This window comes from Helicobacter cynogastricus, assembly GCF_900197855.1.
In the GTDB taxonomy this organism is placed as follows: Bacteria; Campylobacterota; Campylobacteria; order Campylobacterales; family Helicobacteraceae; genus Helicobacter; species Helicobacter cynogastricus.
Map to the genome: position 1 here is coordinate 312,246 of NZ_FZMQ01000005.1, position 114,997 is coordinate 427,242.

Annotated in this window: 115 protein-coding genes, 3 tRNA genes and 1 other RNA gene (2 of these 119 only partly in view); 57 read left to right on the forward strand and 62 right to left on the reverse strand. The window is 44.0% G+C overall.

Annotation, left to right across the window (positions count from 1 at the left end; translation table 11 throughout):
* The 3 genes in view from C6H00_RS02875 to C6H00_RS02885 are tightly spaced (each overlapping or abutting the next) and all read right to left on the reverse strand, a layout consistent with a single transcriptional unit that may run on beyond the window.
* A protein-coding gene (locus C6H00_RS02875; RefSeq protein ID WP_104749522.1) for a hypothetical protein crosses the window boundary here: on the reverse strand, window positions 1-244 show its 5' portion. Its footprint begins 164 nt before the window's first position; only the first 244 of its 408 coding nucleotides appear in the window; the start codon lies at window positions 242-244; its stop codon lies off the left edge, out of view.
* Complete coding sequence (locus C6H00_RS02880) at window positions 237-509, reverse strand: DUF2018 family protein (RefSeq protein WP_104749523.1); 273 nt, start codon at window positions 507-509, stop codon at window positions 237-239. Before C6H00_RS02880 ends, C6H00_RS02875 begins: the two co-directional genes overlap by 8 nt.
* Window positions 510-950 (reverse strand): Dps family protein, encoded by a 441-nt coding sequence (locus tag C6H00_RS02885; RefSeq protein WP_104749524.1) that lies wholly within the window; start codon window positions 948-950, stop codon window positions 510-512. It abuts the gene before it with no gap.
* 136 nt (window positions 951-1,086) lie between these two features.
* On the opposite strand from C6H00_RS02885, the gene C6H00_RS02890 reads away from it, so the two are divergent.
* Window positions 1,087-1,842, forward strand: coding sequence for a carbonic anhydrase family protein (locus tag C6H00_RS02890; protein ID WP_104749525.1), 756 nt, complete (start codon window positions 1,087-1,089; stop codon window positions 1,840-1,842).
* Here the strand turns inward: C6H00_RS02890 and miaA are convergent.
* The 6 genes from miaA to C6H00_RS02920 are packed head-to-tail and all read right to left on the reverse strand — an operon-like array spanning window position 1,811 to window position 5,771.
* Complete coding sequence (gene miaA, locus C6H00_RS02895) at window positions 1,811-2,701, reverse strand: tRNA (adenosine(37)-N6)-dimethylallyltransferase MiaA (protein ID WP_104749526.1); 891 nt, start codon at window positions 2,699-2,701, stop codon at window positions 1,811-1,813. The two genes, C6H00_RS02890 and miaA, sit on opposite strands and share 32 nt — an antisense overlap.
* Window positions 2,701-3,027 carry a ribosome silencing factor gene (gene rsfS / locus C6H00_RS02900; RefSeq protein ID WP_104749527.1) on the reverse strand — a complete coding sequence of 109 codons (327 nt, stop codon included), beginning with the start codon at window positions 3,025-3,027 and terminating at the stop codon, window positions 2,701-2,703. The genes miaA and rsfS overlap by 1 nt, the downstream gene beginning before the upstream one ends.
* Complete coding sequence (gene nadD / locus C6H00_RS02905; protein WP_104749528.1) at window positions 3,020-3,601, reverse strand: nicotinate (nicotinamide) nucleotide adenylyltransferase; 582 nt, start codon at window positions 3,599-3,601, stop codon at window positions 3,020-3,022. Before nadD ends, rsfS begins: the two co-directional genes overlap by 8 nt.
* Window positions 3,585-4,037: a nickel-responsive transcriptional regulator NikR gene (gene nikR / locus C6H00_RS02910; RefSeq protein ID WP_104749529.1), complete on the reverse strand. Its 453-nt coding sequence runs from the start codon at window positions 4,035-4,037 to the stop codon at window positions 3,585-3,587. The genes nadD and nikR overlap by 17 nt, the downstream gene beginning before the upstream one ends.
* 50 nt (window positions 4,038-4,087) lie before the next feature.
* Window positions 4,088-5,341 carry a GIY-YIG nuclease family protein gene (locus tag C6H00_RS02915; RefSeq protein ID WP_104749530.1) on the reverse strand — a complete coding sequence of 418 codons (1,254 nt, stop codon included), beginning with the start codon at window positions 5,339-5,341 and terminating at the stop codon, window positions 4,088-4,090.
* Window positions 5,325-5,771 (reverse strand): hypothetical protein, encoded by a 447-nt coding sequence (locus C6H00_RS02920; protein WP_104749531.1) that lies wholly within the window; start codon window positions 5,769-5,771, stop codon window positions 5,325-5,327. Before C6H00_RS02920 ends, C6H00_RS02915 begins: the two co-directional genes overlap by 17 nt.
* A gap of 132 nt (window positions 5,772-5,903) precedes the next feature.
* On the opposite strand from C6H00_RS02920, the gene C6H00_RS02925 reads away from it, so the two are divergent.
* The 4 genes from C6H00_RS02925 to C6H00_RS02940 are packed head-to-tail and all read left to right on the forward strand — an operon-like array spanning window position 5,904 to window position 10,919.
* Complete coding sequence (locus C6H00_RS02925) at window positions 5,904-7,034, forward strand: succinyldiaminopimelate transaminase (RefSeq protein WP_104749532.1); 1,131 nt, start codon at window positions 5,904-5,906, stop codon at window positions 7,032-7,034.
* On the forward strand, window positions 7,028-8,362 hold the full coding sequence (murC, locus tag C6H00_RS02930; RefSeq protein ID WP_104749533.1) for a UDP-N-acetylmuramate--L-alanine ligase: 1,335 nt from the start codon (window positions 7,028-7,030) through the stop codon (window positions 8,360-8,362). Before C6H00_RS02925 ends, murC begins: the two co-directional genes overlap by 7 nt.
* Window positions 8,362-8,706 (forward strand): hypothetical protein, encoded by a 345-nt coding sequence (locus C6H00_RS02935; RefSeq protein WP_104749534.1) that lies wholly within the window; start codon window positions 8,362-8,364, stop codon window positions 8,704-8,706. Before murC ends, C6H00_RS02935 begins: the two co-directional genes overlap by 1 nt.
* Entirely contained in the window at window positions 8,703-10,919 is a 2,217-nt protein-coding gene (locus tag C6H00_RS02940; RefSeq protein ID WP_104749535.1) for an endonuclease MutS2, read from the forward strand. Before C6H00_RS02935 ends, C6H00_RS02940 begins: the two co-directional genes overlap by 4 nt.
* A 13-nt stretch (window positions 10,920-10,932) precedes the next feature.
* On the opposite strand, the gene C6H00_RS08740 is transcribed toward C6H00_RS02940, so the two are convergent.
* The 8 genes from C6H00_RS08740 to C6H00_RS02970 all read right to left on the reverse strand — a co-directional run bounded on the left by C6H00_RS08740 (window position 10,933) and on the right by C6H00_RS02970 (window position 17,969).
* On the reverse strand, window positions 10,933-11,781 hold the full coding sequence (locus tag C6H00_RS08740) for a phosphoethanolamine transferase (RefSeq protein WP_233704382.1): 849 nt from the start codon (window positions 11,779-11,781) through the stop codon (window positions 10,933-10,935).
* Window positions 11,778-12,410, reverse strand: a complete 633-nt coding sequence (locus tag C6H00_RS08745; RefSeq protein WP_233704383.1) for a sulfatase-like hydrolase/transferase — start codon at window positions 12,408-12,410, stop codon at window positions 11,778-11,780. Before C6H00_RS08745 ends, C6H00_RS08740 begins: the two co-directional genes overlap by 4 nt.
* A gap of 28 nt (window positions 12,411-12,438) precedes the next feature.
* Window positions 12,439-12,606, reverse strand: coding sequence for a hypothetical protein (locus C6H00_RS08510; protein ID WP_158655712.1), 168 nt, complete (start codon window positions 12,604-12,606; stop codon window positions 12,439-12,441).
* Between the two features lie 177 nt (window positions 12,607-12,783).
* On the reverse strand, window positions 12,784-13,983 hold the full coding sequence (locus C6H00_RS02950; protein ID WP_104749536.1) for an acetate kinase: 1,200 nt from the start codon (window positions 13,981-13,983) through the stop codon (window positions 12,784-12,786).
* A 3-nt stretch (window positions 13,984-13,986) separates the two neighbouring features.
* A complete protein-coding gene (gene pta, locus C6H00_RS02955; protein WP_104749537.1) occupies window positions 13,987-15,474 on the reverse strand; it encodes a phosphate acetyltransferase in 1,488 nt (495 codons plus the stop codon).
* A 37-nt stretch (window positions 15,475-15,511) separates the two neighbouring features.
* On the reverse strand, window positions 15,512-16,003 hold the full coding sequence (locus tag C6H00_RS02960; protein ID WP_233704384.1) for a shikimate kinase: 492 nt from the start codon (window positions 16,001-16,003) through the stop codon (window positions 15,512-15,514).
* A complete protein-coding gene (eno, locus tag C6H00_RS02965; RefSeq protein WP_104749539.1) occupies window positions 15,987-17,255 on the reverse strand; it encodes a phosphopyruvate hydratase in 1,269 nt (422 codons plus the stop codon). The genes C6H00_RS02960 and eno overlap by 17 nt, the downstream gene beginning before the upstream one ends.
* A gap of 75 nt (window positions 17,256-17,330) precedes the next feature.
* Window positions 17,331-17,969, reverse strand: coding sequence for an outer membrane beta-barrel protein (locus tag C6H00_RS02970; RefSeq protein WP_233704385.1), 639 nt, complete (start codon window positions 17,967-17,969; stop codon window positions 17,331-17,333).
* A 107-nt stretch (window positions 17,970-18,076) separates the two neighbouring features.
* Between C6H00_RS02970 and C6H00_RS02975 the strand changes: the two genes are divergently transcribed.
* Genes C6H00_RS02975 through C6H00_RS02995 form a run of 5 tightly spaced genes read left to right on the forward strand, consistent with a single transcriptional unit; the run spans window position 18,077 to window position 23,080 of the window.
* The gene (locus C6H00_RS02975) at window positions 18,077-19,186 is read left to right on the forward strand and encodes an MlaE family lipid ABC transporter permease subunit (RefSeq protein ID WP_104749540.1); all 1,110 of its coding nucleotides are present in this window, start codon (window positions 18,077-18,079) and stop codon (window positions 19,184-19,186) included.
* A gap of 8 nt (window positions 19,187-19,194) precedes the next feature.
* A complete protein-coding gene (locus tag C6H00_RS02980; protein ID WP_104749541.1) occupies window positions 19,195-19,977 on the forward strand; it encodes an ABC transporter ATP-binding protein in 783 nt (260 codons plus the stop codon).
* Window positions 19,962-20,795: an MlaD family protein gene (locus C6H00_RS02985; protein WP_104749542.1), complete on the forward strand. Its 834-nt coding sequence runs from the start codon at window positions 19,962-19,964 to the stop codon at window positions 20,793-20,795. Before C6H00_RS02980 ends, C6H00_RS02985 begins: the two co-directional genes overlap by 16 nt.
* Window positions 20,792-21,379, forward strand: a complete 588-nt coding sequence (locus tag C6H00_RS02990) for a hypothetical protein (RefSeq protein WP_104749543.1) — start codon at window positions 20,792-20,794, stop codon at window positions 21,377-21,379. The genes C6H00_RS02985 and C6H00_RS02990 overlap by 4 nt, the downstream gene beginning before the upstream one ends.
* 9 nt (window positions 21,380-21,388) lie before the next feature.
* Window positions 21,389-23,080, forward strand: a complete 1,692-nt coding sequence (locus C6H00_RS02995) for an SEL1-like repeat protein (RefSeq protein WP_104749544.1) — start codon at window positions 21,389-21,391, stop codon at window positions 23,078-23,080.
* On the opposite strand, the gene waaF is transcribed toward C6H00_RS02995, so the two are convergent.
* Complete coding sequence (waaF, locus tag C6H00_RS03000) at window positions 23,060-24,052, reverse strand: lipopolysaccharide heptosyltransferase II (RefSeq protein ID WP_104749545.1); 993 nt, start codon at window positions 24,050-24,052, stop codon at window positions 23,060-23,062. The genes C6H00_RS02995 and waaF overlap by 21 nt on opposite strands.
* Before the next feature lie 172 nt (window positions 24,053-24,224).
* On the opposite strand from waaF, the gene C6H00_RS03005 reads away from it, so the two are divergent.
* From C6H00_RS03005 to dxr, 8 genes are all read left to right on the forward strand, one after another.
* Window positions 24,225-25,817, forward strand: a complete 1,593-nt coding sequence (locus C6H00_RS03005; RefSeq protein ID WP_104749546.1) for a methyl-accepting chemotaxis protein — start codon at window positions 24,225-24,227, stop codon at window positions 25,815-25,817.
* A 36-nt stretch (window positions 25,818-25,853) separates the two neighbouring features.
* The gene (dnaE, locus tag C6H00_RS03010) at window positions 25,854-29,444 is read left to right on the forward strand and encodes a DNA polymerase III subunit alpha (RefSeq protein ID WP_104749547.1); all 3,591 of its coding nucleotides are present in this window, start codon (window positions 25,854-25,856) and stop codon (window positions 29,442-29,444) included.
* Entirely contained in the window at window positions 29,444-30,196 is a 753-nt protein-coding gene (locus tag C6H00_RS03015; RefSeq protein ID WP_104749548.1) for a pseudouridine synthase, read from the forward strand. The genes dnaE and C6H00_RS03015 overlap by 1 nt, the downstream gene beginning before the upstream one ends.
* 124 nt (window positions 30,197-30,320) lie before the next feature.
* The gene (locus tag C6H00_RS03020) at window positions 30,321-31,004 is read left to right on the forward strand and encodes an HpyAIV family type II restriction enzyme (protein WP_233704386.1); all 684 of its coding nucleotides are present in this window, start codon (window positions 30,321-30,323) and stop codon (window positions 31,002-31,004) included.
* Window positions 30,998-32,059 carry a DNA-methyltransferase gene (locus C6H00_RS03025; RefSeq protein WP_104749549.1) on the forward strand — a complete coding sequence of 354 codons (1,062 nt, stop codon included), beginning with the start codon at window positions 30,998-31,000 and terminating at the stop codon, window positions 32,057-32,059. The genes C6H00_RS03020 and C6H00_RS03025 overlap by 7 nt, the downstream gene beginning before the upstream one ends.
* A 67-nt stretch (window positions 32,060-32,126) precedes the next feature.
* The gene (locus C6H00_RS03030; protein ID WP_104749550.1) at window positions 32,127-33,734 is read left to right on the forward strand and encodes an SLC13 family permease; all 1,608 of its coding nucleotides are present in this window, start codon (window positions 32,127-32,129) and stop codon (window positions 33,732-33,734) included.
* Window positions 33,735-33,737: 3 nt separating this feature from the next.
* A complete protein-coding gene (locus tag C6H00_RS03035; RefSeq protein ID WP_104749551.1) occupies window positions 33,738-34,514 on the forward strand; it encodes a phosphatidate cytidylyltransferase in 777 nt (258 codons plus the stop codon).
* Window positions 34,507-35,610: a 1-deoxy-D-xylulose-5-phosphate reductoisomerase gene (dxr, locus tag C6H00_RS03040; RefSeq protein WP_104749552.1), complete on the forward strand. Its 1,104-nt coding sequence runs from the start codon at window positions 34,507-34,509 to the stop codon at window positions 35,608-35,610. The genes C6H00_RS03035 and dxr overlap by 8 nt, the downstream gene beginning before the upstream one ends.
* Window positions 35,611-35,621: 11 nt before the next feature.
* Here dxr and C6H00_RS03045 read toward each other — a convergent pair whose 3' ends face one another.
* Window positions 35,622-35,918: a type II toxin-antitoxin system mRNA interferase toxin, RelE/StbE family gene (locus C6H00_RS03045; protein WP_158655713.1), complete on the reverse strand. Its 297-nt coding sequence runs from the start codon at window positions 35,916-35,918 to the stop codon at window positions 35,622-35,624.
* Window positions 35,919-36,139: 221 nt separating this feature from the next.
* Here C6H00_RS03045 and C6H00_RS03050 point away from each other — a divergent pair, with 221 nt between their 5' ends.
* The 4 genes from C6H00_RS03050 (at window position 36,140) to C6H00_RS03065 (ending at window position 40,662) form a co-directional block, all read left to right on the forward strand.
* Window positions 36,140-37,783: an AAA family ATPase gene (locus C6H00_RS03050; RefSeq protein WP_104749553.1), complete on the forward strand. Its 1,644-nt coding sequence runs from the start codon at window positions 36,140-36,142 to the stop codon at window positions 37,781-37,783.
* A gap of 75 nt (window positions 37,784-37,858) precedes the next feature.
* Entirely contained in the window at window positions 37,859-38,272 is a 414-nt protein-coding gene (locus C6H00_RS03055) for a hypothetical protein (RefSeq protein WP_104749554.1), read from the forward strand.
* On the forward strand, window positions 38,273-39,832 hold the full coding sequence (locus C6H00_RS08750) for a VWA domain-containing protein (protein ID WP_233704387.1): 1,560 nt from the start codon (window positions 38,273-38,275) through the stop codon (window positions 39,830-39,832).
* Between the two features lie 71 nt (window positions 39,833-39,903).
* Window positions 39,904-40,662 (forward strand): TSUP family transporter, encoded by a 759-nt coding sequence (locus C6H00_RS03065; protein WP_104749555.1) that lies wholly within the window; start codon window positions 39,904-39,906, stop codon window positions 40,660-40,662.
* Window position 40,663: 1 nt separating this feature from the next.
* Here C6H00_RS03065 and C6H00_RS03070 read toward each other — a convergent pair.
* Window positions 40,664-40,739: transfer RNA gene (locus C6H00_RS03070), tRNA-Phe, on the reverse strand.
* 79 nt (window positions 40,740-40,818) lie between these two features.
* Here C6H00_RS03070 and C6H00_RS03075 point away from each other — a divergent pair.
* From C6H00_RS03075 to C6H00_RS03090, 4 genes are read left to right on the forward strand one after another with little or no spacing between them, the layout of a single operon-like run.
* On the forward strand, window positions 40,819-41,577 hold the full coding sequence (locus C6H00_RS03075; protein WP_104749556.1) for an exodeoxyribonuclease III: 759 nt from the start codon (window positions 40,819-40,821) through the stop codon (window positions 41,575-41,577).
* A complete protein-coding gene (locus tag C6H00_RS03080; RefSeq protein ID WP_104749557.1) occupies window positions 41,577-42,065 on the forward strand; it encodes a PAS domain-containing protein in 489 nt (162 codons plus the stop codon). The genes C6H00_RS03075 and C6H00_RS03080 overlap by 1 nt, the downstream gene beginning before the upstream one ends.
* Complete coding sequence (locus tag C6H00_RS03085; RefSeq protein WP_104749558.1) at window positions 42,062-42,544, forward strand: 4Fe-4S dicluster domain-containing protein; 483 nt, start codon at window positions 42,062-42,064, stop codon at window positions 42,542-42,544. Before C6H00_RS03080 ends, C6H00_RS03085 begins: the two co-directional genes overlap by 4 nt.
* Window positions 42,541-42,870, forward strand: a complete 330-nt coding sequence (locus tag C6H00_RS03090; RefSeq protein ID WP_104749559.1) for a chaperone NapD — start codon at window positions 42,541-42,543, stop codon at window positions 42,868-42,870. The genes C6H00_RS03085 and C6H00_RS03090 overlap by 4 nt, the downstream gene beginning before the upstream one ends.
* Here the strand turns inward: C6H00_RS03090 and C6H00_RS03095 are convergent.
* The 4 genes from C6H00_RS03095 to panB form a co-directional block, all read right to left on the reverse strand.
* Window positions 42,867-43,361 carry a hypothetical protein gene (locus C6H00_RS03095; RefSeq protein WP_104749560.1) on the reverse strand — a complete coding sequence of 165 codons (495 nt, stop codon included), beginning with the start codon at window positions 43,359-43,361 and terminating at the stop codon, window positions 42,867-42,869. The genes C6H00_RS03090 and C6H00_RS03095 overlap by 4 nt on opposite strands.
* 43 nt (window positions 43,362-43,404) lie before the next feature.
* Window positions 43,405-43,763, reverse strand: a transfer-messenger RNA (tmRNA) gene (gene ssrA, locus C6H00_RS03100).
* A 67-nt stretch (window positions 43,764-43,830) separates the two neighbouring features.
* Window positions 43,831-44,829: a Holliday junction branch migration DNA helicase RuvB gene (gene ruvB, locus C6H00_RS03105; RefSeq protein ID WP_104749561.1), complete on the reverse strand. Its 999-nt coding sequence runs from the start codon at window positions 44,827-44,829 to the stop codon at window positions 43,831-43,833.
* Window positions 44,829-45,635: a 3-methyl-2-oxobutanoate hydroxymethyltransferase gene (gene panB, locus C6H00_RS03110; protein WP_104749562.1), complete on the reverse strand. Its 807-nt coding sequence runs from the start codon at window positions 45,633-45,635 to the stop codon at window positions 44,829-44,831. Before panB ends, ruvB begins: the two co-directional genes overlap by 1 nt.
* Before the next feature lie 69 nt (window positions 45,636-45,704).
* Here panB and C6H00_RS03115 point away from each other — a divergent pair, with 69 nt between their 5' ends.
* The 12 genes from C6H00_RS03115 to C6H00_RS03170 are packed head-to-tail and all read left to right on the forward strand — an operon-like array spanning window position 45,705 to window position 56,061.
* Entirely contained in the window at window positions 45,705-46,403 is a 699-nt protein-coding gene (locus C6H00_RS03115) for a hypothetical protein (RefSeq protein ID WP_233704388.1), read from the forward strand.
* Window positions 46,393-47,079, forward strand: a complete 687-nt coding sequence (locus tag C6H00_RS03120; RefSeq protein ID WP_104749563.1) for an outer membrane beta-barrel protein — start codon at window positions 46,393-46,395, stop codon at window positions 47,077-47,079. The genes C6H00_RS03115 and C6H00_RS03120 overlap by 11 nt, the downstream gene beginning before the upstream one ends.
* 11 nt (window positions 47,080-47,090) lie before the next feature.
* Entirely contained in the window at window positions 47,091-48,044 is a 954-nt protein-coding gene (locus C6H00_RS03125) for an outer membrane beta-barrel protein (RefSeq protein ID WP_104749564.1), read from the forward strand.
* Between the two features lie 10 nt (window positions 48,045-48,054).
* A complete protein-coding gene (locus C6H00_RS03130; RefSeq protein ID WP_104749565.1) occupies window positions 48,055-49,425 on the forward strand; it encodes a M23 family metallopeptidase in 1,371 nt (456 codons plus the stop codon).
* Complete coding sequence (locus C6H00_RS03135) at window positions 49,412-50,005, forward strand: septum site-determining protein MinC (RefSeq protein ID WP_199769157.1); 594 nt, start codon at window positions 49,412-49,414, stop codon at window positions 50,003-50,005. The genes C6H00_RS03130 and C6H00_RS03135 overlap by 14 nt, the downstream gene beginning before the upstream one ends.
* Window positions 50,002-50,907 carry a UDP-3-O-acyl-N-acetylglucosamine deacetylase gene (gene lpxC / locus C6H00_RS03140; RefSeq protein WP_104749567.1) on the forward strand — a complete coding sequence of 302 codons (906 nt, stop codon included), beginning with the start codon at window positions 50,002-50,004 and terminating at the stop codon, window positions 50,905-50,907. Before C6H00_RS03135 ends, lpxC begins: the two co-directional genes overlap by 4 nt.
* Before the next feature lie 28 nt (window positions 50,908-50,935).
* Entirely contained in the window at window positions 50,936-51,385 is a 450-nt protein-coding gene (locus tag C6H00_RS03145) for a hypothetical protein (RefSeq protein ID WP_158655714.1), read from the forward strand.
* 53 nt (window positions 51,386-51,438) lie between these two features.
* The gene (thrB, locus tag C6H00_RS03150; protein ID WP_199769174.1) at window positions 51,439-52,338 is read left to right on the forward strand and encodes a homoserine kinase; all 900 of its coding nucleotides are present in this window, start codon (window positions 51,439-51,441) and stop codon (window positions 52,336-52,338) included.
* Between the two features lie 28 nt (window positions 52,339-52,366).
* Window positions 52,367-52,588, forward strand: a complete 222-nt coding sequence (locus C6H00_RS03155) for a DUF448 domain-containing protein (protein ID WP_233704404.1) — start codon at window positions 52,367-52,369, stop codon at window positions 52,586-52,588.
* Window positions 52,585-55,245 (forward strand): translation initiation factor IF-2, encoded by a 2,661-nt coding sequence (gene infB, locus C6H00_RS03160; protein WP_104749571.1) that lies wholly within the window; start codon window positions 52,585-52,587, stop codon window positions 55,243-55,245. Before C6H00_RS03155 ends, infB begins: the two co-directional genes overlap by 4 nt.
* Window positions 55,245-55,589 (forward strand): 30S ribosome-binding factor RbfA, encoded by a 345-nt coding sequence (rbfA, locus tag C6H00_RS03165; RefSeq protein ID WP_104749572.1) that lies wholly within the window; start codon window positions 55,245-55,247, stop codon window positions 55,587-55,589. Before infB ends, rbfA begins: the two co-directional genes overlap by 1 nt.
* Before the next feature lies 1 nt (window position 55,590).
* A complete protein-coding gene (locus C6H00_RS03170; protein WP_104749573.1) occupies window positions 55,591-56,061 on the forward strand; it encodes a ribosome maturation factor RimP in 471 nt (156 codons plus the stop codon).
* A gap of 7 nt (window positions 56,062-56,068) precedes the next feature.
* Here C6H00_RS03170 and C6H00_RS03175 read toward each other — a convergent pair whose 3' ends face one another.
* Window positions 56,069-56,275, reverse strand: coding sequence for a tautomerase family protein (locus C6H00_RS03175; RefSeq protein ID WP_104749574.1), 207 nt, complete (start codon window positions 56,273-56,275; stop codon window positions 56,069-56,071).
* 91 nt (window positions 56,276-56,366) lie between these two features.
* Between C6H00_RS03175 and C6H00_RS03180 the strand changes: the two genes are divergently transcribed.
* The 5 genes from C6H00_RS03180 to dnaJ all read left to right on the forward strand — a co-directional run bounded on the left by C6H00_RS03180 (window position 56,367) and on the right by dnaJ (window position 61,168).
* On the forward strand, window positions 56,367-56,957 hold the full coding sequence (locus C6H00_RS03180; protein ID WP_104749575.1) for a LysE family transporter: 591 nt from the start codon (window positions 56,367-56,369) through the stop codon (window positions 56,955-56,957).
* Window positions 56,958-56,991: 34 nt separating this feature from the next.
* Window positions 56,992-57,984: a UDP-N-acetylglucosamine 4,6-dehydratase (inverting) gene (gene pseB / locus C6H00_RS03185; protein WP_104749576.1), complete on the forward strand. Its 993-nt coding sequence runs from the start codon at window positions 56,992-56,994 to the stop codon at window positions 57,982-57,984.
* Window positions 57,981-59,240 carry a bifunctional phosphopantothenoylcysteine decarboxylase/phosphopantothenate--cysteine ligase CoaBC gene (gene coaBC, locus C6H00_RS03190; RefSeq protein WP_104749577.1) on the forward strand — a complete coding sequence of 420 codons (1,260 nt, stop codon included), beginning with the start codon at window positions 57,981-57,983 and terminating at the stop codon, window positions 59,238-59,240. The genes pseB and coaBC overlap by 4 nt, the downstream gene beginning before the upstream one ends.
* A complete protein-coding gene (locus tag C6H00_RS03195) occupies window positions 59,224-59,979 on the forward strand; it encodes a hypothetical protein (RefSeq protein ID WP_104749578.1) in 756 nt (251 codons plus the stop codon). Before coaBC ends, C6H00_RS03195 begins: the two co-directional genes overlap by 17 nt.
* 64 nt (window positions 59,980-60,043) lie before the next feature.
* On the forward strand, window positions 60,044-61,168 hold the full coding sequence (gene dnaJ / locus C6H00_RS03200) for a molecular chaperone DnaJ (RefSeq protein WP_104749579.1): 1,125 nt from the start codon (window positions 60,044-60,046) through the stop codon (window positions 61,166-61,168).
* Here the strand turns inward: dnaJ and C6H00_RS03205 are convergent.
* The 15 genes from C6H00_RS03205 to C6H00_RS03275 form a co-directional block, all read right to left on the reverse strand.
* Window positions 61,165-62,373 carry an outer membrane protein gene (locus C6H00_RS03205; protein WP_233704389.1) on the reverse strand — a complete coding sequence of 403 codons (1,209 nt, stop codon included), beginning with the start codon at window positions 62,371-62,373 and terminating at the stop codon, window positions 61,165-61,167. The genes dnaJ and C6H00_RS03205 overlap by 4 nt on opposite strands.
* Window positions 62,355-62,570, reverse strand: a complete 216-nt coding sequence (locus tag C6H00_RS03210; protein WP_104749581.1) for a hypothetical protein — start codon at window positions 62,568-62,570, stop codon at window positions 62,355-62,357. Before C6H00_RS03210 ends, C6H00_RS03205 begins: the two co-directional genes overlap by 19 nt.
* Window positions 62,571-62,947: 377 nt before the next feature.
* Window positions 62,948-63,232 (reverse strand): hypothetical protein, encoded by a 285-nt coding sequence (locus tag C6H00_RS03215; protein ID WP_104749582.1) that lies wholly within the window; start codon window positions 63,230-63,232, stop codon window positions 62,948-62,950.
* Between the two features lie 81 nt (window positions 63,233-63,313).
* Window positions 63,314-63,760 (reverse strand): thiamine-phosphate pyrophosphorylase, encoded by a 447-nt coding sequence (locus C6H00_RS03220; protein WP_104749583.1) that lies wholly within the window; start codon window positions 63,758-63,760, stop codon window positions 63,314-63,316.
* Entirely contained in the window at window positions 63,732-64,427 is a 696-nt protein-coding gene (locus tag C6H00_RS03225; RefSeq protein WP_104749584.1) for a Bax inhibitor-1/YccA family protein, read from the reverse strand. Before C6H00_RS03225 ends, C6H00_RS03220 begins: the two co-directional genes overlap by 29 nt.
* A 65-nt stretch (window positions 64,428-64,492) precedes the next feature.
* Window positions 64,493-65,434: a Gfo/Idh/MocA family protein gene (locus tag C6H00_RS03230; RefSeq protein ID WP_104749585.1), complete on the reverse strand. Its 942-nt coding sequence runs from the start codon at window positions 65,432-65,434 to the stop codon at window positions 64,493-64,495.
* A gap of 82 nt (window positions 65,435-65,516) precedes the next feature.
* Entirely contained in the window at window positions 65,517-68,003 is a 2,487-nt protein-coding gene (locus C6H00_RS03235; protein WP_199769175.1) for a TonB-dependent receptor domain-containing protein, read from the reverse strand.
* A 280-nt stretch (window positions 68,004-68,283) separates the two neighbouring features.
* Window positions 68,284-69,669 (reverse strand): L-serine ammonia-lyase, encoded by a 1,386-nt coding sequence (locus C6H00_RS03240; protein ID WP_199769176.1) that lies wholly within the window; start codon window positions 69,667-69,669, stop codon window positions 68,284-68,286.
* A 26-nt stretch (window positions 69,670-69,695) separates the two neighbouring features.
* Window positions 69,696-70,946 carry an aromatic amino acid transport family protein gene (locus C6H00_RS03245; RefSeq protein ID WP_407645529.1) on the reverse strand — a complete coding sequence of 417 codons (1,251 nt, stop codon included), beginning with the start codon at window positions 70,944-70,946 and terminating at the stop codon, window positions 69,696-69,698.
* A 90-nt stretch (window positions 70,947-71,036) separates the two neighbouring features.
* On the reverse strand, window positions 71,037-72,188 hold the full coding sequence (gene folP, locus C6H00_RS03250; protein ID WP_104749589.1) for a dihydropteroate synthase: 1,152 nt from the start codon (window positions 72,186-72,188) through the stop codon (window positions 71,037-71,039).
* A complete protein-coding gene (locus tag C6H00_RS03255) occupies window positions 72,179-72,808 on the reverse strand; it encodes a DNA polymerase III subunit delta' (protein ID WP_104749590.1) in 630 nt (209 codons plus the stop codon). Before C6H00_RS03255 ends, folP begins: the two co-directional genes overlap by 10 nt.
* Entirely contained in the window at window positions 72,805-73,305 is a 501-nt protein-coding gene (locus tag C6H00_RS03260) for a HobA family DNA replication regulator (protein ID WP_104749591.1), read from the reverse strand. The genes C6H00_RS03255 and C6H00_RS03260 overlap by 4 nt, the downstream gene beginning before the upstream one ends.
* On the reverse strand, window positions 73,305-74,507 hold the full coding sequence (locus C6H00_RS03265; RefSeq protein WP_104749592.1) for an aspartate kinase: 1,203 nt from the start codon (window positions 74,505-74,507) through the stop codon (window positions 73,305-73,307). The genes C6H00_RS03260 and C6H00_RS03265 overlap by 1 nt, the downstream gene beginning before the upstream one ends.
* Window positions 74,508-74,978 (reverse strand): RNA pyrophosphohydrolase, encoded by a 471-nt coding sequence (locus C6H00_RS03270; RefSeq protein WP_104749593.1) that lies wholly within the window; start codon window positions 74,976-74,978, stop codon window positions 74,508-74,510.
* A 42-nt stretch (window positions 74,979-75,020) separates the two neighbouring features.
* Window positions 75,021-75,323, reverse strand: coding sequence for a c-type cytochrome (locus tag C6H00_RS03275; protein WP_104749594.1), 303 nt, complete (start codon window positions 75,321-75,323; stop codon window positions 75,021-75,023).
* 54 nt (window positions 75,324-75,377) lie between these two features.
* Here C6H00_RS03275 and hemW point away from each other — a divergent pair, with 54 nt between their 5' ends.
* On the forward strand, window positions 75,378-76,433 hold the full coding sequence (gene hemW, locus C6H00_RS03280; RefSeq protein WP_104749595.1) for a radical SAM family heme chaperone HemW: 1,056 nt from the start codon (window positions 75,378-75,380) through the stop codon (window positions 76,431-76,433).
* Between the two features lie 5 nt (window positions 76,434-76,438).
* Here the strand turns inward: hemW and C6H00_RS03285 are convergent, their stop codons facing one another.
* The 6 genes from C6H00_RS03285 to rpsU all read right to left on the reverse strand — a co-directional run bounded on the left by C6H00_RS03285 (window position 76,439) and on the right by rpsU (window position 81,696).
* On the reverse strand, window positions 76,439-77,980 hold the full coding sequence (locus tag C6H00_RS03285) for a flagellin A (RefSeq protein ID WP_104749596.1): 1,542 nt from the start codon (window positions 77,978-77,980) through the stop codon (window positions 76,439-76,441).
* A 90-nt stretch (window positions 77,981-78,070) separates the two neighbouring features.
* Window positions 78,071-78,994, reverse strand: coding sequence for an acetyl-CoA carboxylase carboxyl transferase subunit alpha (gene accA / locus C6H00_RS03290; RefSeq protein ID WP_104749597.1), 924 nt, complete (start codon window positions 78,992-78,994; stop codon window positions 78,071-78,073).
* A 9-nt stretch (window positions 78,995-79,003) separates the two neighbouring features.
* Window positions 79,004-80,248: a beta-ketoacyl-ACP synthase II gene (locus tag C6H00_RS03295; RefSeq protein WP_104749747.1), complete on the reverse strand. Its 1,245-nt coding sequence runs from the start codon at window positions 80,246-80,248 to the stop codon at window positions 79,004-79,006.
* A gap of 42 nt (window positions 80,249-80,290) precedes the next feature.
* Complete coding sequence (gene acpP, locus C6H00_RS03300) at window positions 80,291-80,545, reverse strand: acyl carrier protein (protein WP_104749598.1); 255 nt, start codon at window positions 80,543-80,545, stop codon at window positions 80,291-80,293.
* Between the two features lie 167 nt (window positions 80,546-80,712).
* Window positions 80,713-81,474, reverse strand: coding sequence for a 3-oxoacyl-ACP reductase FabG (gene fabG / locus C6H00_RS03305; RefSeq protein ID WP_104749599.1), 762 nt, complete (start codon window positions 81,472-81,474; stop codon window positions 80,713-80,715).
* A gap of 9 nt (window positions 81,475-81,483) precedes the next feature.
* Window positions 81,484-81,696: a 30S ribosomal protein S21 gene (gene rpsU, locus C6H00_RS03310; RefSeq protein WP_006018650.1), complete on the reverse strand. Its 213-nt coding sequence runs from the start codon at window positions 81,694-81,696 to the stop codon at window positions 81,484-81,486.
* Window positions 81,697-81,792: 96 nt separating this feature from the next.
* Here rpsU and C6H00_RS03315 point away from each other — a divergent pair.
* The 7 genes from C6H00_RS03315 (at window position 81,793) to C6H00_RS03350 (ending at window position 90,949) form a co-directional block, all read left to right on the forward strand.
* A tRNA-Arg gene (locus C6H00_RS03315) sits at window positions 81,793-81,869 on the forward strand.
* A 36-nt stretch (window positions 81,870-81,905) separates the two neighbouring features.
* Window positions 81,906-82,997 (forward strand): peptide chain release factor 2, encoded by a 1,092-nt coding sequence (gene prfB / locus C6H00_RS03320; protein WP_104749600.1) that lies wholly within the window; start codon window positions 81,906-81,908, stop codon window positions 82,995-82,997.
* A 58-nt stretch (window positions 82,998-83,055) separates the two neighbouring features.
* The gene (cheZ, locus tag C6H00_RS03325; protein WP_104749601.1) at window positions 83,056-83,817 is read left to right on the forward strand and encodes a protein phosphatase CheZ; all 762 of its coding nucleotides are present in this window, start codon (window positions 83,056-83,058) and stop codon (window positions 83,815-83,817) included.
* Window positions 83,818-83,826: 9 nt separating this feature from the next.
* Entirely contained in the window at window positions 83,827-85,092 is a 1,266-nt protein-coding gene (locus C6H00_RS03330; RefSeq protein ID WP_104749602.1) for a peptidase U32 family protein, read from the forward strand.
* A gap of 210 nt (window positions 85,093-85,302) precedes the next feature.
* The gene (locus tag C6H00_RS03340) at window positions 85,303-87,768 is read left to right on the forward strand and encodes a hypothetical protein (RefSeq protein WP_104749604.1); all 2,466 of its coding nucleotides are present in this window, start codon (window positions 85,303-85,305) and stop codon (window positions 87,766-87,768) included.
* Between the two features lie 20 nt (window positions 87,769-87,788).
* Window positions 87,789-90,257 (forward strand): hypothetical protein, encoded by a 2,469-nt coding sequence (locus tag C6H00_RS03345; protein ID WP_104749605.1) that lies wholly within the window; start codon window positions 87,789-87,791, stop codon window positions 90,255-90,257.
* Window positions 90,257-90,949 carry an outer membrane beta-barrel protein gene (locus C6H00_RS03350; RefSeq protein ID WP_233704390.1) on the forward strand — a complete coding sequence of 231 codons (693 nt, stop codon included), beginning with the start codon at window positions 90,257-90,259 and terminating at the stop codon, window positions 90,947-90,949. The genes C6H00_RS03345 and C6H00_RS03350 overlap by 1 nt, the downstream gene beginning before the upstream one ends.
* 3 nt (window positions 90,950-90,952) lie before the next feature.
* Here C6H00_RS03350 and C6H00_RS03355 read toward each other — a convergent pair whose 3' ends face one another.
* Window positions 90,953-91,711, reverse strand: a complete 759-nt coding sequence (locus C6H00_RS03355) for a 3-hydroxybutyrate dehydrogenase (protein WP_104749607.1) — start codon at window positions 91,709-91,711, stop codon at window positions 90,953-90,955.
* 374 nt (window positions 91,712-92,085) lie between these two features.
* On the opposite strand from C6H00_RS03355, the gene uvrA reads away from it, so the two are divergent.
* Together uvrA and C6H00_RS03365 are read left to right on the forward strand one after the other, a co-directional pair.
* Window positions 92,086-94,893: an excinuclease ABC subunit UvrA gene (uvrA, locus tag C6H00_RS03360; protein WP_104749608.1), complete on the forward strand. Its 2,808-nt coding sequence runs from the start codon at window positions 92,086-92,088 to the stop codon at window positions 94,891-94,893.
* Window positions 94,894-94,994: 101 nt separating this feature from the next.
* Entirely contained in the window at window positions 94,995-96,884 is a 1,890-nt protein-coding gene (locus C6H00_RS03365; protein WP_104749609.1) for a methyl-accepting chemotaxis protein, read from the forward strand.
* Window positions 96,885-96,914: 30 nt separating this feature from the next.
* On the opposite strand, the gene C6H00_RS03370 is transcribed toward C6H00_RS03365, so the two are convergent.
* The 6 genes from C6H00_RS03370 to flgB form a co-directional block, all read right to left on the reverse strand.
* Entirely contained in the window at window positions 96,915-98,879 is a 1,965-nt protein-coding gene (locus C6H00_RS03370) for an FUSC family protein (protein ID WP_104749610.1), read from the reverse strand.
* Window positions 98,879-99,973, reverse strand: coding sequence for an Mrp/NBP35 family ATP-binding protein (locus C6H00_RS03375; RefSeq protein ID WP_104749611.1), 1,095 nt, complete (start codon window positions 99,971-99,973; stop codon window positions 98,879-98,881). The genes C6H00_RS03370 and C6H00_RS03375 overlap by 1 nt, the downstream gene beginning before the upstream one ends.
* A gap of 46 nt (window positions 99,974-100,019) precedes the next feature.
* Entirely contained in the window at window positions 100,020-101,861 is a 1,842-nt protein-coding gene (locus tag C6H00_RS03380) for a peptidoglycan D,D-transpeptidase FtsI family protein (protein WP_104749748.1), read from the reverse strand.
* A gap of 29 nt (window positions 101,862-101,890) precedes the next feature.
* Entirely contained in the window at window positions 101,891-102,193 is a 303-nt protein-coding gene (fliE, locus tag C6H00_RS03385) for a flagellar hook-basal body complex protein FliE (RefSeq protein ID WP_104749612.1), read from the reverse strand.
* An 83-nt stretch (window positions 102,194-102,276) separates the two neighbouring features.
* On the reverse strand, window positions 102,277-102,768 hold the full coding sequence (gene flgC / locus C6H00_RS03390) for a flagellar basal body rod protein FlgC (protein ID WP_104749613.1): 492 nt from the start codon (window positions 102,766-102,768) through the stop codon (window positions 102,277-102,279).
* Between the two features lie 11 nt (window positions 102,769-102,779).
* A complete protein-coding gene (gene flgB, locus C6H00_RS03395; protein WP_104749614.1) occupies window positions 102,780-103,202 on the reverse strand; it encodes a flagellar basal body rod protein FlgB in 423 nt (140 codons plus the stop codon).
* A gap of 115 nt (window positions 103,203-103,317) precedes the next feature.
* Between flgB and C6H00_RS03400 the strand changes: the two genes are divergently transcribed.
* The gene (locus C6H00_RS03400) at window positions 103,318-104,475 is read left to right on the forward strand and encodes an FtsW/RodA/SpoVE family cell cycle protein (RefSeq protein ID WP_104749615.1); all 1,158 of its coding nucleotides are present in this window, start codon (window positions 103,318-103,320) and stop codon (window positions 104,473-104,475) included.
* On the opposite strand, the gene folE is transcribed toward C6H00_RS03400, so the two are convergent.
* The 3 genes from folE to truD are packed head-to-tail and all read right to left on the reverse strand — an operon-like array spanning window position 104,472 to window position 107,052.
* A complete protein-coding gene (folE, locus tag C6H00_RS03405; protein ID WP_407645521.1) occupies window positions 104,472-105,014 on the reverse strand; it encodes a GTP cyclohydrolase I FolE in 543 nt (180 codons plus the stop codon). The two genes, C6H00_RS03400 and folE, sit on opposite strands and share 4 nt — an antisense overlap.
* Window positions 105,014-105,943: a zinc metalloprotease HtpX gene (gene htpX / locus C6H00_RS03410; protein ID WP_104749617.1), complete on the reverse strand. Its 930-nt coding sequence runs from the start codon at window positions 105,941-105,943 to the stop codon at window positions 105,014-105,016. Before htpX ends, folE begins: the two co-directional genes overlap by 1 nt.
* Window positions 105,940-107,052: a tRNA pseudouridine(13) synthase TruD gene (gene truD / locus C6H00_RS03415; RefSeq protein ID WP_104749618.1), complete on the reverse strand. Its 1,113-nt coding sequence runs from the start codon at window positions 107,050-107,052 to the stop codon at window positions 105,940-105,942. Before truD ends, htpX begins: the two co-directional genes overlap by 4 nt.
* An 86-nt stretch (window positions 107,053-107,138) precedes the next feature.
* Between truD and C6H00_RS03420 the strand changes: the two genes are divergently transcribed.
* The 3 genes from C6H00_RS03420 (at window position 107,139) to C6H00_RS03430 (ending at window position 108,352) form a co-directional block, all read left to right on the forward strand.
* Complete coding sequence (locus C6H00_RS03420) at window positions 107,139-107,603, forward strand: hypothetical protein (protein ID WP_104749619.1); 465 nt, start codon at window positions 107,139-107,141, stop codon at window positions 107,601-107,603.
* A gap of 46 nt (window positions 107,604-107,649) precedes the next feature.
* A tRNA-Met gene (locus C6H00_RS03425) sits at window positions 107,650-107,727 on the forward strand.
* Window positions 107,728-107,767: 40 nt separating this feature from the next.
* The gene (locus C6H00_RS03430) at window positions 107,768-108,352 is read left to right on the forward strand and encodes an NAD(P)H-dependent oxidoreductase (RefSeq protein ID WP_104749620.1); all 585 of its coding nucleotides are present in this window, start codon (window positions 107,768-107,770) and stop codon (window positions 108,350-108,352) included.
* 1 nt (window position 108,353) lies between these two features.
* Here the strand turns inward: C6H00_RS03430 and C6H00_RS03435 are convergent, their stop codons facing one another.
* The 6 genes in view from C6H00_RS03435 to C6H00_RS03460 are tightly spaced (at most 1 nt apart) and all read right to left on the reverse strand, a layout consistent with a single transcriptional unit that may run on beyond the window.
* Window positions 108,354-109,394, reverse strand: a complete 1,041-nt coding sequence (locus C6H00_RS03435) for a glycosyltransferase family 9 protein (RefSeq protein WP_104749621.1) — start codon at window positions 109,392-109,394, stop codon at window positions 108,354-108,356.
* Window position 109,395: 1 nt separating this feature from the next.
* Window positions 109,396-110,007 carry a pimelyl-ACP methyl ester esterase BioV gene (bioV, locus tag C6H00_RS03440; protein WP_104749622.1) on the reverse strand — a complete coding sequence of 204 codons (612 nt, stop codon included), beginning with the start codon at window positions 110,005-110,007 and terminating at the stop codon, window positions 109,396-109,398.
* The gene (locus C6H00_RS03445; RefSeq protein WP_233704391.1) at window positions 110,007-111,686 is read right to left on the reverse strand and encodes an AAA family ATPase; all 1,680 of its coding nucleotides are present in this window, start codon (window positions 111,684-111,686) and stop codon (window positions 110,007-110,009) included. The genes bioV and C6H00_RS03445 overlap by 1 nt, the downstream gene beginning before the upstream one ends.
* Window positions 111,652-112,899 carry a tRNA (N(6)-L-threonylcarbamoyladenosine(37)-C(2))-methylthiotransferase MtaB gene (mtaB, locus tag C6H00_RS03450; protein ID WP_104749623.1) on the reverse strand — a complete coding sequence of 416 codons (1,248 nt, stop codon included), beginning with the start codon at window positions 112,897-112,899 and terminating at the stop codon, window positions 111,652-111,654. The genes C6H00_RS03445 and mtaB overlap by 35 nt, the downstream gene beginning before the upstream one ends.
* Entirely contained in the window at window positions 112,877-114,469 is a 1,593-nt protein-coding gene (locus C6H00_RS03455; protein WP_104749624.1) for a mechanosensitive ion channel family protein, read from the reverse strand. Before C6H00_RS03455 ends, mtaB begins: the two co-directional genes overlap by 23 nt.
* Window positions 114,466-114,997, reverse strand: the 3' portion of a protein-coding gene (locus tag C6H00_RS03460) for a mechanosensitive ion channel family protein (RefSeq protein ID WP_104749625.1). 971 nt of this gene lie beyond the right edge of the window; 532 of the gene's 1,503 nt are visible here — the last part of the coding sequence; the start codon falls outside the window, past its right edge; its stop codon occupies window positions 114,466-114,468. The genes C6H00_RS03455 and C6H00_RS03460 overlap by 4 nt, the downstream gene beginning before the upstream one ends.

Sequence of the window (114,997 nt, forward strand, 5' to 3'; positions counted from 1 at the left end):
GGAAAGTGTCGCGCTGAAAATCCGGATACAAAATGAATTGATAGGGAAAGCCATTACATTTAAGGAGTACCACTAACCCACCGTCTTTAAAGAGAGTCCAGCGCAAAGAAAGGGGTTTTTTGAATTTGCCTAACTGGAGCTCCCCACGATAGATTTGATCTTTTTTCAGATCCAAGATTTTATCTAGGCTCTTTGCCATAGCCATCTGCGCTAACACAATCACGATGACAAAGAGCCTATTCATGCCCTAAAATATTGGCCATAGAAGTCATCACTAAATCAATTTTCTTAGTCTGCACGCGCTCTTGCAAGCCAGAATCAAGTTTGCAGAGTTTGCTCATTTCCTCTAGCTTTTCTTCTAAGTCCGCTTCCTCCAAGAGGAGCGCGCTGATGGCTTGGAGCTCTAGGAGGCGTTCTAATTCGGCGCGCACCAGCTTTTGACTGGCGTGTAAGAGAACATCGCCCCATTTCTCAATGGGGTCGCCATCAAAGACCTCAAAAGAGTTCATTTAGGCGAGGCTTGCCTTGAGCATCCAAAGGGCTTTTTGGAGTTTAGCCAATTCTTCATCGGCATAAGATGCGGTAACTTTATCGCCCGCCTCATCGGCAGTTTTGGAGAGCAGAGCAAAATGCTTTTCTAGGTGTTCATAGTCTTTTAAGATAGCTTCAAAAACCTCTTTAGAGTGGAAGCTGTGTTTGCTCTCTTCTTTGACATGAGCAAGCTTGAGCGCGTCTGCCATTGTAACCACAGGAGTACCACCTAATTGCGCGACTCTCTCTGCCAAATCGTCAAATTTTTCGGCAAATTCTTCATAAACCGCTTGGGTAAACTTATGCACCACATGAAAATCATGCCCTTTGACATTCCAATGAAAATTATGCAACTTCACGAACAATACCAAACTATCGGCTTGTAACTGTTTGAGCAAATCAACTACTTTTGTTTTCATTTTTATAAAATCCTTTTTGTTTATTTCTAATCCAAAAGGTTAGTCCCCTATTCTAACTTAAAATGGTTAATAAGTCTCTTTAGACCTAAGTGTAGTATAGTAAGTCCATCTCAATAAATTAGAATAAAGGATAGCGATGAAAAAACTCTTGTTACTATGTGCATTTGGCATATCTTTAGGAATGGGTGCAGATAGTCCACATAAATGGGGCTACAACTCTCCTAGTACTCCCCGCCAATGGGGTGATTTACATAAAGATTTCGAGCTGTGTAAAAGTGGTAAAAATCAATCTCCTATCGATATTGAACACTACTATTACACTCCAAATAAGGAGGATTTGGCAGCAGTGTATCAAAATAAGGCCAAACCCACTTCTCTCACTTATGCGCATCATACGCTTGTCGTACAATTCAATAGTGCACAAAACCACATTCTCTACCGCGATCATGTCTATAAGCTGGTAAATTTGCACTTCCATACCCCGATGGAATTTAGCATTCACAAGCACCGCCAACCCTTGAGCATGCACATGGTACACCAAGATGCCAATGGACTTTTACTCGTCTTGGGAATAGGTTTTGAAATTGGCAAACCCAATGAAATGATCACGCGTCTGTTAGAAGCTTATGCGCATAAACAAGTCCCTAAATCCCTAGACTTAGAAAACCTGCTTCCTGCTAGCATCAATTACTACCACTTCAATGGATCGCTCACCACTCCCCCCTGTACAGAGGGCGTGGCGTGGTTTATTATTGAGGAAACCTTGAGCGTCTCTAAGGAGCAATTAGCAGCTCTGCAAAAAATCATGCACCATGTTAAAAACAACCGCCCACCCCAAAAGGATTACAATAGCGTGATTGTCAAGAGTTCAGCCGTATTGCGCGAGCCCTAATATCCTCTAAGATTCCCGCGCGCTCCAAGTGCGCGATGTTTGCAAACTGATTTTTATTAAAGGTGATTTGGCGTTTGGCCAGTTGGCAGGTGTGCGTATAGATCGCCTCTTCTAGGTGTGCTAGGTTAAGTTTGCCCTGCAAATATTCCAAGCATTCCTTAGGTCCGATCGCTTTAAAGGGCTGATGATGACTGCCATATTGGTGCGCCAAACTCTCCACCTCTGCAACAATTCCCTGCTTGAGCATGTTTTTTGTACGCTGGGCGATTTGTGCGCGCAATATCTCCTTAGGCAGGCTGAGGGTGTAGAGCTTTACGGGCAGGTGAAAAGGGATTTTAGGGTGGGTGGCAAAATACACGCTAGGGGGGGTTTGCGTACCAAAATAAATTTCTAGGGCTTTTTGGAGGCGGTAGCTGTCCTTAGGGTGGATTTTTTGCGCGTACAAAGGGTCTACTTGGATTAAAAAATCATAAGGGTTAGCCAGTTCTTTTATGCGCGCACGCACGCCCTCATCTACAAGAGGCATAGGACTTAGTCCCTCTAAAATGCTTTTAAGATAAAACCCACTGCCTCCCACCAAGAGCAAAACCCGTTTTGAGCTAAAAGCCAAAGCTTTTTGTAATTCTTGAGCAAATACGATGGCGTTATTGGGTTGAGAAATGTCTAAAATATCGATCGCATAATGCTTAATACGCGCCAAATCCTGTGCGCTGGGTTTAGCGGCCGCGATATTGAAATCTTTATAGATACTCAAAGAATCTAGTGAAAAAATTTCTGCGTCTAACTCTTGAGCAAGCTGTAAAGCAAGAGCACTCTTACCACTCCCACTAGGCCCCAAAATGGCAAAGAGGCTAGGCACTAGGGAGCTTTATAGGTACTCAAAAACCCCTCTAAATCAAAATGCACGCGTTGTTGATGGGTGAATAAATGCACCATCATGTCTCCTAAATCAATGATGATCCACTCCTCATTTTGTGCGTCCACCGCATAAAATTGCTCTCCTAAGGGCTTGAGCGCGCTTTTGAGGTGATCGAGCAGAGCTAGGGCGTGCTTGGGAGCTAGGGTAGTGGCAATAATCACCTTTTGAGTCACATAGGCGCGATCGCTCAGATCAAAAACCACAATATCGCTCGCCTTTTTGTCCTCTAAGAGCGCGACAATTCTTTCAATTCTAGGATCAGACATGGATTTCCTTAAACGCTTGAATCACCCCTCCTTGTAAGGTGGGGGGCAGGTGAGAGGGGATTTTATGTTGGGCTAAGAGGGCTTTAATCTGGGTGGAAGAAATACGTTCTTGAATGCGTGGCAGAGGGATATAGAGCGAATCTAAGCGGGGCTCAAGGGGGTAGCCCTCTCGTTGCACTACGACAAATTCTGCCAGCTCCTGCATGGTAGCATAGCCCTCCCACTGGGACAGATGCGCCAAATTATCCGCACCGATCACAAAATAGAGTTTGCTAGGGCGCAGGCTGTGGTGAAAATGCAACACACTCTCCACGCTAGGCACGGGGCGTTGTGCACAGATTTCAAAATCACTCACTTCTACCTTAGAAAACCCGCTTAAAAGCCCACGCATCCAAGCAAGCCTCTGTTTTGGGCTAAAGCAAGGTGCGCCCTTAAAGGGGTTTTGATAGGCTACCAGCACAAAAAGACGATCGATATCCAAATGTTCTAAAATCTGCGCAACCACCTCCAAATGGGCGATATGAGGGGGATCAAAACTCCCCCCATAAAGGGCGATTTTAAGTGTTTTGCTCAAAACTGGAAGCCTTTGTTAATTTGGAAAATTTCACGCCCTTAAGCCCCCCAATTTCTAAGTGCAAACGCATGATTTCTGAAGGTTTGCCATTAATAATAATAGTTTCTAGGCAATTATTAAGATCGAGGTGTACATGGGTTGTGCACATAATGGTAATATGGCTTTCATGCTGAATATCAATGATCTTTTGGTTGAGCTCGCGCTGATGATGATCGTAGATAATCACCAAAACCGCCACAGTGAGCCCTTCTTTAGTCGTGCCAAAATTTTCATCATTGGACCAATTATCCTCTACCAATTTTTCACGGATCATATCGCGCACTAATTCAGATCGCGAAGAATAGCCGTTTTTAATGATACGATTGTCCAGTTCATCCAATAAATTTTGTTGCAAAGATACAGAAAACCTAATAATGGTGTCGTCTTTATGCTCCATAAATTCCCTTATTTGCAAAAAATTCTCACATTCTAATCTAATTTGGCTTATTAGCCCCTAATTTGGGCGAGGAATTTGGTGCGGTGGAAGTTAATAGCGTAACGATGTGCCTCATCCCTTAAGCGTTGCAAGAACTGCAAACAGGAGTCATTGGCCTTCAAGCGCAACACTCGATCACGCGTGTAGATCACATCGGGTATATCTCCTAGCGATCGCTGGGTTTTCCCTCCTCTCTTGGACTTAGCAATGCCTAGCACCTCTATGTTTTGCCCCACGCTTTGCAAAACCTGCAGGGCGATACGCACCTGTACGCGCCCTCCATCTATAAGCCATAAGTGCGGAGGGTTTTGCATTCTTTGGGCGCGCCGCTCCAACAACTCGCGCATTTGGGCATATTCATCTCTGCCTTGCAAGAGATAACGCCGGTAGGCTTTTTTCACCCATTCCCCCTTTTCAAGCACCACCATCGCGCCCACGCAATGGCTTTGGGCGTGATGACTTACATCAAAAATCTCAATACGCTCAGGGGGGACGCGTAGCCCTAAAAGCACCTGCAGAGCGCGCGCAGGATTCTCTAGGGGGATTTGCAGGCGTTCTAGTAAGGCTTGAATTTTGCCTAAACGATCGCGCCATAGGGCTGCCTCCTCATAGCGTTCTTGAGAGGCAAGCGCGTGCATGCGCGCTTGAATACGCGTGCATAACAGAGGCAGATTTTCTAAAAGAGCGACCCCCTCTTGGAGCAAATGCGCGTATTCTTGGGCACTAATTTTGCTCGCACAAGGAGCAGCGCAACGCTTAATTTCATAGAATACACAAGGGGATTTGCCCCGCACACAGCTAGGACTTTGCACGAGGGGAAAAAATTCTAACAAGCTCTCTAAAATTTCCTTAGCTCCCAAACTAAAAGGGCCAAAACAGCGCAAGTGTTCGCTAGGGTGTCTTTGTAGGTGTAACACTGGATAGGGCAGAGCAGGGTCAAAACAGACATAGGGGTAGGTCTTAGAATCCTTGAGCAAAATATTATAACGAGGTTGGTATTGCTTGATGAGGCGATCTTCTAGCAGTAGGGCTTCATGCTCATTGGGAGTTAGGCGGTATTCTAGGCGTGCGATCCTAGAGACCATATCGCGCACACGCGCGCTATTTCTAGGGTTGGGCAAGATGCGCTCCTCTTGTAGGCTAAAATAGCTCAAGACGCGCTTTTTAAGATTTTTTGCCTTGCCAATGTAGAGTAAGCACTCAGTAGTGTCCCAGTAAAGATACACTCCACAACTTTGGGGCAGATTCTCAAGTTGGGCGCGCATGTTGCTTGATACAGGCACGGATATGCTCAAAGAGGGCTTTAAGCTCGGGGTCGTTAGCGTGGTTAGTGAAATCACCCTGTGCGCATTCTTGATAATAGAGTTTTGGAGGCTTGGGGACAAATTTTGTTCGAATCACTTGGGGCACATAGGCTTTCACCTCAAGGGGTGCTGGGGGTTCTAAATCTAGGTTCTGCACTTCCCGTAACAAGGTTTGGCTAAATTCGCGAGCATGTTTGCAAAAATAAGTGTGTGCGCTCGGGTGGCTAAAAGCAAGCCAGAGTTTAGAGTTTTTAATTATAATAGAGCTAATCGCCTCTCGAATGGAAAGGGGCAAAAAAAGCTTAAGCTGATTGAGTTTAAGGCGCATATCTAGGGGTTTTAAGAAAGGTTGGTTTTGCAAATCAGAGAGAATATTTTGGGCATTTTTCATGGGGTTATCTTAGCATGTTTGTTAACAGGTTGTGGCTATAAAGCCCCTCCTTTTTATAAAACAAAATCCCTCTCCTACCCTCAAGCCCAAATGCCAAACTCTAATCATTCCATCCAAGAAGGTAACCCCTGAATGCAATTCACCCCTTATCCCTTTGAACGCCTAAATGCCCTCTTGCACGGGCTAAATCCTCCTAAGATTTTTGATCTGAGCATTGGCGAACCCCAATTTCCCACACCTCCATCTATCCAACAAGCCCTACAAGCCCACACGGACACACTCAGATTTTATCCCAAAAGCGGGGGAGAGGACTTTCTCAAAGAAGCCCAAGTGAGTTTTATAGAGCGCCATTTCAAAGTGCGCTTAAGGATGGAGCAAATCTTACCCACCCTAGGTTCTAAAGAAACGCTTTTTAACTTCCCCATCTTTTATTTGCATGACAAACCTCAGCCCAAGATCGCCATGCCCGATCCCCTCTATCAAGTGTATTTAGCTAGTGCGCAAGTTGCCAAAGCTACGCCTCTTTTTATGCCTTTAAGCCCTGCTAATGACTTCACCCCTGAGCTAGACCCCGCGCTCAAGCCCGACTTAGTGATTTTAAACTCGCCTAATAATCCCACTGGGCGCACCTTGAGCTTAGAAGAGTTAAAAGTTTGGGTCTTGCGCGCTCTGCAGGAAAATTTTCTATTGCTCAATGATGAATGTTATAGCAATATTTACGCCTCCACGCCCCCGCCCTCTATTTTGCAAGCCTGCTTAGAAGTGGGCAATAGAGAATTTAAAAATGTCTTAGCAATCCATTCGCTTTCTAAGAGTTTGAGTGCCCCAGGGGCGCGCAGTGGCTACATCGCTGGGGATGCCAATATTTTGAACAAATACAAGATTTTTAGGGGCTATAGCGGGTGTGCGATCCCCTTGCCCTTGCAATATGCTAGCGCAGCAGGGTGGTTAGATTTTGAACAACAAGAGCAAATCCGTCAAGCCTATGCGCGCAATCTACAACTTGCTCAAGAAATTTTGGGCGTGCGCGTTTTCCCCACAAGCTTTTATGTGTGGCTTTACGCCCATCATGGAGAGGATTTTGCCCGTCATCTCTTCACTCACACAGGGATTAAAGTCCTTCCTGGGGGCTTTTTAAGCCCGAGTGATAGCCCGCATAGCGCGCCTTTTGTGCGCGTGGCATTGGTCTATGAAAATATGCGCCCTATTTTAAAAACCTTAAAAGACGCGCACCAAAGCTATTTAAAGAGCCTGTCATGCTAGATCGTCCCATCCACACCTATAAAATCCACTTTATTGGCATTGGAGGTATTGGTATTTCAGGACTAGCTAAATACCTTAAGGCACAGGGCGCGGTGGTGAGTGGCTCGGACCTTGTGCAAAGCACTATCACGGACTATCTAGCCAATTTGGGCATTCCTATCACCATTCCCCACAACCCTAATGCGCTCAAGGATCAAGAAGTGGTGATCCACTCGGCTATTATCAAGGTAGATAATGTGGAGATTGTAGCGGCAATGGAGAAAAATTGCCTCATTCTTTCGCGTAAACGGGCGTTAGAATACATTTTAGGGGATAAGCGTGTTTTTAGTGTATGCGGGGCGCATGGCAAGAGCACCACGAGCGCGATGTTAAGCGCATTATTGCCCCATTTTGGGGCGATCATCGGGGCGACCAGCAAGGATTTTGGCTCTAATGTGCGCGAGAGTGATAGTTCTAGCTTGGTCTTTGAAGCTGATGAATCCGATCAAAGCTTTTTGCATTCCAACCCCTATTGTTCTCTAGTAACCAATGCTGAGGTGGAACATTTAGATGGTTATGATTACAATTTAAAAGCGTTTTATCAAGCCTATACAGACTTTTTAAAGCTGGCTAAAAAGCGCGTGATTAATATCAGCGACCCCTTTTTAAAAGAGTGTAGCTTAGAGGCGATCCGCCTAGACCCTGCGCGCGACATCAGTCAAATTAGCTATTTTTTAAGAGAGGATGAGCCCTATACGCGTTTTAAGCTCAAAGATTACGGCTTTTTTGAGGTGTGGGGTTTGGGGGCGCACACAGCTAGCAATGCAGCCCTGGCGATTTTGGCCGCTCTTGAAGAACTGCCCTTAGAGAGTCTGCGCGCCAATCTGCTCAATTTCAAGGGTATCAAGAAACGCTTTGATATCATTCAAAAAGACTCGTTACTACTCATTGATGACTACGCCCACCACCCTACAGAGATTTGTGCCACTTTGCAGGCCCTGCAAACCTACGCCCAACTCAAAGGACTCAAAGAGGGTATTGTCATTTGGCAACCTCATAAATTCTCTCGCCTCTTGGATAATTTAGAGGGTTTTCAAGAATGCTTTAAAAATCCCATTGTAAGTCAGCTCTATATCTTGCCTGTGTGGCGCGCAGGTGAGAAACCCCGCGAAGTGGATATGCATGCCCTCTTTGGGCACTTGCAACCCACTTTTATTGATTCTATGTGGCGCACTTCAAAGGGCTTAGAACTCTTTGTGCAGGGGGTCAAGATTCGCACCTTGCATAATGGGTTAGTGATAGGCTTTGGAGCAGGGGATATCACCACCCAACTTAGAGGAGAGGTTTAATGGGGGCGTGGATCGTTTTAGCCCTTGTCTTGATCTTGCTTTGGTTTATATTTAAAGATTTTGGATTGGTGCGTTTTAAGCAAAAGTTACTGAGCGCGCTCGCGCTTGTGGTGTTAGGAGGGATGGTAGGATTTTATACCTATGAGCAAGATAAGAATAACCGCGCCCAAATGGATTTACAGCGCGCCTTTTTACGCGGGGAAACTTTATTATGCGGCCATGTAGAGGTAAATAATAAAAACTTCAATCTTGTTACGGGCACTTTAAGTTTTTTGGGCAAGCCCAATGGTCCCATGAAAGACACCTTGATTGATTTGCAATCTTGTCAGAAAAAGACCCCTTGAACACGCTAGCTAGCCAATTAGATTTAGAACGCTTTTTAGAGCGTTTTGCAAGCTTTTTAGCCCGCCCTAAAGAAGCCACAACTCTAAGTCTGCGCCCTAGCACTTGGGAACATCTACAAGAATTTGAAAACCTAGAGTTTAACCCCCCTAGCACGCTTATCTGCCTAAAAGAAGCCCTGAAAGCCTTGAAAAAAGGCGGGGTGTGGCGTTTGGAGATTTTATTAGAATTTGTCAAAATCACGCGCTATTTTGCCTACCTAAAGGCGCGCACACACCCCAAAGATCACCCCCATTTATGCGCCTATTTGGCCAATATCCACTTTCCTGCACCTCTCTTAGAGCTAGAAACACATATGCAAGATAGCCCCGCTCTCAAAGAGGGCTTTTACCCGGAATTAGACGCGTTATCAGAGAGTTTAGCGCGTTTGCAAGCCCAACAAAAACAAGTATTTCAGCAAATTTTAGGACGATCAAGTCTGCAAACCTACTTAGCCGATCGCCAAGTGCATTTTGTGCAGGGAGTCGAAACTTTGCTTTTAAAACCGGGTTTTTCTGCGGTGCTTAAGGGCGCGGTGGTGGCGCGCTCGCATAGCGGGCAATTTTACATAGAACCCCTAGAGGTGAAAAATTTGGCGCGTAAAATCCAAGAGACGCGCAATAAGATAGAAGAGAGTGTGATGCTCATCTGCACGCAATGGAGTGAAACCCTGCGCCCTCATTTTCTATTTTTGCGTTTTATCAACCATGAATTTGACTATTTGGATCACTTGCAAGCGCGCGTAAATTTTGCCAAAAGCGCAAATCTAAGCTTTATCAAGCCCAACACACGGGGGTATTTTGTGCTCAAAGATTTTGAACATCCCAATCTCAACAACCCTAAACCCCTTAGCTTAGATTTTAACCAATCCCTGCTCTTGGTAACCGGGGTGAACACGGGGGGTAAGACGATGCTTTTAAAATCTGTGCTCTCGTGCGCGTGGCTGGCCAAACACTTTTTGCCTTTTAAAATCAACGCGCACCATTCCCAAATTCCCCATATAGAACATATTCAAGCCATCATCAACGACCCGCAAAATAGCCAAAATGACATTTCTACCTTTGCTGGGCGCATGCTCGATTTTAGCCACGCGCTTAACACCCTTCAACTCTTGCTAGGCGTGGATGAGATCGAACTGGGCACGGACGCCTCTGAGGCGAGCTGTTTGTATAAGGTCTTGCTAGAGGAGTTGCTAGAGAAGGGAGCTAAAATTGTGGTAACCACACACCACAAACATTTAGCTTTGCTCCTAGCCAAAAACCCCGCCGTGCAACTGCTTGCAGCCAATTACGATCTACAAGCCCAAATGCCCACCTACACTTTTACCCCCGGACTCATTGGCAAGAGTTATGCCTTTGAGAGTGCCCTGCGTTATGGCGTGCCTTTAGACTTAATCGATCAGGCACGCGCCCTTTATGGCGCAGAACAGAGCCAGCTTAACGCCTTGATCGAGCGCACCAGCGCGCTAGAGCAGGAGCTTATCCAAGAGCGCGCCCAATTAAAACACACCCAACAAACCCAAGAGTGCACATACCAAGAAAAGCTAACCAAGCTAGAACAAGCCCACAGGGCTAGAGAAGCAACACAAAGGAGCTTAGAGCAGAGCTATACACAGGCCTTAAGGCAACTCCAAGAGGCCTTAAAAGAATTTGAGCGCACCCATAATAAAAGCCACGCCCACCAGCAAATCCAAGCCATCCAAGAGAATTTAAAACGGCCTGCCAAACCTACCCCACAGAAACAAAATTTTCAGGTGGGGGATTTTGTGGGCTATGGCAAATTAAACGGGGAGATTATCGCGCGCAGTGGCGGGCTTTACAATATAGCCTTAGAAAATGGAGTAAAGATTAAGGTTAGACCTGAAAAATTGATCTTAAAACCTAAGCCCTCCGCCCCCAAAGCGCAGGTGCGCCTCCAGCACAAACCTCAAGCAAGAGGGCAAATGCGCCTAGATGTACATGGACTAGATGTGCAAGAAGCTCTAGAGCAAGCCCAAGACTTCTTAGCCAACGCGCTTCTAGCGGGCTTTGAAGAGGTGTTGATTGTGCATGGCAAGGGCAAGGGGATTTTACGCCAAGCTCTCAAAGAGTGGCTTAAAAACCACCCTAAGGTGATTTCTTTTGAGGACGCGCCCTACAATCTAGGTGGCTCTGGGGCACAGATGGTAAAATTATAGCTACCATGTGTTGTTAAGGCTTGTTGTATAAGTGCCCTTCGCAATAAATTCGTTTTCTATGGGTATCAAATTGCAAACTCAATAAATCCTTACTCGCCATATAGTCTTTGGTATGAATCCCTGTTAGAGGTAAGAGCACATGGATGAGATCATCGCTCATGAAGGGTTTATGCACGGCTTGGGCGATTAATTTAACTTTCTCAGGGTGCTTCTGCTTGAATAAGTCCGTAACATAGATCACAAAGGGAATCTCTACGCCATAAGTAGAACAACGATGCCCATAGCCATTATTAGTTTCAAACACATCTTGGGCGTGATCGGAAAAATAAAGAATTAAGGCATCCTTATCTTTGAAAAACTTAAAAAACTCTTCTAGAATGTGATCGGTATAATATAAAGAATTGACATAATCAGCGACAACTTGCTTGTCTCGATCGTTTTGAATATGGAGGCTTTGATAGCGAATCTGTCCAGGGGTGAATTTAGCAAAACTTTTAGGGAAGCGCCCCTTATAGTCTGGATGGTTTCCAAACAAATGGATTAAAATCAGATTTTTAGCTCCTATTTTAGGTTGGACCTGTTGTTCAAAAAGGGGAATGAGCCATTGGTCGTAATGGGCTAGACCGCTATTCCAAGTTTCGTGTGTAGAAAATTTGTAGGTAAAGCCGTAGGCGAAGGCACTATAATAGTTGTTTGTTGAAAGAACTTCTTGGTTATCTGGCCAAAAAGTTTTATAGCCCGCTAGCTTGAAAATAGCTCCTAAGGTTTTTTGTTGATACCAGGGGATAGCTTTGTTTTCCACATCGCCGTAGTTAAGCAGGGTTTTAAACACCTCAAGCGTATTAGCAAAGACGGCGATCACATCATCAAAAATGAATAAATTTTGCGATCTCTCTCTCTCTCTCTCTCTTTAAGCACACTTAAAAAAGGTGTGTTGGGCACATCATAACCATAAAGTCCCATGAAATTTTTGGATGCGCTCTCTCCTACGATCAACACCACATTATCTACACTGTTTTTCTCTACACTTAAATAATCTTTAGGATAGAGTTGTTTTAATCCTTGATACATAGCTTGAATTTGACCAAATTCTTTCAAGGAAACACACACCGCATATATCTCTTTTACCACAGGTATAACGCGTTTGACGATGTTGAGATTAATTAGCCTACCATGCCCTCCCCCTCCCTGCATAAAAAACACCCACAAAGTGTGCGCCCAAAAAATCGCCACAAGTCCAGTGAGTGTTTTAAGTTGCCGTGGCATATTGAGGTGTAGCTTAAAACGCACCAAATTTAGGAAGCCAACACAGATCGCGAGATAACCTAGAATAATCCCAATGCGAGGCAAAACCATGCCCTTTAAAAATTCTTGACTTTCTTGCACATTGGTTGCTAAAAGTGTACCTATAAGAGAGGGTGTAAAGTCCATGTGAAAATAATGGGCTAGAAATAAGCTTACGAAGTTAAAACCCAAGCTCAAAACTAGCATGGTATTTTTTAAAAACTCTGCCCAAAACTTAGATTTTATAAAACTCAAGAGAAAATAATAAAGATAAAAAAAACAAAAAACCATAAAAAGCCACCTTGAGTGCATGCCAAAAAACTCCATCCCACACCTCCACAGCAAAAAAGCCTACTACAACAGGGGCTAGCCACATCAGCCAAAAGCGATTATCCAAGATCATGTAAAAACCTTAATTTTAGTAATGTGTAAAAACAGTCTCTCTTTCGCACGAAAGTAAAGACCTGATGGGGCAAATCAGAGCGGCGAGCATCAAAGTTGCAGAGGGCATGCAGATGTAACTATGTATCATGCATAGAAAACCGACTCTACCAAGGGGTAGAGCTAACACATCGTTTTTTTAGAGTGCTTGGATAATTTTTGCGCTTTCTGTAGCAATAGCCCACTCTTCATTGGTGGGTACACGCAAAATCTGTATTGCCGTTTGAGGTTGACTTAAATTGATAACGCCCCTAGGAGGCTTAACATTAGCCTCTTGGTTAAGAGAGATGCCAAAATTTTCTAAATTAGTGCATACGGCCTTGCGTAGCCGTGCGCAGTTTTCCCCCACACCACCAGTAAAAATTAAGGCATCGATGTGTCCTAGTGTGATCAGATAAGAACCGATATACTTTTTAATGCGATAAGCATACATATCAAACGCCAGTATAGCTTTTTCATCTCCCTCTTCGATCAGACTTTCCACACTGCGCATGTCATTTTTGCTACAAAGCCCCTTAAGTCCACTATCCTTATTAAGAATGTCATTAACCTCCTCAAGACTTTTGTGGTGGATTTGCATGATATAACCCAAGAGGGCGGGGTCAAGATCGCCTGAGCGTGTACCCATAATTAAACCCTCTAGGGGAGTTAGCCCCATAGAAGTATCCATGCTTTGACCATTTTTGATCGCACACACACTAGCCCCATTGCCCAAATGTAAAGAAATCGCACTAAATTTCTCATAGGGGATATTTAAAAATTTAGCGGCCTCTTGAGCCACGAAGTGGTGTGAAGTGCCATGAAAACCATAACGGCGTAGTTTGTAGGTCTCATAAAGATGGTAGGGGAGAGCGTACATAAAAGCGTGAGGAGGGATGCTTTGGTGAAAAGCGGTGTCAAAAACAGCGACTTGAGGAAGCTGGGGAGCTTGTTTTCTGATTGTTTTAATGCCCATTAAATTAGCTGGATTATGCAAAGGGGCTAGAAAAGCAAGCTTTTCTATATGCTCGATGACATGATTGTCAATGAGAGTAGGCTGAATAAAAAGATCGCCTCCGTGCACTACACGATGTCCCACGCCATCCACATGCCCAAAACTTTGCAAAACACCCAAGTTACGCAAGCTATTTTCCACATGTATAAGCCCCTCTTCATAGGTACTAATGTGCAAACACTCCTTGCTCATCTCCACGCGCCCATCTTGGGTATAAATCTGCACTTGAGCACACTCTCCACCAATTTGTTCTACAAGCCCACGGGCTAAAACCTCTTGTTTGGCAATGTTGAAAAGTTGGAACTTGATAGAAGAGCTACCCAAATTTAAAACAAGAATACGCATGGCTTATCCTTGTGCCTGAATGGCGGTAATGATGATGGTGTTGATCACATCCTCAACCAAACAACCCCGACTCAAATCATTGACAGGTTTTTTAAGACCTTGCAGTACAGGACCAATGGCTAAAGTTTTAGCGGTCCGCTGTACTGCCTTGTAGGCGATGTTGCCCGCATCTAAATCTGGGAAAATAAACACATTAGCATGCCCGGCAACAACGCTTCCGGGCATCTTTTTAGCTCCTGTAGCCGGATCGATGGCCGCATCAAATTGCAAAGGACCATCAACGATCAAAGTTTCATCTAAATTACGCGCAATCTCTACAGCTTGGGCGACTTTGTCCACATCTGCGCCCTTGCCAGATGTCCCGGTAGAATAGGACAACATGGCAATGCGTGGCTCAATGCCAAAACTCTTGGCCGTACGCGCAGAGCTTAGGGCAATGTGGGCAAGTTCCTCGCTAGTAGGGTTAGGATTAATGGCACAATCGGCAAAAACTAAGACTTGGGTATCTAGGCACATGAAAAAAACACTAGAAACTAAACTCACCCCCGGATGGAGTTTGATAGTCTGCAAGGCGGGGCGCACGGTATCAGCAGTAGTATGTGTTGCCCCTGAAACCATGCCATCAGCATGCCCACTATAGACGAGCATAGTCGCAAAATAAGTCGAACTTCGTACAAGTTTGTTGGCTTCTTCTAAGCTTAAACCCTTGCTTTGTCGCAGAGCATAAAGGGTATTGGCAAAAGCATCAAGGTGTTCGGAGGTGCTAGGATCAATGATTTGGCATCCTTCTAAATTGAGTCCCAAACTTTGTGCATTTTCTAAGATTTGCTCTGCTTTGCCTAGTAAAATGAGTTTGGCCGCTTGGTTTTGCAAGATAATATGGGCAGCCTGCAAGATTCTAGGATCATGGCTTTCGGGTAAAACAATGGTTTTAAGCGCGTTTTTAGCTCGCTTTAACAAGCTTGCTTGAAACCTCAAAGGGCTTAAACACATGCTTTTTGTGTTGTGCAAAATCTGATAAATAGAACCGAGTTGGGGGGCTTTTAAATCATCTAGGGTTTGCAAGTCCAAAATCATATAGTTTAAATTGTTTTGACTTGCGTGCGCAAAGGTGATGGGATTAATCACTCCTGCATGCTCAAAGCTCGCATGGGCGCGCATACATGCTTTCACATCCCCATCAAGTGCGTTGATTACAGGCAGATTGAGATGTTGGGCGTATTTGTGCAAAAACAAGGGATCGAGAGCCTGCAGGGGGGCTAGCGCGCTCCCTTTGAGCAAGACAAATTCGCAATCCAAAGCCTGATAAGCATTCAAAAGGGTTAAAAATGTATTCTGTTCTGATTTGGCAATGAGGTCTTTAAGAGCAATCCCTAAGTTGGCATCTACAATTTTATAGCTTTGCTTTTGCGACTCCAAGACCATTTCAAGACATTTGATCGATTGTTCTTCGAGTTGAGCAGAGGCGATGAGTAAGATTCCCTGACCCATAAATCTCCTTTTATTTTGGTGGAAATATTATAACAAATTAGCCTAGCACTTCTAAAAGAGTTTGCAAAACTTGAGAGGGTTCTTTGTGAGCTCGGATAGTATGGTGTGCTATGCGCGCATAGAGTGGCGCGCGGTTTTTATAGAGGTCATAAAGGCTGGTGCGGTCTTGAAAGAGGGGTCTAGAATTAGAGTCGGCTTGAAGTCTAGCTACAATCACCTCAAAATCCAAGTATAGATAGATTACAATCCCCGTTTTTAGAGGCGTGTAAATGGGCAATCCCCCCCCCGTAGCAATGACAAGGGGGGTTTGCACTTGCTCAAGGGTGGCAACTAATTGCCTCTCAAGCTCCCTAAAATGAGCTTCTGAGTGATCTTTAAAAATTTGGGCAATGCTTGTGCGCGTTTGGGCACTAATTTGTAAATCCGTGTCTAGGAAGCGATAGTTGAGAGCTTGGGCTAGCAGTGCGCCTAGAGTGCTTTTTCCACTACCCATAAAGCCAATGAGCCAAATCTTAGACAAATAGCCCATTCCCCGCATATGCGCCTTGAATAGACTCTTCAATCTCCAAGAGGCGGTTATATTTAGCGGTGCGCTCGCCTCGTGTGGGCGCGCCGGTTTTAATTTGACCCGTGTTGAGCGCGACACTAAAATCGGCAATAAAACTATCCTCACTCTCCCCACTACGATGACTCATCACACAGGCATAGCCCGCCCTCTGTGCCAAGCGCATGGTTTGTAGGGTTTGTGAAATCGTGCCAATCTGATTGGGTTTTATGAGAATGGCGTTAGCAAGTTGTTGTTCAATGCCCTTTTTTAAGAGAGTTTCATTGGTTACAAATAAATCATCGCCTACAAGTTGGACTTTATGCCCTAGCTTGCTGGTGAGCTCCTGCCACCCGTGATAATCCTCCTCGCCTAGTGCGTCTTCAATGGAGACAATGGGGTATTTGTCTACAAGCTGGGCGTAATATTCAATGAGCGCGCTAGCCTCTAGCTTTTTATTCTCACTAGAGAGCACATAGTGCCTGCTGGAGTCTAAAAGCTCACTACTGGCTACATCCAAAGCTAAGGCAATTTGCTCCCCGGGTTTATAGCCTGCTTTCTCAATGGCTTTTAAAATCCACTCCAAAGGCTGCGCATTGTTTTCAAAATTAGGAGCAAAGCCCCCTTCATCGCCCACGCTAGTAGGGTGTCCGGCTTGGGCTAACATGCCCTTTAGTGTGTGATAGACCTCTACACTAGCGCGCAAAGCCTGTTTAAAACTCTCAAAGTGCAAGGGTATGATCATATATTCTTGAAAATCCAAGCGGTTATTAGCATGCGCACCCCCATTAATGATATTTAACATAGGAGCGGGCAGAGTTGAACCATTAATCCCACCCAAATAGGCATAAAGAGGCAGATTTAAAGAGTGTGCACAGGCACGACTAAGTGCCATAGACACGCCCAGCACCCCATTAGCCCCCAAATGGGCGTAATTAGGCGTGCCATCCAAAGCCTGCAAGCAAGAGTCGATCTTAGCCTGTTGGTAGGGGTCTTGACCTAGAAGAGTTTCTTTGATCTGAGTTTGCACAAAGTTACAAGCCTTTAAAACACCTTTGCCTAAAAATCTCTGGGGGTCTTGATCGCGCAACTCTAAAGCCTCTCTCTTGCCCGTGCTCGCTCCACTAGGCACAATCGCTACGCCCAAACTTCCATCGCTTAAAATAACTTTAACTTTTAGGGTAGGGTTACCCCGGCTGTCTAAAACTTCGCTTGCTTGAATATCTTGAATTTGCATGCCTGCTCCTTTGCAAAAGGGGCATGTTAGCAAAAGATACTAAGAATTTGTCTGACACTGGGGGATTTATATGGCTTAAAATTTATACAAATACATACAACTGAGCATCAAAGAAGTTTGAAAACGATCAGAGGCTAGTAGAGTTTTATTGGTGGGCAAGAGTTTTAAGCCCACTTCAATTCGGTGTTTATTATAGAGTGTGAGAGCTACCCCCGCTTGCGCGATCAGGCCAGCGGTATGGATGTCATTATGTTTTTTAAAACTAAAATCAGCATCGTCTGTATAAAGTGCTACTCCAAACCCCACGCCCGCATAAACCCCAAGATAATGTTTATAAGAGTGCGTTAGAGGAAACTCTAGGGGAATCTCTAAGCCAACACTTGCCACGCCATAAAAAGAATTAGAGAGGTTGGGCTTGGATTGCCAATTCACTTTGGAAGTGGCTAAATCAAGGGCAATAAAGGCGCGGATACCAATATAATCCTTAAAAAAAGTCTGCATGCCTCCCTTAGCACTCAAAATAGCTGGAAAGCTCTTTAATTTGGTATTTTGATAATCTTTTTCGATCTCAACTGCACCAAAACCCATCCCAAAATACCCCCCATTCTTCAATCTGAGTTGCTTCCTTTGGTTGTATAGACGCGTATAGGTGTCTTGTTCCTTAATCCAAATCTTTTCTTGTGGTGCGCCTACGCCCACTCCAACAACTAGCAATAATATCCTAATACAGCGCAATCCCACGACTTATCTTGTTTCTTGTTTTGTTGTATAATAGCACAGCTTGCGTTTTGGCTTGGATTATTTTTGCGCTAAGGGATCTTGTGAGTGAGTCTGTGGGTTACATAGAACTAGATACTTTATTTTTGCGTGGTAACTGGGATTTTAAAACTCCTGCGAGTGCCCTCACACGCCTAGAAAAACTTCTTAGAAATGCCCCACCTATTAAAGCTGTAGATTTTAAGGAAGTGGGTCGTTTGGATTTTGTGTTTTTAATGCTTCTTTACGATCTTTTGGGCCGTAAAAAACCTGTGGTTTTGAATACCAATGTGTACAATGCGCATGTTTTAGAGGTCGTACAACATTGGGTTAAAGAAGACCCTAGTATTCTTAGCAGGCAATATAGCAAACCTCCCAAGATAAACCCCCTAGACAAACTAGGGCAGAGTGTGGCGACCTTCTTTAATACCATGCTCAATACTTTTAACTTCTGCGGAATGGTGCTTTACTTTCTAGGGCGCGCTTTTATTAAGCCCAAAACCCTCTGTTTCACACCTCTAGTACACCACATCCATGAGAGTGGATTTAAGGTTTTGCCAGTAAGCATTCTCACCGTGTTTGTGGTAAGCTTTGCGATCGCTCTGCAGGGGGCGATCCAATTACAAGAACTAGGCTTTCCTCTCATGAGTATTGAAATGACGGCCAAATTAGCCCTAAGGGAGATGGGGCCTTTTATTTTAACTCTAGTTGTGGCTGGGCGTAGTGCCTCTAGTTTCACCGCCCAAATTGGGGTGATGAAGATCACCGAGGAGTTAGATGCTATGCACACAATGGGTTTAAGCCCCTTTGCTTGGCTGGTCTTACCTCGCGTTTTGGCTCTGATCATTGTCATGCCCTTGATGGTTTTTATTGCGGATGCGTTCGCGCTCTTGGGAGCGATGGTAGCCATCAAATACCAACTTGGGGTAACTTTCACCCACTATATCGCGCTCTTGCATGAAAATGTCGGGCTCACCCATTTTTTTGTAGGGTTGGTCAAAGCTCCTTTTTGGGGCTTTGCGATCGCCTTAGTAGGCTGTATGCGTGGCTTTGAGGTCAAAGGGGACACTGAATCCATTGGCACACTGACTACCATAAGCGTTGTGAACGCGCTTTTTTGGATCATCTTTTTAAACGCGCTCTTTTCAGTTATTTTTAGCAAACTCAATATATAAACCTGTTTATGACAAATGACACATCCCGTTTAATCGAGGTTAAAGACCTATATACTGCCTATGGCAATCATGTGATTCATAGGGGCGTGAGTTTTTCGGTATATCAAGGGGAGGTTTTGGCAATTTTGGGAGGGAGTGGGAGTGGGAAAAGCACACTTTTAAGAAGTATGATTTTGCTCAATAAGCCCACAAAAGGAACCATCCGCATATTTGACATGGATATTTGGAAACTCAAAGATTCTGAGCGCGATAAGCTCTTTCATCGTATCGGTATGCTGTTCCAATTTGGCGCGCTCTATAGCTCCTTGAGTGTGTTAGAAAATGTAGGAATTATGCTTGAGGAGCATAGTGCTTACCCTAAAAGAAATATCGTAGAAATCTCTAAAATGTGGCTGGATCGCGTGGGCTTGAGTAAAAAAGTGCACCACCTCTACCCCTATGAACTCAGCGGGGGGATGAAAAAGCGCGTAGGACTAGCGCGCGCAATGGCGACTAATCCGGATATTCTCTTTTTAGACGAGCCTACCAGCGGGCTAGACCCCTATTCAGCTGATAAATTTGACGCGCTGATCCTCTCACTCAAAAAGGCGTTGAATTTGACCGTGGTGATGATCACCCATGATCTCGACTCCATTAAAAATGCAGTCGATCGCTTTATCATGCTCAAAGATGGGTTGATTAGTTTTGATGGTAATTTGGCCGAATTTATACAGCACACCAAAGAAGTACCCCTAGAAGAGGGGAATTTATTCAATTCCACAAGAGGAGAAAAATTTTGGAAAGGCATGTAAATTACACGCTTATTGGGGGGATTTTTCTAGCATGCTTGGCATGCATGGCTATCTTCATTTTATGGTTGGGGCATGTCAACTTTGAAGAAGAGGATTATACCCGCTATGTAGTCTACACTGATAAGGATTTGGGTGGGATTGGAGCAAATACCGCCGTTAACTATAAGGGCATTCAGGTAGGCACGATTAAAAGCGTGGGCTTTGACCCCAAGCGTTTAGGTGTGGTCAAACTCTCTATTGATATTAAGAGCAAAGTACCCGTTACTAAAGATGCTGTGCTCAAGGTGGATTCGCAGGGGCTTGTAGGAATGAAGTACTTAAGCCTCATTCAAGGTAAATCTAAAGAATTTTACACCAAGAAAGACTCAGAGCGCATTCTGCACTACGAACAGAGCTTTTTAGAAAAACTCAGCGGGAGTGCGGGACATATCTCTGATGAAGTAATGGGCATTGTGAAAAACATTGACCAACTCCTCAGTCCAGAAAATATTGCCAATCTCAGTAAAATTATTGCCTCTATTCAACAAGCGACACAAGGATTAGATGCGCTAAAAAATAATCTTGATACCTTGTTGGTTAAGGCGGATCAAACTTTAGGCAAGGGAGATACTCTGCTCGAGCATGGTAATCAGTTGATTATGGATGTGGATAAAAAAGTACAAGGTGGACAATACGATCTAAAAAGCATGCTCACCCCCCTTCTCATTCAGGCAGAATTGAGTCTGCGCAATATTGACCAATTCGTGCAAAAGGGGTCGTTGTTGATGGATAAATTTGATGCTAATCCTTATAAAACCCTCTTTGGAGAGCAAAAATGAGAGTTTGGGTAAGTTGTGCATGTTTAGTGCCTTTGTTGAGCGGTTGCTTGAACCTCAACCTCAAACAGGTTTTGCCTGACATTAGTGTTTATGACCTTAACACTCAGACCCCGCCTACAAATACTTGTTCTAGTACCAAAAAAATAGCCTTAGTAGGGGTCGTGGTCGCCGATCTCTATAATTCTAAAGACATGATTTTCAAGCGCGTTGATGGGAAAATTGAACGGAGTGTGCGTCAAAAATTTGCCGATTTACCCAGCAGTCTGCTGAAAAATATGTTCATCTTAGAATCGATGCGCCAGTGCATGGCATTAGGAGTGCCTAGCGGGGCACGCGCAAGCATACAGCTCAATGTGCTCTCTTTAGGGTTTGTAGAAGGCAAAGATGGTGTGTATGCTCAGATTATTCTAAGGGTTGTCAACAGCGCAACACCTAATAGTTTCATGGTAATCAAACAGCAAAAAGTAACTTTGCAAACCGATGCAAAAACCCTAGACATTCCTGTAAAAGCTATTGATACTTTGCAACACATTGCTAGTCAGGCCCTCCAAGAGGTCGCCTCGCGGATCAAGACTACTCTATAAGGAGTATCCATGCTAATCTCTTCCATACCACAAGATGTTCAAGATACTCAAGATAAGCTAGAAGAAGACTTTGAAACCAAAGAGGAAGAGCAAAGTATTTATGGAGAGTTCCTCAAACTTGCCCACCAAGCTTACCAAGCACGCCACTATGAAGAAGCACTAGCAAGTTACCAGCATGCCGCTGGACTGGGGAGTTCGCGCGCTCTAGTCTATTTGGGCGTGATGTATGCTAATGGACGGGGAGTCTCTCAGGATGATACAAAGGCTCTTGACTACTTCAAACAAGCTGCTAATTTGGGAGATAGTCAGGGTTTTGTTAATTTAGGAGTGATGCACAACTTGGGCAAGGGAGTAAAAAAAGACTATCAAAAGGCTTTGGACTACTTTAGACATGCAGCAAGTTTAGAGGATGTAAACGCTCTAAACTATATGGGTCTGATGTATCGCACTGGAAGTGGTGTGGGTGTAGATTATGCTAAAGCCCTAGATTTTTACCAACAGGCTGCGGATCGTGGGAGTGTCAAAGCTTTAGTAAGTTTGGGGAGTATTTACTACGCTGGGCACGGAGTGAGCAAGGATTACGCCAAAGCCCTTGAATATTTCCAACAAGCTGTTGAACTAGGCGATGCGCGCGCGTGCTATAACCTAGCCGTTATGTATGAAAATGGCGAAGGTGTGGAAAAGAATACAGAAAAATCCCTAGAACTTTTTAAAGAATCTGCACAGGCAGGATTTGCTAAGGCTACATGCACTCTAGCGAGTATGTATGAGAATGGAGAGGGAGTAGAAAAAGATATGGATAAAGCGATCGCCCTTTATCAAGAAGCTGGAGAAATGGGTGATGCGGACGCGCTTTCTAGTTTGGCTGCTTTATATCGCACAGGCAAGGGGGTGGAGAAAGATAGATATACAGCCATCGCTTATTACAAAGAGGCTGCAGATTTAGGGGACGCGCAGGCATTTGCTAATCTAAGTGCTATGAATACTCAAGTGAGCGAACAAAAGGCGCAGACTCTTTATAATTTAGGTGTGGTTTATGCTAATGGACAGGGCATGCCCAAAGATGAAGCCAAAGCCCTAGATTATTTCCAGCAAGCTGCTAAACTTGGGCATGCTAAAGCTAATTACAATTTAGGGGTGATTTATAATAGAGGCTTGGGCGTAGAAAAGGACACGACACATGCTTTTTCTTATTTTCAAGAGGCCGCTAAATTGGGCGATGATAAGGCCTATTACAATCTAGGGGTGATGTGTGAATATGGCAGAGGCACTAAACAGGACATTCCTCAAGCCATCTTTTATTTTGAAGAGGCGGCCAAAATGGATAACGCTAACGCCTTGCACCATTTGGGTTCGCTCTACCATGTGGGCAAGGGGGTAGAAAAGGACGCACCCAGGGCTTTTGCTTATTTTTATAGAGCAGCCCAGCTAGGGAGTATCAAAGATGATTATAATGTGGGGGTAATGTATAGTCAAGGAGATGGGGTAGAAAAAGATATACAACAGGCTTTATTCTATTTTCAAAAAGCCTCTAATGGAGGCAATTCTAATGCTATGTATAACATGGGTGTGATCTACTATCAAGGAGAGGGAGTGGATAGCGACCTACAAAAAGCCACGGAGTGCTTTAAGCGCGCGGCTAAATTTGGCAATAAAAAGGCTCAAGAGGCTTTGAAAACCTTAGAGAGACTGGATCAATAGATTCTGAGCTGTTTGGATCACCTCTTGGGGGCTAATGGTGTCCATGCAGGCATGAGGCTTAATATTCCCTCTATTTTTAAGCGGGCACACACGCTTTTTACAAGGCGCGCAGGGCAAGTTTTTATTGATAAGGCAGGCATGGGGGTGTTGCCATGGGCTAGTCTCTTGCATGTTGGTAGGCCCAAAGAGTGCAATTAGAGGAACTTGCAGAGCGGTGGCGATGTGCATAGGACCGCTATCATTGGTGATAAAAAGACTGAGTGTTCCTATCTGCTCAATTAGCTCCGCTAAAGTGGTTTGATTACAGAGATTGAAGAGGCGCGCGCTTGCAGGCAGAAGGCGCATGATCTGATCTACCACCTCTAAATCTGCGCGCGCTCCAAAAAGATAAACTTCATAACCTTCTGCTAGAAAATGCGCCCCCACTTGAGCGAAGTATTCAGGCTTCCAGCGTTTCGCGCTTCCATAGGCTGCCCCTGGGTTTAATCCGATTCGTTGAGGTTTGAGCGCGCGTTGCGCGTTGAGTTTTAAGGGGGGGGGAGCAAGCTCTAAATTAGGGATACAGGCATGGAGCAAATGGTAATAACGCTCTACTTGGTGGACATTAGAGGGTGTGGACAAGGCGTGGGTGAGTAGAGGAGTGCGAGGGAATTTGGCATAACCTATACGCACGGGAGTTTGAGTGCAATAGAGCAAAAACGCGCTATAAAAGTGATTAGTGAGTGTGATAGCTAGGTCGCAACGCCCAATCTGTCTAGCTAGTTGATAGGTAGCCCAGAGGCGACTCTTGGCTTTTTTGCTATCATCAACTAGGGTTATTGTGTTAGGATCATCTTTAAAGAGTGCGCAAACCACAGGCGAGCCCACCAAAATAAGCGTACTCTCTTGATAATGCATCCTTAAGGTCTCAATGGTGGGTGTGGCCATCACCCCATCGCCTAACCAATTAGGCAAACGCAGGAGGATTTTCATTTTATGTCTCTTTTATGTCTCTTTTATGTCTCTTTTATGTCTCTTTTATGTCTCTTTTATGTCTCTTTTACATGACCAACACCGCATTCTGCATTAATATCTTCATAGCAATAATATACTATAATAAAGGAGTATGCAATATTACTAAATTCACCCAATACGGACGGCTATATTGAAAAGCATTAAAACTAAAGCGACTATCTATGCCATAGTGGGATTTTTACTCGTGATGGGGGTGGTCTATGTCTCCTTGCACATAGGGTATGAAAGACTTGCTACCAAACAGAGTATTGATCTCATTCATGTTTTAAACCAAGCACTCATGAATAGTGTAAAAGAAGCTGCACTCACTGGAGACCCAGAACAGCTTAGGCGTGTGATTAAGGATAGTGAAAACATTGATGGGGCGCGTGTCAGTTTTGTGCCCTCTAAGGAAGTCATCGCGCTTTTTGGTCTCAATGAAAATTTTACGCATGATACGCATATGCAAAACATTTTTAAGAACAAAGAACGCTCCAAGAGCGTTCAACTTATTCAAGAAGAAAATAAACACTATATTTTGTTGCGCCAACCCTTTATTGCTGACAAACTTTGTCTAAACTGCCATGTGAATTCCCAATTAGGTGATGTGATCGCGATTTTAAATGTGCAATTCGATCTGACAAGAACTTATGACCAAATTTTTAGCAACACCCTTAAAACTCTAGCGTATATTTTGGCGGTGTTTTTAATGATTAGCTTGATCATGTTCTTGGTGGTAGAAAAAGATTTATTTAGACCCTTAATGCGTCTAAGAAGCATGGCAGGCATGCTCACTCAAAGTAAAGAGGCGGATTTAACCCAACGCCTAGAGAGTAAAATTTTAGATGAGGTGGGGAGCACTTCACACTTCTTTAACCTTTTTATCCAAAAGATTCAAGGCATTGTGCAGAGTGGAAAAAATATCCTCTCTTCTAATGTAGCTATCAGCCACTCTATCAGAGAAACCTCTCAAAGTCTCAAATCCAATGAGGTCCATGAAACTACCAGCATTGAAACCATGCACCAGCTCAGTCAAGAAGTGGGCAAAAACTCCAGCGTAGCTTTGGATTTGCTTGAACACGCTACAACCACTATTCAAAGCGCAGACCGCATGATGCAAGAATTTTCTCAAGGCATGGCAGGTTATGTGCAACTCTCCTTAGACGCATCTAAAAACCAAATTGCCATTGCCAACGACTCTGCAACGCTTATCACTCAAGCTAATGAAATCAAGGGAGTATTATCCATTATTGAGAACATCGCCAAGCAAACCAATTTGCTAGCCTTAAATGCTGCCATAGAAGCTGCACGCGCAGGTGAGCACGGGCGGGGTTTTGCGGTGGTAGCTGAGGAAGTGGGCAAGCTAGCCGAACAAACCCAACAATCTTTAGCAGAAATTGCGGGCATGGTTAATTTTGTAACTCAGAGCATTGAGGGAATGGGCGGGCGTATTAAAAAGATCGCCCTAGAGTCTGAGCAAATCTCTAGTGAAGCTTCTGGATTGGTGGATAATATCAAGGGTGTACAAGAGAGCTTATCTGTGTCTAAACAAACCTCTCTAAAGGCGATCGCCAGCAATCAAGAAATCTGCCACAAAATCCAAGAGATCGCCAAAGTTACTCAAGATTTAGTGGACATGTTTAAGGGCATGAAGAATGAGCGCGCCAAATTAGAGGAAAATGTGCGCACCATGCTCTACAACAACGCCCAACTCGACTCGGAGTTTTCCAAATTCAAGGTATAACGCGCTTAAGAGGCTTTTTAGCCCCTCTGCTTTAGTATGTGGCAAAGGATGGACATGGAAAATTTCACCCACTTACACTTACATACAGAGTACTCCCTACTAGATGGGGCCAATAAGATCAAGATTTTAGCCCAGCGCATTAAAGAGTTGGGCATGACCAGTGTGAGCATGAGCGACCATGGCAACATGTTTGGAGCGATTGATTTTTACACCTGCATGAAAAAAGAGGGAATCAAGCCCATTATTGGGATTGAAACCTATTTACACAATGCCGAAAACTTAGAGGACAAACAATCCCGTCAACGCTTCCATTTATGCCTTTATGCCAAAGATCAAGAGGGCTATGCCAACTTAATGTATTTAAGCTCTCAAGCCTTCCTCAAGGGTTTTTACTATTTCCCTCGTATCAATAAAAAACTACTCAAAGAACGCGCTAAGGGCTTGATCTGCTCGAGCGCGTGCCTGCAAGGGGAAATTAATTGGCATCTCAACCTTAATAATCCTAGAAACAAACAATATGGCGCAAAGGGTTATGAAGAGGCCAAACGCATCGCTTGCGAGTATCAAGACATCTTTGGGGATGACTTCTACATGGAAATCATGCGCCATGGTATTGCCGATCAACTCTACATTGACGAGCAACTCATCAAACTCTCTTTGCAAACGGGCATTAAACTCATCGCCACTAACGACACCCACTACACCAAGCAAGAAGACGCGCGCGCCCAAGAGGTCGCCATGTGTGTGGCGATGAATAAAACTTTTGGCGATAAAGACCGCTTAAAACACTCCGTGCATGAGTTTTATATCAAATCCCCCGCGCAGATGGCAGAGTTATTTGCCGACATTCCCGAAGCCTTAGAGCACACCCAAGAGATCGCGCAAAAATGCCAGCTAGAACTAGACCTAAAAGACGACTCCAACCCCCCCACACCCCCGCGCTTTAAATTCACCAAAGAATACGCCACCAAGGAGGGGTTAGACTTTGAAGAGGATGCGCTCTATTTTGCCCATAAGGCTAGAGAGGGCTTAAAAAAACGCCTAGAAATCATCGATCCTAGCCAACACGCTACTTACCAAGAACGCCTTGAATACGAGATCAAAACCATTATAGATATGAAATTCCCGGGCTACATGCTCATCGTATGGGATTTTATCCGCCATGCTAGAGAGAGTGGGATTCCAGTAGGTCCGGGGCGCGGATCAGCTGCTGGGAGTTTGGTCGCCTTTTGTTTGCAAATCACAGACATCGACCCACTCAAATACGATTTACTCTTTGAGCGTTTTTTAAACCCCGAGCGCGTGAGCATGCCCGATATTGATACAGATTTTTGCCAAAGACGGCGGGGCGAAATGCTTGATTACATGGTTTCCAAATATGGAAAATACAATGTCGCCCAAGTGATCACCTTTAACAAGATGTTGGCCAAAGGGGTGATTCGTGATGTGGCGCGCGTACTGGACATGCCCTATAAAGAAGCTGATGAAATGGCTAAACTCATTCCTAATCGCTTAGGAATCACCCTTAAAGAGGCTTACGAATTAGAACCAAAAATCGCTTCACTCACACAGAGCAACCCCACGGCTAAACAGGTTTGGGAGTTTGCCCTAAACTTGGAAAATCTGAATCGCTCCGCGGGCAAGCATGCGGCTGCATTGGTAGTGGATAGTGAGCGCGAACTCTGGCATAAAACCCCGTTATATACCAGCGAGCGCACGGGGGGGATTGTTACCCAGTATTCGATGAAATACCTAGAGGCGGTTGACTTAATTAAGTTTGACTTCTTGGGGCTCAAAACCTTGAGTGTGATCGATGACGCGCTCAAACTCATTGAAAAATACGCGCACAAGAAGATCGACTTTTTGAGTGTGGATATGGACGATCCACAAGTCTATCAGACCATTCAAGAGGGAAATACCATTGGGATATTCCAAATTGAATCGGGTATGTTTCAGACCTTGAATAAACGCCTGCGCCCCTCTTGTTTTGAGGACATCATCGCCATTATCGCTTTGGGTCGCCCCGGACCTATGGAATCAGGAATGGTAGATGATTTTGTCAATCGCAAACACGGACTAGAACCTATCACTTATGCCTTTGACGCGTTAGAACCCATTTTACGCCCCACTTATGGAACGATTGTCTATCAAGAGCAAGTGATGCAGATCGTGCAGACCATCGGGGGCTTTTCTTTGGGTGAGGCGGATTTGATCCGCCGTGCGATGGGAAAAAAAGACGCGCAAATCATGGCAGATAACCGCGCCAAATTCATAGAGGGGGCACACAAAAGGGGCTATGAAGCGCAAAAGGCGGGCGATCTCTTTGATCTCATCGTCAAGTTTGCCGGCTATGGTTTTAACAAATCCCACTCAGCGGCTTATGCCATGCTCACTTTCCAAACCGCCTACCTCAAAACCCACTACAAGCACGAATTTATGGCAGCCATGATTAGCAGTGAATGCCGCCATATTGAGGAGGTTGCCCACTATGTAGATGAGGCGAACTCAATGGGGATTGAAGTACAACGCCCCCATGTCAATGTGTCTGATGTGCGCTTTAGGGTGCAAGAGGAAGGGGGAGAGAAACATATTGTCTTTGGTTTGGAGGCAATCAAGGGGGCTGGCGAAGGACCTTTGGGCACTTTGGTAGAAATTCGCGAGAAACATGGCGCGTTTAAGGATTTGCAAGATTTTATTAGCAAAATTGATTTTTCTAAGTTTAGTAAGCGTGTTTTAGAACCCTTGATCAAATCCGGGAGTTTGGACAATTTGGGCTATAATCGGCGCACCATGCTAGAAAACTTGGATGCCATCTGTGAGGAGGGGCGCAGAAAAGATAAAACCAACGCCCAAATGCGTACCGGACTCTTTGCAGACGCACAGACTGAACGCGCCCACTTGGAGCTAACTCCCTATGACGAATATGACATTAATACCTTGCTAGATTTTGAATACGAATGCATGGGCATTTACTTTTCAGGGCATCCCTTGAATGAGTTTAAGGACCAGATCAAGCCTTTAAAAAACATCCTCAAGAGCACAGACATTAAACGCGTGGAAATTGGGAGTAATGTCGTGTTAGTGGGCAAGATACTAGAGCTCAAGCGCAAATTAGGCAAGAAAAGCAAAAAGCCTTATGGTGAAGCCGTGATTGTAGATTTATCCGGGCGTTTTGAGCTGATGCTCTTTGAAAAACAGCTTAACGCCTTGGAATCTTTAGATAGCAATTTACCCCTAGCCTTTAAGTGCAAGGTAGAAGAACAAGAAGAAGTTGTGCGCTTGCGCCTCTTTGAGATCAAAACCCTAGAGCAGATCGCTACAGAGAAAGTCGCCAAAGTGCGCTATAAAGCAGAAGCCCAGCCTAGCGACATCGAACCTTTAGACCTGCAGGCCGACTTTAACAAAGCCACTTCGTGCCTGCAAGGGCAACCCTTATGTTTGGTGGTGGATACTAGCGTGCCAGTGGAGTTGTTTGCGCATTTAAAGCAAGCCGCCCATGTCCACAAGGGCGAGCGCGCCCTCTGTGTGGTGTTTAAAGAGAAAGACAAGAAGATTACCATCAGCACCCCCCTAAAAGTGAGCGCGCAGATCAAAGAGAGCTTTAAAAATTACGAGTGGGTGGATTGATGCGCTTAAACCAGTTTATTGCCCGTTATGCCCACTGCTCGCGTCGCCAAGCCGATACCTTGATTGCAGAGGGCAAGGTTAAGATCAACCACCAAATCGCAAGCTTTACCACGCCCTTTAACAAAGAGGATAAGATTTTTGTAGAGGGCAGATTGCTCAAAATCCCCAAAGCCCCGCGCTATAGTGTGATCCTCTACCACAAGCCTAAGGGGGAGCTCGTGGCGCACAAGGATGATCGCGCTCGCCCCACCATCTTTGAGAGTTTGGATCGCAAATTTGCCCACTTTATCCCTGTGGGGCGTTTGGACTTTGCTTCTAGCGGGTTGTTGCTCTTAAGCGATCATAGCGGGGTGGCGAGCGCGCTGATGCATAGCGCGCTAGAGCGGGTGTATTTGCTCAAAATTGATGGGCCTATCACCCCAGAGATTGTAGAGGGCATGCAAAATGGGATTTGCTCCCACAAGGGCGCACACCCTAACAACCCCCAGCAGAGCCTGCAGCTCCCCCCTTTTGCACATAGTCATATCATCAAAAACCACCCACATTTTTCTAAGCTCAAAATCACGCTTACAGAGGGCAAGAATAGAGAATTACGCCGCTTCTTTGCCCATTTTGATCGCGTGGTGTTGGATTTACAGCGGGTGTCCTATGGCTTTGTCCACCTAAACGCCCTTCCTGTGGGCAAAACCCGCTATCTCAACCCCAAAGAATACCAACACCTGCATGCCTTTCTCAAAGATACAAAACTCTAAGGATTTTGATGGATTATGCAAGTTTTCAAGCAAAGCTTAATGCCGAAATTTTTGCCAAAGACATTTGTTATCAACTCTTGCTCGATATATTGGAACACCCTGAACGCTACACGGGATTATTAGGGTGAGCAATGCCAAGACCAAATTAATCCAAAACCTCACGCAAAGTTATGAAATCAAATTTGGCAATTTTTTAGAAAAAATCCTAAGTGATTATATCCTTGAGGTGGGCTACGAACCCCTAGATAAACAGATAGGTACAGATCAAGAGAACAATCCACTCAGTGCCAATCAGGTCTTTCAAGCTTCCGCATGTATTTATCTCATCGAACAAGCAGTACGAGACGACCATGATTGTCAGAAAAGAAAAGAACAATGTGCCAATTTCTGTAAAAAAATTCAAGTGTTAGAACAAAGATTCCCACATAAAACTCTAAAGGCTTGCATGTGGTTTAGCGATGACGCGCTGAAAAAGAATCAAAAATACTATCAAGAACAAATAGCCCGCTATTCCAATGAACAGACTTTTATTTTCTACGGCAGAGAACTCTTTAGTTATCTATTTTGTAGAGAGGATATTTATGAGGAGTTCATCGCGCACTTAAAACGCCGTAAAAAAGAACGCGGTCAGGACATCCTAAGTATTCCAGATTTTGATACGAGCAATAAAGCGAGGGAAGCGTTACTAAAATTGCAGACCAACAAGCCTAAACTCATCCAAAAACTGCTCTCAAATCAAGAACCCTTTATAGAACTCAGAGAGGAACTTTTTCCGACAGGAGAAAATCTCAAGGTTCTATCGTGCTAGAGATAGACCGCATTTTAGAGGGAAACTGCCTAGAATTGCTGCCCACTCTGCCCTCTGAGAGCGTAGATTTAATCATCGCCGATCCGCCCTATTTTATGCAAACTCAAGGAAAATTGTTGCGCGCCAATGGAGAGATTTTTGAAGGAGTGTGCGCGCAGTGGGATCGCTTTGAAAGTCTGCAAGCTTATGATAACTTTTCTCTAGCGTGGCTCTCTGAGTGCAAGCGGGTTTTAAAGGCGCATGGAAGTATCTGGGTGATGGGCTCGTTTCAAAATATCTATCGCTTGGGTTATTTAATGCAGAATCTGGGCTTTTGGGTTCTCAATGACATCATCTGGGCTAAACCCAATCCCGTGCCCAATTTTAGAGGTAGTCGTTTTTGCAACGCCCATGAAAGCCTGCTTTGGTGCGCAAAAGACAAGAATGCGCGCTACACCTTTAATTATAAAACCATGAAAGCCCTCAATCACAACAAACAAGAGCGCAGTGTGTGGCATATAGGCATTTGCATGGGGACAGAACGCCTCAAGGGGGTGGATGGAAAAAAACTCCACCCCACCCAAAAGCCCCAAGCTCTCTTAGAAAAGATCGTTTTAGCTAGCAGTAAGCCCGGGGATTTGATTTTAGACCCCTTTTTTGGCACGGGCACTACGGGGGCTGTCGCTAAACAATGCCAACGCCACTTTTTAGGCATCGAGCAAGACCCTCTTTTTATACAAGAGGCCACAAAGCGTATTACCCAAATCACCCCACTAAGCAATCCCTTTATAGAAGCTAGCCTAGAGATCAAACCCCCCAAAGTGAGTTTAAAACAACTCTGTGCAGCGGGCTTTCTGCAAGACAAGCAGAAATTTTATGATAAAGAGCAAAATTACATCTGTTATTTGCTAGAGGATCGTCTGCATGACAATCAGGAACATCTGAGTATCCACCAAATGGCGGCTAAACACCTACACAAAAAAAATCACAATGGCTGGGCTTACTTTTATGTCTTTTGGCAAGGGGAATTTGTGAGTGTGGATTTGCTACGCTACGCCTACCGCGCCCGCCCTTAGATTCCTAAAATTTAAACAAAATGTTAAACCTTGTAGCTTAAACTTTGGTTTTATAAAAGGATGATTAATGCCACAAAAAGGTTTTAGGTTTAGTATACCATGGGTGGGCTTTTGGGGAGGCTTGATCTTGGCTTTAGGCGTGTATTTTGCTCTTGAAGCGCATCTAGAAGTGATTAAAGGCGCGATTACTAAACCCGGACTTAAATTAGATAGCCTACCTGTGGTTGCAGGGGTGGCGGTCTTGATGGGGGCTTGGTGGATGAGCGAGGCGATCGAATTGGTCGCTACCGCACTTTTGCCCTTGGTGCTTTTTAGCGTGTTAGGCGTGGCAGGTTTTAAAGAAGTGGGGGGCTCGTATGCCAGTCCTATTATCTTTTTATTCATGGGGGGATTTGTTTTGGCAATGGCGATGCAACGCTGGAATTTACATAGCCGTATCGCTTTGCATATTATTCTTTTGATAGGAACAAGCCCTAGAGCCCTTGTAGCGGGCTTTATGCTCGCAACCGCTTTTTTATCTATGTGGGTTTCTAACACCGCTACAGCGGTGATGATGATGCCTGTAGGTTTGAGTGTGCTCACCTTAGTGGCCAAATTACTCAAAGAGGGCCAACCCGATCTAAAACCCCCAGCAGTAGATGACCCCCTTTCTTATGAGTCCACACATGGCGGGGCGTTGCATACAATCATGCGCAAGGGCAAAGACGATTCAACCCCTACTTATCGCACTAATTTCAGTCTCTGCTTAATGCTGGGTATCGCTTATAGCGCTTCTATTGGTTCTTTGGCAACTCTTATTGGCACGCCTCCTAATGCTCTTTTAGCAGGCTACATGCAAGATGCCTTTAATCTTAAAATTGGCTTTGGGCAGTGGATGATTTTGGGCGTGCCTCTCGCGCTTTTAATGCTCATTGGGGCGTGGCTTTTGCTTACCTATGTCATTTTTCCTATTAAAATTAAGCATATTCCCGGGGGTAGGGAGATGATTGCTGGAGAGTTGCAAAAATTAGGGCCCATGAGCTCGGGAGAAATTTGGGTTTCTGCGCTCTTTGTGGGCGCGTCTTTGAGCTGGATTTTCTTAGGCACTTTGTTAAACTCTTGGGGGATCAAAATTGCTAATTTAGATTCTATTATCGCGATGGGCGTGGCGATTTTGCTTTTTATTATCCCCGCGCAAAAAACCCGCCTGATCGATTGGGAGAGCGCTAAAAAGCTCCCTTGGGATGTGCTCTTACTCTTTGGGGGCGGGCTAGCACTAAGCGCGCAATTTAGCAAAAGCGGGCTTTCCCTTTGGATTGGGCATCAGGTGAGCCATCTCTCTAGCTTACCCCTTTTACTCTTAATGGTCTTGGTGGTGGCTTTGGTGATCTTTTTAACTGAGATCACTTCTAACACCGCCACAGCTGCGGCCTTTTTACCCGTGATCGGAGGCGTGGCTCTAGGATTAGGCTATGAACATGCCCAAGCCCTCTTTTTTACCATTCCAGTCGCCCTAGCGGCCACCTGTGCGTTTATGTTGCCTGTAGCCACTCCACCCAATGCAATTGCCTATGGCTCAGGTTATGTGCAGATTCAAGACATGATTAGAGCGGGGATGTGGCTTAATGTCTTAGGAATTGTGCTAATTAGTGGAATCACCTATGCCTTTGTAGGGCGAATTTTTGTCGGGAGTTAGAGAATGGATTTTTCTAAGTTTAAAGGAGAAAAGGCGCGTTATATCACGGGGGCAATTTTAATTGTCTTGGTGGGGGTTGTGCTGGTTTTCAATGATGTGCGTCTTGTGTGGGCAGTGCTGGGGGTGGCTTATCTACTAGGTTTTTACGAGGCTTTAAAACTTTATGAGAAGATTCATGCTTTGAGCTTTTCTTTTTGGCATTATGGACTAGCTTTAGTCGTGTGGGGGCTTGCTTATATTAGTCCACATCCTATTGAAGGCGCGCTTTTTGTAGGGATGTTATTTGCAGGTGTGTTAGCCTTTAGGGCAAAGGATATTAGACATGTGTTACCCCTCATTTACCCCACCCTGCCTTTTGTAGTGCTCTTGGCGTTATTTAAAGATTTCGGCGTGCGGGGGGTTTTATGGCTAGTTGTGATCGTGGTGGTGGCTGATGTGGGAGCGTATTTTGGGGGCAGATTGCTAGGTAAAATTCCCCTAAGTCCTACTTCACCCAAAAAGACTCTAGAGGGCTCTGTGATCGGGCTAGCTTTGGCTAGCCTTTTAGGAGGGCTAGCAGGGTTGTGGAATGTGGATTTTGCATGGGCATTAGGGATTAGCGTGGTGGTAGCCATCAGTGCGATCTTGGGGGATTTGTATGAGAGTTATTTGAAACGGCGTGCAGAGGTGAAGGATAGTGGGGCATGCTTGCCCGGACATGGAGGGATTTTAGATCGCTTGGATGCGATGCTTTTTGGAGGTGTGGCCCTACATTTCTTGCTCTTTTTGCCCTATGTCTAGCGCGATCATTTTGGGGAGTACGGGCTCTATTGGCACACAAGCCCTAGAAGTGGCGCAAACTCTAAGGGTTGAGGTGGAGGCTTTGAGTGCCGGATACAATGAAGCCTTACTTTTAGAGCAAATCCACACCTATAAACCCCAAAAAGTCTTTTTGCCCCAGCCTAGCAAAGCGTTTTTGCGCAATCTACCCTCAAAAGTCGCCCTTTTTACCGGTACACAGGGATTAGAAGAGATGTTAGAGGCGTGCACCTCCAACATCGCACTTAACGCATTAAGTGGTTTTGCTGGATTGAAACCTACGCTTACCATTTTAAAACAGGGCAAAACCCTCGCCCTTGCCAATAAAGAATCCTTAGTAGTGGCAGGCTGGCTTTTGGACACGCAGGGGATGATCCCCATTGATAGTGAACATTTTGGGCTGTGGAGCTTGCTACAACAGCGCAATATTGCAGAGGTGCAAACCCTCTATTTGAGTGCAAGCGGAGGGGCATTGCGAGATTTAAGCCCCGAGCAAATCCCCCATCAAAGCCTCGAAAAGGTGTTAAAACATCCTAATTGGAACATGGGCACTTATATCACCATCAACACAGCAAACATGCTTAACAAACTTTTTGAGGTGCTAGAGGCGCGCTGGCTCTTTGGCACAAAAGCCATTGACGCTTATATTGAACGCACTTCTAGCGTACATGCCCTCGTGCGCTTTAAGGATCAAAGCCTGCACGCCCAGTTAGCTGCGCCCAATATGAAGCTCTCTATCGCACATGCCCTAGCCCCCACCTTAGCCTGCAAACAAGCCAGTATCGTGCCTCTGGATTTAGCCCATCTTAGCCTCACATTTGAACCCATAGACCCGCGCAAATACCCCCTATGGACGCTTAAAGACGCGCTTTTAGATAACCCTAAACTAGGGGTCGTGCTCAATGCCAGTGCCGAAGTGGCGACCAAAGCCTTTATAGAGGGCAAAATTGCTTTTGGACAGATTGCCACAATCATTAAGAAAAACTTAGAGTGCTTTGCGTCTCTAAGCAAACAACTACACGATTTGGAGGATATTTACGCTTTAGACGCGCACTTACGCACCTCTATCATCATATAGAAAATTAATTTTTATTTAAAGATTTTATTATGTTTGCCTAGATCAACCAAAAGTAGCCCTAAGTGATCGTGACGGTAAATTAAGACAAGATCGGGCTTTACATGGCAGTCAATATAACTTGCTTGACTTTTAAGAGGGTGCTTCAAATAGCTATGGGATAGTTGTTCTTCTGTTAAAATGGTTTTAATCGTTGTAACTAACTTCAATAAATCTTGATAGTTGAGATTCTTAAGCATTCTCTTAAATAGACTGGGCATCTGGCATAATTTCTTAAGTTCTAAAAAGACACGCCGGTTATGCTTTTTCATTTTTCTCCTTTTATAAATGCAAATACAAAATATAGAGCCACCTAAAAACGAAAACTCCTTTCTAAAGATGGGCTAGCGCTCTACCTAGACAACTTGATTTTTAACTTAATGCTTGCAAAATATAGATGTGCAGAGCGCAGATTTTCTATTAGGGCCTCATCCCTCAAGTCCTAACACACCTAATAAGCTATACTATAATATCCCTTTTACAAGGAGGCCTTATGTCTTACAAAAGCAGAGTTAAAAACCTCATCGCTGAGTTAGAAAAAGATTTGTTTGAGCGTGAGGAGTGCGTGCGCTTGGTGTTGCTCGCCATGTTTGCCGGTAAAGCGATTTTCTTGTATGGACCGCCCGGCACGGCTAAGTCTATGATTGCTAGAAAGGTAAGCCTTGCCTTTGGCGAGCCTAAAGATTTCTTTAGCGCGCTCATGCACCGTTTTTCCACCCCTGAGGATATTTTTGGTCCCATTGACATCGGGCAACTCAAACAAAATCGCCTAGTCAGAAACACCAAAGGTTATTTACCCACCGCTAGCTTTGCCTTTTTAGATGAAATTTGGAAAAGCTCACCCGCCATTTTAAACACCTTGCTAACCATCATCAACGAAAGGCTTTTCAAAGAGGGCGACACGGATATTAAAGTCCCCCTAAAAGGCATTGTGTGTGCGAGCAATGAGTTCCCTCCCACCAATCAAGGGCTAGAGGCCCTTTACGATCGCATGCTTTTGCGCTACTTTGTAGAACCCCTAAAATCTAAAGAGAATTTCTTAAAACTCATCACCAGCCAAGAGGGCAAGAGTTCTAGCCAACACGCCTTTAGCCTAGAGGAGCTAGAGAGTATCCACCAGCAAGCCGCCCAAATTCCCTTTAGCCCAGATGCCCTAGAGAGTTTGCACACCATTAAGGTGACTTTAGAACAACTCAAACACAACCCCGCTTTAGTGGCAAAATTCTTAGGCGAGAGCGCGCCCACCAAAGAGGAGCAAGAAAGCACAGAGCCCGATTCTAACCTGATTACCACCCCCTCCGATCGGCGTTTTAAACAATGTGCCCAGCTTCTACAGGTGGCTGCCCTTTTGAGCGACCAGCCCCAAGTTAGCACCCCCGATCTCGCCTTGCTTAGGCATTGTCTGTGGGATAGCCTAGAGCAAATCCCCTTAGTCAATGCGATCTTAGCCCAATGCTTGAAAAGTAGCCACACAAAGGCTAAAGACTTTCAAAAGGCACAAGAAAACTTCTCACACCTTGAAAAGATGACAACGGATTCTTTAAAAACCTTTACTAATGCATGCCAATATTTGCATAAAGAAGTTACTACACATATCCAAGAACTTAATCAAGAGTTAAGAACAGCGCGCGACAACATCAATATATTTCTATCCAATGAAGATATTAAGACTGCCTTTGCAGGTCCTCAAGAGTTGCTACAAAAGTTTAAGGTGCTGGAGTTAGAACTAAAGGAACTTGATCAGAAGGTGGCACATGTGGAATCTCAGAGAGTTCACAATGCAACAAATCCGCGACCCCCACAAGATTCATTAGAAGAAGAAATCTTTGTAATCGCTGAAAAATACGGGATTGAGGATATATCAAAACTTGCGGAACTTCTAAAAGCCTATATTAGTAGCGATTTTGAGCCCGCCGATCTTAGAAAGCGTGGTTTTAATTTTGTGGATCGCTACGGCGAAACTATTTTTAATTTTGGTAGCTCTGATCCCTTGCGCGCCGTACTTAAAGCAGGTTTAAGAGGCGTGATAGATCAACAAATCCGACAAAATCAAAAAATTAGATCTACTGGTATGGATCTGATACAAAAGGATAGGCTTGTCAGCGATCTTCTTTATTTTGCAGACAAACACAAATAGGGCAACTAGGGTTGTTAGAGAAATTGCCTCAAATTTTAGTTAAAATAGACCAATAACACTTGAGGAGAAGTTTTTATGGATCAAACTAATAAGAAGCGATACGATCAAGAGGTGCATGAGGATTTGAGAAAGCTTTTCAAGCAAATTATTCATGAACTTGGAACCGTCAAGGATTTAAGAGTGATGCAGACCCCACAATTCCTAGAAGCAATCGAGAAGATGATTGAACCATTTGAGGATTTTGCAGAGGAAAGAATTAAAGATGTTTATGAGATTATGGAGAGGCTAGGAAAGATATGGTATCCAGTTGACATTTACGGTGGGAGTTCTGCACTTGGTCCTAACATTTACTTTTTTCTAAATGCTCAGAAGTTTAGTTCAAAGGTTTTTAAAAAAACTTGTAATGTTTTTGGAGATAAGAAGTGTGTTCTTTTTAATGTTTGTCGAGTAATTGGTGAAGAAATGCGCTGGGAATACATGGGATATTGATTGTCAGCACAACCCCTAAACACCTTTGGGCTTTTAGACGACCCCCAAATCTCTAAACAATTTGAGCTAGCTTGCCAAGAAAAGGACAGCCAAATTAAAGAGGCTTTGAAAAATCACCCCTTTTTTGAGGAGAGCCTAGCCCACTACCAGTGCAAACACGCCCACCTAGAACAAAAAGACTTAGTAGCAAATACCCGCGCCCAGTTTCACGCCCACAACCCTCAAGAGGATTTGAGTTTTATTAACACCCAAGAAAAGGGGCTTAAAACCCCAGAAGATCACGCCACCTTGCACCGCTTTATTTTAGATAAGTGGCAGGGCGTTTTAGATAACAAGATTAGCACATGGAAACAAGCCACGCAAGCCAAAATGGAGCAAGATTTTTTAGAACGCATGCGTGCGTGGTTTAAAGCCCTATGGCAGGCAAAGCAATTAGCTAAACTTACCCCCGAACTCTTTGGCACAAGTGGGCTATTTATGGACGCTAAGGGGCTAACCCTAGAATCCCTAGACTTAGAGGGCTTGGGTGATGAAAAGGCACAAAAACGCGCGTTAGAAAATTTAGAGGGGCTAGATATGGGGCTAGAGCTAGAGCAGGGGGGCAAGAGAGAACAAGGGGGGAGTAGGGGCTTTTCTTTGCAGGGGGCTAACCCCACGCGTTTAAACCTCGCCCAAATCCTCGCCCTCTTTGCCCAAATCAAAAACAACAAAGCCTTAATGCAAATCTGTGATCTCTTGGGGCGCATGAAAGAGATGCAACAAGAAATGATTAAGGAGATGATCAAGGAGTTTAAAAGCTATTCTTACACAGAACGCCACCCCACCAGAGATTATAAAGAGGAGATTTGTGGGATTCATTTGAGTAATGATTTAGAAAACTTGATCCCCCAAGAGTTAGCTTTGCTAGATGACCCCGATTTGGAGGTGTTGTTTTACCTGAAATTTACAGAAAAACGCCTCTTTTGCTTTGAAAAGCAGGGTTATATTGACCACCATTTAGAGGGTGTAGAAGAAGTGGAGGTAGAGATAGAAAAGGAGCAAGAAAAAGAGGGAGAAAAAGGACCGATCATTATTTGCGTGGATACCAGCGGGTCGATGAGTGGCACGCCCGAACTCATCGCTAAAGCCCTCACACTCTTTTTAGCCTCCCATGCCAAAAAGAGCAAACGATCTTGCTTTTTGATTAATTTTAGCTCCCAAACAAGCGCGATGGATTTGAGCAAGGGCGGGGGGTTTGCTAGGCTCAATGAATTTTTAACCATGAGTTTTGGGGGCGGGACAGATGTCGGACTGGCTTTAAAAGAGGGCTTAAGGGCGATGCAAGCAGAGAATTACAAAAAGGCAGATTTATTAGTGATCTCAGATGGGGATTTTGGCGGGCTTGATTCAAATCTTGCCCAGCAAATGCAAAACAAACGCCAAGATAAGAACCGCTTTTATCTGCTCGATGTCAATGGCAACTCGGGGGCAAAACGCGCCTTTGATAAGCATTGGGTGTATGATAGCCGCAGCCAAAATATCCGCGTGCTGTGTGAGTTAAGTAATGATTTAGGAGCGTGAGTTAGATTTAGGCTAAATCTCTCAAATAGAGCTTTGTTATAATCGATGGAGAGTTTATTAGGGAGAGTGTGATGGAGTTAGAATGGTATGTGTATGCGATCGTAATTGTGGCAGCCTTTTGCGCGGGGCTAGTGGATTCCATTGCCGGGGGTGGGGGGCTTATTACCATGCCAACTCTGCTAGCTTTGGGAATCCCCCCGCACATAGCCCTAGCCACTAATAAATTACAGAGCAGTTTTGGGAGTTTCACCGCCACGCTGAATTTCTGCTTAAAGGGCATGGTTTCTTTAAGAGAAATCGCCTTTGGGGTGGGGTGTGTGGTGGTGGGCGCAGGCTTGGGCACAACTTTAATTTTATGGCTCAAAGCGGACATTTTGCGTCTACTCATCCCTATTTTCTTAAGCTTGATCTTTATTTACACCTTGCTAGCTCCCAAAGTGGGCGAAGGCGATAGCCACCCCAAGATCAAACCCGCCCTTTTTTATGCTATTTTTGGGTTAGGACTAGGGTTTTATGATGGCTTTTTTGGACCGGGTACGGGCTCGTTTTGGACCTTTGCTATGGTCGCGCTCTTGGGGCTCAACATGAAAAAAGCTACGGCGCGTACTAAAGTTTTCAATTTTACAAGCAATATTGTGAGTTTGAGCGTGTTTTTAATCGGAGGGCAAGTGATTTGGGCGGTGGGGCTTTTAATGGGCTGTGGGCAGATATTGGGGGCGTGGGTGGGCTCTAATTTGGTGATGGCTAAAGAAGTTAAATTTATCCGCCGAGTGTTCTTATGTGTAGTGGGGGCGACTATTTTAAAATTATTCTGGGATTTTATGCGTTAGATGGTGGCTTGAGGCGGAATCGAACCACCGACACGAAGATTTTCAGTCTTCTGCTCTACCGACTGAGCTATCAAGCCAAGAGCGCGATTATACTACACATGTCCTTTAAATTTAACTTAAAGTGTTATAATGGCATGCAAAATACAAAGGTTATAGATGCGCTTGATTTCTTGGAATGTTAATGGCTTGCGGGCGTGCATGCAAAAGGGTTTTATGTCATTTTTCCAAGAAAGCCAAGCCGATATATTTTGCGTGCAAGAAACCAAAATGCAACCCGATCAAGCGGATTTCGTCTTTGAAAACTACCATGCTTTTTGGAATAGCGCGCAAAAGAAGGGCTATAGTGGGGTGTTGACTTTGAGCAAAAGCGCGCCTTTGAGCGTGCGCTATGGCTTAGGATTAGAAGAGCACGACACAGAGGGGCGTGTGATTACCTGTGAATATGAGAGTTTTTATTTAGTTAATGTTTATACGCCTAATTCTCAAAGAGGATTGTTGCGCTTGCCTTACCGCTTGCAATGGGAAAGCGTGTTTAGGGAGTTTTTGCAGAACCTAATGTTGCATAAAGAGGTTTTGGTGTGCGGAGATTTAAATGTTGCGCATACTGAAATCGATTTAACTAACCCACAGAGTAACCACTACAATGCCGGGTTTAGCGATCCAGAACGCAACGCTTTTAGCCAGCTACTCCAATTAGGTTTTATTGATACTTATCGCCATTTTTATCCAAATCAAACGGAGGTGTACACATGGTGGAGCTACATGAATCAATCTAGGGCGCGTAATATTGGTTGGCGCATTGACTATTTTTTAGCTTCTCAAGCTTTAAAGATTCAACTTAAAAATGCGCATGTTCATGCACACATTTTGGGTAGCGATCATTGTCCTGTGAGTTTGGATATTAGGGAGAGTTAATGGAGCGTTTTGTTAATGAAAATGCGTTCTTGGTAAGCAAAACCAATCCCAAGGGAGTGATTACCTATGCTAACCAGCCCTTTGTCAAAATTGTAGGCGCACGCGAAAGAGATTTGTTAGGCAAACCTCATAATATTATCAGACACCCGGATATGCCCAAGCTGGCATTTAAATACTTATGGGAGCGCATCAGTGCAAAACAAGAAGCAAGCGTATTTGTAAAAAATAAAACTTTGGATGGAAGTTTTTATTGGGTATTTGCTATTGTAACAGCATCTTTGGGGGTACAAGGAGAGATTGTAGGTTATTATTCTGTACGCCGCCGTCCCAATATGAGAGGGATTAAAGAGGTCGCTCCACTCTACGATTCCCTTTTAAAATGTGAAAAAAAGGGTGGCATACGCGCTTCTGCAGACGAGCTAGAACGATTTTTAGCGCAAGAAAAAATGAGTTTGGAGCAATTCATGCACACGCTCCAAAGATTATGAGTTCTAAAAAGTCTTTCAGAGAAATTTTTAAGGGCTTAAAGCGCGAACCCTTTTTGATACCTCTACCATATTTCAATTCCAAAAAGGCGCAATTTTGCTTAGATTGTGTAGGCGGGTGCGCTTTGGTCTGTCCTGAACATATCATTATCAAAAAAGAAGCTAGGCAACCTTATTTGGATTTTAAGGAGCGGGGGTGCATATTTTGCCGAGAATGTGTGCGTGTGTGTGCTCAAGAGCACGCAGGAGTGCTAGAGGGTATTAGAGAGGATTGCATAGACACATGGGTGCTCATTGATTCGCAAACATGTTTAAGTTATCAAGGCGTAGTGTGTTTTACATGTAAGGATGCTTGCCCTGAGAATGCAATCGTCTTTAAAGGCATGTTTGCTCCGCGTGTCCATGCCTCTTGTACGGGGTGTGGCAGGTGTACGTCAAGTTGTCCTAGCCAATCTATTTTATTTGTGGAGAGAAAAACATGAATATTTCTAGTGTGATTATCAAAGTCCAGCCGGAGGGTTTTGAACAGAGCTTAAAAGCGATTGCAGCTTTAGAGTGCGTGGAAATACCCGCCTTTGATCAAGAAAAGAGTGTAATTATCGCCTTGATCGAAGCTTCTAGCGTGCAGGAGGAATTGCGTGCCAATAAAGAGATTGAAAACATCCCCGGAGTCTTAAGCGCACACATGCACTTTAGCTACTCGGATGAAAACCCCCTACCCCCTAATATCCAAGCTAGCCTAGAAAAAATAGAGAACACGGACGCTAAAGCTATGCGTTATAGCGGAGATATTAACAACTGGCTTTAGTTAGCCTTACGCGTGTTAAGCCATTGGGCTTTAAGGTCTAGGGCAGTATGTAGAGAGCTTTGAAGTTGATCGAGTAGAGCTAGCAGAGGACTAAGGTCAGTGCCCCATTTGGGGTCTTTGAGTTCTTTTTGTAGAGCGTCTACAAGATCAAGAGCTCTATCTAAATCTACGGGACGTTCCAAAGCCTTTTTAAACGCCACTTCAAACCCCTCTTTTTTCTTGGGACCAGGGGGAGTTTTATTGGGAGCGACTACACTTCTAATATCTTTGATTTTTTGATAAAGATTATCAAGCTTTTTAACTTCTCGGTAATCTCGGCCATTGTCAATAGCGTCCTCTAAGATCTTATTACTAATCACCACCAAACTACCTACCAAAGCAGCACTTTTAGCCTCTTCTTTGGAAAGTGCATGGACATCAATACCCAGCAAGGAAGACACCATACCTAGCATCCACAAAACAGGCACTAAAAAATATCGCTTAAAAATCATTAGCGTATTCAATCCTCTTTCTAAGGGGAAAACATTGTAAAAATGGTGGAGCTGTGGGGAATCGAACCCCAGTCCAAAAATCACATCCATCCGTGGACATCTACATGCTTAGAGAAGTGTTAAAAATTCGGGTTCTCTCTAAGCCACCTCTCCAGCTTGTAAAAGACCCCTAGCTCTAAATCTTACTCTAAAAAGCGAGCACTTTTTAAAGGCATCTGGCAAAAAGTGATGGAATACCTGCAGGACACCAGCGACCCCACAGATTTCCAGCTCGCTACGCAGCTTTAGCGTAGTTGGGAGCGTAATTAGGATTGTTTACGATTATTGTTTGTGTCGTTTTACAAGAGACACTTGGCATGCAATCCACGCTATGCAACCCTTGTCGAAATCCTGTTCAGCCCCATAAAAAACTTAGCAAAAAACTAAGTAGCGCAGTATAGCATGCTATGCTTACGATTTTTTTAAATCTTTAGATCAATCTAGGACAATTCAACTTGAGAGTTTCATAGGTTTTAAGCGTAGCGATACGCCCCTTAGCCGTGCGCTCTAAGTACCCATTAGCTAGCAAAAAAGGTTCGATCACCTCTTCAATAGTACTTTCATCTTCATGTAAACTTGCCGCAATAGTGTTCAGCCCTAAGGCTTTATTTTTGGCATTGGCCAAGAGGTTGAGATAGAGCAAGTCTAGAGCATCAAAACCATGCGCATTCACGCCCAATTCCTCTAGGGCAAAAAGCGTGGTTTGCAAAGAAATGCACGATTCATTGGCGTGATCGGCAAAGTCGCGCACGCGCCTTAGCAGTCTTAAGGCAATGCGGGGCGTGCCTCTTGAGCGTTTGGCAATCTCTATGCTAGCTTTCTCTTCTATTTTTTTTTGTGATTTCACACTGGCGCGCGTGATAATTGTAGCGAGTTCTTCTATGCTATAAAATTGCATGCGAAAATGCATGCCAAAGCGTTCGCGCAAAGGATTAGAAAGCAGTCCTGCGCGCGTGGTCGCGCCAATGAGTGTAAAAGGGGCTAAATCGATCTTAATGGTCTGCGCGGCTGCTTTAGAGCCGATAATAATATCTAATCTAAAATCCTCCATCGCCGGGTAAAGCACCTCTTCAATCGCTGGACTTAGGCGGTGGATTTCATCAATAAAAAGAATGTCTTTGGGGTTGAGATTGGTTAAAAGAGCGGCCAAGTCGCCCGTCTTTTCAATCATGGGAGCAGTGGTAACCTTGATATTGGCATTAAGTTCTTTGGCAATAAGATGGCTTAGAGTGGTTTTACCCAAACCCGGAGGACCAAAAAAGAGCACATGATCTAGAGTGTCTTGGCGTTTAAGAGTAGCACTAATAGAAACTTGTAACAACTTTTTAATTTGCTCTTGTCCAATGTAGTCCTCCCATAAACCGGGGCGCAGACTTAAATGTTCTTGCTCTTCTAAGTTAAGGGCTTCCACACTCACAAGTCTTGACATTAATAGCTCTCTTGTTCAGAGGGAAAATGCCCCGTTTGGATGTCTTGAATATAGTCTTGCACCGCCTGTTCAATCAAGGTCGCCCCCTCTAAATACGAGCGCACAAATTTAGGTCTAAATGCCTTAAATAGTCCAAGCATATCACTAAAGACTAAAATCTGTCCATCACACCCCGCCCCGCTCCCTATGCCTATGGTGGGGATGTCTAAGCGAGCAGTGATTTTTGTAGCTACAGATGCGATCACGCCCTCTAAAACCACTAAGCTTGCCCCTGCCTCTTGGACACTTAAAGCATCCTCTAAGACTTGTTGCGCACTTTGTTGCGTTTTGCCTGCAATCTTATAGCCCCCCACTCCGCGCACACTCTGAGGCAAAAGCCCCACATGCCCTACCACCGCCACGCCTTCTTGTACTAACCTTTTAATCAAGGGCGCGCGTGCCTGTCCGCCCTCTAATTTGATCGCATCTGCGCGGGTTTGTTGGTAGAATTTTAAAGCATTTTTGAGGGCTTGTTTTTCATTAGTGTAGCTCCCATAGGGCATATCTGCTACTACAAAGGCGCGTTGAGTGCCTCGGCACACCGCCTTAGTGTGATAGAGCATTTCTGCCATGCCTATACTCAAGGTGTCTGGCATGTAATTAAAGCTCATGTTCAAGCTATCCCCTACTAAAATTAAATCTATATAAGGATCAAAGAGGGTTGCAAAGAGCGCATCATAAGCGGTGATCGCGCTGATTTTGCAAGGGCTTGCACCTTCTTTGGGGTGTTTTTTACGATATAGAGAATCTAAGGTGATTTTTTTCATGACTGCACTTTTTGAGAGATTTTACCTTTAAAATGCTATGATAGGGCTAAAAATTTTTAGGGCGTTTCGTTGAAAATTCGTAAGGTGCTTTGGGCATCTTTTTTTATTTTTTGCATACCCCCATTATGGGGCATTGATTATAAAACTCTCGATCCTAAGTATTACAAATACATTAAATTTTATGGAGAATACACGGACAAAGAGATTACTCTGCTCATTAATAGTATCAAAGATGCAGAGAAAAAAACAGGACTACTCTTAGGTGTGAGTACGGGTTTTTTCTATAATAGTGCTATCAAACATGCCATGCAGGATGGAAGTATAATTGGCAATGATATGGAATATCTTTGGAGTGTGGGAGCGCGTTTTGGTTATCAAACCTTTCGCCCCTCTCTCTTTGCCAAAACCATGCGACCTAATTTTATCGGTCGTCGGATTTATATCCAGTATATCGGGGCGATTCCTAAGCAATCCAATATTGGGACTATTGGTTATCAAAGCGCGACTATCAATGCAGATTTAATGATTGATCCTAATCTACCCTTTGTGGGGCGTTATCTCTCTGTGGGCTTTTTATTAGGAGTGGGAGTTGGGGTGGTCAGTCAGGGGGTTAACACCTCATCTTTTTTTGGCATGATGGCTAATACGGGGATCGCCTTTAGTATCTTTGGACATAATCGTGTGGAGCTTGAGCTCAAAATTTTAGCCAACAAGGATGTTTCATGGTGGGGAGGGTTGATGCAAGTGGGGTATCAATATGTCTTTTAGACATGGGCTATGCTCATTCTTCTTGATCTTTGAGATGTGTTGGAGCGGGACTTTTGTGCATGAAAAACGCTCCCCAGAAGCTCAAAGGGATTTTGAGATTTATATGCTTAAGGGACAACTTTATGAAGCTCAAGAGCTCAAATTAGCCCAAGAGGTGGCCAAAAAGCGCAGTGGAGTTTTTATAGGGGCTCTTTTAGCCCAAACCTCTTTACAGATTGCCGGAACTAAAGGAGATAGCTTGCCCCTCTTTTATGGAGTGCGAGTAGGCTATCAAAAATACATTGGAAGCGATGTAGGAGGCGTGCGGGTTTATGGGGAATATTTAGGAGGATTGAATAAAAGTATTTTGCAAGCCAATCAAAGCAGTAGTTACCAAATGGCGAGCGCAAATGTTGATTTGATTATGGACAAATCCATTGATGCAAAAAGAAAATACGCCATTGGAGTCTTTGGCGGGCTTGGTGTGGGTTGGAATGGATACAAGGATTACCCAAGCGCAACACATAATCCGAATGGGTTTGGCCTAGTAGTAAATTTAGGCGTAGCCATCACTCTAGATCGCCGTCATCGCCTTGAGTTAGCTCTTAAAATGCCCCCCCTTAAATCCAGTCATGCCTTTGCTTATGCTTTTGCTAGTGGTAATATTTACTATATCAGTTATAATTTTTTGCTCTAGGGAACATAGTGATGAATGCACTATTTGCGACACTCACAGATTACGCTAAGACAGCCCCAAAACCCTCCATTCCACCAAGACAGCAGGTGATGCCTAGCACTCAAGCCGATCCAGAAATCGAACGACTCAAAGAAGAGATTAGAAAATTGGGGGGTAAACCTCAAACAGAGTTTGTTGATTCTAAAGATATTGAAAAAAATGATAAAAATAAAAATCAAACTTTCAAAACCAAAAAGATTGAAAATTACAAGATTGCAAAGGAGAAAAGCGGATTTTTCTTGGGAGGGGGATATGGAATAGGGCTTTTAGAGGGCTCGTATAAAGGAAGCAGTGTTTTGGACACGGCACTAGGCATTAGTGTTTCCAATGATGTTTTTAAAAGCAATGTTGCTTTAAGTGGTCTAGCTAATATGCTCAATTTGGAGATAGGTTATCAGCAGTATTTTAACCCCTATTTTGGCACGCGCATTTATGGCGATTTGCTTGTGATTCCAGGTTTAACCACAATCAGTCATCTTAACAAACAGCACAGCTCTAAGGGTTTTGGCAAGTGGATTTATGGGCTAGGCTCTTTGAACATGGACGCACTGGCCGATATCGCTCTTGATAAAAAGAAAGAGCATTTTATAGGGGCTTATGTAGGCTTTGGAGTGGGGATGATGATTTTAAAAAGCTTAAGCGCGCCCGCCTTTAGCGCAGTGCTTGCTAATAGTTATAAAAGCCAGCATGTTCTATGGAATATGCTCATGCAAGCTGATTACACCATCAATTTAGGTCTAGCCTTTACCTATAAACGCCACTTGCGTTTTGAGTTGGGCACTAAGATTCCCTTAACTTATTTGCGTTTAGGGATGGAAACAGCTGCGAGCTATCATAATGGACAAAATAGCCGGACTCTCATTGGGGATGATATTGGCTTTAAACGCTCGACTTTTGGTATGTTAAGTGTACTTTATGTTTTTTAGGAAGTGAATCGTGTGGCGATGGATTGTAGTTGTTGTACTGGTTGGATGTGGCTATCTTAGTTATAACTACCTGCTTACAAAAGATGGGCAGGGAAAAATTGAGCTGGTGATGCAAATTGCTCAAGATAAGCAAAACGGAGCTAAAGAGGTGAATATAGCTCATCCCACCCACTGGAATCTCAAGCATCGCATGCGGGTTACTTTGGAAGCTAAGGCTAAAATCCGTTCTTACCACATTAAGGTTTTTACTAGCGATCATCTCGTGGTTTATGACAAAAAACAGATTGTCTTAGATGAGCCTAGCCGTTTAAGTTTTGAATTACCAAAACCTAGTATTCAACTCAGTGATCAAACTCTTTTGCACTATGAGATTAGCATGCGCGATTGGAGCAATGCACACTTCTTTAACGGCAATCTAAGTGTAGCCAATTTTGATCTCACCCTAGATACCACATCCCCAGCTCTTCATATCATCTCTCAATCTCCTAGCATCACTTATGGGGGGAGTGCTTTAGTCGTCTTTCATGTTCAAGAAGAGTCTTTAGATTCTGTATGGCTTAGCGATGGCAAACAAAGATTTAAAGCTTTTCCCTTTCTTAAGGCTAAACATTACGCAGCGATCTTGCCTTGGTCTTTACAACAACGCGCCTTTAACGCCACCATCATAGCTCGCGATAAGGCTTATAACACTAAGATTTTCCCTCTTAATTTCACCAAAAATACTCGGATGCCTTATCACAAACGCAATATTGAGTTAAGTAAAAAATACGCCACTAAAGGAGAGGCACTCCAAAACCTCAAGGCACACCCAGATTTTGAGCGCACTAGGATGCGAGTCAATCTTGAGGAAATTGTCCGCGCAGATCTCAGTAACACAATTGCAGATGTAGCACATTTTAATGTTTTTAACCCATTGGCTATCTTCAAACCTAGAATTTTGCTCCCCTTTGGCGCACAAAAACGCTATCTTTTTCAAGGAAGTATCCTAGGACAAGCTTTGCACGCGGGTGTAGACCTTGCTGGCAAACATTCTAAGATTCTAGCAAGCAATGATGGACGAGTTGTGTTGGCTGAAGAAATTCAAAGTTATGGTAAGGGAGTTTTAGTGGCTTATGGCTTGGGCTTACATGCTTTTTATGGAGGCCTTTCAAAAATTCTTGTAAAAAAATCCGATCTTGTTGAGCCTAACCGGGTATTAGGTATTAGTGGTCGCAGTTATGCAAATAAGCTTGACCATGTGCATTTTGAAATGTTGGTGCAGGGTATTCCTGTTTATCCATACGAATGGATGGATGCCGGATTTATCCAACGCCTTAATGCCGTGCTTCAAGAAGCACGCCAACGCATCCAAGAAAAAGGTAGAGCAAGTGCTACAGACTAGACAAAAACAAGTGCGTTGTTTTGAACTCAGTGTGGCCAATAAAGATCAGTATTTGAATTTTATCTACAAAAATGCGCCTCTTTTGCAGGATTATCTGCTTCTTTTCAAAACACCGCTTGAAAAGGAGGTTTTGGAAGCGTTGGAGCGACATGGACTGGCTTACAGCGTGTGTGCTAAAGACCTCAAGGGCAAAAATAGTAATCAGGTTGTGATTTATGATGCAATAGATTTTGCTCCCCAAAATACTACTCCATCGCCCCCTTTAGAGGGTGTACAAATCTATGAACGGCATGTGCGCAGTGGGGAGGAAATTAGTAGTCCTCATAGTCTAATTTTCTTGGGCAATATCAACCATGGGGCTAAAATCCATTCCGAGCAAAATATTAGTATTTACGGACATTGTGAAGGGATCATCATTTGCATGGGTGCATGTATGGTTCTTAAAAGCGTACATTCCTCCTACATTGCTTTTCAAGGCGCGATTTTAAATCAAGCACAACTAGAGCGCATCAATGCTAGCGATAAATTAAAACTCATTACTAAAAAAGACGATATAATCAGCATAAAGGATATTCCATGAGAGAAAGAACCATTGCAAAAAGTGTCGAAGTTGTAGGGATCGGTTTGCATAAAGGGGTACCAGTAAAGATGACCCTAGAGCCTCTAGGAGCAGGTTCAGGTATTGTGTTTGAGCGCTCTGATCTAAAGAAACAAATGCTTTTAAGGCGTGAAAATGTTGTAGACACTACTATGGCTACCACTTTAGGCTCTCCTGAAGACCCGCAGGCGCGTATCTCCACGGTGGAGCATTTGTTATCTGCTGTGAGTGGCTATGGGATCGACAATCTTAAGGTTTCTGTAGATAATGAAGAGATTCCCATCATGGATGGGTCGGCCATCGCCCATTGCATGCTCCTAGATGAAGCAGGGATTATGGAGTTAGACGCTCCCAAGCCTTTCATGCGTATTACTAAGGAAGTCGTTGTCCAAGATGGCATGAAGAGTGCTAAAATTAGCCCAAGCCCCCTGCTTTCCTTTGATTTTGGGATTAATTTCGCTCACCCCATGATTCGCGAGCAGCATTACCATTTTGAGTTTTCCAGACAGGCATATAAGGATCAAATCGCTCGGGCACGCACTTTTGGTTTCTTGCAAGAGGTGAATTACTTACGCTCGATTGGGCTTGCTAAGGGCGGAAACCTGAATAATTGTATCGTGTTGGATGAACATAGCATTGTCAATAGGGAGGGTTTGCGTTATGAGGAAGAGTTTGTACGGCATAAAATTTTAGACGCAATGGGGGATTTGGCATTTTTAGGGATGAATGTGATTGGAGCCTATAGTTCTTATATGGGTAGTCATAAGCTTAACGCCCTGTTGGTACAAAAAGTGCTAGAAACCCAAGCCTATGAGGTGGTGCATATTCCACAAGGACAGCACGAAAAAGCCACTTCTTTACCAATGGCCCTTGCTTACAACTGAGCAGGAGTGTAGAGGCTGCGCACTTTTGGTGCTCTCTTTGGAGAGTCCTGTGCAAATGGGTGTTTATGTCTGTGGTGAGTTGGTGCGTGCATTTAGCAGTGTGGAACAAGTGAGTGTAGCACTTGTGGCGTTGGGTACTCAGGTCGTTACTTGGTGCGCTTCTTGCGGATTGAATCTAGAGGCTATTTTTTATGCGACAGGTCCGGGGAGTTTTACGGCTATGAAACTTACCCATGTTTTTTTACATACCTTATCAGTGGCACAAAATCTTTCTCTTTCTGGTGCACTGGGTTTTGATTTTAATCATTGCCAACCCATTAAAGCTTTTGGAAAAAACTACTATTGTTATGAACATGGGCGTATCGTTCTTTGTACGCTCGAGGGAGTGGTAACAATCCCCATGCAACTCCCCAATTTTTTAAACCCCAAATGTTTTTTAAAAGACCCACAACCTCTCTATCTTTTACCTCCTGTTTAGTGTAAAATTATAGAGTTTAGGGTATAATGCGTCATCAAAATCTAGGAAATGATTTGGTTGTCAGTGTGCCTGCCACAAGCGCGAATTTAGGGCCGGGGTTTGATTGTTTGGGCCTGAGTTTAGAGCTTAAGAATCGTTTTAGTGTAGTACCTTCTACTTTTACAAGCATTAAGATTCAAGGAGAGGGTGAGGGCTATTCTAAATTTTTAGTAGATAATATTTTTGTCAAACTTTTTAAGACAAGACTCCAAAAGGAAGGCATAGAGGAGAATTTTGAATTTCTCTTTCAAAATACTATCCCTATCTCTAGGGGGCTTGGGAGCAGTTCGGCTATTGTGGTTGGGGCTTTGAGTGCAGCCGACCATTATTTACATGGTCGGCTAGATAAAGAATCCGTTTTAGAAGCAAGTTTGATTTATGAACCCCATCCAGACAATATCACTCCAGCAATTTTTGGAGGCTTTAATGTGGCAGCTTTGGAAAAAGTTGCAGGGCGCGCGCCATCAAGAAAAGTTCATCACCTACGCACTCCCATTCCTAGCTATCTTAAAGCTGTGATGGTGATTCCTCCCCATGCAATCTCAACAAAAATGTCGCGTCAAGCCCTGCCTAAGCGTTGTTATCATCATGATGCAAGCTACAATGTGGCACATGCGAGTTTAATGTGCATGGCTTTTATGCAAGAGAGATGGGATCTTTTGCGCGTAGCCTCTAGAGATCGTCTGCATCAAGATGGGCGCATGAAGCTTTACCCCGTGCTCTATGGGGTGCAGAAACTGGCTTTAGAAAATGGAGCACTGATGAGCACACTTTCAGGGAGCGGATCGTCTTTTTTTAATCTCTGCTATGCTGAGGAAGTGCACTATCTACAAAAAAAAATGCAAGAAAAATATTATAATTTTAGGGTTTTGACCCTAGACTTTGATAATCAAGGAGTGCAGGTTGCAGACTGAGGTCTTTTTTTCTAAAAATGCTGTACGCATGTGCGTGTGTTGTCGGGAGCGTGCGCCACAAGGAGATCTGTTGCGTTTCAGTACGCAAGAAAGCAAAATCATCCCTTTTTGCGGGCGAGGCCGTAGCTTTTATTTGTGCAAAGCATGCTTACACGCTAAAGACGCGTGTAGGCAGATTCTTAAGGTTAAACATGCTCCCAAAAACAAAGCGTACATTGGAACTTGGTTAGAGGAGGTGAGGGCATCATGAGCATCCCATTAAAAGATTTTGTCCTAGAGTTGGGGCGTACGGATATGAAGATGGTAATTGAGGAAGCCAAAGAAATAGGGCTAACTCTTAAGACAAATTCAAGTTTGGACGAAGAAACAGCGGCTAAACTTTACGATTTTATCACCAATAAACGCAATGCGCGCGCGCCAAAAAAGGCATCATCTACACCTAAAAAACCTCCGACTCCTAAAGCACAGACCGCCTCCAAAAAAGAAGAAAGTACTCCTTCGCTTCAAGTTCCTCCTGTCAAAAGAAGTACGACTAGAAAACGCAGTATTGAGATTGTGAGTACGGGCACAACGCCTCCTAAACCCAAACCGGTTAATCCTCCGCCTGCTCCCCCCCTGACTCCAAAAGTTGAAGACATTAAGACCACTCCTGCTCCACCCCCTCCCTTGAAGGTAGAAATCACCCCCACTCCAACCCCTCAAGAAGCTACACCTACTACACCAGCTCCCACACCCAGTCCTCTTTCTAGGCGTACGCGTGGCATCCGTATTGTGAAGCGCACAGATCAAGAAGAAGCGGCTTTAGCTAGGGCAACTCTTGCTTCTATGATGAGTAATAAAGAATCTGCAGAAAAAAAAGCAAAAAAACCAGCTAAATCTAAAGGTGTTACCAAACCTAGCAGTAAGAGTCGTGCACATCGCTTGGATTTTTCCCAAAATCGCGATTTTAATGATCTCTATGAGGATGAGCAAGATGAGATCATGCTCTTTGATTTTCGTGCTCAAGACTTAGAGATACAACAAGAAGAAACCCCATCGCGCCCTATCACAGATAAGGTTAAGATTCAGCGTAAAACCCCTTGGGTAAATGAGGGAGGGATTCGCCGATCTGTTAAAAAAAGGCGGGTTTATCGCCCTGAGAACACTCAAAAGAGCGTGCAAAATAGCATTAGTGTGTCTGAGGAGGTGCGGGTTTATGAGTTCGCACAGAGTGCTAATCTCAACTTGGCTGATGTGATCAAAACCCTCTTTAATTTGGGCATGATGGTAACCAAGAACGACTTTTTAGATCGGGATGCCATTGAGATTTTGGCCGCTGAGTTTGGCCTAGAGGTGGCCATAGAGAACGCGCAAGTTTTCATCGAAGATGAGGAAAATGAGCAGGTAGAGGATTTGAGCGAGCGCGCCCCTGTAGTAACCATCATGGGGCATGTCGACCATGGTAAAACCTCTTTGCTAGATAAAATCCGCAACCAACGCGTGGCTGGAAGTGAGGCCGGGGGGATTACCCAACACATCGGGGCTTACATGGTGCAAAAGGGGGATAAGCAAATTGCTTTCATTGACACGCCCGGGCACGAAGCCTTTAGTCAAATGCGCAAGAGAGGGGCGCAGGTTACTGACATCGCCATTATTGTGATTGCTGCTGATGATGGAGTCAAGCCCCAAACTATTGAGGCGTTTAAGCAAGCCAAAGAAGCGGGCGTGCAAATCATAGTGGCGATGAATAAGATCGATAAAGAAAACGCCAATGTGGACAAGCTTAAGGCCGAGTGTGCGGAATTAGGCTTTAATGCGCGGGATTGGGGCGGGGAGATTGAATTTATCCCCATTTCAGCCAAAACCGGGCAGGGCATCGATCATCTCTTAGAAACCATTTTGATCCAAGCAGAGATTATGGAACTCAAAGCCTCACCTAGTGCGAGCCCTAAAGCAGTGGTGTTAGAGGGCAGTGTAGAAAAGGGGCGGGGCGCGGTAGCAACTCTCATTGTGCAGCAAGGTACGCTTAAGGTGGGTGATCCAGTGGTTGCCGACATTGCCTTTGGTAAGGTGCGCACCATGACAGACGATCAAGGCAAGAGCATTAAAGAACTCAAGCCCTCGCAAGTAGCCCTCATCACTGGACTTAGCGAAGTGCCTATGGCTGGCTCGGTGTTAGTGGCTGTAGATAGTGAAAACACGGCTAGGAGTTTGGCGCACAAAAAAGCGACTTATTTACGCCAAAAAGCCTTAAGCAAGAGCACTAAGGTGCACATAGACGAGCTAGCTTCAATGGTAGCTAATAAAGAATTGCAAAATATCCCTGTGGTACTCAAGGCGGACACACAAGGTAGCCTAGAAGCTATTAAGCATAGTTTGTTGAGCCTCAATAATGAGGAAGTGAGCATCCAAGTCATTAGCGCAGGGGTGGGCTCCATTAGCGAGAATGATTTAAGTTTGGTGGCTAATAACCCCCATGCGCTTGTGTTAGGTTTTAATATCCGCCCTACAGGCAATGTGCGCACTAAGGCTAAAGAATTGAGAGTTGCCATCAAAACTTATAGCGTGATTTATGCGCTGCTAGATGACATGAAGGCTCTCATAGGCGGATTGATGAGTCCTATTGTAGAAGAGGAAGACACAGGGCAGGCACAAGTGCGCGAAACCTTTGTGATTCCTAAAGTGGGCACGATTGCTGGGTGTATGGTGGTTGATGGGGTGATCAATAAGGGCATTAAAGTGCGCTTGATTCGTGAGGGCGTGGTGGTACATGTAGGTAAAATTGTTTCGCTCAAACGCTTTAAAGATGATGCTCAAGAAGTGTCTAAGGGTTATGAATGCGGGATCATGCTAGATCACTATAATGATGTGCGCGTGGGTGATGTTTTTGAAAGCTTTAAAGAAATCCATAAGATGAGGACACTTTGATGGATAGTGTGCATGCGAAACGCCTCGATGCGGGGCTGTTGGAATATTTGCAGGAAGCCTTGAGCACACTTAGCGATCCTAGACTAAGTGGACTCACTCTCACCCAAGTCCACTGCTCAAAGGGCAAATACCATGCCCAAGTTTATATTGATGGCTCATGTTTAGAGGCTGAAGAACAAAAAGAGGTGATCAAAGCTCTTAAGAAAGCCACGCCTTTATTAAGAGCGTATGTGTTACAGGTGAGCGGATGGTTTAAGTGCCCCCATTTTGTTTTTGCTATCGATCCTAGCCTAGAAGCCCAACAACGCCTAGATCAGCTCTTTGCGCGCATCGCTAAGGCTTAAGATGGACATCTCGCAATTAGAGATTCTCCTAGAAAATACTTTGCAGGGTATGGGTTGTGCCCTCTATGATGTCGCTTTTTTAAAAGAAAACCAAACCGACATCTTGCGCATTAGTATTAAATCTTTAAAAGGGCCTACCAGTTTAGATGTATGCCAAGAAGCTAGTTTGCTCATCTCACCCCTTTTAGATGTGCATGCTCCGCTTGCAGGCTCTTATACCCTAGAAGTGAGCTCTATGGGTTTGGAGCGCACACTGAGCAAACGGCGGCATTTTGAACTCTCCATTGACGAGTTAATAGAGTGCAAAACTCTGAATAACACCCGCCTAAGGGGCACTCTTGAAGCCCTAAAAGGTGAAAATATTCTTTTAAACATAGAGGGGGCAACCCAAAGTCTGCCCCTTGCACAAATCAAAAAAGCTAAAACAATCTTTGAATTTGAAAAGGCTTCTAAAAAATCCCCCAAAAAATAAGGGGGTTCTAGGACTTCTTTCTAATTTCTGTAACGCTATTGCCACCTATGCCCCAATTATCCGAGTCTAATTCTTCGATAATCACTATTGTGGTGGCCCTATTTTTATTCAAAACCTTCACGAGCAAATCTGTTGCTCCCTCAATGAGAGCCTTTTTTTGCTCAGGGGTAATGGGTGTGGCCTCGCGCGCAAGTTTAATATTCACTAATGGCATGTTTTTCCCTTATTAAAAGCATCATTCTAACAAAACAGCCCTTGCAATTCTCTAAAGCATGCTAGAATAAAGCTCATTTAAAAGGGTGTTAATGACTTTTTTGTGGCTACTGGGTATCCATTTGATTGCTCTGCTCACTCCCGGACCTGATTTTTTCTTAGTGAGTTCTTACGCCTTGAAACGCAGTTTTAACGAAGCTTTTTTGGTTGTCTGTGGTCTGTGTTTAGGGGTTTTAATTTGGGTTACTTTCTCTTTATTTGGACTTAAACTCTTTTTGCAAACCTTCCCCATTTTTCATGTCTTACTCACTCTTTTAGGTACTCTTTATCTATTCTTTATGAGCTATTCGCTTTTAAAAAATGCTAACTCTCCACTCAGGCTCCGATTTGATTTTAAGTCAGTGGCCTTTTTGCAGGGTTTCATCACTAATTTACTCAATCCAAAAGCAATGCTATACTTTGTGAGCATTTTCTCAGGTCTAGATTTTTCTCACAGCAATCTGTGGGTAATCATGATAAGCATTGTCCTAGAAACTCTGCTGTATTTTAGCACCATCGCACTCTTGTTTTCGCGCCCAAAAGTGCAAAATTTTTATCTCAAGCACCATCAAAAAAGCGATCGTTTCTGCGCCTTGGTGTTTTGTGGCTTTGGATTTTATTTATTGTGGGGTTTGTGGCATTAATATGCTAAAATTGCCCCTTTTGATAGGGGACTTTATGGCATTTTTAGAAGGTAAAACGATTTTAATTACGGGGGGGACGGGTAGTTTTGGCAAGAGATGCGCGCGCATTCTCTTGGAGCGACCCCAAGTCAAAAAAGTCATTATTTATAGCCGAGATGAATTAAAGCAATATGAAATGGGACAGACTTTCAGCGATCCTAGAGTGCGCTTTTTTATTGGCGATGTGCGCGATGTGGAGCGGCTCAAGGTGGCGATGCAGGGCGTGGACATTTGTATCCACGCTGCTGCTCTTAAACAAGTGCCTACTGCCGAATACAACCCCTTAGAGTGCATTAAAACCAATATTTTAGGCGCGAGCGCGGTGATTGAGGCGTGTTTGCATGCACAAGTAGAACATGTGATCGCTTTGAGCACGGATAAGGCGAGTAACCCCATTAATCTTTATGGGGCGACTAAATTATGTAGCGATAAACTTTTCACGAGTGCTAATAACATGAAAGGGCGCGCGCGCACCAAGTTTAGCGTGGTGCGTTATGGAAATGTAGTGGGCTCTAGGGGAAGTGTGGTGCCCTTTTTTCAAAACTTAGTGGCACAAAAGGCTTTGCAAATCCCTATCACTGACACGCGCATGACGCGCTTTTGGATCACGCTAGATCAAGGGGTGCACTTTGTGTTGCGTAGTTTGGAGCGCATGCATGGGGGGGAGATCTTTGTGCCCAAAATCCCTAGCATGAACATCTTAGACCTTAAGCAAGCTCTAGCCCCTGATATTCCCATTAAGATCGTGGGGATTAGACCGGGGGAAAAACTCCATGAGGTGATGATTAGTAGCGATGATCGCGCCTTTGAATTTGAGGATTTTTATATTTTAGAACCTACTATCTCTTTTCAAACCCCCATAGATTACAGCCTAACCCTTTTGGGTGAGAAAGGGAAGCGCGCCCCTGAGGGTTTTAGTTACAATAGCCTAGAAAACCCCAAACGCTTGAGCGCACCTGAACTTTTAAGAATGGTCGCCACCCTGTGAAAACCCTAGATTTACTCGCCCAAAATGCCTTGCTCAAAAATCGCCGTATTTTATTATTGGTGAGTGGCTCGATTGCCGCTTATAAAAGCTTGGATTTAGTGCGTGCTTTCATCAAAATGGGGGCAAAGGTGAAGGTGGTGATGAGCAAGCAGGCGATGCGCTTTGTTACGCCCTTAAGCTTTGAAGCCCTGAGCCATTACCCCGTGCTCACACACAAGAGCGAACGCTGGGATTTGAGCGATCCAAATTGCCCCAATCATATTAGTTATGCCCAGTGGGCAGAGGTGGTGTTACTAGCTCCTGCTAGTGCCAACACCCTAGCCAAGTTAGCGCATGGACTTGCTGATAGCCTCTTAAGCGCGGTGTTTTTAGCCAGCAGTGCGCTTAAAATCCTAGCTCCCAGTATGAACACTCACATGCTTGAGGCGCGCATAACTCAAGAGAATTTAAAACTCCTCAAGTCTTGGGGGTGCATAGTTGTAGAACCTAGAGAGGATTTATTAGCCTGCAACACGCAAGGCAAGGGGGCGATGGCAGACATTTTAGAGCTTGTGTGTGCCAGCGTGCAGGCTTTATACAAAAATAGCTTTTGGGCAGATAAAGAGGTGGTGGTAAGCGGTGGAGGGAGCTTGGAGAAAATTGATAGCGTGCGCTATATCTGCAATTTTTCTAGTGGTTTGCAGGCGAGCACTCTAGCCCTTGCGCTTTATATTCAAGGCGCACAGGTGTCTTTGGTGGCTAGCACCTTTGCCTTAGAGTTGCCTGCCGGCATTGAATGCTTAAGGGTGCAAAGCGGGGACGATTACCTGCAGGCCCTGCAAGAGAGGGCAAACCTGCAAGACCCGCCCTTTTTGTTCATGGCCGCTGCTATTAGTGATTATAAACCTACTACCCCCCACAAGGGTAAGCTTAAAAAACAAGATTTGGGCGCGTCTTGGAATTTGGAATGCGTGCAAAATGTGGACATTTTAGCCTCTTTAAAGGGGTTTATTAAAATTGGCTTTAAGGCTGAGGAAGAGGGGGCTAATGCAATTGCCAATGCCCGAAAACTATTAGATAGCCCCAAAAATGGGGGTAAAGGCTGTTTAGCGGTGTGCTTAAATACCCTTGATTGCCAACCTTTTGGATCAGCGCAAAACCAAATGTGGCTTTTAAGCGCGCAACATAGCCAGCGCACAGACCACCTTAGCAAACTCGCCTTGAGTTTTGAGATTTTGAATTTTGTGAGCCAAGTTTGCCGTGCTCAATCCCATTAGCGCACTTTTAAACCTCCAACTTTTACAAGAAGTCCTTAAAGACACACCTTCTCAAAATTTTAACGCAACCTTGCCTTTGCTCTTAAAAGTGCTTGAGAAAAAAGGGGATCATAAATATCTTTTGCAACTAGGTAGCCAACTCATTGAGACCAAGAGTCAAAAGGCATTAATCTTGGGCAAAACTTATTGGGCACTCATGCATAAAAGCTCAGTAGGGGCGACCATGCTCTCTAATTTAATCCCCCAACCCAAAATTATGGAACAACTCAAAGATATCCCGCTCAAATTTGAACTCAAGGATTTACCCAAATTGCTCAGCCAAGATCAATTCCAAGATTATAAAGAAGTTTTGATCCAACACTGCGCCCACGCTCCCACCCGCCAAGATTTTTTACTCTTTGGTAATTTGCTTTTATCTTTGCACCATCAAGTGGCTAGTTTTGTGATCCAAGATAGGCAACAAAAGGAAGCCTTAATTCAACTCAAGCCTAAGAAAAAACAAGAGAAATTAGAATTTTACGCCATTTACCCACATTTAGGACCTTTGCAAGGTGTGCTTTACAAAGAGGGGGAGGGTGTGTGTCTTTTATTAAGCGTCTCTTATGCGAGCGTGTTGCAATTATTAGAACAGCACAAAGCAGAGCTCAAGGGCTTTGAAAAAATCACTCTAACCCTCGCCCAAGTCCCCTTAGAACCCCTGTTTAATTTTGAAGAAAGCTTGCTAGATACGCGGGGGTGATTAACAAGAAGCTAAAGGCTTTTAGGCTAAAATTCGAGTTTCAAAAAATCAGCGAAGGATTTTTGTGGAGTATTATGAAATCTTAGGCGTGGATCGCAACGCGGATAAAGAAACGCTCAAAAAAGCCTATAAAAAACTCGCTTTAAAATACCATCCCGATCGCAACTTGGGGGATAGGGAAGCTGAAGAAAAATTTAAACAGATCAATGAGGCTTATGGTGTCCTCAGCGACGATCAAAAGAGGCAAATTTATGATCGCTATGGCAAAGAGGGTTTAGAAGGGCGCGCAGGAGGGGGGGGAGGCTTTAGTGATTTAGGGGACATTTTTGCCAATTTTTTTGGCGAGGATTCTATTTTTGGAAGTGCCTTTGGGTTTAGCAAACAAGAACAATCCAAAATCCCTAAAGATCGCTTAATGACTTTAGAGCTCAGTTTTAAAGAAGCGGTCTTTGGGTGCAAGAAAACTATCCAAAATTATTATAAAACATTTTGCCATGATTGCTCAGGCAGTGGGGCTAAGGGGGGCAAGGCACACACCTGCCCCACATGCAAGGGCAAGGGACAAACCTATATCCAGCAAGGTTTTATGACTCTAGCTAGCACATGCCATCAGTGCCAGGGTAGCGGGCAGATTGTGGGGGAAAAGTGCGAATCTTGCAAAGGCGAGGGCTGTGTGCAGAAAAGTGAGAGTTTTGAGCTAGAAGTGCCTGAAGGGATTGATGTGGGAAATCGTATCCGCGTTGCTCGGCGTGGTAATGAATACAAGCCCGGAATGCGCGGGGAGCTCTATTTAGAGGCAAATATAGAGCCAGATGAGCACTTTGTGCGCAAGGGGATGCATATTCTCATAGAAGTGCCCGTTTTTTTCACTTCTATTCCTCTGGGGAGCAAAATCACATTCCCTGCGCTCAAACAAGAATTAGAGCTTCAAATTCCGCCCAACACTCCCGATCGCGCGCAATTTGTTTTTAAAAATCAGGGGGTTAAAGATGTCAATAGCGCGCACTATGGGGATTTGGTTGCTGTGATTAAAATTATTTACCCTCAAAAGCTCAATGACAAACAAAAGCAGATCTTGCTCGATTTGCATGAAAGCTTTGGCTATGAAAGCGAGCCTTATAAAAATGTCTTTGAGGTCTGCTATAGCAAAGTCAAGCAGTGGTGGCAGGACCTCGTGGGCAAGGCTTAAAAGTTATGTACCCAGTTGGCAAAAACACTCATACGCACTCGATAGCGTAAGCTCTCTGAGGCGGTGTCCAAAGAACCCTTAAAATAAGTACTCTCTAACATGGGAAATCGTGCACCCACCTCAAACCCCTCACTTCCAATATTAGTCCGAAAACCTACATTGAGCGGGAGTTGGAACGCAGTAGGTTTTACATGCGCTCTCCCGCCTGCAGTTTCAATTTTGTCGGCTAACTCTTGATAGGCACTAGAACCATCTACTAGCCAAGTATCACCTGCTAGAATAAGGCCAGCAAAGATGCCCATTGTAAAAGTGCTCTGCCTATTTTCAAAGAAGTTATAAAGAGCGTCCATGCCAGCACCATAGGCAATATCATTAATCGCCCCATTGAGTTCGTTATTGCCATGTTTGTAACTAAAATATTCATAGTAGCGTAAACCAAAACGCCGTCTCTGCCCAAAGAAATGTTTGAAACCAAATTCAATATCCGCACCATACATCTTACTGCCATTATTGCTATTTGCGTTGATGAAACGGCGCATGAGGGCTAAAGTTGGGGTGGCTGCATTGGTCTGAAGGTCTTGATAGTAACTGAGTAAATCTCTGAAACCAGTAGGATTAGAAGTACTCATATCGTTGAGATTATCTTTAAGTAGAGCGTTGAGTCCTTGGCTGGCTATATCAATATTGTAAGCATCATCAAGCACTTTTTGAAAAGAAGTGGCACTAGAAAAGGGATCTTTCTGAACACTTTGACTGCCAAAAGCACTCAAAAGACTCGGCGCATTGTTGCTGTTATTCTGAGGTGCAAATAACCAATAAAGGCTAGAATAAAAGGGGCCCATCTCTCTGATAGTCAAAGGGTTTTGCATGTGGACAATATTTGTTAAAGGTATTTGAGCGTCTATGAAAGTAACTTTGTTGGCGTTGCCTGCCTGTTCATTGTCTTTCATGTATGTGAACAGCATCGCGCCGATATTGCTCTCTGTGATTGTTTGTCCATTATAGGTGGCTCCAGCACGCCCTAAAACAGCTACAAGTGCCATAATTGCCAAATGGATCGAAGAAGCGTTGTTAATCGTGGCCAGTGTTTGTTGCATCTCTGCTTGGTTTACAAGGCAATCTTTTTGCCCACATGAACCATCTTTAATAAGTTTTTGCAAGGTACTAAGTTGATCCACCGCTGCGTTCATGGCATCGTTATCCAAACCGGGCTTGAAGAAAGCTCGTAACGCAGAGACTTGGGAATTAAGAGCGGGGGGGGGGGAGGCAAATCAGTTTGGGTGAGAGTTTGAGCGTTCGTAAAGGCAAAGCCCACATCACTAAAAAAGCCATTCTGCTCTGCACAACAAAGACCCAAACTTACCAAAGAGAAAAAAGAAACTCTATGGGCCACCCGACTCATACACACTCCTATCCTGTATAGATTTTGCTTGTCCTTTTCCGTACACGATATAATAGGTGTATTGAATTTAATGTGAAGTTAATAATATTATACACATGCATCGCTGCTTTAAAGTTGTGCTAAAAAGTAACGCTATTGACACTCGCCTGTGCACTCAAATTGCCATACAGCTCCGCTAGCAATTTTATAAGCTCATAGAAAAGTTAACTCTTTTTTAAATTGAGTTTTCTTAAAAAGGTGGACGATTTTCTTTGCTGTTACCTAAAAACAAGTGCGCTATAAATAGAAAATAGCAATTCCGAATTTTTGAAGCTCTATACCCAAGCTTTCTAAAATCAAGCTTTAAATTTCTAGCTAATTAAATACCATGTCTTGAACTAAAAGTAGCGTGTATCTAAAATCACATGTGTGTGAGATGACTTAAAATCTAATCTTCTAATCTCCAAAAAAAGCCAAAAAATAAAAAACGCCCCGCGAGAGCGGGGCGCATGCAACTTAGTTAGAGCAGTGATCTCCATGTTGCTCATGGTGATGGTGATGTTCACCACCATGATGATGGTGGTGGTGGTGATGGGTACCACCATGGTAGTGGTGATGATGATGATGGTGGTGGTGTACCCCGTGTTCTTCATGCCCTTCGTGCCCGTGACAGCATTCTCCATGCTCTGACATAATGTCTCCTTGTAAAAAATTCCTAGCTAAAGCTAGGTAGGCTCATTTTAACAAAGAAATGTAAACGCAAGTTAAGCTTTTTGCATAAGGAAATCTATGCATTCTTTCTCAAGCGTGTAAAGCTGATAACGCAGAGTCTTAAATGTAGGAAGCGATTGCGAAGAGTAGGCATATTTAAAACATTCCTCAAGAACACGGGCACTCTCCTGAGCGCGTTTAAAATTGGCCTGAAGCATAGATAAGATGGGATCATCCTCTTTAGGCAAGACATCGCTATCTTGCAACACATCACAGGTGCTGTCTCTGTGGCTATAGAGAGTGTGTAGAATGAGGTGCTTAGCCACAATGTCAGTGGCACTATGGCGCAAATATTTAAGCTGTAGGGCTAGAGATGGCTGGTCGTAGAGATAACGGAAAATATCCTCCACAACACGCACCCCCTCCTTAAAACGATTTAAGTTAGCATCTATGAGCCTCTCGAAAGTTCGCCTAGTCGTTGCGACCCCCCATAATCCCAAAGATTTGAAGCAGAGAGACAAAGATGTTTAGGAAGTCTACATAGAGTGCCACAGCAGCTTCAACAGGTGATTCATAAAGACCACGAATAATATTTTGAGTGTCATAAGCGACAAAAAGGCTAAAAAGAATCACACCTACACCCGCAATAGCAACTTGCATCATAGGTGAACCTAAAAATAGATTGATGAGAGAAGCTATCATCACCACAATTACTGCGATAAAAAGCATTTTGCCCATGTTAGCTAGATCGCTCTTAGTTTTAATGGCGTAGACGCTCATCACACCAAAAACGATAGTTGTCATCGCTAAAGCTTGCCAAATTGCGCTAGCCCCTGCTCGCGCAATCACAAAACCCAACAATGGCACAAGGGTGATACCAGAAAGAAAAGTGAATGCAAAGAGCATGAGCAAATTGACGGCAGGCATTTTCCTGGTGAACATAAGTCCAAAGAAAGCGGCGATCTCTGCGATAAAAAACACCCATTTATACTGGGTAACCATTTGAAAATTCATCAGGCCGACCAAAGCCCCGATAGTGGCTAACAATAAGCTACCCGCAAAAAACTTATAAGTCGTCTTGACAAAATTCACTAAAGCCGTATCACTAAGCTGAGTGGACGCTCCTATCTCAGGGTTGAGATCAGCGTTGCGATCGTACAATGCCATTTATACTCCTCTAAAATAAAATTCTTCCATTATAACATTATGCGTTTAACACTAGGCTTAAATCCTCATCCCCCACATCTTAAACAAAGAGGATGCGCATGCTCATCCAAGCTACCCATAGCACTGCAGCGGATAGCATTAACCAATTCTATAGCTTTGCGTGCTGTTTCCACCCCCACACCTTCGCCATTTAAAATAGCCTTGTAATTGTCCAAATGCAAATCATCAAAGCCATCGCTAAAATCGATCTCTTCGCCCTCTAATACTAAGGAGCGGTAAGAGTTTTCTCTTTGTGCGCCCAAATGTTCAGGATTGATAGAGAGAAACCATGAAATACGAGCATGTTGCAAAGTCAAAAAGCCACCCACATGATCGTTTTGATGTACATGCACCACGCTGTCTAGCACATCTCCAAAAATATCTAACAAAATATCAAAGAAATGAATCCCAATATTGCTAGCCAATCCTCCACTCTTCAGCTCATCTCCTTTCCAAGAATTGAGATACCATTTTCCACGCAAAATCAAGTAGGTTAAAGAAATCTCATAGACTCGATCGGGATGCTTGTCTAATTCAGCGCGTACATCTTCTTTAAGGGCGAGAATATTGGGGTGAAAACGCAGTTGAAGAATATTAAACACTCTTTTATTATATTTTTTTTCTAAATCTTGGATTTCAGAAAGCTCACCGGGATCAAGCACCAAAGGTTTTTCACAAATTACATTGATTCCATGCGAAAGTGCAAATTCTATATGCTCAAAATGCAGATAATTAGGGCTACAGATCACCATATAATCCAAAAACTTACCCTGATTTTTGCAAGCTTCTAAATACTGGTGTAAATCTTCTAAATCCGTAAAAAATTCGCAATTAAGTCCGTACTGATCTAGGTAACGCACGCTATCATGGATATCCATCGCACAATCAAGCACATGCCCCAATTCATGGATCACCTCTACATGCCTAGGGGCGATAAAACCCCCTGCTCCAATAATTCCAAATAACATGCACACTCCTTAAGCGTAATGCTAAATGGTACTCAAATTAGCTTAAGGGGTTTTTTAGACCCCTCCAAGAGTTGGCGAAAAACTAAAACTGGTAAGAGATTTCAAAACGCGCGTTGAAGCCGGGTTCTGGGAGAGCCATACGGATATGCCCTGCTGTAGCAATCATGTCATCATGAGGCGCGTCCGCGCTGGCTTGCCATACAGAAGTTTGGTTGACATACTGCTTGTTAAAAATGTTGTTAAACACGGCACTTAACAACAAGCCTTTCATGCGTCCAGAGGGGGGCGACCAGTTAACAAAAATACTACTCACACCATAACCGGGTTTATGGATAGGCATCAAGCCATAACCCGGATAATAGATACTATAGCCGTTGTAGTACATGTTGGTTACAAAACGACTAAGCCATGTAAAGGTAAGTCCAGCTCTTGGAATGGTGTAGTCGCCCTTTAAAATAAAGACATTCCCGTAAGTGGCAGCCAGTGCGTAAGTGTCTGCCAACAAGTAATATTTGCCATTAACATTAGCTGTAGGCCAAGAACGCGCAAAAGAGAAAGTTCCTGTAAAGTTCTTGTATCGAACATTACCGCTAACTTCATACCCATAGATGGCAATGGTTTGAGGGAGGTTACCTGTCAAGTTTTTAGCTGTAGCGTTCCCACCTCCATTCTTAGAGACATCTTGCCCATAAGAGTTAACAAAGTTGTTAATGACTTGATAAAAGGCTGCCCCACGCACATTGAAATATGGGCTATTGTAATCGATGTTAAATTCAACATTCTGTCCGACAGCTGGCTTCAAATTCTTTTGGTAAATGACTGAAGGGTCGCGCATTAAAACCCCGTCCCCAGGCAACGCGCCCTTTGTAACATAAGCGTAACTAAGCTTTAAGCCTAACGCATCGATAGGATTATAAAGGATAGTTGCACTAGGAGAAAATCCAGAAGTTAAATGGTGCTGCCCATCCTTATCCTGCAAAACATAAATATCATAACGAGTACCCGCACCCACAATGAGATTTTTTAGGAAATTATAGTTTGCCTGAACATAACCCCCAATGATATTACCAATTGCATAAGAATTTTGAGGCAACCCGCGATAAGCGGCATTGGGTGAACTCATATTCTGATTGTATTCAGTGCCCGGATCAACAAAGTAATGGCGGTAGGGTAAGCCCGCCCCGGTAGGATCGTTGGGATTAATATTGTCCTTATACAGACCATTAGAGCCCTTAGGCAAACCTGAAAAAACGCTCAAGTTTTGATAAATTGCACCATATTCAAAAACATTTCCATAATCCTCACTAATGGGGTGCTGGACTTTGACATTCACCCCGGAGTTGATAAGAAATATATCGCGTTGCAATGTTCCTTCTGCATCAGCATTTCCCAAAGTCCAACCATTAGTGCCACTGGTAGGGGGTGCCATATGGTATTCTGGGTATTTGGGTACAAGCTGGCTACCCCCGTTATTAGTCATCTTATAACCCCCCGTGGACAAAGGCGTAATACTCCCATTTTGACACTGATCGGGGTTTGCCTTACACCATGTTTGTACATTGGCGATATATTCGGGGTTAGTGGGTTCTACAGAGTTGAGCGCAAAGGGGTTGTTAACAGGTTCGTAATTCCCATTACGGACACTCAAAAAGGCGGTAGAAGTGATACGAGGTTTATCAAAAGTTTCTCCACCCTCATGGTTGAATTTGAATGAAAGGTTATTATTAGAGTTGATGGTGTGGGCGAGCTCCTTACCAAAGTCGATCACAAAGGGGGCTGGTTGCGTGCCTGGGTCATTGGCTTTACTCAGCGCGCTTGTGGTGTTGGGACGCAACAAACGCGTAGAGTTATAGCGAGTCATGTTGTAACTAATGGTCAAGCTATCTTTGTCATTGAAGTAGGCATTGAACTTGAGCAGGACATTGTTTTGTTCGCTAGGACTACCGATTACCTTATCGCTAGCAAATGGATTAGACAAATCATAGGTAGGATTGAAAAGATTCTTCATCAAATTAGTCGCATCGCGGTAATAAAAGATGTTTTGATGGGTAAAATAACCTAAGATATCCCACTTTTCCGCCCTGTAGGCCGCAATGGTATTAAAACGCATCCCAAAGTTAGTGTAAAAACTCGCTGAGGCACTGCCTCCATAAGTTTGTCCTTTGCGCAAAAAGTCATTAGCTCCGATGGTTTCCATTGCCATTTTCCCCGCAATGGCCCCCGGTCCTGCAGAAGCGTTGGCCGCCCCCTTAATGACTTCAATTTCTTTGAGCATTCCTGGATCGATCACCGTGTTAGCATCGTGGTGGAAAATATTCCCATTTTGTGCAGCCCCATCGATGGTTACCCTGAGCAAACGGCTTTCCATGCCCCGTACATAGATTTTTTGTGCCATCAACCCGCCTCCGGCAACATTGATATCCGCCCTTGTTCTAAACAGGTCATTAACCTGATTGCTTTGCCGCTGTTGCAACTCTTTGCGTTCGATGTACATTTTATTATTATATTCAAAGGTGCGCTCGCCCAGCGTAGTTACCTTACCTAAGGTGTGGGTTTCTTCGGCCTCCATTAGCACACCTGCCCCCACAACGCTAAGTGCTAGAAGAGTGCGCGAAAAAGTGGGAAAAGACCATTCTTGTGCTTGTTTTGTATTAAAAAGCACACTACAATTTTTCTTAGGTGCGTTCATTTATTCATCCTAGATTAATTAGTAATACAATTCCCAATTTTATAAGATTAAAGCTAAGATATTACTGAAAAAATGAATAAAATCTACATGGAAGTCTTACAATTTTTCCAACTCTCCTAAAAAGGTAAGATTAAAATAAAAGAGAGGTGAGCGGATTGTCTTAACAACGCGGGATATGGACATTGACCGCTAAACCACCCAGTGAGGTTTCACGATATTTAGCATCAATGGATTTACCCACTTGGAGCATGGTTAAAATCACCTCATCAAGGCCTACTTTTGCCTGATAGCCGTGTTCAAGAGCCAAGCGCGCTGCAGTAACTGCCTTGATTGAACCTACGACATTTCTCTCAATACATGGAATTTGCACTAACCCGCCTACAGGATCACAAGTTAAGCCTAAATGGTGTTCCATAGCAATTTCAGCCGCGCTCAAAACTTGGTGCACATTCCCGCCCATCACAAAGGCAAAGCCCGCTGCGGCCATTGAAGAGGCTGCCCCCACTTCTGCTTGACACCCGGCCTCTGCTCCACTGATTGAACCATTCTTTTTATAAAGGTAACCAATAGCACAACATGTCAATAAAAAATCTACAATTTGTTCTTGAGAGAGGGGTTTAATATGTCTATGGCAGTAAAGGAGCACGGCGGGCACCACCCCACAAGAGCCGTTGGTGGGGGCTGTAACGACCTTGTTGCCACAAGCATTCTCCTCACTCACAGCGCGTGCGTACATGGTCATGTAGTCCATCACTGCTAAAGGGTCTTGTGAATGGGAGTGTTTACTCATGCGCTCTTGAATACTGGGAGCTAGGCGATCCATGCCGATGCAACCGGGTAGGCGTTTTTCTTGAGCGTGCACCCCGCTCTCAAAGCAGGCCAACATCGCCTCATACACTTCTAAGCAATAGTTTCTAGCATAATCCTCACCAAAAAGTGCGCTTTCGTGCTTGGCGACAATGTGGGCAATAGAGCAATGGTGCTTAGCGCACAGCTCTTCTAGCTCTTTAGCACTATTGAAATCAAAGGAGGTATGTTTAGCGTGAATAGGAGTTGTTTTTTTGTGCTTGAGTTCTTCTTGTGTGTAAATGAAGCCTCCACCAGTAGAGTAATAGATTTCCTCAGCTAGTAAATCCCCTTGTGCATCGAAAGCTTGCACCACCATACCATTTTCGTGCAATTCTAAAGCCTTGTTGTCAAACAGAATGTCTTGATGAAAATCAAAGGCGATATCATGGTGTTGGGCTAAAAAAATGCGCCCCTCTTTGAGGGCTCTTTGCACAATTTCTTGACGCTGGGCAACACTCACTTTTTTGGCACTAATTCCACTCAATCCCACTAAACATGCCAAATCTGTCAAATGTCCCTTGCCTGTGAGAGCTAGAGAGCCATGTAAAGTTACACATGTGCGAGCTGTGCGTTCTAAAACTCCTTTGTCTGTAAGTAAGGCGCAGAAACGCACACAAGCATCCATAGGGCCTATAGTGTGTGAGGAGCTAGGGCCTATGCCAATTTTAAAAATAGAGGTCATGGATTGCGCATAAATTTCTTGTTGAGTCTGAATATCCATATTTATCCTTTAACAAATAGATCAATCACAGCGTTAAGAACGGTCAATACGCCCACAGCCAAAATAAAAGTATCCACCCAAAAATTTCTAAAAACTTTCATTGAGGGAATGGCATACATCGCCACAATTGGCAGAATAAAAGTAATGGTGGCTAGTGCAGGTCCCCCCAAACTCTCAATGAATCCCAAAATACTTGGATTGTAGTAGGAAACCAAGATGATACTAATCCATAAGAACAAAGTTACAGCTATATCAATTTGTCTATGACGACTAGGGTTAAGCTTGTCCTTTACTAAAGTTTGCACCACTAATCCCTTTAAGCCTTCTTTAGCACCATAGTAGTGCCCGAAAAAAGAAGTGCTAATGGCTAGAAACGCCACAATGGGACCTGTATAACCGATAATAGGATTGCCTAGTGTGTTAGCAAAATAGCTTAGAATGGGAATGTTTTGTTCTCGTGCTTTGACAAAGTCAGCGGGTTCAAGGCAAAGAATGCACGAAAAAACAAAAAACATCACAAATAGAAGTAAAAGAGAAGTGTTGAGCAGTTCAATTTGGTTGGTTTTAAAGTGCTTGAGTTCTCCATAACGCCTCTCGATCGCTTGGGCAAAGGTAGAGATAATAGCACTATGGTTGAAAGAAAAGACCAAAACGGGGAGTGTGAACCAAAGTGCTGAAAAGAAACCAGTAAAACTTGGAATTTCTGTAAGCATAGAAGTCTTCCAATAGGGTATAAGGTAGAGCGAAAAAACTAGCAGGATCAACGCCATAGGATAAACTAAAGCATTGGCGACCCGTGTAACAACGGTGGTATTAAAAATCATCACAAAGATCATCCCACTAACTAAGTGTTCAGCCAAAAAAAAGCGATTGTGTTCAAAATAGTTGAGGCCAAGTTGGTGAGAAAAAAAGGATTCCACGGTGTTAGTAATTCCCACTCCATAGGCAAGGCAGATAGGATAAAAAGTAAAAAAATAGACCAAAGTGACGATGTAGCCGGCTTTTTTGCCAAAATAGGTCGCCGCATGGGTAATGTCATGATTACCAATTGCGTTTACAAAGCGTGCTAAAGCCCGATGACTAAGCCATGTCATAGGAAAACTTAAAATTGCCATCACCACCACAGGCCAAAAGCCTTGCGATCCGGCCTTAATAGGCAAAAATAAGATTCCTGCCCCAATAGCCGTGCCAAACATAGACCACATCCAGCGGATGTCAAAGAGATTGATCTTTTTATCCTTTTCCATCATCATCCTTTTAACCAAATGTCCTTATGCTAACAGATTTCCCCCAAAACCTCACAGCATGAACTAAAGACACCCCAATCCCGACAAGCTGAATGCTTAGTATGGTAACTCCACTTCACAAAGGGCCTTATAGATTTTTAATAAGTCTTGATGAGGGGCAATATCGTGTACGCGTAGAACACTCGCGCCTCTTTGTAGAGCGATTAAGTGCAAAGCCAAAGTACCACTTAGACGATCTTGCACCTCTTGGTTACAGATTTCTCCGATACATTTTTTACGACTTGCCCCTATCAGCAAGGGGTAACCAAAATGCAAAAAATGCTCTAAATGCTGAATAAGGGCTAAATTCTGCGTGGTGGTTTTGTTAAACCCCAAGCCGATGTCTAAAAAAATGTTGTTAATTCCGTATTGATTTAAACGCTCTAGTTGTGTGCTAAAAAAGCGATCTATGTCCAAAAAGAGTTGTCTGTGAGGTGCAAAATGATCCATGTCCATAGGCACCCCGTTAGAATGCATCAACACAACTTGAACTCCATGTGCTCTAGCCACTTGACACATTTGTTCTTCCCTAAAACCATTAACATCATTAAGTAATTGAAACCCATGTTGTAGAGCAAAATCAGCCGTCTTAGGGTTATAGGTATCTATGCTAAAAATGGCGTGCTGAGTTAAGTTGTTGGCTTTGATTTCTGCGCAAATATCCTTGAGTCGCATGATTTCCTCTTGTGCCTCAAGGCGTACACTAAAAGGGCGTGAGCTAGCTGCTCCGATGTCAATATAGGTGACCTTTTGTTCTAGGTAGTGATAAATCTTTTCTAAAGCCTGTTGGGCGTTGTAACGACTTTGGGGATAAAAACTATCTGGAGTGGCGTTGATAATACCCATCAAAGTTGGATTATCAAGAATAGAAGATTGAAGATGAGATTCCAGCATCTTTGCTAATCGCTTTAATCCAAAAGCCTGAGAGGTGCATTTCACGCGTAAGCGTTCCAGTTGGTCGTAAGTGCCTACTAGAAGACATGTGTAGGTGGGTTTCTTAGCTAGGATACAATCCTTAGGCGTGGCTAATTCAGCCCCTACACGCAAGGCTTCTTGTTTGAGAGTGAGTGCAGCACTCAGAGGTAAATCGGTTATTTTGAAGGCCAAGAGCTGGGCTTTTTTGGCCATGATAGCCTGACCAACAGGATGTGGAGTGATGCGTTCTAATTCTAAGGCAAAGCTAGAGGGAGTCATGCGCTCTAAAAACATTTAACCCCTCTTAGTTCAAGCACTCTTAGAAGTAGGGGCAAAAGGTTATAACTAGGACGATAATAAAACCCATTGGCATGAACAGCACTATCTAAACTCTGCAATAAATCTAGTGGCAAAGGAAGTGCGCTTTCTTGCAAGGCGCGCAACAGAGCATAGAGGCGCACTTTAATCTCTTCAGGATTTGAATATATTTTATCCAACTCTTGCAGATAGTTACAAATATCTTGTGCATTACATGTTCGTAAATCCAAATCAAAATGGTCTGTAGGAGTTTTTATGCGACGATCCACATAGGTTAAGCGAGAGAGCAAGGTGCTCAAAAGCGCATGCTTACTTCTAGCAATTAGGATAAAATGTGTTTGTGGTGGAGGTTCTTCTAAAATTTTTAGCAGAGCGTTTTGAGCAAACACATTAAAATGGTGTGCAGCAATGATGATAAACTTTTGTCCTGCATAACATAACACAGATTGCCGCCTGATCTCATGAGCGTGTTCGATTTTGAGTTCTTCCTCAATGAAACTTTCGATAAAAATGGGTTTTTGTGCCTGTTTTTCTAACTCGTGCTTATAGGTGTGTGCTTCTTCATGGGGAGTGTTACTAAGAATAAGAGTGTTCAATCCAAAATCCCTAGCAGACTTTCAAAGAGAATGGTTTCAAAGACTTTATAGAGTTGGAGAAGCTTAAGATCGCAAAGCGGATCGCTCGGATTTAAAAAACCATCTTGTAGTATCCAAAGTAAGCCCTTTGTGTTTGTGGCTAGAGTGCTCAAAATTCCTTCTTCGCCTACATACCAAAGTAAATAATTTTTATAGGTGAGGTTCAAAAGATTCAAGATAAGGGGCAGGTTCTGCACATCTTGTAAAAGCCAATTAAGACCCAAAAGCCCATCTACAATGGGTAAAGGTGGACGCAACGCCTTAGCGTTAAGGTGTGTAAAAACATATTTTTTAAACCAAGTGCGAGGCGCATCCACACAGAGTAGCACACACCCTCCATTTGAAATGTGTGTGATGCATGCCATAAAACCCTCCCAATCATAAGAGGCTATATCAGCACGCCCCAAACATGCGCATTGCTCCTTATAAATCTGCTGTGCGCGCTCCTTTAAACCCATCACAAAGCCAATTTGAATGCTTCATGTAAGGTTTTAAGGGCAAGCTCAGCCAAAGAGACCTCCACAACTACAGAAATTTTGATTTCACTGGTGCTGATCATCAAAATATTAATATTTTCTTTGGCTAAAGCTTTGAAAGCAGCACTGGCAATCCCTGAATGTGAGCGCATACCCACGCCCACCACAGACACCTTGGCAACTTGGCGATCACATTCTACTGAGCCAATATCGCGTACATTCTTGAGGACTTGCTGGCAGACTTCTATATCTCCCTCTGGTAGAGTAAAATTAATATTAGTCTTGCCATTTTTGCCAATGGTTTGCACAATCATATCAATATTGAGTTTGGCCTCTGCTAGCAATCCAAAAATTTCTCCGGCAATGCCCGGATAATCACAAGCATCGATAATGTTCACGCGTGCCTGATCTTTGTCTAGGGCGATCCCGCTCACAATGGGTTTTTCCACAATTTGCTCCTCTGAAGTGATGAGAGTTCCGGGGTTATCATTGAAAGAATTGCGCGTAATTAGGGGAATATTATATTTTTTTGCTAGCTCAACAGAGCGGTTGAAAAGCACCTTAGCCCCCATAGAGGCAAGTTCCAACATCTCATCATAACTGATTTGGGCGATTTTTCTAGCCTCAGGTACAATGCGCGGATCTGTAGTATAAATGCCATCTACATCGGTATAAATCTCACAAAGCTGAGCGCGTAAAGCACCTGCTAACGCTACCGCACTCAAATCGCTCCCACCTCTGCCCAAAGTTGTGATCTCCCCACTTTTGCTCACCCCTTGAAAACCCGCCACGACAACGACAAAATTTTGTGCTAAGAGGTCTTGAATGCGGGTGGTATCAATTTCTAAAATTTGCGCACGAGTGAAATGCGCATCTGTGGAAATTCCGGCTGCCTTGCCACTCAGCGAATAAGCTTTCTGTCCAAGAGACTCCAAGGCAATAGCTAGAAGCGCGCTAGAAATTTGTTCTCCACTGCTTAACAGGCGATCCATTTCTCGGCGGTTAAGCCTATTGCCAAAACAATGGGCCAACTCCAACAAATCGTCTGTTGTATCCCCCATTGCCGAAACCACCACGACAATATCTTCAAAAAGGGCTTTGCTAGCTATTATTCTTTGCGCTACAGCCTGAATGCGCGCACAACTCCCTACACTCGTCCCCCCAAACTTCTGTACCACTAGCACTTACAAATACCCTTGCTGTTTAAAATAACCAATGACTTGACGATAAACCTGCCTCTTGAAGTGCACCACTTTAGAAAAGAGAGCTTCGGGCTTAACAAATTCGTAACGATCAAACTCTGGAAAAGGTGTTTTGATATTAATTAGAGCATTGCTCTTGAGGCGTACCAAAAAATAACGCTGTTTTTGTCCATCAAAGGGATAGAGTTTTTTAGTCATGGTGGGGGGGAAATCGTAGACAATCCATTTAGGATACTCAGCGACAATCTCTATGGCATCTGTACCAATTTCTTCTAGTAACTCGCGATACAGGGCCTTTATTGGAGTTTCACCCTGGTCGATCCCCCCTTGAGGGAACTGCCAAGCCCCCTGAATATCAATACGCTGGGCAATAAAAAACTCGCAATCCCTAGGATAACAAGACGAAAGCACCACAGCCGCTACATTAGGACGATAACTCTTCGGAGCGTCCACAGCAATCCTTTCTAGGGATTATAGCACAACCCCAACCCTAAATTATTTCTTTAAAGTGGGGATATACTTAGCCAATGCTTCGATTTCTTCATTAGTGAGATTCTTAGCCTGAGCGTGCATAATCACACCTGAACCATAGCGATTAAGCGAACCCGCTTTATATCCCATCAAATCCTCTTTAATCTGTGTACTATCTAAAGTGTTGACCACATGCCCCTTTCCAAAAGCCTTTCTATCCATAGAAGGACCATGACACCCTGCGCATTTTTTGATCAAAACAGCTGGTTCAGCCGCCCAAAGCAAACCTAAACCTGCAACCAAACTCATTAAAACAACCTTATTCATCGTTAACTCCTTATCAAAAATGTGTCATAATGGTATTATTTTAAGGGTTAAGCTATGCTTAAAACCAAATTACCTAAAAGTCTCTATATCCATGTTCCATTTTGCAAAAGCAAGTGCGGTTATTGTGCTTTTAACTCTTTTAGTGGCCTAGAAGACTTGCAAGATATTTATATTAATGCGCTTTGCAAAGATATTGAGGCTTCTTTGCAGAGAGAACAAATTATCTCCATTTTTATAGGTGGAGGGACACCAAATATTTTACAAGTAAAACATTACGATCGGATATTTAACACCATTACGCGCCACGCGTATCTAGCACCTGAGATAGAAATTACTTTAGAGGCAAACCCAGATTTAGTTTCTTTGGAGTGGTGTCATGTGCTCAAAAATTTGGGCATGACTCGTCTATCTATAGGGGTGCAAAGCTTTTTTGGATCTAAGTTGCATTTCCTACAACGCGACCACATACCTAAAAATGTCTATAAGGCCTTAGATTATGCTCAAAAAAGTGCCATTGAACATTTAAGTATCGATCTTATCTACAATACACCTTTAGACACGCCTCAAAGCATAGAAAAAGAGGTGAGTCTTGCCAGCACTTTACCAATCGATCATCTTTCAGCCTATAGTTTAACCCTAGAGGATAATACTAAATTGGCAAAAGTTGCGTCTAAAAACTTACCAGAATTAGATGTCTTTATGCGCGCAAGTTTGGAAGCGCAAGGTTTTGAGCATTATGAGGTTTCTAACTATGCCCGTAACTACAGAGTAAAACATAATTTACACTATTGGAATGCCTTAGAATACATTGGCTGTGGGGCAGGAGCGGTGGGGCGAGTAGGACAGACGCGTTATTATAAATTTAAGGATGTGAAAAGCTATATTGCCAATCCACTACACGCGCGCACAGAAAATCTAACACAACAAGACTTACACTTTGAAGCTGTATTTCTAGGTTTGCGTTGCGCTCTAGGGGTGCCGGTGAATCTATTGATGCCTAAGAAAATAAAAACACTAATTGACGAAGACATATGCTATCAAAGAGGCGACTGCCTCCTAGCCAAGAATTTCTTCCTGGCTGACGAGATCGCCTTGTGGCTAAGCCACTAAAAAAGCTAAGTTAAAAGACGGAGGATATTTTGTTGCACGGTATTAGCTTGACTCATTGCATAGCTACCAGATTGCGCCAAGATATTATTTTTACTGAAGTTGGCACTCTCTTGAGCGAAATCCACATCTCTAATTTGCGATTCGGCCGCTTTCACATTTACTTGAGTGATTGTGATATTATTCACGGTGCTCACCATTTGATTTTGCACAGAACCCAAGTCAGAGCGCACCTTATCAAGCATTTTTTGTGCAGACTCAGCAATATCCATAACCACCATCGCTCCGCGCAAAGTGGTTACACCAGAGCCTAGCGTGAGATTCTCAGAGGCCAAAGTCTTATTGTAGTTAGCTCCAGAAGCTGAACGCACTGCCTGATTAAATTCTCCCAAGACATCCCTAAGATTCACCGTGGTGTTTGCGGTTGCACCTTTAGCAAAACCGATAGCAGCGTAGCCTGCAGATGCGCTCACATTAGCCCCGGAAACCACCAAAATATCTCTAGCATCTTGGCGCACCAAAGAAAGACGACCAAAGTTAGTAGAACCTTGAGTGATGTTTTGCCCACCATTGAGAGTAGTCAACGCAGCCCCTTGCCCATCAACATTGGTTGAGCTGACTTTAATGCTGATTCCGCGCCCATCAAGGCTGCGTAGATTTAAGCGACCTACAGAGTCCGTGTAAGCTTCAACACCTGTTTGAGCCGTTACGGCATTCAAAGCGGCAACCAAACGCCCATCGCTATCATTCTTTTTGATGCCAAGAATATTGCCTATTTCAATCCCATTCACGGTTAGACTACTCAAGCTTCCCGATTTGATCGCACCATCAGAAGTTGTGATGACATTAGCGGTTGCGCGTACCCCTGTGGCATTGGAGTTCTTGTTGATCACCTCGGTCAAAACGCCCAAACCAGTACCTGCGCTTGTTGAGATTTTTACACTCTCCAAAGAAACATCGTGTACTCCATCAACTTGCTTAAAAGTCAAGGCCACTTCACCGGATGCGGTGATATTTTTGCCGGTAACGATTTTAACCTGCCCAATTTTATCAGAAGTAGCTGACCCAATACTCGCCTTGATTGTTTCATTAGAATACGCACCCACTTGGAACTCTTTATTAGAGAACGCACCTGAGAGCAAAGTTTGCCCATTATAGGAGGTGGTGGTACCAATGTTGTCTAAGCTCTGGATTAAGCGCACAATATCCGCCTGTAGAGCTTTACGAGACTGGGTATTTTGACCATCTTGGGCCGCTTGTGTTGCCTTCACCTTGATGGTATCTAGGATTTTGATTTGCTCATCCATCGCTTTATCAGCAATTTGGATAATCCCCATACCATCATTGGTGTTAGCAATCGCCTGCCCCAAACTCTTAGCCTGCGAGCGCAGAGAGTCCGCAATAGTCATCCCCGAAGCGTCATCGGCTGCTTTGTTGATACGCAAACCAGAACTTAAGCGTTCAAGCGATTCTCTTAACTCGCGCTGTGTAACCAACCCTACGGCATGAGCGTTCAGCGCGTTAATGTTGGTATTAACCTGAAATGCCATACTAACTCCTTGTTAATTTAACCTAAAGCATCCTTGCTTTAGTGCTTCTATAATCGTCTAGAATTTTAATTTATAAAGTAAAATATGGTATCACGCAAAAGCACCGTAATTCATTAACTTTTGGTAACGAAGAGCAAGAAAATCACTCTCTTGAATACGGGGGAGCTGGGCAAGAAAATAATCTTTAATAGCACAACCAGCCTCAAATTTGTTACGATGTGCCCCCTTTTGAGGTTCTGGAATAATGTCATCAATTAGCCTTGCCTGCTTAAGGTCTGCAGGTGTGATTTTCATAGCCTTTACAGCTACTTCTGCCTTGCTTGGATCATTCCATAAAATAGCCGCGCAACCCTCTGGGGAAATCACACTAAAGATGGAATACTCCATCATTGCCAATCTATCTGCTACCGCAATCGCTAGAGCTCCACCACTCCCCCCTTCGCCAATAATGATAGAAATAGTGGGTACTCTTAGAGTGGCAAATTCCTGTAGATTCTTGGCAATCGCTTCGCTCTGCCCTCTTTCTTCTGCACCAATGCCCGGATACGCTCCAGCAGTGTCTACCAGCATCAAGATAGGCAGATTGAATTTCTCGGCAAATTTAGCACTTTTCAAAGCTTTGCGATAACCTTCAGGATTGGGCATACCAAAGTTGCGCCGTAACTTATTCTTAGTGCCCCTCCCTTTTTCTTCGGCAATCACCACCACAGGTGTGTCTTCAATCTTGCCTATAAAACTCACAATGGCTTTATCATCGCTAAAGTGGCGATCCCCAAAAATCTCGTAACGATCCTGCAAAATAAGCTCGATATAATCCATGGCATAAGGTCTATCGGGATGTCTAGCAAGCTGAAGACGCTGATATTCTGTTAGATTAGAGTAAACGCTTTTTATTTCTTTGGTTAAACGCTTTTCTAAAATATCCTTAGCATCAACATCACCACGAATAGTGGCCATTTCAATGTCGTCCTGAAGCCCCTTAATGCGGTTTTCAAAATCTAAATAAACTGCCACTCTTCTAACCTATACGGCTTTGAAAATCACCACCGCATTAGTACCCCCAAATCCAAAAGAGTTGCTCATAACCGCTTCTAGACTAGCTTGCCTTGCTTGGTTGGGAATATAATCCAAATCACAACCCGGATCGGGAACTTCTTGGTTAATGGTTGGAGGCAGTATACCTTCTTGAAGTGCCATGAGAGAAATCACAGCCTCAATCGCCCCAGCTGCACCCAAACAATGCCCGATTTGCCCCTTAGTAGAGCTCACAGGAGGAACATTCTCTTTACCATTGAAGACATTTTTTAAGGCAATGGTCTCGTAGAGATCATTATAGCTCGTACTTGTGCCATGTGCGTTAATATAGCCAACTTTTGCCCCATGTTTGCTTGCCATGTTTAGGGCAGCTTGCATGGCACGGAACGCCCCCTCGCCATCGGGTGCAGGCGCGGTGATATGGCTAGCATCCCCACTCTCTCCATAACCCGCTAATTCGGCAATAATAGGCGCGCCACGCTTTTTAGCACTTTCATATTCCTCAAGCACCAAAGCCCCAGCCCCCTCACCCATTACAAAGCCATTGCGTTCCTTGTCAAAGGGTCTGGAAGCTTTCAAGGGCTCTTCATTGCGGTTAGAAAGGGCGCGAATAGAAGCAAAACCCCCAATACCCACCGGGCAAATGGTGGACTCTGCCCCTATGACAAGCATACGATCTGCACCTTCCAAGAGAATAGTTTTGTAAGCTTCGATAATTGCATGAGTGCCCGCTGCGCAAGCGGTTACGCTAGAAACATTAGGTCCTTTAATGCCGTATTCAATCGAGGTAAAGCCACCAATCATGTTTACAAGCGCGGAGGTGATAAAGAAAGGGTTGACTTTTCTAGGACCCTTGTCATAGCAATAAATGGAGTTGGCTTCAATATTACCCAAGCCTCCAATACCCGATCCAGAGCTAATACCCATTGTAGAGGCAAAGGATTCCGGACATCTGCCGTCTACTAGAATTTGACTCTCGAACATGGCCTCTTTAGCAGCCAGAAGACCTAATTGAATAAAACGCCCCGCTTTCTTGACATCTTTGAGATTCATCACAGAACTAGGATCAAAATCTGTGATCTCAGCTGCGATTTGCACGGGAAAACCAGTCGTATCGAAGCAACTAATTTTTTTGACTCCGCAATCCCCACGCGCGATGGCATCGAAAGCCGTTCTCCTATCCAATCCCAGGGCGTTCACCATCCCCATACCCGTTACCACAACTCTACGCAACAAAAACTCCTTTTTGATAAGACCAAAAAACCCGTATTGTGGTTAGGACAGCTTGTCTTTCCCGATAAGCTTGTTTTCTTCAATAAATTTAACAACATCCCCAACGGTTTTGATCTTCTCAGCCTGCTCATCTGGAATATCGATTCCAAACTTTTCTTCTAAGGCCATAATGAGCTCCACCACATCCAAAGAGTCAGCATTGAGATCCTTGATGAAGTCCGCTTCCTCTGTTACCTGAGACGCACTTACATTCAACTGCTCCACAATCACCGCCTGGATTTCCTCAAACAAAGCCATCAAAATCTCCTCTTGTATTCTACAATTAATCCAAAAATTTTAGCCTAAAATTACTATCCTAAGCTTAAAAAGTTACTTCTGCTCCAAAACATCAACAATCCTATAGAGGAAGTAAATCACCACAACCAACAGAATCAAAATGATAAAAAGCATGTTTTCTCCTTTCTTTACATGTATAGGCCACCATTGACCTTAAGCGTTTCTCCTGTAATGTAGCTCGCTCCATCGCTGAGCAGGAACGCCACCGCATCAGCCACTTCCTTAGCCTCACCCAGCCGTCCTAAAGGGATATTTTTAAGATAGCCTTCTTTGAAATCGTCCTTAAGCCCAGCGTTCATGTCGGTTGCGATAAATCCGGGCGTAATGCAGTTAAAGCGGATATTGCGCAAAGCCCCCTCATAGGCAAAGGATTTGCTCATAGAGATTACACCGCCCTTACTGGCAGCATAGTTAGTCTGTCCTATATTGCCCCGTTCGGCGATCACAGAAGAGAGGTTCACCACACTGCCAAATTTTTGTTTACCCATCACTTTGAGAGCTTCGCGGCAACCTATAAAGGTAGAGCGCAGGTTGACCTCTAACACCTGCATGAAGTCCTCAGTTTTCATGCGTACGGCTAGTTTGTCCAGGACGATGCCCGCATTATTGACCAAGTAGCTCAAGCCTCCATCTGCATCTGTGATGAGTTTGAGCCCATGAACAAAGTCCTCTTCATTGGAAACATCAAATCTCACCAAAGCAGCACGCCCGCCTGCCTCTTCGATCTCTTTCTTGAGGCTATCAGCAGTTTCTGGATTGCCCCGATAGTTGATCCACACTTTGAGGCGTTGCCCCTCCTTGTTGGTGTAGCCCCCCAACAAGAGCGCAATCGCGCGCCCAATCCCCCGAGTGGCACCGGTTACCAAGACATTATGTCCGCTAAATTCCACACACTCCCCCTATAGTTTGGATTCGTAACGGCGCAACATATAAAGGCGTTTGAGAATTTTCTTCTTGGCGTTGATTTTCTGCTTTTTACGCTTTTCGGTCTTAGACTCGAAAAAACGCCTTGCGCGACATTCTGTAACGACCAAATTACGATCGGTTTGCTTTTTAAAGCGTCTGTACGCTTCATCAAAGCTATCGCTCTCCCTAACTTTAATGCCCGGCATGCCATCACCTACTTTCTTAATCAGATGCAACAATTTTAACAAAAATTTGTAAAATTAACTTGAAATGGCTCAAAATTTGTTATAATAGGCTTTTTCGTGCTCATAGCTCAGCTGAATAGAGCAACAGGTTGCGGTCCTGTAGGTCGGGGGTTTGAATCCCTCTGAGCACACCACTCTTCGCTAGACAAAATCCTATCTTTTGGAATGTAATGGACGCTTATCAGTACAGCGAACTGCTCAAGGAATTAGAAAACAAGTGTCAAAATGTTGCCCAGATCATCAAACCGGATCAGTTACAAGAGAGTTTAGATGCGCTAGAAAGCGCGCAGGCAGACCCCCTCTTCTGGCAAGATAGCGAACAGGCCGCGCTCAAAAATCAAGAGAAGGCCAAGATCGAGCGCGTCCTGCAGAATTATAGTGCCGTATATCACGCCCTAGTAGAGGCGCGTGAACTCTTTGAGCTGGTGCAAAATGACGATCCTGCCACCCTAGTCCAGCTTTTTGAGGATGTCCCCCATTTGCAAGCTCAAGTACAAAGCTTAGAGGTAGGGGTGATGCTCAGTAATGCCCATGACGGACGGAATGCTATCGTGAGTATTCAGCCGGGTGCTGGAGGAGTGGAAAGTCAGGACTGGGGAAGCATGCTCTATCGCATGTACCTGCGCTGGGCGGAGCGCAAGGGCTTTAAGGTAGAGCTCTTAGACTACCAAGAGGGCGAGGAGGCAGGCATTAAAGGCGTGGCATTCATCATCCGCGGGGTGAATGTCTATGGCTACATGAAAAATGAAAATGGCGTACACCGCCTTGTGCGTATGTCCCCCTTCAATGCTAATGGCAAACGCCATACCAGTTTTGCCAGCGTGCAGGTGAGTCCAGAGGTAGATGATGATATTGATATTGTGATTGAGGATAAAGATATTCGCATTGACACCTATCGGGCCAGCGGGGCGGGCGGCCAGCATGTCAACAAGACCGAGTCAGCTATTCGCATTACCCATTTTGCTACCGGAATCGTGGTGCAGTGCCAAAACGATCGCAGTCAGCATAAAAATAAAGCGATGGCACTTAAAATGCTCAAATCTCGTCTCTATGAATTAGAGTTGCACAAACAAAAGGAACAGAGCAACGCAGAGGAAAAGAGCGAAATAGGTTGGGGACATCAAATCCGCAGCTATGTTCTAGCCCCCTATCAGCAGATCAAGGACGCGCGTAGCGAAATTGCCTATAGCAATGTGGAGGCAATTTTAGATGGAGATTTAGATGCCATCATGGAAGCCGTGCTCGTTTCTAAAGCGCAATAAGCTAGACGCAAAAGTCTTTAGCTATAATCTAGGCCAAATTTGGGGCGAAGGAGAGTGAATGACGCAGGAAGAATTAGATGCCTTGATTAATGGGGGCGGTTTGGAAGGAATCGAACCCTTAGATAAGGAGATGGAAAATCAAGAAGAAGGCGCGCTCTCTTCAGATGAGGATTCCAATAAGGATAAGGACAAGCAAAAGGAAAGTAGCTGGAATGAGGCCTATAGGAATTACAGAGTGGATCAGAAAATGGCCGAGAAATACGGCAAAGTGGATTCTGAAGAATGGCCTCCCCCACCTCCTACTGAGGAACACAAAGTTGTCCATCAATTAGACGATGTTACGCGCGATTCAGAGGTCAAAGCGACACAGGTCTTTGATCAATTAGATTATATTAGCGTCAGCTCAGAAAATATCACTAGAACGCTTAAGAAAATCAAAACGCCCCTACAAAAGCATTTAGAAATTTTTGAAACCCTAGCTCAGACTTTCCCTCTCATTAACACTTTCCAGACTTCCTTAGAGGAAACACGGGAGATTTTAAAAGGGATCGATCGCATTCAAGAGAGTGCGGAGGGGTGCGCGGATAGTGCTATGCAGGCGATGGATATTATGCAATTTCAAGACATCCACCGCCAAAAGATCGAACGAGTGATCAATGTCATGCGCGCGCTCACCCAATACATGAACTCTCTGTTTGAGGGCAATATTGAGGATTCTAAACGCGTAAGTTCTGCCTCTTATATTATTGGAGATGATAGTGAGAGTGTGGCCAGTGAAAGCGATATTGAAGCCTTGATTGCCGCCTTTGGCAAGAAGTGATCCCTTTGTATGCCTGTAGAATTGCTCGCTCCTGCAGGGAATCTCCACAAACTTAAAATCGCCCTAGATTATGGCGCAGACGCGCTTTATGGTGGACTGGGGCAGTTTTCCTTGCGCAACCGCGCTTCTAAAAATTTTGATTTAGAAAGCTTTAAAGAGGGGGTTGCGCTTGCTCACACGCGGGGCAAAAAGTTTTACGCTACCCTGAACGCTTTCCCTTTTAACTCCCAGATCAAGCTCTTAGAAGAGCATTTGTATAAGTTGGCCGATTGTAAGGTAGACGCGCTCATTATCGCCACGATCGGCGTGCTCAAGCTCGCCCAAAAACTCACCCCCCATATCCCTATCCATCTTTCCACGCAAGCCAATGTGATGAATGTCTTGGATGCGCGCGCTTTTTATGAAATGGGAGTCAAGCGCATCGTGGTGGCTAGAGAAATGAGCTTAAATGATGTGGTAGAGATCAAAAAAGCTCTGCCCGATCTGGAGTTAGAAATTTTTGTGCATGGAAGCATGTGTTTTGCTTTTTCGGGGCGTTGTCTTATCTCTGCTTTGCAACATGGGCGCGTGCCCAATCGGGGGAGTTGCGCCAATGACTGCCGTTTTGATTATGAATACTATATTAAAAACCCTGATACAGGCGTGATGATGCGCTTAGAGGAAGAAGAGGGCGTGGGCACACATATCCTTAATGCCAAAGACTTAAATCTAGCCAGTCATATCGCGCCCATTTTGCAAAGCCAAGCCATTAGCGCACTCAAAATTGAGGGGCGCACCAAATCTAGTTACTATGCGGCCATCACTACTAAGACTTATCGCACCGCCATAGAAGATTATTACAATAACCAGTACCGCCCCGCGCTCTATCAAGCTGAGTTGTCTACGCTTAAAAATCGCGGTTTCACGCAGGGCTATTTGATTCAACGCCCCCACCAACGCCTAGACACACAAAATTTTGCAAGCGCGCTGAGCGAGGGAGATTTTCAGGTCAATGGGGAAGTGTTGGAAAATGGAGAGTATTTTTTATGCAAATTCACCACAAAACCTAATACAGAATACGAGATTGTTTTGCCCTACAAGGCGCATGTAGAGCCTATTATCAATGAAATTGGGAAAATTTACGCTTTTGAGGGTAAGTATTATCTTTACTTGTATAAAATTCTGCTCCAAGATGGGAAAGAATTAGAGGCTATTCATAGTGGAAATACTCACCCTGTCAAACTCCCTGTCAAACTTCCTCCTTACAGCTTTTTGCGCATTAAAAATTCTTCTTAGGAATATGGAGGCGAGTCCAAGAGTCCAAGAGTCCAAGAGTCCAAGAGTCCAAGAGTCCAAGAGTCCAAGAGTCCAAGAGTCCAAGAGTCCAAGAGTCCAAGAGTCCAAGAGTCCAAGAGTCCAAGAGTCCAAGAGTCCAAGAGTCCAAGAGTCCAAGAGTCCAAGAGTCCAAGAGTCCAAATCCACGTTTTTAGGAGGTTTGCAAGTGTGATGATGCGCTTCCTTGTGATGTGGTTCTGCGCGTTTGCTCTGTCTCTAGCCCACCCTTCGGTCGCTTCTTACTTGGATGGTTCCTTTTTTTCTGTAGGTGTAGACTTGGGCGGAGGGGATGCTTTAGAAAGCGAACGAGTGATTCCAAGTACGGACACTACAAAACAACAAATCTACAAAACAAATCTGCAATCCTATGACGAAGCAATCAATAATCTTAAAAACAACCAAGCCAACACCATAGCTGTCCTTAAAAGTCTAGCCCAACAGCTCACAAATCTTGATCCAAATTCGCCCACTCTTAGCGCGCTTGTCAATAAAATTGAGGAGATGATTATCCATCCCTCCAACATTGATCTTGAAGCTCTAACAAGCAGTGTGAATGCCTATAACACCTATTTACAACAAACACTCACGCAATACAAAAATGCCAACAAACAACTCCTATTGCAAAGCCGACAAGCCATAGATAATTACGCAAAAGAGGTTGATACGGCTAATGCTCAGAATAAACTTATTCTTCAAAATGCTCTCACTACTATTGACAACTTTAACAACGCAATGAGCACTACGGCTAAGAAACTCAATATTACCTACACCTCTATACCTCTACCCAAATCCTTGCAAAATTGTGGCGCACAACAAGCGTGCATTGACAATTTATCGCCTAGAGCCACGATTCAAGCTCTCTCTAGCATGTCTGAAAGTATGAATAATGTGGTTTCTGTCGTAGGAAATGATATAAACGCACTAGATCAAGCCAACCAGCAGCTGGCTGTCCAATATGCAAGCCAATACAGCAAACTTAAAGCTGATAGGGAAAATGCCATTAATGACGCCCTTAACGATGTGGGAAATATTGTTAAAATCGTAGCGCGTGGCTTCACTGATCAGTGGACAGCTTATGGAGTAGGACAGGCTTTTAGTCTATCTGCTAACAATGGACAATATGTCAATGCGGCAGACACTTGTGTTTTTCAGATTATTATTCACAATAATGCGAGCGGGGGGCCAAATGGGTGTAGTTATGGACCTGGAACAACAACTACCCTAAACTCTTTCAAAACAGCCATTCTTGATTATAATGGTTTAACAGCGTGGGCACTTTGGGATAGCATTTTTAATCTTAATGAGCTCCAAGGAAATGTCTATATCACGCCCTCTGATTGCTCCATTGGAAATTGCGCCGGAGTGCCTGCTCAACAATCTATTGATGGGATTAAAAAATTTTTCACTTTCATAGACGGCTATATAGGTAATAACAAGACCTTTAGAGGAAACTTCTTCCCCTCTAATCTAGCCAAACCCTCCGCCAACACTCTTTATGGTATTTTAGACAATGAGCTAGAACATAACCAATTCACTTTAGCCACTAATCTTGTCAATGCTTATACAAACACCTTTATCCCAAAGATGCTCAATATGTTCCAAGAAAACCCTGTATGGTTAATGAGTGTGATGCCTTCAGGTTCTTTGGGCATTCTTGATCCTCAAGGCAAATGGGTCGCCAAACCTCTCCCAAATCTTAATCAACGAGCGGAAATTATGCAAAAGATTAAGTCTCCGGCCTTAGAATATTGCTACAACACACTCACCATCGGTTTTCAGTTTTCGCAGGGTAATGGCGTGTGCGACTATAGTAAATACGCAAATGCAATTTTTCTAGGCTATTTTGGATATGTCGATCAAGTACCCATCACAAAGCTGACCGACCAACTTAATATACCTCTAGCTTCTGCACAAACTGACATCAATAACGCAAATGTGCTCAACGCCCAGTTAGGTACATTGGAAAAACCTACAAGCTTATCCGTCCCTCCCCCCTCCTATTCTACACAGCTAGCTCCCATGCCCACTCTCCCCAATATTAATGTCGGTGGCACTCCATTGCCTCATGTGATTAGACCCAAAGCTCCCTTCTTTACTTTTTCTAGCCGCAATCTTGATATGCATCCCTTGCAAATGGGATTGCAGGCTAAATGGGGGTATCAAAAGTATTTTACTCCTTTTTTTGGCATGTCCTACTATAGTGCTATGAGTTACCGCTACCTCTATCTCAAGAAACTAAGCGCAGACAATGATCTCAATGCTGTCAACCATTATGGCTTTGGTATTGGCACAAATTTATTACTTAATTTTTACAGCAAAATCATAAAACCCAAGTTTGGCCATCTTATCATCCACACCTACGGACTTTTTACCGGACTTATGGGCATGTTTAATTTGTACAATACGGCATCCCTAGATAGCTCTAAGCAGTTTTGGATCAAGAGTGCCAACCTTGATGGAGTCTTTGGATTTAGCATGCGTGTGGATCGCTTTAAGTGGATGTTAGGAGCTAGAGTTCCCCTTATTGATGCCAATCAAACCCTTAGCATCTCTGATAGCTACGGCACAGATCGGATTAACCTCGTTGACAACTATAAAAGTACTAACCTATTTTTGGATTTTTTAACTTTCTTTTAGGATCGTGTTATAATTGAAAAATGCGAAAAGTTTTAGTTGTAGGTTTCTTGTTATTGAAAGGAACACTGCTGGATGCACGCAATATAGCCTCTTATTTGGATGGAGGGTTTTACGCGGTGGGGTTAGGTCTTGGCGGAGGTAATGCTTTGCAGATTACTCAACCCCCCCCCCCCCCCTCACAACTCACAAATGCCATGCAAGCCTATAAGCAAAATCTACAGCTTTATAACAAGGCAGTGGCCAAGCTTAAAGCCAATAAGAAACAAACAGCAGCCGCGCTCCAAATCCTCCTAGCACAGCTTAAAAGTCTCAATCCTACAGCACCTCAATTACAAAATATCCTTAAGAATATTGGGCAAGTGAGCACCAATAGCACGCTTTCTAGCGTGGCCACTTATCAAAATGAGCTCAATAAATTATTAAGTGATTATGCAAACGCTAATCAAAAACTGCTAAAAGTGGCGGAAACACAATTTAAAAATTATCAACAAGCCCTCAGCCAAACCAACAATCAAGGCCGCGCCATCCTCACTAATGCGATCAAAACCTATCAAGAGTTTAACACTCAGATTAGCACAATCGCCAAACAACTTAATTTAACCCCTCTCACCCTACCCCCTCTTTTGCAAAATCATCCAAATGTGCAACAATTCAGCCCCGAGCAGGTGCAAGAAGCCCTTAAAACCCTTGCTGGACAAGTCAACACTCTCTCAACAACCATCGCTCAGGATATTCAAAAAATCAGTGAGGCCAATCAAAACATTATCAAAACCAACACCCAAAACCTAGAGCAACTCACTCTTAAACGCCAAAATGCAATTCAGCAAGCACTCACACAAATTACAAAAGTTTCTGATGTAGTGGGGCAGGCTTTCCATGAAGCTTGGATGAATTATGCTGTGGGCATGGTGTTTGGTCTAAATAACGCCCAACAGGCAAATCAAACTTATGTCTACCCCCAAAACGGCAAGACATATAACTACATCAACAACAATTTTAGTTGTACCTTTGTTTCTATTTTGCAATCTATGCCTGGGTGGAAGGGTAAAGTTTCTAATAGTTGCCCCAATCCTCTTCCTAATACACCCTCTGTGCCCCAAAGCTTATCTAAACTAGGATTTAATCTAGGCAATCTGTGGAATAGTCTTTTTGATCTTAAAACCCTACAGCAAACCATCCCCTATCTTTCCAATTCTAATTGTGCGGGCGGGAAAGAACATATGAATGAGTGTCCCTCAAACATAGATCAGACTAGAAAAGATGCCAACACCTTTTTTAAAGCCCTAAATGCCTCTGTGGGCGCGCCAAGTTTTACGGGCAACTTTGCTCATTCAGAGTTTTACAAACAGCTTGAAAAGAATTTAAATACGGATGATTTTAACGCCGCGCAAGCTTTTCTTGATGCCTATGCTGGCAATCAAGACAGCATGGTCAAGTTTATGCTTCAAACTTTTGAGAGTAACCCGGTATGGTTTATGTCCGTGATCCCACAAGGGGTCGATATAAACCCGCTTTCAAAGCCATCGAAAAATGGACCTACAAGACCTAACCCTCAATATCTTAAAAGTGCCCCTGAGAATGTCCAAGCTTGCTACAAAAGCCCTACTAGCGGTTTGGGTTTTGGACAAAACTATTATCACATGTGTGATTATGTCGGTTGGTCTAATTCTATATTTTTAGGCTATTTTGGTTTCTTAAACCCTGCGATGAACAGCGCGCTCGCAGAGGTCAATGCCGCTCTCCCAGCTGCCCAGCAAGCAATCCAAAATGCCAAGCAAGCCACCCAAAACCTCAACAACTTCACCCCCATAGCAACCTACACCACTCCCACAATCCCCACCACCACCCTCCCACCTCAAAAACCCCTTCCCTCTATTCCTACCATCAACACTAACCCCGCCCCTCTCCCTGTCCTAAATAAACCTCAAACTCCCCTTATTTCTCCTAGCACCCCTAGCAATGTCCAAAACAATAAGTTACAAACAGGTCTTCAACTAGAAGCGGGCTATCAAAAATATTTTAATCCCTTTGTGGGCTTGTCTTTATATGGACATCTTTCTTATCGCTACTTGATCATGGGGACTTCAAATAGCGCGTTACACATTAATGCGATCAACCACTACGGCGCAGGTTTTGGGGCAAACTTTCTATTCAATCTCTACAGCAAGATTAGGGTTAATAAAACATATGGGATCGCCAAGATCAAGGCTTACGGGCTCTTTGCCGGGCTTTTAGGCGTGTACAATGTTTGGACAGCAAACTTTTTTGGTAATCATAAGAGTTACGCACAATACAACACCAATATTAATGCGACTTTTGGTTTGAGCATGCGACTTAATCGCTTTAAGTGGATGTTAGGTGTGCGTGTCCCTCTCACAGATGCCAGCCGTCAACTTACCCTCACACAACCAACAGGCGCAAGTGTAATCGCCTTTGTGGATAATTACAAGAGCGCGAGTTTATTTTTAAATTTCGCATCGTTTTATTAATGAGCTTTTTGGATACGCGCATGGCAAAACCTTTTATTTTGAATCTTTGCTTTTGTCTATCAACGCCCTTGATCGCCCACCCCTTTGCCTCTTATTTAGATGGAGGGTTTTTATCTGTGGGTGTGATCGCAGGCAAGGGCGATGTCATCAAAGATTCGGGCAATAGTGATCTAAGATCGCACTCTGCCCAACTAGGTTTGCAGGTGCAAGGAGGGTATCAAAAATACTTTATTCCCTTTTTGGGCGTGTCTTTTTATGGGTATTTCTCTTATCGCTACCTTTACATGGATAAATTTGCTACCAGCATAAGCGATATTAACAATGTTAATCGTTATAGCTTAGGTGTTGGGGGGAATTTGCTCATCAACGCTTATAGTAAGATCAAAAAATCGCCCCATAAATCAATCAAGATTTATGCCTACGGCTTCTTTGGGGGGGTGTTGGGCCTAGTGAATCTGTGGACTACGCAGTTTGCTAATTTTGGAGCTACGCAACTGAGCAATAACGCTAACATAGATGCGGTTTTTGGAATCCATGCGCGTATTGATAGCTTCAAGGTGAGTTTTGGAGTCCATATGCCTCTTATCAATCAAACCCGCCTTTTAGTGGGCAAAGAAGCCGGGGGGTTACGCTTCATTAATGATCATAATAGCGCAGATATTTTTATTAATTTCACCAAAATATTTTATTAGCTCCTATTGTGCTGTATAGCCTCCATCAATCACGCACGCTTGCCCCGTAATGCTTTTAGCAGCATCACTAGCCAAAAAGAGGGCGAGTTGCGCAATGTCTGCAATTTCTACCAAGCGTTTTTGCGGAATTAGAGGATAAATTACCTTCTCTAAGACTTCTTGTTCACTCACTTGACGCGTTCTAGCTAGATCGGCTAATTGGTTACGCACTAAGGGCGTGTCCACATAGCCCGGACAAATGGCATTTGCCGTGATATTATACAGCGCACCCTCTAGGGCACAAACTTTAGTCAGACCAATTAAGCCATGTTTGGCACTATTATAAGCCGCCTTGCCTGCAAAGCCCACTAAACCATTAATGGAGGCAATATTAATAATGCGCCCAAACTTTTGGGTCTTCATGATAGGAAAAGCGTATTTTGTGAGCATAAAGGGACCCACTAGCTCTACCTTGAGCATTTTTTCAAAGACATCTGTAGGGAAGTTTTCGATCAAATCCACATACTGGAATCCGGCATTATTAATTAAAATATCTAACGATCCCAAGATTTTTTGACTTTTTTCAATAAGATTTTGACAATCGCTCTCTTTAGAAACATCACAAGGGATAAAGTGGGCGCGATTTGTATCCATCTGCAAGGCAATTTGATCTAGGGCTTCTTGGTTGACATCTGAAAACACCACATGATATCCCGCATCTAAAAACGCTTGAGCTAAACCCAATCCTATCCCTCCAGCACTTCCAGTAACAACGGCTAACATCTATCTCCTTTTAACACAAATTATAAGCGTCTCTTTCTGTTTGTCTGAAAACTATTATAAGGTTAAAGAGCAAATCTTGCCGGAAAAGCTAAGAGAGTAAATTGCACGCTGAACCTTTCTGCCTATTTTGACAATAGCAACTTTTACCATGCCAGACAGAATCTCGCTTTTGCATCCCTTTCATTTTTTGCGTACCATGTAAATGTAATAGCCAACTCCACCTACTAAAACAGCAATGAGAAACACTAGCATTAAGTCATCTAAGATACCCATAAAGACCCCTAGTTTTTAGCCATTATAGCGCAACGATCTTTGCAACTGCAGTTATCTAAATTATGCTAGAATAATCTCTCATATATTCTAAAGAGCGCAGTTTGGACACCATTAGTATTCATGGAGCTAGGGAGCATAATCTTAAAAATATCCACCTAGAAATCCCAAAAAATAGGTTCATTGTTTTTACAGGCTTAAGTGGTTCAGGGAAGTCTACTTTGGCCTTTGATACCCTCTATGCCGAGGGGCAGAGGCGTTATTTAGAATCTCTTTCCAGCTACGCGCGCCAATTTTTAGATAAGGTGGGCAAACCCGCAGTAGATAAAATTGAGGGTTTGATTCCAGCCATCGCAATCGATCAAAAAACCACTTCCAAAAATCCACGCTCCACTGTGGGCACGATCACAGAAATCTATGATTATTTGCGCTTGCTCTATGCTCGCATTGGTCGCCAACACTGCCACTTGTGTGGCGCACCTATTGCCTCCATGAGTGCGGCCGATATTATCGCCCAAGTCTTACAGGATTTCCAATACAAGAGAGTGTTAATTTTAGCCCCCTTAGTGGAAAACAAAAAGGGGAATTTTACAGACATTTTTCAGACTCTGCGTCAAAAGGGTGTGGTGCGCGCCCAAGTAGATGGGGTTTTGGTGCGCTTAGATGAACCCTTAGAACTCTCTAAAAATAAAAAGCACACTATTAAAGCTGTGATGGATCGCCTAGAGATCAACGATGAAAACCATGCACGCCTAGCTAGCGCATTGGAAAAGGCTTTGATAGAAGGTTATGGACAAGCGGAAGTATTAAGCCTTGAAGATCAACAAAGCCGTCATTACAGCGAACATCTGGCTTGTTTTGCTTGCAAGGTGAGTTTTGAAAAGCTCCAACCTTTAAGCTTTTCGTTTAATTCACCTAAGGGAGCGTGCGCTGAATGCGCTGGATTAGGGAGCAAGGTGCGCTTAGATATTCAAAAAATCTTAGATTTGAGTTTGCCCATCAGTGGTATGAAAAAGATTTTCTACCACAATGCCTACTATTGCGCTCTTTTTGAGGGGTTTTGTGAGGCTAATGGCATCGACCCGCAAAGTCGCTTTGAAACTCTAAGTGTGCACCAACAAGAGGCATTACTCTATGGTAATGGCAAAGAAATCCGCTTTACATGGAAACAGAGGGCTACTGAACAAACATGGCGTGGGCTTGTTCAGATCGCCTACGATATGTTTAAAGACACCAAGGATTTAGGTCAGTATATGAGCGAAAAAGCCTGCCCTAATTGTAAAGGGCATCGCTTAAGGGCAGAGTCTTTAAGCGTGAAGGTCGCTGGACTTGGTATTGCAAATTTGCTTGACATGCCTATTAGTGCCGTACATGCCTTTTTTAACAACCCCAGCCATTTTGCCTATTTGAGCGAGCAAGAAGCTAGAATTGCTGCTCCTATTTTAAAGGAAATTAATGAACGCGTATTCTTCTTGGTTGATGTAGGGTTGGGATACTTGACTTTAGGCAGAGATGCGCGCACACTCAGCGGAGGAGAAAGCCAGCGCATCCGTATTGCTAGTCAAATAGGCAGTGGCTTAACAGGCGTGCTCTATGTCTTAGATGAGCCCAGTATTGGCTTGCATGAGAAAGACACGGCTAAATTGATCAGGACTTTAAAGAATCTGCAACAAAAGGGGAATACTCTCATCGTAGTCGAACATGATAAAGAAACGATCAGACAGGCGGATTTTATCGTAGATATTGGACCTAAGGCGGGCAAATATGGCGGAGAAGTGGTTTTTAGTGGCGACACGGCAACACTTTTGCAGAGTCAACACCCCACCGCACTTTATTTGCAAGGACTTAAAAACATCGCGCGCCCTAAGCACACTTCTAAGAAGCCTACACAATTTTTAGAGTTAAAGGGAGTGAGTATACATAACATTAAAAATCTTCAAGTCAAAATTCCCTTGGGGCAGTTTGTCTGTGTTACGGGAGTGAGTGGGAGCGGGAAGAGCTCGCTTATTTTACAAACTTTGTTGCCCATTGCCCAAGAACGTCTAAACCATGCCAAAAAGAATGCTAATTTGGGGGTACGCATTGCAGGCTTAGAATATTTAGACAAAGTGATCTACCTTGATCAAGCTCCCATTGGCAGAACTCCTAGAAGCAATCCAGCCACTTATACGGGTGTGATGGATGATATTCGGGAGTTTTTTGCCCAAAGCAAGGAAGCTAAGATTTTAGGCTATAGTGCGAGTCGCTTTAGTTTTAATGTTAAGGGGGGGCGTTGTGAGAAGTGCCATGGAGAGGGAGAAATTAAGATTGAGATGCACTTTTTGCCCGATATTTTGGTGCAGTGTGATAGTTGCAAGGGAGATAAATATAACGAGCAAACTTTGGCCATCAAAATTCGCGATAAGTCCATTGCTGATGTGCTTCACATGAGTGTGGAGGAGGCTTTAGAGTTTTTCTCTAAAATCCCAAAAATTGCGACAAAGTTACAAACTTTAGTGGCTGTAGGCTTGGGTTATATCACTTTGGGACAAAACGCCACCACTCTAAGCGGTGGGGAAGCCCAACGCATAAAACTTGCTAAGGAATTAAGCCGTAAGGACACGGGCAAAACGCTTTATATCTTAGATGAACCCACTACGGGATTGCATTTTGAAGATATCCAATTACTTTTGAATGTTTTGCATTCTTTAGTGGATTTAGGCAATTCTATGATTGTTATTGAACATAACTTGGACATCATTAAAAACGCTGATTATATTATTGACATGGGGCCTGAGGGGGGGGATGGTGGGGGGCAAATTGTCGCCACAGGTTCACCTATGCTATTAGCCAAACACTATAGACGCACAGGAAGCCACACCGGAGAGTTTCTAAGTAGAGAGCTGGGATTGGAGACTTCGATTTTATCCTGATAGCCGTTTTGCTTGACTATGGGGTGTTGGTTTTATTATGCCTCCATGACTTTGACAAAAGTTGCATTAAACTCTCTATCTAACTTCAGTAAAGGATTTGGATGAGCTTTAAGACGAAAATTTTGCTGATTTTGGCCGGTTTGTTGAGCGCGATCTTTTTAACCATGATCTCCATTATCAATCGAACCGTGAGCACCAATATCACAGCAAGGGTCCAGCATTCTTTAGATGCGACCGTGAATTTGATCTCAACTTCCATTGCAGATTGGGATGACAATATCCGCACAGGAGTTATGGATTCTGTACAACACTTAGAAGATCTTGATCTGCAAGATAGCGTTTATCTCTTACAGATATTAAATTTCATTCACTACAGCATGAATACTGAAAGCACTTACATTGGTTTTAAAGATGGTCAAACTTTGGGCACAATGGACTCTATTCCGGAGGGTTATGATCCTAGAAAACGCCCGTGGTATCAGAGTGCACGAACAAAAAATGGCATCGCCATTTCTAGTCCTTATATGGATGCTTTCACTAAGAAAATGATTATTACATACTCCATTCCAATTTACACAAAAGGGGTTTTTCGAGGTGTGTTGGGGATGGACATTAATTTAGATCGAATGGGAAGAGATGATAAGCGATTTCATTTTGAGAAGGGACGAGTGCATATTTTAGATTCAAAAGCGTTAATTATTCGCTCGAACTTGTTTAAAAAGGGAGAGAGTTATTATGACTCTCATAAATACCCGGGAGGTAAAGAACTTACCGATCACATTTTAGCTACTAATTCAGGTTTTATAGAGCACATCGCTAAAAATAAAGACAAATTTTATGTCTACACCACTATACCCAAGTTAGGCTGGAAAGTCCTGGGTGTAATTAATAAAGAGGATGCGTTTGCTGACCTTTACAAATTGCGCAACAGACTTATGATTTTGGCTATTCTTTCCATTGTAGGCAGTCTAATCCTTTTATTTGGAGTCATTCAGGTCCTTTTCAAACCCTTGATCAGATTGCGCGACCTCATCATCGATCTCGTCTCTGATGAGGGCGACCTCACTAAAAGATTGAGCATCAAAGGCAAAGATGAGATCGCAGTAATTTCCAAGAATATCAACGCGCTTTTAGAAAAAATTCAAGGTATCATCTCCAAGATCAAAGAGCTTAGCTCCCAAAACAGCGAAATCGCTAATACGCTCCACAAAAGTGCTAGTGATGTTCAAAAGCATACCAAAGAAGAGATGGGTTATATTTCCAAAGCTGTCAATAATGGCAATGACATCATGCACGCTATTTTAGAGGGAGCTGACAATGCACACAATAATAATACGAATTTAGTGCAGACGGGCGATAACTTAGGAGGCGTGCGCACAAAAATTGCTAACCTTAGTCAAAATCTTGCCAATAACGCACAAATAGGTGTAGAGTTTTCTAACAAGCTTGAAGAAGCCTCCAAAAACACCGCAAATATCAAGGCAGTTTTAACGATCATCTCTGAAATTGCCGATCAAACCAATTTACTAGCTCTCAATGCGGCTATTGAAGCCGCGCGCGCAGGAGAACATGGAAGAGGTTTTGCTGTAGTGGCTGATGAAGTGAGAAAACTAGCTGAGAAAACGCAAAAATCCCTGACAGAAATTCATGGCACGATCAATGAAGTTGTGCAGAGTGTGGGGGATATTAGTCAAAACTTCCACACAAATGCACAAGAAATTTTAAAGACCTCTGAACTCACCAATGAACTTCAAGCAGTGGTAGATACCAATGTACAAAATATTCAGATAGTGATCGAAGCGACAACAAAAGATGTCGAGGAATTTAAACATATGGCTAAATCCATTAAGGAAGTTGTCAAAGAGATTCAAGAAATCAGTAAGCTCGCCTCCCTAGATTATGAGAGTGTGCAAGAAGTGGGCGAAGCAAGCACCTCCCTAACCCAAATGGCACATACTTTTAATGAGGAGTTGGGTAAATTCAAGGTTTGATACTAGATGATTTCTTAGGATACCCCACCTCTAGTATTTGAAGACGAGCGTTAGCTCTGTAAAGAGTGTATTTTGCGCATTAAAGAGGGTATTGAACAGCGAATCTAAGTCTTTGCCAATGCCCAACAAACGCCCCGCTTCTTGTAGTTTAAAAAAATGAGGTTTATTGTGGATATAGTTGAGCATTTGAGTATAGCGATTGATAATAAGACGCGTGTTGTTGTGTAATAACAATTGAGTTTCCTCAGAGAGAGGAGTAGAGTGGCAAAATTCATAGAGGCGATAACTGGAGGTATCCAGCGTGTCTAGGCATTTGAGAGCTCTAAAGAGGGCTTCGATAGTTTTAGTGTCGGCTGTTTCACTACGCGCATTTTTTAAGCAAAGTCTAAAATCATTGAGTTGTTCTAAAAACATTTTTTGTGTCGTCAAAACATGGGGATTGTTGGATTGGAGTGTGAGACTCAAGAGAGTTTTTAGGGTGCTCAAAGTATTTTGAGCATGCTGAATAAAGGCATCCTTATCATATTTGGGCCATATGAGGAGGAAAACAGCATAGACGATACTAATCCCTATTGCAATATCAATCAAGCGTGCAGTAACCAAATCTACAAATTGCTGTTTAAAGAGGGAAAAGCAGAGCACAAAGGCGAACATCAGTGCCCCAGCCCAAGTGGCATAAGAATACACTTTTAAATAGATAAATAAGAAGATCGAGAGCACTAAAAAGATATCAAAAGCCCAACTCTCCCCAAGTAGCCACACTACCAAGAGCCCGGGAATAAGTCCTACACTCGTGCCCTTGATAAATTCTAATTGGGTTTCTTTAAAGTTCCCCATAGAGGAGCGCGCCACAAGCAAGGTCGCCATCGCAATCCACATGCCATGGTTAAAACCAAAATAGCGCGCGATGAACACCGCGATACCCATCGCGATCGCGTATTTAAAAGCGTATTGAAAAATGGGGTTTTTGAAGTGGAGAGCATGAATCATATTCTTAGGCGAGGGCAGGGGGGGTTTATGCGCGCTTAGGGGCATTTCCCCGCCTATTAAAAAAGTGTGCATTTTATTATAGATGATCTCTAAGGAGCGTTGTACCAGTTTGTCTACATGGGGGTTGAGATGCTGGAGCGCATCTGTGCGTAGGGGGACATTTTTTTCTGCAAACACACCGGCTAAAATCTTAAAATTTAATAAGAGTTCTTGACGCACCAACTCTAAAGCTTGGGTGTTGAAATGCCCGTAAATGGAGTGGATGGAGTGGTACATTTCTTCTAAGGCGTGGAGCTGAAAAAGACTTCTTTGGATATTTTGCACCGTGTGGGGGTCTTTGATTTTGCTAGATTTGGAGTTTAGGATCATCTTGGTATTTTGAATCTGCTGGAGTACTTGGGTTTTGATCAGGGCGTAATCTTGGGGATTGTTAGCATACTCTAGCATCAGTTCCATATTAGAGAGCAGTACTCCAAAGCGCTTTTTGGTAAACGCGCTGTATTTGGAGACAAAAATAAAGTACTGCAGGGCGATACTGAGCAATCCTAGTAGGGCGACCATGCTCACACTTTGGGTCAGATCAATAGGCGCATGCGCGTCCACAAAGAGGCAGGTTACCAAACCATTAGAGAGGGCGGTATTGCACACTTTGTGCAGATCCGGACTATAGGCCATTGACATGCCCACTAAAAAGGTGATGATGAAAATGGGCGCGCAGAGCCACACTCCAAAATGCGCCAAAGGATATAAGAGCAACACATTAAAGCAACTGAGCAACACAAAGCCTAGCAAGTAGTGAATCTCATGGTCTTTGTCGCTAATGAGCACGCTTAAAAAGTAGATAAAAATGGCTTGAAAACCCGCCCAAATGGTTACAAAGGGGTTAAAGAAATATGCCCCAATGGCCGCACAGACAAAGGTCGTAAAGGTGGCCTTGAGCGCGTAGATCAGACTAAAATAGCCCGGATCATGGAGATGGACGGCGCGTTTAAGAGAGTTTAACACTAGCGGATGGTGGGCTGGATGTCTTTATTGCTCGCGCGTCCCTCACGCGCCACGCTCTGCAAAAACTCCAAAAGTTTCGCACTGGCTTGCTGGTAGGCAAGACTTACCGGAGATTTGGGATTGAGTACACTGATAGGCGTGCCCTTATCTCCCCCCTCTCTCACCTGCATTTCTAAAGGAATACGCGCGAGCAGGTGGGTTTTGTATTGCTCTAAAAGCGCGCTTAAGTTATCCTTGCCAAAAATCTCGCTGGTGTGTTCACAATGTGGGCAGACAAACCCGCTCATGTTCTCAATCACACCTGCCACCGGAATATGCAATTTGGCAAACATGTCCAAGCTACGCGTAGCATCATCTAGACTCACTAGCTGGGGTGTTGTTACACTAATGCCCGCGCTAATGGGCACAGCTTGGGCTAAAGTGAGTTGGGCATCTCCAGTTCCGGGGGGCATATCCACGATGAGAATATCTAACTCTCCCCATATGATGTCAGTGAGCATTTGCTCAATGGCGCGCATCAGCATTGGACCGCGCCAAATCAAACTCTGCCCCTCTTCATAGAGCAAGCCCATGCTCATGGTTTTTACATGGAAAGCTTCTAGGGGGATGAGTTTTTTACCGCTGGGATCGCTCATGGGGTCTACGCCCACTAAACCCAACATTCTAGGAATATTAGGGCCATAGACATCCGCGTCCAAAAGCCCCACTTTTTGCCCCATTTGGGCAAGATTGATGGCTAAATTCACGCTGGTAGTGCTCTTGCCCACGCCTCCCTTACCCGAGCTCACCATGACAATGTGTTTAATATTGGGGGCGAGATTTTTATTGCTGGTGGCCTGTTGGGATTCTTTTTTAGGTGGGGTCTTGATGTCTAATTGCAACGCGCCAATGCCAATTTCTTGCATTTTAGCGCGCACGGCTTGCTCTAAGTTCTGCTTGACTTCTGGGGAACTGGAGGGGATTTCTAAGAGTAATCCTAAGCGATCCTCATGCAAGGTGATATTTTTGACAAAACCAAAGCTGACAATATCGCGCTCAAAATTGGGATAAATGACACTCTTGAGCGCATTCAATACTTGATCCTGTGTAATCATGGTTTTCCTTTTGGGTCTAGTCTAACATAGCTTATTGGGTTTTCCCTTAACGCTTGCGCGCGGGGGGTGTTTTTTCTGGGAGTGGGGGCGCGGGGGTGAGGTATTGGTTTTGTACCAGCATTTGCACGATCTGCTTAAAGATGGGCGCGGCCGTTTGGCTGCCATAATACTCTTCACTGCCCAAAGAGCCAAAGACCACGACTCCAATCCCATAGGTGTTTTGCTTATCCTTAGCAAAGCCAAAAAAGGAACTGGTATAAATGTCGGTATACTTGCCCTTGCTGGCCGTGCGCGCTGTGCCCGTCTTGCCTCCAATGATAAGTCCGCTCACCTGCGCGCTCTTACCCGTACCCTTAGTAACCACTTTGATTAAGAGTTCTTGCATTTTGCGCGCGCTTTGGGGGCTGATTACCTGCCTTTTAGGTGGAAAACTAGGGATATACACATCCCCATTAGAGGTGCTAATGCGCTGGACTAAATGCGGGGTAACTAAAGCTCCCTCATTGGCAAAAACTCCATAGGCGCGCAAGAGTTGTATAAAGGTGGTGCGCAGACCATAGCCATAGGAAACACTGCCCTTATACACCTCTCCACTGAGCAGGCGCATACTAGGAAGTAGCCCTGTTTTTTCATAAGGTAAATCAATCCCGGTAGGCTCGCTCACCCCAAAACTCTTCAACCCCTCATACATTTCTTGGGCACTCAGGCGTTTAGAGAGCTTGATCATGCCCACATTGCTGGAGCGCACTAAGACATCTTCAATCGTGGCGTTTTTAGGAGGAATGAGATCGTCTTTGATTGTATACTTGCCCAGCTTGTAAGTGCCATTGCCCAGATCAATAGGCTTAGTAATATCAATACGCCTTCTGTCTACCAAGAGGCTATAGACAAGAGGTTTAATCGTGCTGCCCGGCTCAAAAGAGAGCTCGATCGCGTCCACATTCAAGGCAGGATAATCGCTCTTTTGGATATTATTGGGGTTAAAGCGGTTGGTGGTGGCTAGGGTCAAAATCTCTCCATTTTTAGGAGAAAATACGCCTGCAATGATCTGTTCTGATTTGTAATGAGTCTTGGCTCTATCTAAAAGGCGTTCTAAATCCCGCTGGATTTTTAAAGGAATACTTAAGGTCAGATCAAAGCCATCCACGCGCGTGATGCTCTCAAAGGTCTTATCTTCAATAAGATTAAAGCCAATGTCGCGCTTACCCGTGTCCTGTCCGTCATGCTTGGCGACCAATCTTTTATTCCAAAACTTTTCTAAACCTTTGACCCCTTGCACCATCGTGATCTTGGAGGTGTCGATTTTTTTAACATAACCTACTAAGGGCTCAAAATTGTCTTTGTAGGGATAGTTGCGCGCCATCCCGCTGACCTCAATGCTCAAACCCACTTTGGGCATGATCTTTTTATTCGCGTCCTCGTACTCCACAAAAACATTATAAGCTAAAAGTTTGGCGTTGAGCTGGCGCAAACTAGCCGCCGTGTTGGCATTGATACTATAAGAGAGGGTTACATAGGAGGTCTGGGTTGCCTTTTGGGCGATGAGGGAGCGGGGAAGATTAGTATAGATAGAGAGCAGATCAATGAAAAAATCCCGCTTATCTGGATCAATAGAGAGAGGATTAAAACTTACTTTAAAAAGTTTTTGACTGCTGGCAAGGCTAAAATTATCTTGGCTGTAAATCGTGCCCCGCATCGCGATATTGGTCTTAGTTACCACCAAGGCGGGCATTTTGCGAGGCAGAACAGCTTTAAAAAACATGACCACTACAAAGAGGAGCAAACAGCCCCCCACGACCATAAAAATTAATAAAAGTCTCTCAGTGCGTCTGGGGTCTAGGTCAGGACTTTGGGAGTGTGGAGGATTTGGGTTAGACTCAGCGTTCATGATAAACCCCAAAAACCCCCCATAATGTCTTAGATTTGTGTTCTTAAAAGCTCTTTGTAGGCACTGATGGCTTTATTGCGCACTTCTAGCATGAGCTTCATGCTAGTTTCAGCCTTACCGATTGCGATGGCTGCTTGGTGCAAGTCTTTCACCTGCCCGGTCGCCATGTCCGCTAGCGCTTTATCGGACTCTTTTTGGGTGTTATTGAGTTCATCAATAGAATGCTTGAGCATCGCAGAGAACTCCCCCTTCTCCATTAGATTCTCATGCGCCTTTGAATCTAAAGGAGTGCTAGTTTTGCTCAACCCTATATCAGTGTATAAAGTCTTCATGTTGACTCCTTGCATCGTGTCCACCTATATCGTCTCTTTCAGCTAATCTTTAAGCGTGCAAAAGAGAATCTCCTTTCTGTAAATTAAGCCTGTAGCATACCAATAGCGTTTGTCGCCATGTTTTTAGTGCTCTGGAACGCCGCTACATTGGCCTGATAGGCGCGCGTAGCTTCGATCAAATCTGCCATTTCTACGACCGGATTGACATTGGGGTAGGACACATAGCCATTAGCATCTGCGTCTGGGTGAGTAGGATCGTACTTGAGCAAAGGAGCTTTGTCATCGCGCACAATCTTTTCAATATACACCCCTGTGATGGGTGGATTAGGCTTTTCAATGTCATCGCTCTCGTCTAAAGGGTCTTCGTATTCCATCAGATTGTTATTCTGAGCAAGCTTTTCATTCAAGATTTTATTAAAATCAAAGGACTTAAAGATCGCTTCTTGACGGCGATAAGGTCCACCCTCATCAGTACGGGTGGTGTTGGCGTTGGCAATATTAGAAGAAATAAGGTTAGTGCGCACTCTTTGAGCTGACAAACCATAACCGCTAATGTCAAAACTGGATAAAAACATGGGTCATCCTTCTAAATATTCTTAGTCGCGTCAATAGCGTAATTGACGATACTCTTATGTTTTTTTAACGCGGTGGTGAGCGCGAGATACATGGTTGAGTTTTTCCCCATTTCTGAGGTTTCAATGTCAATATCTACGCTATTCCCATCATTCTTGGCCAAATGCCCATCTCTAAAAAAGATGGTCGCCCTATTATCCTCAAAATCCTTAGGCTCTAAATGCCGTGGATTTGTTTCGGCAAGTTTTAAGTGTCTGTCTTTTTGATGATCAAACACTTCGGCCTTTTTCTGGGCTAGCATACTCTCAAAGTCCACATCCTTAGGGCGGTAAAAAGGCGTGTCTACATTGGCGATATTGCTCGCAATCAAATCCTGACGCAAGGAGCGATAATCCATCGCTTTATACACCAAAGGATAGACTTTAGACAAATCCATAATAACCCTTTCTTAAAGGTTTAAAGCAAGGAGTATTCCATAACTCCCAAAGGTCAAACCTATAAAATTTTGTATAATTATAGCATAGTTTCCAAACATATACCAAAGGTCTTGGATGGCTTACCAGCGTTTATTTCTCTACGCATGCCTGCTGATGGGTTTAAGCGTAGTGATGAGCTACTCTCTCTCTACCTACACCACTCTCTTATACCGCTATCAAGAATTTCATTTTTTTGTGCGGCAAGCGGTGGCCGTGGGGGTGGGAATCCTCTTAATGTGGGGGATTTCTTGGCTCAATCCAGATAAATGGTTTGTCAAGCTGGGTTTTACCCTCTTTTTTGGCTCGTTTTTACTCATCGTGCTGATGAATTTTTTGCCTGAGAGCATGTCTTCTAGTGCGGGGGGAGCAAAGCGCTGGATTCGTCTCCCTTTCTTTTCACTCGCTCCCACAGAGTTTTTTAAAATCGGTTTTGTATTCTTCCTTTCTTGGAGCTTATCGCGCACCTTTTTTAACCAAGAAAAAGCCAGCGTCAAAGAGGAATTGATGATCCTCATCCCCTATTTTGTGCTCTTTTTACTGGCTGCCTTCTTTATTGGTGTGTTGCAAAATGACTTAGGGCAGGTGATTTTACTAGCCATCGTCTTAGGCTTTTTGCTCATTTTCTCAGGAGGGAGCTTTAAGCTCTTTAAAATCTTTTTCACTCTCGCGCTTTTTATCGGACTTGTAGCGATTTTCACCAGCGCACACCGCATTTTGCGCATGAAACTTTGGTGGTCCAATTTGCAAAGCTCAATCCTCTCTTTGTTGCCCTCCAAACTTGCCAATAGTCTGCGCATTGACAACTTGCCCGAACCCTACCAAATCTACCATGCCACTAATGCTATTAAGCATGGCGGGATATTTGGGCAGGGTCTGGGCGAGGGGGTGGTCAAACTAGGTTTTTTAAGCGAAGTGCACACGGATATGATCTTAGCCGGACTAGCCGAAGAACTGGGCTTTGTGGCGATCTTTGTCTGCGTGGGACTCATGTTAGCCCTCTTGCATGGCATGTTTAAGATCACCAACCGCCTTGATAACCCCAAACACATGCTTTTTTGCTTGGGCGTGGCCTTACTCATGGGTTTTTCTTTCATCATTAACGCCTTTGGGGTGAGTGGGATCATTCCTATTAAGGGAATCGCCGTGCCCTTCTTGAGTTATGGGGGAAGTTCTATTATTGCTAACGCACTCGCTCTAGGTTTAGTGCTCTGTCTCTCCAAACAAGCGCGCTAGGATTGGAGTAATTGCATAAACTCCGCGCGCGTGCGCGCATCGCTCTTAAAGAGGCCCTTAAGCGCGCTGGTTTTCACTAACGCCTCTTGTTTTTGCACCCCGCGCATCGCCATGCATAGGTGTTTGGCCACACAAAACACCCCCACGCCCTTAGGTTGTAAAATCCGCTCAAAGGTGCTAGCAATTTCCTCGCTCAAACGCTCTTGAATTTGTAAACGCCTAGAGAACGCCTCTACCAATTTAGCGATCGCATCCAATCCCACCACCTTATCTCTAGGGATATAACCCACACTCACATGCCCAAAAAAGGGCAGTAAATGGTGTTCGCACATGCTATAAAACTCGATATCCTTAAGCATGACAATCCCATCGCACGCTTCAATGCTAAAAGCGCTTTGCAAAATGTGTTCAGGGTTTAAGTGGTAGCCCTGCATGAGGTGATCCCAAAGCTCTTTAAGGCGTTTGGGAGTGTTTTTAAGCCCCTCTCTTTGGGGGTCTTCGCCTATGCGTGCGCAAAGTTGCGCCCATAACTCTTGCACTAGCATCCTCTTTGCAAGAGCGCGATTCGCTGTTCTATGCTAGGATGCGTGTTAAAGAGTTCTGCAGGATTGAAAATATAGCTAGCAAATCGGGTCGGATTGCTCTCTACTTGGCTGAAATCATGGCTGGCGTAATTGCCTGAGATTTTTTGCAAAGCCGAAATCATCGGCGTGCTATTGCGCATGATATGGGCTGCCCCACTATCTGCCATAAATTCGCGTGTGCGGCTCAAATACATTTGCAAGAGTAGACTAAAAATGGGCAAAACCAACTGCAATATCAATAAGATCATACGCGCCATACGCGCCCCACCTTCATTACGCCCGCCTAAAAATGCCCACACACCCACATTTGCCCCCAAGAGCATGATATTGCTCAAAATCCCCACGCACATGGTTAGGCGGATATCCCCGTGCAAAATGTGGCTAAGTTCATGCGCCATCACCGCCTTTAATTCCTCACGATTCAAATTGTCAATAAGAGTCGTGGTGAGCGCGATGAGGGAATTATTGGCATCCCAACCGCTGGCAAAGGCGTTCATAAAAGGCGCGTCCATGACATATAATTTTGGTCTAAAGGGGGTGTTAGAAGCGCGTAATAACTCCTCTAAAATCTCAGAGAGCATGCGCTCCTTGCCCCGCAAAACTTGGCTAGGATCAATTAACTTATATTCATTGCCTGAGAGCATGATCGCTTGGGAATTATTAATACAAAAGAAAATGATTCCTAAAGCTAGGGCAAGCATAATTAGCGTGATGGTGGGCATTATCTGAAAACTAAGCAAGCGTGCCAAACCTGCTCCTAGACTAGGCGCGTTAATGCGCACTAAATCCACAAGTAGGCCAATGCATACAAAAGTCGCCCCGTAAGTGAGGAGCACCAATAAACTCTTACGCTGATTAGAGGCGATGATTTGATCAAAGCTCATGCTAACTCCTTGGGAGAAAATAACACCCGTCCGGCGATTTCTTCTAAGAAGATGGTCGCATACGCCCCTTTGGGTAGGAAAAACTCTAATTTTCCTTGTGCCTCTTGGGAGATATAGCTAAAGCGCACTTCGCTAGGAAATACGAGGGCATAACGGCGATCTCCTTGTGCTTTAAGGGGGTGGGCATAGGGGCACTCTAAAGACCATGCGCTCTTTTGGGCATGAGCTACCTTTTGCCCGCTGAGCAAACCAGTAGGGGCGATCTCTTGAGTAAGCAAGCGCGTGCAATTGAGCGGATCTTCATGCACAAAGTATTTTCCAAAGGGATAATGGCAGAGAATATCTCCCTCTAGGAGTTTAAAATAGTGTTCTTGATCTTTTATGGCTTTGAGAGTGTCTAGCCCTAGGGGAAACTCTGCACAAAGTTCTTTAGGAGAGAAGTGATTTAACAAAGCGTTTAAGCGCATGCGCGCGCTGAGCCAATGGTTAAAAAGGTGGCTTTGATAACTGGAGAGAAAAAAGGCATTCAACTTTTTAGAGCGTGGAGCGGATTGTTTGAAATTATCCCCACTTTTGCCAAAGCGTTGCGCTCCAAAATAATTAGGGAAACCATATACCCTTAAAAAGTCTAGCACCTGCTCTATTTTGCGCACATCCAAAGGTTTGAGCTTTTTTAAGCGCATGAAGAAGTGGTTGCCTTTGAGATGACCTAAGCGGATTTTATGGCTATGGGCGTTGATTTCTAAAATCTTAATCCCATGGTCATGCAGAGTGGGAGCGTGTTTTTCTAAGGCGGGGGTGTAAATTTTTGGCAGAGAAATATATTGCACGCTGATCGCCTGTTTGTCCTTAAGCCCGGCATAGCCAAAATCTGCCATTTTGCACCCGCTGATTTGGGAAAATAGGCTTAACATTTCCCAAGTGCTCTGATCTTTTTTGCGCACTTTTAAAATGGTGTGATGGCCTGTGCCACTAAAAGGATAAAGAGGCTCTTCACACACACTAAAATCGCGCGCGCATTTTTTAAAGTAAAAATCTATGGGCGCGTGAGAGGAGGCAAAAAAGCGCGTAGGAGACTGGAGAGGAAAAAAAGGAGCTTGTGTTTTCATGTTTTAATTATAATCATTGCGGGGGGTTAAATCAAGTTGGACTAATTTTTGCTTTAGCTAGGTATCTTTGATTTAGGATGGATTTCATGGAAGTTAAAGATATACGCAACCAACCTAATCTGTATGCCTTGCTCAACGCCTCGCATTTAGAGCGCGGGGAAGCTCCTATGCATGTCAAAGGAGAAAAACAACCTGAAGCGGTGGCTGAGGTTTCTAAAGTGGAGCGCGAACCCAATGGTTTAAAACGCGAAACCTATGGCTTTCTAGTTTTAGAATTGATGAGCGACAATGAATACAGCGCGTTTTTGCGCGCCACGGCCGGGATGAATGAAAATGAAAAACGCCTTGCTGCCCAATCGCTCTACAGCCTCACAAGTTTTTACGGGGGGCAGATCCAGCAGGACGCGAAAGCGATCGAGCGCAAATTTGACGGACTGCAAGCTATTCAAGAGAGTCAGTTTAAAAAAGCTTTAGGTTTGGATCAAAACTTTGTGGATCGTTACAAAAACGCTTACGATCAGGCTTACCAAGCCCTTGATGTGATGCTTTAATCAACTATTTTTAAGCAAAATGCCTTTATAATGGGCGTTTTTCTGCGTCAAGGTAGCTCAGCTGGTTTAGAGCGCTGGTCTCATAAGCCGGAGGTCGGGGGTTCAAGTCCCCCCTTTGACACCATCTCCCCTAATATTTTTTTACATCGTTTTTAAGGATTACCATGCACATTTTATTACTCAATGGAGCTAAGGAATTTGGGCATTCCAAAGGTAGGCTCAATGCCACTCTGCACGCGCATGCGCTAAAAATTTTGCAGGATTTGGGGCATAGCACCACTCAAACCCACATCGATCAAGGCTACATAATTGAAGAGGAGATTGAAAAAATTTTGCAAGCCGATGCACTCATTTGGCAAATGCCCGGCTGGTGGATGGGCGCGCCTTGGGTCGTCAAAAAATACATGGACGAGGTTTTTACCACCGGGCGGGGCAAACTCTTTAAAAACGATGGGCGCACTTTGGACAACCCCACTAAGAATTACGGCACGGGCGGACTTTTGCAGGGCAAAACCTACATGTTTTCACTCACTTGGAACGCGCCCCTAGAGGCATTCACTCAGAAAGAGGAATTTTTTGGAGGCGCGGGCGTGGAGGGGGTGTATTTTCCCCTGCATAAAGCCCATGAGTTTTTGGGTATGCGCGCTTTGCCTAGTTTTATTTGCAATGATGTGAGCAAAAACCCCCAAGTGGAGCAATACCTTAAAAACTACAGCGCACATTTACAAAGGGTGTTTAACACGCTCTAGGTTATATTTGGGGTAAATACTGCTGAATAAAGGCTACCAGCGGGTCTAAAATCTGAGAGATTTCAATGAGTGCCATGTTCATCTCTTGCTCTGTGTCTGTTGTCTGTGGCATGAAAGCTAGATGTTTGCAAGGATCATTGATAGGTTGCCAACGCAGGGGGGCAGCAGAGGCGCGTGCAGGATAGAAAGCACAGGTAGGCACATTGAGCGCAGAGGCTAAATGCAGGGGACCTGTCGCTGCTGAGATGAAAAAATGCACACAAGCTAGAGAGCGCGCAAAATCTACCATGCCCTCGTTTTTATCATACACCACAATATGAGGATGCCCTATTGAATCAGCTAATGCATGCGCATTTTGACTCTCATCAGGTCCTGCGCTTAAAATAATTTGCACATCCAAGCGATCTAAAAGACCTTTGATCAACTCTGTCCACTGCTGAAAGGATAAATTAGGCGAAGAGCCACCCGTGCCTGAGTGCACCACTATCCAAGGTTTAATATTATCCAATCCCCATCTGCGCTTTAACATATCTGCCTGAGTTAGGATTTCTGTTTGCTCAAAACACAAATAGGGGGGACCTTTAGGTTCTACTACCTCAAGATTTTGCAAGTTTAAAAAATAGCGTGCCAAGTCTAAGTTATATTCAAATTCGGGCTTGATAGAGAGAGAACGGCGTTGGCGTAAGCGGTGATTATAAAGGAATTGAATAAGCTTGGTGGCAGGGGCAAGGCGGAAGGGAATATGAGCCTTATAGAGCAAAAAAGCGTTATAAGAGGTGGAAAAAAAGCTAATCACAGCGGGGAATTTTTGGGCTCTAATTTGTTCTAAGGTCTCTTTTTTAGCCTTTTTGGAGGCGTTGCGTCCCGCATCCACGATCACGCCATCTAAATACGGACAGATGCGCGCTAAGGGAGCGGTATAACTAGGCACAAGGGCAATGAGGCGGGTTTTAGGCATGGAAGCCTTGAGCAGAGCAAAAGCTGGCCAAGCTAGGACGAAGTCGCCCAATTTATCGTTACGCACCACTAATAATTTTTCCATGTTAAACCATTGTATTAGGATAGGCTTCACCATCGGCACATGGTGGTTTTTTTGAAGAAGAGGATTTGGCTTGCACTCTGAGCAAATGATTAGCCCCTTTAAATTGCCATACGCAGCCGTAATCTCTAAAGAAAGCGCACAACGCCTTAGCGTCCATGATCGCATCTTCTAACCCGATAAAGACCTCCAAGCGCACCCCCTTAGCGCATAAAAACTCTAACTTTTCAGGGGCATAGTGATAATTGAGTAAGTTTTGCAAATCCTCCAAACTTCCTAAATGCGTGTAGTGCTCTAAATTGGGGTCTTGTGCTAAGAGCGCGCTCCAGCCAATTTTCTCAAAGAAAGCTTGCATGTAAGCTTGGGGGTTTTGCTGGTAGGCTTTAAGTTGTAAATTTTTAAAGGCTTGGCTTTTGTGGGCGAGCATGCAGGGGGCGATTAAGACTAGGCGTTGTACGCGTTTTTCCTGCTTAACTTGCTCATAAGCATACTCTAGCGCACGCGTAGCCCCATAGCTAAAACCAGCCACATCGTAGCGCGTGCATTTTTCTAATATCCAGCCAAAAAGCCAGCTCTCATTGGCAAAGCCAAAACCGCTAAAGTAGGTGCCTACCATCACACAAAGGAATGTAAAATCTCTTGGATTTGGGGCTTACTAAGCTTTTCTTTTTCTAGTAAGATTTTAGCCATCGCCTGCACCTGCATTTTAGAATTGCTTAAAAATTCCTTTTGTTCCTTATACAGCGTGCCTAGCAATGCCTCCATGTCGGAACGATCTCCTATGAATTTGCGCCCCATCGCGTATTCCTCACACATGCGCTTGGCAATTTCAAAGGCGTGCCTAAGATCGTCTTTAGCTAAGGTGTAGTGTTCTTGAAAAAACAACTCTAGGATGATCATCCCACTTAGATACACCTTGATACTATTGTTCATCTCGCTTTGGCTACGCACCTTTTGATCGCTCGCCATTAAAAAATCTCCCATGAGCAAAACCTTATCAAACTCTACTTCTAGCCAGTACGCGCTAAGGGCTTTTGCACTCTGATAGAGCGCGTAGAGGTTTTTTTCCTGCTCACTCAAGGTAATATGTTTTTTTTTGCCAAAGGCGATTTTGTCCTTGACTTCTAAAATATCGCGCATGGTGATGATTTGGGCGTTGCGTCTAAGCGCATTGAGTGCGCTCTCATTGACTAAAGATGCCAGCATCGCCCCACTAAAGCCCACGCAGATTTTAGCCACTTCCTTGCAATCTAAGCTATGTTGCTTGTCTTTGAGATAAGCATCTAAAATCTGTATGCGTTCTTCTAAATCGGGTAAAGAGATAAAAATGCGCCGATCAAAACGCCCACTGCGTAGCAAGGCTTCATCCATCACATCGATTTTATTAGTCGCCCCAATCACAATCACTTGAGAGCTCTCCTCAAAGCCGTCCATCTCGGTTAAAAGCTGGTTGAGCGTCGCTTCTCTCTCATCATTGCGCTGGTGGCCTCTAGCCTTGCCCACTGCGTCAATCTCATCAATAAATACAATGGAGGGGCTGAAGGCTTTCGCCTTAGCAAAGAGTTCGCGCACTCTTTTAGCCCCCACGCCTACATAAATTTGCACAAACGCGCTTCCGCTATGATAAAAAAAAGGCACTTTAGCTTCAGAGGCTAGAGCTTTGGCAATCATCGTCTTGCCCACCCCCGGGGGGCCTACTAAGAGCACGCCTTTAGGCAATTTGATTTTCAAATCTTGGTATTTCTTGGGGTTTTTGAGATAGTCTACGATCTCATAAAGCTCCTCCTTGACCTCCTTAGTGCCCGCGACATCTTCAAAGCGCACGCTAGGCAGAGTGGCGTGCAAGGAGGGCATGGGTGGGCTTTGGGCTTTGAGCGCGCCCTCATAGCTGGTTTGCAAGGGGAGATTTTTCTTTGTCCAAGCAAAGCGCAAGAGCAAGGCAAGCAAGATGAGGAAAAAGAAAATAATCACCATATCTAAGAGCTGTTGGGTGGTGTTTTCTTCCTTGAGAATCTCAATGGGGATATTGCTAGGGAATTGCAATCCCTCTTTCCAGCCCACGCGCGCGGTTTTATAAATTTTAAAATTCACTTTGAGGTAGATGTAGTTATCGTCCATTTTAATGCTTTGGATTTTTTCTGAGTGCAAAAGAGCGTTAAAATCTTGTAGACTCACCAGTTTTACCTGCTCCCTAAAGAACAAGAATACCACTACAACTGCTCCCACCAGCACCCCCAACGCGCCCAAAATGACCTTTTTATTAAAGGGACGCATAGACACTATCTTTTTGTACATGGTAATCCCTCAAGCACACCCACTGCCCGCGTAAATCGCGCGCAGAGGTGATTTTCACTGGGTTAAAAAACTGATCGCTCCCGCAATAATGCCCCTCTTTATAGCTCTCCACCACCACTTCTAGGGAAGTATGGCATGTATGCAAGCGGAAGGCGTGGTTTTTCTCCTGCACACATGCGCTAATTTCTCTTAGGCGGGCTTTGGCGATGTCTCCGCGCACTTGGCAGGACATACTGGCTGAGGGCGTGCCCGCGCGCGCGCTGTAGATAAAAGGATGTAGGTGGGTTAAGGGGAGTTGTTTAAAGTTTTCTAGCGCGCTTTGCCAAATCTCTTCGCTCTCATAAGGGTGTCCGACAATAAAATCTGTACCCAGTGCAAAGCCCTTAGAGGCGATCTTTTCTAAGAGTTGGCGATCACTACGCGTGCGGTTGCGCCGTCGCATGTGCTTAAGCATGACATCATGGCTGTGTTGCAAAGCGATATGTAAATGTTTTTCTAAAATGGGGTGATCAAGCAATTCCAAAAACTCCGCATCAATCTGGCTAGGTTCTAAACTGCCAATGCGCACGCGTTTAATCCCCTCAAGACGCGCAATTTGTTTGATCAAGCGCGCGACATTGCTGCCAAATTCTGCACCATAACTGCCCACATTCGTGCCAGTCAGTACAATCTCTAAGACCCCACTTTGGGCTAAAAGCGCACATTGTTGCAAGATTTGTTCTTCAGGCAGAGAGCGCGATCGCCCCCGCACAGAGGGAATCACGCAATAACTGCATTGGAAATTACAGCCCTCTTGGATTTTTACAAAGGCACGCCTTTTGCCCACAAAGGCGTTTAGCAAGCTAGAATCCACGCCCTTGAGGCCGTCTGCATGAAAAAAGCCCTTTGGTGCATGCAAGAGCGTGTTAATTTGTTCCTTGCGATCATGTCCAAACACACCAAAAACCTGCCCCTCTTGGTAAAGCTGCAAACCCTGCGCGTTCGCCCCACAGCCGGTAAAATAGACCTTTTTGCCCCGTGCATGCATTTTTTTAGCGTAGGCACGCGCGCTGTAATCGGCATCATTAGTAACCGTGCAGGAATTGAGCACAATAATATCCGCCTCTTCCTCTTGCAGGATGGGCTCAAAATCCTTTAAATGCATGCGCATGATTTGGGTGTCATAAAGATTAGTGCGGCATCCAAAGGTTTTAAAGTAAACTTTCTGCTTCATGTGTGTTCCTGTTCTTATTCCCAAAACCATCCCCGCCTTGTACAAATTTAGTCGTGCTATAAGCGATAGTGATGTCGGGTTCTTGTAAAAGTGCTTGGATAATATCACTAGAAATCTTAGATTTGAGCGCGAGAGTGGCGTAAGAATTGGTCTGATACCAAACACTGATTTGAATCCCATCTTTTTGTAAAGACATGAAGACGCGCGGGTTCACGCTCAAATTGCGCAAGGAGTATTTAGTACGCATTTTACCTAATTGCTTGTAGGTCATCTCAGTATATTGCTTGGCATGTGTGTTGGCGATGTTGAGCACAATTTCCATCGCCTTTTTGTGATTGGAGTCAAAAGTGATATAGAAGGTGATTCCATCCCAAACGCTTTTCATACCAAAATGGCTGTAGTTGGCAAAGAGGCTTGTAAAAATGTAGTTATTGGGAATGAAAATAATACGCCCTGCACGGCAATCATTTTCCATATAGCTAGTCAAGGTTACATCTTCTAAGATGGTGATATAGAGCATGGAAATATCCAGCACATCGCCTACATAAGTGTGCCCCTCTTTAGAAACCTTCACACGATCGCCTACATGGACATTCCCTCCTAAAATGATTGTCAGCCAACCCAACAAGCTCATGAACAAATCGCGCATGGCGATGGCTAGCCCCGCGCTGGCAAATCCTAGCACGGTAACCAAATAGGAGACATTCTCCAAATAGGCAAAAAGAAAAATGAGGATAATGATATTAGCGTTGACAAAGTTGATCGCCTTGTTGATCGTGTAGGCACGCTCATTGCTATGCACATATTTATGGCTAATGATTTTTAACACCCATGCTAGAACAATGCTTGCTAAGGCAATCAGCACTACATACAAGAGTTTGAAAAGCTGAGTCTTAATTTGGGTTTGAATGTTCGCACTAGCTTCTTCAATGTCTTTGGCATACAGATCCATGCTGGTTTTTAAAAGTTTTTGCGCTCCTTGCAATTCGATCTTTTTGATCTGTTCTTGGTAAAGTTTTTTGGCAGTACCATTATCCTCTTGCAGAGTTTTTAGACGAGTAAGAACGCCCACTTCTTGTTCTAAAAGTTCTAGGGCCTGCACTAAGAGTTTATGATTGCGTTGCATGGTCGCATATTGTGCCTTGATAGTTTTGATAAAAGAAATTCCTGCCACAATGGCCAGGGGGTTGCTGATAGAGGGGATGACTCCTATTTGGGGTTTTTCAACCAGCTCTTTAAAGGGATTAACTTTGTATTGTTCTAAAAGTTCCTCTTGGTGTTTGAGAGCTTGTAGAGTGTGATTTAGAGTGCTGATTTGTAGGGTGTCGCCCCCTTTTTTATGTCTAAGCACTCTGAGCTGGTGCTGGATACTCTGAATCTCCTCATAAATTTGATCGTAACTCTCCACATTATTAAATTTTTTGAGCCAAATATTATTGCTAATCTCTAGGCGTTTTTCTAGGTGGGTTAATTCTGCTCCAAGTTGAATTGACACTTCTTTGTCAGGTATGCTTGGGGCTTGTGTGCCTAACAACACGCCGATACATAGCCATAAAAGCCACCATCTCATGAAGCAGGCTTGGGGGTGATAAAAATATCCTCAGCCTGCTCAAAGGCCTTGATGATCTCTAGGGCGATTTCAGAATGTAGGCCTAGAGTGTCATACGCGTTCACCAAATAGGAGACATACAAGCGCATGCCCTCTTTTTCAGGCATGAGGGCGATTTTAGGCTCGGCCTCAAGGGTGCGCAAGGCATATTTGGCGCGCATTTTACCTAGCTGTGTGCGTGTGGCTTGGCTAAAGGGTTCAGAGCGACGCGTAGCCACTTCTAGGGCAATGTCTATTGCGCGTTGATAATTGCTTCCAAAGGGTAGTAAAAAATCTAGACTATCCCACACTGCACTCAAACCCAAATGGGTGTAATTAGAAAAGAGTCCGGTAAAAATGTAGTTATTGGGCACAAAAATAATACGCCCCGCGCGCCCGTTGTTCTTGGTATAGGTAGTGAGCGTTACCTCTTCTAAGATCGTTAAATTGAGCATGGAAATATCCAACACATCCCCCACATAGGTGTTTCCATCTTTGGTGATTTTAACC

Excerpts from the sequence above, each read along its gene's own strand:
- C6H00_RS02880 (WP_104749523.1), bottom strand. The coding sequence starts at position 509 with ATGAACTCTTTTGAGGTCTTTGATGGCGACCCCATTGAGAAATGGGGC.
- C6H00_RS03175 (WP_104749574.1), bottom strand. The coding sequence starts at position 56,275 with ATGCCATTAGTGAATATTAAACTTGCGCGCGAGGCCACACCCATTACC.
- C6H00_RS03090 (WP_104749559.1), top strand. The coding sequence starts at position 42,541 with ATGAATATTTCTAGTGTGATTATCAAAGTCCAGCCGGAGGGTTTTGAA.
- C6H00_RS03080 (WP_104749557.1), top strand. The coding sequence starts at position 41,577 with ATGGAGCGTTTTGTTAATGAAAATGCGTTCTTGGTAAGCAAAACCAAT.
- C6H00_RS03420 (WP_104749619.1), top strand. The coding sequence starts at position 107,139 with ATGGAAGTTAAAGATATACGCAACCAACCTAATCTGTATGCCTTGCTC.
- C6H00_RS08510 (WP_158655712.1), bottom strand. The coding sequence starts at position 12,606 with ATGATCTTGGATAATCGCTTTTGGCTGATGTGGCTAGCCCCTGTTGTA.
- folP (WP_104749589.1), bottom strand. The coding sequence starts at position 72,188 with ATGTTTTTAGAGCGCATGACTCCCTCTAGCTTTGCCTTAGAATTAGAA.
- C6H00_RS03350 (WP_233704390.1), top strand. The coding sequence starts at position 90,257 with ATGAGCTTTTTGGATACGCGCATGGCAAAACCTTTTATTTTGAATCTT.
- C6H00_RS03260 (WP_104749591.1), bottom strand. The coding sequence starts at position 73,305 with ATGGGTTTAAAGGAGCGCGCACAGCAGATTTATAAGGAGCAATGCGCA.
- pseB (WP_104749576.1), top strand. The coding sequence starts at position 56,992 with ATGGCATTTTTAGAAGGTAAAACGATTTTAATTACGGGGGGGACGGGT.
- C6H00_RS03230 (WP_104749585.1), bottom strand. The coding sequence starts at position 65,434 with ATGTTATTTGGAATTATTGGAGCAGGGGGTTTTATCGCCCCTAGGCAT.
- C6H00_RS03400 (WP_104749615.1), top strand. The coding sequence starts at position 103,318 with ATGGCTTACCAGCGTTTATTTCTCTACGCATGCCTGCTGATGGGTTTA.
- rbfA (WP_104749572.1), top strand. The coding sequence starts at position 55,245 with ATGGATAGTGTGCATGCGAAACGCCTCGATGCGGGGCTGTTGGAATAT.
- C6H00_RS02950 (WP_104749536.1), bottom strand. The coding sequence starts at position 13,983 with ATGCGTATTCTTGTTTTAAATTTGGGTAGCTCTTCTATCAAGTTCCAA.
- C6H00_RS03380 (WP_104749748.1), bottom strand. The coding sequence starts at position 101,861 with ATGAACGCTGAGTCTAACCCAAATCCTCCACACTCCCAAAGTCCTGAC.
- truD (WP_104749618.1), bottom strand. The coding sequence starts at position 107,052 with ATGAAAACACAAGCTCCTTTTTTTCCTCTCCAGTCTCCTACGCGCTTT.
- dxr (WP_104749552.1), top strand. The coding sequence starts at position 34,507 with ATGTCTAGCGCGATCATTTTGGGGAGTACGGGCTCTATTGGCACACAA.
- flgB (WP_104749614.1), bottom strand. The coding sequence starts at position 103,202 with ATGGATTTGTCTAAAGTCTATCCTTTGGTGTATAAAGCGATGGATTAT.
- murC (WP_104749533.1), top strand. The coding sequence starts at position 7,028 with ATGCTAGATCGTCCCATCCACACCTATAAAATCCACTTTATTGGCATT.
- C6H00_RS02890 (WP_104749525.1), top strand. The coding sequence starts at position 1,087 with ATGAAAAAACTCTTGTTACTATGTGCATTTGGCATATCTTTAGGAATG.
- C6H00_RS03365 (WP_104749609.1), top strand. The coding sequence starts at position 94,995 with ATGAGCTTTAAGACGAAAATTTTGCTGATTTTGGCCGGTTTGTTGAGC.
- C6H00_RS02925 (WP_104749532.1), top strand. The coding sequence starts at position 5,904 with ATGCAATTCACCCCTTATCCCTTTGAACGCCTAAATGCCCTCTTGCAC.
- C6H00_RS03120 (WP_104749563.1), top strand. The coding sequence starts at position 46,393 with ATGTCTTTTAGACATGGGCTATGCTCATTCTTCTTGATCTTTGAGATG.
- C6H00_RS02915 (WP_104749530.1), bottom strand. The coding sequence starts at position 5,341 with ATGCGCGCCCAACTTGAGAATCTGCCCCAAAGTTGTGGAGTGTATCTT.
- C6H00_RS02990 (WP_104749543.1), top strand. The coding sequence starts at position 20,792 with ATGAGAGTTTGGGTAAGTTGTGCATGTTTAGTGCCTTTGTTGAGCGGT.
- panB (WP_104749562.1), bottom strand. The coding sequence starts at position 45,635 with ATGAAAAAAATCACCTTAGATTCTCTATATCGTAAAAAACACCCCAAA.
- fliE (WP_104749612.1), bottom strand. The coding sequence starts at position 102,193 with ATGAAGACTTTATACACTGATATAGGGTTGAGCAAAACTAGCACTCCT.
- C6H00_RS03180 (WP_104749575.1), top strand. The coding sequence starts at position 56,367 with ATGACTTTTTTGTGGCTACTGGGTATCCATTTGATTGCTCTGCTCACT.
- lpxC (WP_104749567.1), top strand. The coding sequence starts at position 50,002 with ATGAGAGAAAGAACCATTGCAAAAAGTGTCGAAGTTGTAGGGATCGGT.
- C6H00_RS03050 (WP_104749553.1), top strand. The coding sequence starts at position 36,140 with ATGTCTTACAAAAGCAGAGTTAAAAACCTCATCGCTGAGTTAGAAAAA.
- bioV (WP_104749622.1), bottom strand. The coding sequence starts at position 110,007 with ATGGTAGGCACCTACTTTAGCGGTTTTGGCTTTGCCAATGAGAGCTGG.
- pta (WP_104749537.1), bottom strand. The coding sequence starts at position 15,474 with ATGGGTCAGGGAATCTTACTCATCGCCTCTGCTCAACTCGAAGAACAA.
- C6H00_RS02995 (WP_104749544.1), top strand. The coding sequence starts at position 21,389 with ATGCTAATCTCTTCCATACCACAAGATGTTCAAGATACTCAAGATAAG.
- C6H00_RS03445 (WP_233704391.1), bottom strand. The coding sequence starts at position 111,686 with ATGTACAAAAAGATAGTGTCTATGCGTCCCTTTAATAAAAAGGTCATT.
- C6H00_RS03210 (WP_104749581.1), bottom strand. The coding sequence starts at position 62,570 with ATGAGTCGGGTGGCCCATAGAGTTTCTTTTTTCTCTTTGGTAAGTTTG.
- dnaE (WP_104749547.1), top strand. The coding sequence starts at position 25,854 with ATGTGGCAAAGGATGGACATGGAAAATTTCACCCACTTACACTTACAT.
- ruvB (WP_104749561.1), bottom strand. The coding sequence starts at position 44,829 with ATGTCAAGACTTGTGAGTGTGGAAGCCCTTAACTTAGAAGAGCAAGAA.
- C6H00_RS03285 (WP_104749596.1), bottom strand. The coding sequence starts at position 77,980 with ATGGCATTTCAGGTTAATACCAACATTAACGCGCTGAACGCTCATGCC.
- C6H00_RS03045 (WP_158655713.1), bottom strand. The coding sequence starts at position 35,918 with ATGAAAAAGCATAACCGGCGTGTCTTTTTAGAACTTAAGAAATTATGC.
- C6H00_RS03215 (WP_104749582.1), bottom strand. The coding sequence starts at position 63,232 with ATGGAGAATGCTGTCACGGGCACGAAGGGCATGAAGAACACGGGGTAC.
- C6H00_RS03155 (WP_233704404.1), top strand. The coding sequence starts at position 52,367 with ATGTGCGTGTGTTGTCGGGAGCGTGCGCCACAAGGAGATCTGTTGCGT.
- C6H00_RS03330 (WP_104749602.1), top strand. The coding sequence starts at position 83,827 with ATGCCTGTAGAATTGCTCGCTCCTGCAGGGAATCTCCACAAACTTAAA.
- prfB (WP_104749600.1), top strand. The coding sequence starts at position 81,906 with ATGGACGCTTATCAGTACAGCGAACTGCTCAAGGAATTAGAAAACAAG.
- waaF (WP_104749545.1), bottom strand. The coding sequence starts at position 24,052 with ATGAAAATCCTCCTGCGTTTGCCTAATTGGTTAGGCGATGGGGTGATG.
- C6H00_RS03430 (WP_104749620.1), top strand. The coding sequence starts at position 107,768 with ATGCACATTTTATTACTCAATGGAGCTAAGGAATTTGGGCATTCCAAA.
- infB (WP_104749571.1), top strand. The coding sequence starts at position 52,585 with ATGAGCATCCCATTAAAAGATTTTGTCCTAGAGTTGGGGCGTACGGAT.
- rpsU (WP_006018650.1), bottom strand. The coding sequence starts at position 81,696 with ATGCCGGGCATTAAAGTTAGGGAGAGCGATAGCTTTGATGAAGCGTAC.
- C6H00_RS03245 (WP_407645529.1), bottom strand. The coding sequence starts at position 70,946 with ATGATGATGGAAAAGGATAAAAAGATCAATCTCTTTGACATCCGCTGG.
- C6H00_RS02935 (WP_104749534.1), top strand. The coding sequence starts at position 8,362 with ATGGGGGCGTGGATCGTTTTAGCCCTTGTCTTGATCTTGCTTTGGTTT.
- C6H00_RS03015 (WP_104749548.1), top strand. The coding sequence starts at position 29,444 with ATGCGCTTAAACCAGTTTATTGCCCGTTATGCCCACTGCTCGCGTCGC.
- C6H00_RS03095 (WP_104749560.1), bottom strand. The coding sequence starts at position 43,361 with ATGATTTTTAAGCGATATTTTTTAGTGCCTGTTTTGTGGATGCTAGGT.
- htpX (WP_104749617.1), bottom strand. The coding sequence starts at position 105,943 with ATGAGCTTTGATCAAATCATCGCCTCTAATCAGCGTAAGAGTTTATTG.
- C6H00_RS03030 (WP_104749550.1), top strand. The coding sequence starts at position 32,127 with ATGCCACAAAAAGGTTTTAGGTTTAGTATACCATGGGTGGGCTTTTGG.
- C6H00_RS03435 (WP_104749621.1), bottom strand. The coding sequence starts at position 109,394 with ATGGAAAAATTATTAGTGGTGCGTAACGATAAATTGGGCGACTTCGTC.
- C6H00_RS03340 (WP_104749604.1), top strand. The coding sequence starts at position 85,303 with ATGATGCGCTTCCTTGTGATGTGGTTCTGCGCGTTTGCTCTGTCTCTA.
- hemW (WP_104749595.1), top strand. The coding sequence starts at position 75,378 with ATGCTTAAAACCAAATTACCTAAAAGTCTCTATATCCATGTTCCATTT.
- C6H00_RS03125 (WP_104749564.1), top strand. The coding sequence starts at position 47,091 with ATGAATGCACTATTTGCGACACTCACAGATTACGCTAAGACAGCCCCA.
- mtaB (WP_104749623.1), bottom strand. The coding sequence starts at position 112,899 with ATGAAGCAGAAAGTTTACTTTAAAACCTTTGGATGCCGCACTAATCTT.
- C6H00_RS03035 (WP_104749551.1), top strand. The coding sequence starts at position 33,738 with ATGGATTTTTCTAAGTTTAAAGGAGAAAAGGCGCGTTATATCACGGGG.
- acpP (WP_104749598.1), bottom strand. The coding sequence starts at position 80,545 with ATGGCTTTGTTTGAGGAAATCCAGGCGGTGATTGTGGAGCAGTTGAAT.
- C6H00_RS03055 (WP_104749554.1), top strand. The coding sequence starts at position 37,859 with ATGGATCAAACTAATAAGAAGCGATACGATCAAGAGGTGCATGAGGAT.
- C6H00_RS03355 (WP_104749607.1), bottom strand. The coding sequence starts at position 91,711 with ATGTTAGCCGTTGTTACTGGAAGTGCTGGAGGGATAGGATTGGGTTTA.
- eno (WP_104749539.1), bottom strand. The coding sequence starts at position 17,255 with ATGCAAATTCAAGATATTCAAGCAAGCGAAGTTTTAGACAGCCGGGGT.
- C6H00_RS03375 (WP_104749611.1), bottom strand. The coding sequence starts at position 99,973 with ATGATTACACAGGATCAAGTATTGAATGCGCTCAAGAGTGTCATTTAT.
- C6H00_RS02980 (WP_104749541.1), top strand. The coding sequence starts at position 19,195 with ATGACAAATGACACATCCCGTTTAATCGAGGTTAAAGACCTATATACT.
- flgC (WP_104749613.1), bottom strand. The coding sequence starts at position 102,768 with ATGTTTTTATCCAGTTTTGACATTAGCGGTTATGGTTTGTCAGCTCAA.
- nikR (WP_104749529.1), bottom strand. The coding sequence starts at position 4,037 with ATGGAGCATAAAGACGACACCATTATTAGGTTTTCTGTATCTTTGCAA.
- C6H00_RS03275 (WP_104749594.1), bottom strand. The coding sequence starts at position 75,323 with ATGAATAAGGTTGTTTTAATGAGTTTGGTTGCAGGTTTAGGTTTGCTT.
- rsfS (WP_104749527.1), bottom strand. The coding sequence starts at position 3,027 with ATGTCTGATCCTAGAATTGAAAGAATTGTCGCGCTCTTAGAGGACAAA.
- C6H00_RS02960 (WP_233704384.1), bottom strand. The coding sequence starts at position 16,003 with ATGGGCTATTTGTCTAAGATTTGGCTCATTGGCTTTATGGGTAGTGGA.
- C6H00_RS02920 (WP_104749531.1), bottom strand. The coding sequence starts at position 5,771 with ATGAAAAATGCCCAAAATATTCTCTCTGATTTGCAAAACCAACCTTTC.
- C6H00_RS03170 (WP_104749573.1), top strand. The coding sequence starts at position 55,591 with ATGGACATCTCGCAATTAGAGATTCTCCTAGAAAATACTTTGCAGGGT.
- C6H00_RS03225 (WP_104749584.1), bottom strand. The coding sequence starts at position 64,427 with ATGGCATTGTACGATCGCAACGCTGATCTCAACCCTGAGATAGGAGCG.
- C6H00_RS03065 (WP_104749555.1), top strand. The coding sequence starts at position 39,904 with ATGGAGTTAGAATGGTATGTGTATGCGATCGTAATTGTGGCAGCCTTT.
- C6H00_RS03455 (WP_104749624.1), bottom strand. The coding sequence starts at position 114,469 with ATGAGATGGTGGCTTTTATGGCTATGTATCGGCGTGTTGTTAGGCACA.
- C6H00_RS02885 (WP_104749524.1), bottom strand. The coding sequence starts at position 950 with ATGAAAACAAAAGTAGTTGATTTGCTCAAACAGTTACAAGCCGATAGT.
- C6H00_RS03235 (WP_199769175.1), bottom strand. The coding sequence starts at position 68,003 with ATGGAGGCCGAAGAAACCCACACCTTAGGTAAGGTAACTACGCTGGGC.
- C6H00_RS03075 (WP_104749556.1), top strand. The coding sequence starts at position 40,819 with ATGCGCTTGATTTCTTGGAATGTTAATGGCTTGCGGGCGTGCATGCAA.
- C6H00_RS03085 (WP_104749558.1), top strand. The coding sequence starts at position 42,062 with ATGAGTTCTAAAAAGTCTTTCAGAGAAATTTTTAAGGGCTTAAAGCGC.
- C6H00_RS08745 (WP_233704383.1), bottom strand. The coding sequence starts at position 12,410 with ATGCTAGTTTTGAGCTTGGGTTTTAACTTCGTAAGCTTATTTCTAGCC.
- C6H00_RS03345 (WP_104749605.1), top strand. The coding sequence starts at position 87,789 with ATGCGAAAAGTTTTAGTTGTAGGTTTCTTGTTATTGAAAGGAACACTG.
- cheZ (WP_104749601.1), top strand. The coding sequence starts at position 83,056 with ATGACGCAGGAAGAATTAGATGCCTTGATTAATGGGGGCGGTTTGGAA.